This is a genomic window from Brevibacterium sp. S22 (assembly GCF_004745485.1).
Classification (GTDB): Bacteria; Actinomycetota; Actinomycetes; order Actinomycetales; family Brevibacteriaceae; genus Brevibacterium.
This window is the reverse complement of the sequence record NZ_RHFG01000016.1, coordinates 1-84843: the sequence shown is the minus strand read 5'-3', so window position 1 is coordinate 84843 and position 84843 is coordinate 1. Positions and strand designations below refer to the sequence as shown.

Below are 84843 nucleotides of genomic sequence, written 5' to 3'. Positions count from 1 at the left end.
GAACAAGAAGATCCGGGAGTTCATCGACGGGTGGAACAAACGCAAACACCCCTTCGTGTGGACGAAGACACCCGAGCAGGTGCTGGAGAAAGCGAAACCTAAACCAACTTCAGAAACGCGACACTAGGAAGACTCACCAAGTCGGTAGGGTGGGAAGCACCTTGGGAGAAGGAAGAAGGGAACCATGAAGAAGGAAATCAACGTCGTGGGTGCCATCATCGTCGACGGTTCAAATGTCTTAGCAGCGCAGAGAAGCGCAACGATGTCTCTGCCAGGAATGTGGGAGTTTCCCGGAGGCAAGATAGAGGCCGGAGAGACCCCACGTGAGGCGCTCGTTCGTGAGCTCCAGGAAGAGTTGATGTGCACAGCAGAAATCGGCGATGAAGTCGCTTCGACTAGATACGAGTACGATTTCGGCTTCGTGACGCTGACTACCTTCTACTCGAGGCTGGTTGACGGCGATCCACGACTGACCGAACATTCTGAGATTCGATGGATCGAGGCAACCGCTCTCAATTCGGTGGAATGGGCCCCAGCTGATATACCTGCTGTTGAAAAGGTGGTGCACGATTTCTCAATGACCGAGGAGTAGGCGTGGCGACAGTTCCAGAGCACGTTCAGCAAGACACAGCATTTGGGTTCCTTGATCGAACTTCTCCCTCTGAAAAGCTCTTCAACCCGACGTTGGTTTCAAACTTCGAGGCCAACACAATGCATAAGACCATCCTCGAGGAACTGAGGCGCTCTAAGAACTTCACATTCTCCGTTGCATTTGTCAGTTCAGATGCGATCGCATCGCTAAAGCAGCCGCTCATTGAGTTTCCAGGGCACGGCCGAATCATCACTTCCACCTACCTGGGGTTCAACTCACCAGAGTCTTTCCGAGAGTTGATGAACCTCAGCGATCTCGGAATTGCAGTTTACGTATACGAAGATGACTCGAGGGGCTTCCACCCCAAGGGATTCATCTTCGAGCAAGAAGCCAGCACCACAGCGATTGTAGGTAGTTCCAACCTCACCTCTCGTGCGCTCAAACGGAACCACGAATGGAACCTCCGATTTTCGGCACTCCCCGATGGCGACATCGTGCACCAACTATCAGCCGCAATCGATACCCAACTTGAGTCGTCTACATTGCTCACTGAAGACTGGATCCGCGAATACGAAGCGAACTATGTTCCGCCGAGTTCGCGTGAGCCGTTCGAAGGTGTTCAAATCCCAACGGCAGGCGCCAGTTCGCAAATTGTCGCCAATGCCATGCAAGCCGAGGCGCTCGCAGAGATCGAGAAGGTGCGGGCTGCTGGTGAAGACAAAGCGCTAGTGGTGTCGGCAACTGGCACGGGAAAAACCATTCTTGCTGCGTTGGATGTGAAAGCGGCAAATCCGCAGCGAGTGCTCTTCGTCGTGCACCGGGAGCAAATACTCGACCGTGCAATCGAGGAATTCACTAAAGTCCTCAATCTCGACTCTTGGGAAGTTGGCAAGTTTGTAGGAGTGAAGAGGGAGCTCGACCGGCGGATCGTGTTCGCTACGGTCCAGTCTCTAGGCTCTCTTGCCAAGCTCGAGCAGATCCCCCGAGACTACTTCGACTACATACTCATCGACGAGGTTCATCGCGCGGGGGCGCGGATGCATCAGAACATCATCCAATATTTCGAGCCAGACTTCATGCTCGGAATCACCGCAACGCCAGAACGATCTGACGATTTCAACGTCTACAGTTTGTTCGACTACAACGTGCCCTACGAGATCCGCCTGCAGAAGGCGCTTGAGGAGGACATGCTCGCCCCGTTCCATTACTACGGCGTGACTGATTTCGAGATGGGCGGCGAAGTGATCAGTGACGCAAGCCAGCTAAGTACTCTCGTGGCGCCAGAACGAGTAGCTCATCTCATCAAAGCGATTGAACGATATGGGCATGTTGGAGATCCAGTCAAAGGTCTTATGTTCTGTAGTCGTAAAGACGAAGCACGGGAGCTTTCACTGCTCCTCAACCAACGCAAGGTACACGGTCAACAGCTCCGCACTCGAGCACTCACGGGCGAGGACTCCGTTGAAGTCCGTGAGCGAGTGGTCGCGCAGCTAGAGAATGGAGAGCTCGACTACATCATCACCGTCGATGTATTCAACGAGGGCATCGATATCCGAACAGTGAATCAGGTCGTCATGCTGCGCCAGACACAATCCAGCATCATCTTCACGCAGCAGCTTGGGCGCGGACTGCGGAAAGCGGCAGGGAAGAGTCACCTCATTGTTATCGATTTCATTGGCAACTATACGAATAACTTCCTTGTCCCGATTGCCCTTTTCGGAGACAGCAGCCTGAACAAGGACTCTATCCGCAAGAAGATGATCGAGGCACAAGATGTAGGAGCAGTTTCAGGCCTTTCGAGCATCAATTTCGATGCGGTTGCGAAGGAGAGGATCTTCCAATCCATTGCCTCGACGAAACTCGACAGTATGAAGAACCTCAAGAAGACGTTCAGAGACATGCACTCGAGGCTCGGGCGCCCGCCACGACTGATCGACTTCGCTCGATTCGACGTCGTCGACCCTGTTGTCATCGCCGGCGCACGCGGAAACTACTGGAACCTCTTGCATTCGTTCAGAGCTGTCGAATGGGGTCCAACCGACATTCAGAGCAAGGCACTCACTTTTCTCAGCGCGGAAATCCTCAACGGTAAAAGGCCACACGAACTCTTGATCCTGGATAGGTTGCTCGACAATCAGCCGCCACAGACTGAACTCGAGTGCATTGAACTCCTTCGACAGGCTGGTGTCGAGACTGGCGAGTTGATCGTGGAGTCTCTGCAACGAATTTTCACCATGGAGTTCTTTACTGCCTCTGAGCGAACAAAGTACGGCAAGCCGCTTGTCGTCTGGACTTCTGATCGGGTTGCATTGGCAGATTGGTTCAGCAGCCAGCTTGCGCGATCAGCCGAGTTCAAAGAGCACGTGCGTGATCTGGTGGAGACAGGGCTCTATCTTTCACGCCATCGCTACCAGTGGAACCAGTCGATGGAGCTGGGAAAAATGTACTCGCGTAAGGATGTCTGCCGACTACTCAACTGGAGAGACAATCAACAAGGCACAATGTTCGGCTACAAGTTTGACCTCCATACGAACACCTGCCCGATCTTCGTCACCTATCACAAGGGAGACGACATCTCAGCGAGTACTTCATACGGAGACACGTTCATTAACGAAAACACTCTCCACTGGTTCAGCAAGAGCCGGAAAACGCTCCAGAGTCCGGACGTTCGACGCATCGTGTCGAACTCCTTCGAACTTCATCTCTTTGCCAAGAAAGACGACGCCGAGGGAACGGACTTTTACTACTTGGGCAGAGCCACGTCGTCGAACCCGGTCCAAACGAAGATGCCAGGCGACAATGGCACGAGCCTTGACGTTGTCACTATGGATCTCAATTTTGAGTCCTCAATCGACGCCGCTCTATATGACTATCTGACTAAGGGTCCAGCGATCGAGAAACACCACCGTGACAAAGAGTCCGCGCCAAGGGTTGACCTCAGCCATCAGCAGTCACCGGTCGAGAACGAATACGGTGATGACCCTGGTTCCACGTTGTTTTGAAAACAGGGCCAGTTCAAGTAGCTATGAACTAGGGCCACCGATTAATCGTCGATGTTGGTAGTGGCGAGTAGTGCCTCCCAAGTAAACGTGGCAACCCAGTGGGATGACATGTACTCGTCAGACACCGCTGCCTCGAGGCCTGGTGCCATCAGTGCTTCGACGCGGGTGAGCATGCCCCGGGGATGGGTGGCGAGCTCGCCGTCACCATGCTTCTCCGCAATAACCACGAGTTTCGGTGCCAATCGCATTACCGACGCTGCAACCGCAAGTCCCAGCCCGTAAAGATGACTCTGCTGACCGTCCGTCGGGTCGAGGACCTTGTCTGGCGTGAGCGCCGGCGACTCCGGGTCGAGCTCAGATAGGAATGCGGGTAACCACGTCGCCAATTCATCCTCGGTAAGCACCTCGGCCATGAGGTCCGCTTCGCACAAGCCAGGGGAGAGGAAGTCGTGACCGCTGCGCTCCTGACGGAAGTTCCATGCAGCATCCTCGGCGAAGAAGCGACGAGCCGCACCGGCAACGACATCGACGACATCATGACGCTCCTGGGCACGAGCGCCAATGAGGATCCGGCGCAGCCCGAACGCCGTGTTCGAGTGCACCCCATGGCGAACCGGCTCAGCGACCTTCGGCAACCACGCGGACACGAGGTCGAAGACGGTATCCGACAGAATTTGCGTGTTCCGCCCCAGCTCTCTCAGCTCAGCTACACCACTGTCGTTGAGTACGCGGTTTAGTTCAACCGCCCATGCCCAGCCGTAGGGCCGCTCCCACGAAGGGTTGTCTCGGAGGAAAGCCGCCTCGGCGAGCATGTTCGCCTCGCTCAGATGCTCGGTCAGGATCTCCAGAGCCTCATCGGTCCAGCTCGAATTTCGTCCCTCCTTGGTCTCCAGCAATGACGCGAGCAGGTAGTGCATGTGCACGCTCGAGTGCCAGTCGAAGGAATTCGCGAAGGCAGGAGTCTTCTCGGCTGCGGGCACGATGTCGGCCAGACTCCGCGCCAGATGATGGGCGGCGTACGGATAGTCACGGGTGATGTTGCTCAGGGCCACCTCGGCGAAGGGGCGGACGAAATCTTCTGGCTGCGGCATGGGGATTCCTCATCGGCTTGGGGTCCCCACTTTACGCGGACAATCCTCGATCGCAGGCTGAACCGCAGCTGGAGGCCCGCTAACCGCCGCCGCTAGGCTTGGAGGTACGTCGGGGTCGGCCCGACAGCTAGCGCACGAGAGCAGATAGGTGAGCGATGACAGCGTCTCCCGAGGTCTTCGGCAAGACCGTCGACGAGCACACTCGGTGCGTCCACTACTCGACCGAACTCGACATCATCGCCATCCGCTTCGCCTGCTGCGACCGTTACTATCCGTGCCACCTCTGCCACTCCGAGACCACCGATCACCCGGCCGAGCAATGGCCGCGCGACCGCTGGGATCAGAAAGCCATCCTTTGCGGTGCGTGCTGGAGCGAACTGAGTATCGAAACCTATAAGGCTTCAGACTCCTGCCCCGAATGCGCCGCCGCTTTCAATCCACGCTGTGCGGCGCATTCGGATCTCTACTTCGCCCGGCGATGATGAATCCGGCTCAGTGTAGGAACTGCATCACCACGATCATCGCGGCCATTCCCCAACAGTCGAGGGAGACGAGCGGGCGCTTTCGGGCGATGTCGTGGATGGCGCAGACCACCAAGCACGCGGCGAGGGCGACGACGGCGACCGTGAGAAATGTGCTGATGAGGGACATGTCTCCGGCATGGTGCCCGCCGTGGCCGCCGGAATGTGTCGATCCACCCACGTGCGCACCGTGATTGAGGACCTGCCACGCCATCACCGGATAGGCCATGGCGCACAGGACCGCCGCCGACGGCCCCAGGTGAGGCACCCGTGACCAGAACCGGTCAGAGGTAGTGCTGGCGGACGGCGCACAATCGTCCTCCTCGGTCTCCGGTGGGCCGCCCGGGCCACTCATTACGAGTGCGGGGGACTGCCTCGGCGCGGGAACTCTTGACTGTGTCCGAAGGAACACGGTCAGACAGAGCCCGACGATGAGCAGTACCCCCGACCAGACCACAGGTGGAACTAGGGCGGTATAGGCCAAGTCGACCATCGCGACGACCATCACGGTCGCGGCGACCACGGCCGGCTTCCTCCTCGCGGCGATGGCCCCGATCAGGCACAGGGCTCCCGAGGCGACCATCAGGAGAGAGGCAAGGCTGCTCATCGTCGTATCCTGTCAGTCACACTCGCAGGAGTGGCCGCCGGGCTCGGTGCCGCAGTGCGCCGATTTCGGACGCGGCACGTCGAGTGCGGGATTCTCATCGAAGAAGCCATAGGGCTTCATCACGAAGCCGAGGCGGTCGACCGGCATGATCGGCCAATCCTCGGGGCGGGGGAAGTGCGTCATTGCGAACGCCGCCCACACGACGATGTCATCGCCGTCGACGGGGCGCTGCTGCTCGACCCATTGCGTGATCGTCCCATTGCCCGGGTTCTGATTGGGATAGGTCCCCGAGGGGAATCGCTCGTCCGCGTCGAAGTGCGTGAGCCACATGTGTTTCGACCCGAAACCCGCCCGCTTCGAAATCGACGAACCTTCGGCAGCCATCATCGTCGGTTCATCGGGCACACGCAGCTCATAGCCGACCGGGAACCCGTGACGATTCTGCTTCTCCGGATTGACGATGTGCCAGACCCGACCGGCCTCGCCGTCGGCGGTGCGTCCGCCCTCTGCGGTGAGTCGAGTGAGTTTCTTGGTGAAGGCATTGCCGTAGGGGTTGTCGTCACCGAAGGGCACGCGCACGGCTTCCTGCTCGTCGACGGCGTTGGCGATGCCATCGACCTGCATGTCGAGCCGGGCACAGAACATGTGCTGGTGGAACGGCATCCCGAGGCCCTCGTTGCCTAATGGCGAGGACCAGCGTTGCCGCTGGGACTCATCTCCGTAGGCCGCGGTGTAGACGATTCCGGTCGCCTTGCACTCGAGCTCGATGGTGCCGTCGAGGTAGAGGTACCAGTAGAAGCCGTAGTCGTAGTTGCCGACCGTGATGAAGAAGGAGATGACGAGGCGGCGGTTGCGGCGCACGTCGACGGCTCCGGTGAACTCATCGGTGTGCTTGAACAGGATGCCGGCGTCTTCCTCATGGATGCAGATGGCGTTCTTGATCGTATGCGCATGCCCTTGATCGTCGGCGAGGACAGCATCGGAGTAGTGGATTTCGCCGAGGCAGTCGCACCCGAGCTCGAGCGAGTTCGCGCTCTTGCCCATCGAGTATTCACCCGCATCGAAATAGTTCTGCCAGAAACGCACGGGGCTGGGATCGCCGTAGGGGACGACCATCTCCGCCACCGAGGCGCGGTAGACGATCGGACGGCGCTGACCCTTGTCGTCGAAGCTGATCTGGTGCAGCACCAATCCCTCGACCGGATCGAATCCCAGTCGCACTTGCCATTTCTCCCAGTCGAGCACATCACCGTCGAGAGTGAAGCTCGCACCCTCGGGCTGAGTGATCTCGATCGGCTTCTGCGTGGTCCGCGGTTCGGGAAGCCAGGAATCGAGGTGATAGTCGAACCGCTCCTGCGGGACGGGCACGACCTCGGTATCGACGACCTCGACGACCTCCCCGGAGTTGAGATCGAGGTAGGCAACAAGGCCTTCGAGCGGATGCGCCCACGCATTGTCCTGCGGATCCGACTGGATGAACGACGAACCGCGGACGAGGCGGCGCCCTTCTTCTCCTGGAATGTCGAAGCATCCGGCCGAGAGTGCGCAGATGCGCACGGTCTCGATGTCGGTGATTCCCCGTGCTTCGGCGGCAGCGCGCCAGGTGGCATCGTTGCGAATCATCTGCTCGGCGGCTTCGTACTCCGTCATTGTGATCGGAGCCTGACCCTCGGCGGCGACATCGAGCACACGTGCGAGGAGGATTCTGCGGTCGGTCAGGGAAACGAGCAGTTCCGTCTGCTCGCCGCTGCCGCGTTCGATGAGGAGGGAGCGCACTCGGCGGTCGAGCCCGGTCGCACCGGAAATCACATCCCGCTTGTCGGGCTCGACGAGGCTGACGAGGGCGAAGAGGGTCTGCTCGGTCACGTGGCCGGCGTCGACGATGATCGCTCGGTTGAGCTCGATCTCCTCGCCGGTGAGGCGCTCGAGAGGATGGGTGGTCGCACTACTGGCGGCAGTCGCTGTCGTTGCAGTCATGAGTCTTCACATGCCTTTCTGTGAATCGAGTTTACTGTCGAGAGCGGGGTCGAGGTCGTCAAGCAGATCCTGAGGATCGGCCGGGGTAGGACGGAAGACGCGGACCCGGTGTCCGCGGACGTATCCGATGAGAGCCAGCGCGGCGAGGGCACCGAGGGTGCCGAGAGTGAGCGCAGTGAATGCGCCCTGTGCGACGCCCCATTCGTCGAGGAAGTTGTACTCCTGCCCGAAGAGCCGATCGAGCGTGCCGGGGAAGATCGCGACCCAGGAGCCGAGCAGGATCCAGAGGAAGGCGATGCCGCCGAGGATGGTGAACCCGACATTGCCGACGGGCACCCGGAAGGGGCGTTCGATGCCGGGATGCTTCCAGCGCAACTTGATGGCCGCGGGAATGATGAGCAAGTAGCTGAGCAAGAACGTCGAGATGGAGATCGAGAGGACGACCCCGAACAGTGCACCGGCATCCCCGCTGAGCTGCATGGCCGCGATGAGGAAGACGGTCGCCACAGTGCCCGAAAGCAGGTTGACGTTGACCGGAGTGCCGAGAGTCCGGGAGATCTTGCCGAAGAACCCGCCGAAGAAGGCGCCGTCGGCGGCAGTCAGTGCCTGCATCCGGTCGCTCATGATCATCCAGGCGGCACCCTGCGAGGCGAGGACGATGACGAACATCAGTGCAGCCAGCACTACCATGACCTCGGCCGCGGGACCATAGACGGTGAACACCGTCTGTACGGCGTCGAGCAGCCCGCCGATGCCGGTGATCGTCTCGCTCGGCAGCACGAGCAACATGGCGAGGACCGGTAGAAGATAGCAGAGCGCGGAGATGAAGCCGGAACGTGCGATTGCGACGGGGATGTCCTTCTTGGGGTTCTTCATCTCGTCCGAGGCGCTGTTCGAGGCCTCGAATCCGAGGTACGAGAAGAGCAGGAGCGGCACCAGCCCGAGGAAGCCGCCGAGGCTGGGGCTGAAGTCCGCGAGGTGAAGAGGCTGGACGCCGTGCTGGGTGGCATAGATGACCGTGGTGAAGAGGAAGAAGGCGATGAAGACGACCTTGAGCACGCCGCCGAGGGTGGGCAGCCACTTCGCCTTGGCCAGTGACAGGATCGCCGCAATCACCGTGATCCAGATGAAGACGATCTTGAAGATCCAGTCGCCGATCGATCCCGCTTCGAGCGGGCTGATGAATTGGTTCCAGGTGCCGGTGGCGAGAAAGGCCATCGAACCGCCGACCCACACCGGCTGAGTGACCCAACTCAGTATCGAGGCGATCGCGCCCGCGGGGCGTCCGAAGGCCTGTCGGACCCAGATGTAGGCTCCGCCTTCGCCGACGAAGGTGCTGCCGGTCTCGGCGAAGACGAGGGCGTAGGGAACGAGGAAGAAGATCGCGAGGACGAGAGTCCAGGTGAAGGTCTCCGCTCCGAATCCCGCGGTCTCAGCGAGGACTTCGATGCTCAAGACCGCCGACATGACGATGAGCACGATGTCGAATCGGCCGAGCGTCTTCTTCAGATGCTGCTTCTGTTCATCGGCGTACACGGTTGTGCGTTCGAGGGAAGACACCATCCACCTCCTTGTGAGTGGGCGTCCGATAGAGTTCTTTGAGTTACACCGTAAAGAATTGCACGGACGGTCGCCGATTGACAGAGGTGCGGCCATATCGATCCGCGTTTGCCTGCATCACTTCAGGAGATAATGGGCCTATGGCGAGACCGAAGAATCAGGAGGGCCGTCGGGCACAGCTGGTGCAGGCGGCGAAGAAGGCGATCGCAGAGCGCGGACTCAATGGTCTGCGCACCATCGATGTGGCCGCGCACTCCGAGGTTGGGGCCGGCTCGGTGGCCTATTACTATCCCGACCTCGGCGATCTGGTGCGCGAGGTGCATGAGGACGCGGTATCGCGCTTCTATTGGAACCGGCGCGAGCAGGGGATCGCAGGTGAGCAGCCGGCAACCAAGCTGGCCAGGATCATCCGCAGCGGCATCCCGCGCTCCCGCGACGACGTCGACTTTCAAGTGCTCAATGAGCTGCACACCCATGCGTTCAGAGACCGTTTCCACGCTGGTCTCATGGCCGAGCTCTACCGGCTTGAGGTCTCTCTCTACGCCGCGGTGCTCACCGAGGGTGTCGATTCCGGAGCCTTCACGATGACGCTTCCCGTGGAGACAGCGGCGAGCAACCTCGTGGCCCTCGAAGACGCCTACGGACTGCACTTCATGGGCGGAACACCGCTCGACGCCGACGCCATCTTTCGGCTCATCGCCGCCAACGCCGAGGTGCTGACCGGGTGCAGGCTGGTGGAGACGACAATGGCGCGGTGAACCGGTACTACCCCGTGCTGGGGCAGTTGCCGATTCACCGCGCCGAGAATGTACCTCAGTGCCGGTGTGCCGCGCAGCAGCGAGGATGCATCAACCCCACTGCAGCCAGGTCGTCTTGAAGTCTGTGTAGTTCTCAAGGGCATGGATGGACAGGTCGCGGCCGAACCCGGACTGTTTGAATCCGCCGAAGGGTGTCGTGAAGCCGAGGGCGTCGACAGTGTTGACCGAGACTGTGCCCGCTGTCAGCAAGGAGGACACTCGGTGCGCACGTGACATGCTTCCGGTCCACAGCGCTGCAGCAAGGCCATAGGGGGTCTCATTCGCCTTTGCGATCGCTTCCTCTTCGCTGTCGAAGGGAGTGACGAGTGCGACCGGCCCGAATACCTCATGCTCATGCAGGCGATGATCAGCTGGCAGGTCGGTGACGATGGTCGGATCGACGAACGTCTTCATTCCGTTGATGTTCGGCCGGTTGCCGCCCTTGACGATCGTCCCGTCGGCACGAGCCTGCTCAATGCAGTCCCACACCTCGTCGGCATGCCTTTCCGAAACCAGCGAACCGATGGCCGTAGCAGGGTCGAGCGGATCACCGGGCTGGTACGAATCGGCTGCGGCCGCGAACAGGTCGAGGAACTCCTTATAGACGTCCCGTTCGACGAAGATCCGCGAGGTGGCCGAGCAGACCTCTCCCTGGTTGTAGAAGATCCCGACCGCCGCCTTCTCTGCCGCCGCACCGAGGTCCTCGGTATCGGCGAAGATGACGTTCGCACTCTTACCGCCGGCCTCGAGCGCCAAACGTTTCATATTCGATTCGCCGGCATAGACCTGAAGCTGTTTGGCCACCTCGGTGGACCCGGTGAAGCCGAGCATGTCGACATCCATGTGCCGACCGAGCGCCTCACCGACGACCGAACCTCGACCCGGGACGACATTGAGGATACCGGCAGGAACGCCGGCTTCCACAGCGAGTTCGGCGAGGAGCAGGATCGAGTGCGAAGCCTCGACCGGCGGCTTGACGACGAGGGCATTGCCCGCAGCCAATGCCGGTGCGATCTTCCACGTCGCGATCTCGAGAGGATAGTTCCACGGCACGATGACCCCGACGACGCCCAAGGGCTCGCGCGTGACCAAAGCTGTGGAACCGGCCGGAGTCACCGGGATCTCATCGCTGAGCTTCTCGATCGCCTCCCCGTAGAAACGAAAGAGAGCGGCCGCACCCGGAGCATCGATCGTCGACGACTCGCTGATCGGCTTGCCCATGTCGAGGGTGTCCAGCAGCGCGAACTCATCCGAGCGTGCTTCGATGAGTTCGGCAAGACGCAACAGGACTTCACGTCTATGCGTGACCGAAGCACGCGACCAAGTGCCTGCGTCGAATGCGGCGCGAGCGCTCGCCACCGCAGCGCCGACATCACTGCCATCGGCAAGGTGAAGGTGAGAGATCACCTCGCCGGTGGCGGGATTGGTCTTCGGATGCGTCAGACCCGACCGGGCGTCGACCCGGCGGCCGTTGATGACGGGCCGCCCGTCGATGGTCAGTGCCGCCGCGACAGCACGCCAGTCAGCAAGTGTGCTCGGTCGAGTGCCTGTTTCCGGCAGGGTGGCGGTCATAGGAGATCTCCTTAGATGAGTGGCGGATCTGGGTGATCAGTGGTCGTTGAGCGGACGGGAGTTCGCCGGCGCGGCTCGGTCTGCCGCCGCGGTCAGTGACGCTCCAGGATCCGAAGCGTCCTCGAGGTCGTCGGCCTTGAGCAGGTCGATGCCGCGGGTCTCCGGAAGGGAGGCGACGGTGATGATGCCGATGACGCCGACCACTGCGAGGAACCATCCGGGACTTAGCGTGCTGCCGGTGGAGTCGATGAGCCACGTGAGGATGTAGGGGGCCGTGCCGGCGAAGAGTGCGGCCGTCAGCGCGTAGGCGATCGACAGGCCGGTCTGCCTGGTCCGTGTCGGGAAGAGCTCGACCACGGTGGCGGCATGCGTACCGAGGATGATCGCGAGGATGAAGGCCAGGCCGAAGGTCGAGACGAACGAGGCCCACGGGTAATCGGCCCCCATGAGGAGGAACAGCGGAACCGAGAGCACCGTGAGTGCGATCGCCGCGGTCATGAGCACCGGCTTGCGGCCGAACCTGTCCGAGGCCATCCCGGCCAAGGGGACGATGACGAGTCCCAACGCCGAGGCGAGGGTCGACAGCAGCGCGGCGCGACCGGGGTCGATGCCGACCGCTGTCTCCTGGTAGGTGAGCAGGTAGACGAGGACGACGTAGAAGGTGACGTTCATGAACGTCTCCATCCCGCAGGTCTGGAGGAACTGCTTGGGGTTGCGTTTGAACACCTCGCGCAGGGGCGCCTCGGCGACGGTCTCCATCTTCTGCAGGGCCGAGAACTCCGGGGTGTCCTCGATCTTCCGGCGGATGTAGAGGCCGATGAAGCCCAAGGGCACTGTGATGAGGAACGGGATCCTCCAGCCCCAGGCGCTCACCTGGTCAGGCGTCAGTGCCTGGTTGAGGAGGAAGACGACGAAGGAGGCCAAGAGGAATCCGGCCAGGGAGCCCACCTCGAGCCAGCTGCATCCGAAGCCTCGGCGCTTCGGGGGTGAGAACTCACCGAGGAACGCCGCGGCACTGCCGAACTCGCCGCCGGCAGCCAGGCCCTGCACGATGCGGGTGACGATGAGCAGGATCGGAGCGAGCACGCCGATGGTTCCGTAGGTCGGCAGCACTCCGAGTGCGAGCGTCGACAGCGCCATGGCGAGGATGACCAGCGACAGAGTGTGTTTGCGCCCGAGCTTGTCGCCGAGGCGCCCGAAGATGATTGCACCGATCGGACGGACCAGGAACGAGACGGCGAAGACCGCGAAGGTGGCGAGGAGTCCTGCGGTGCTGTCCTCCTCGGGGAAGAAGATCGCGGCGATCGTCGTGGCCATATAGGCATAGACCGCCCAATCGAACCAGTGGACGAGTACGCCGATCGATCCGGCGACCACGCTCTTCTGCAGTCCCTTCTTGTACGCCAGCCCTTCGGCGTTCGGGGTGTCAACCGACATGCCAATTCCTCCCTTGGAATCGTGGTCGTGACGGCACGGCGGTTCCGCGCCGAAATTGGTCGTTCAGCCTCGACGAGTGCTCACGTCGGCTGCGGTCCAGGCCAGTGCGGTGGCTCCGTCGATGAGCGTGCGTTCGGCCTGCGGCCCGATGCACGATTCGGCGAAGGCCGCCTGATGGTTGCTCGCCTCTCCGCCGACGCCGATGTAGGGGTGGATGGCGCCGACGATCTGAGAGACATTGCCCATGTCGGTCGATGCCCGGTTCATCGTCGCGGCGATCGGGTCGACATCGAAGTCCCTTCCCAACGCCACGGCGTTGGAACGGTAGAAATCGAGCGCAGACTCATCGGTGCGCATCTCGGCATACCGCTTGCTCTCCGGCGTGATCGAAAGCTGCGCCCCGGTGGCCAGTGCTCCGGCCTCGAAGCAGTTGATGACCTTCTGCTCGAGTGCGAGCAGCTCCTCAGTGGTTTCGGCACGGACGTACCAGCGGCCTTCGGTCTTCTCCGGAATGGCGTTGGGAGCTTCGCCCCCGTTCGTCATCACTCCGTGGACGCGAGCGGTCTTCGGCAGCTGCTGACGCAGCAGACCCAGTGCCACCTGTGCGATGAGGAAGGCGTCGTTGGCATTGATGCCGCGTTCCGGGTAGGCCGCCGCGTGCGCGGCCCGCCCGGTGTACTCCACGTGCCAGTGGGTGACGGCGAAGGGTTCGGCCTCGGCGACATCGACGGGAGCTGGGTGCGCCATGAGCGCGAAGTCGAGCTCGGTGAAGGCACCGCGTTCGAGCAGCTCGATCTTCCCGCCGCCACCTTCTTCGGCCGGAGTGCCGATGACTTCGACGATGATGCCGAGCTCGTCGGCGACCTCGGCGAGGCCGATCGCTGCGCCGACGCTCATCGCCGAGATGAGGTTGTGACCGCAGGCGTGCCCGAGGCCGGGCAGGGCATCGTATTCGGCGAGGAAGCCGATGGTGAAATCTCCGGACCCATACGTGGCTCGGAACGCTGTCTCGAGACCGAGGTAGGGCTGTTCGACGCTGAAGCTGTGCGCCGACAGGACTCCCGCGACCGCGGCGGAGGAGCGGAGCTCCTGCCAGCCGAGTTCGGGGTCGTCATGGAGGGTATTCGACAGTGTGATGAGCGCGGACTCGACTTCGGCGATCCGGTCACCGACCCGAGTCTTGTGCTCGTCTGAAGCTTCGGCGGCAGGTGCCACAGGTGAACTCGACGATGTGCTCATCGGTCGTCTCCCGGCACCCCGTAGGAGCGAGATGCGGCAGGATCGAGGCCGCGGGTGGTGTAGTCATCGCGCTGGGGCATCCAGATGTCGAGGAGGCGACCGAGCTGACCGATCGGATCCTCATCGGCCCAGTCGACACGCAGATCGGTGACCCGCCACCCGGAGCCGTTGACCACCGACAGCCCGGCCGAATGCACGGGGCCTGCCTCTCCTCCGGCGGCCATAGCCGCCTCGAAGGCCGCGAACAGCCGCTCTTCGAGACGTCCGGAAGACGACAGAGCGGTTTCGACAAACGCATCAAGGACATCGAGAGTGGCGAGCATATTGCCGCCGGCAACCGCATTCTTCTCGGTGCGTGCCCCGAAGATCCCGAGCGCCTGCGCCCCCGAATGCGCCGCGGTGTTTCCGGAAGAGTCGATGACGAGCAGCTGTCGATAGTCGATCGCGGTCGGATCGGCTGCGGCCACAACGGCATCGAGGGCCGACTGTGCGTCCTTGCCTTCGCCCATCTCTTCGAGGATGGCGGTGCCGAGGCGCGGATCGGTGATGTTCTGAGAATTCACACCGCCGATGCCGTCGGCGAGATTGATGCACCGAGCGGCAACTGCCGGGGAGGACGAGGAGATGGCCGAACCGAGCTCGCCGGTCTCGGGATCATGGAGGAGGAGGGAGAAGGTCACTGGGTCACCTCGGCGGTTGCCACCTCGGTGGATTCACTGATGACGGCGGTCGCGTCGATCTCGACGAGCCATTCCGGGCGGGCCAACGCCTGAACGACGATTCCGGTGGATACGGGGAAGACGCCCTTGAGCCACTTGCCCATCGTGCGATAGACGTCCTCGCGGTAGCGGGGGTCGATGATGTAGACGGTGACCTTGACGATGTCGGCCAGGCTGCTGCCGGCCTCCTCGAGGAGCATTGCGATGTTCTCCATCGCCTTCTCCGTCTGCGCGGTGACATCACCGATGCCCACGGACTCGCGGGTGTCGAGATCCTGGCCGATCTGTCCCCGCAGATAGACGACCCCGCCGGCGACGACGGCCTGGCAGAGGTCATTGTCGAGGTTCTGCTCGGGGTAGGTGTCCTTGGTGTTGAACATCCTCAGACGGGTGTGTGTCGGCTGTGCCACGGAAGTCTCCTCATCGAGTGGTTGTCGTCATGTGATCTGCCACCTATTCTCAGTAAGATCAGTTCATCTGTGAAATAGTTAAAATTTAGTCAGGTCATCTACAAAACAGATTTTTCGAACCCGGGGGCCGCGATGGTGCAGAGATTCTCGATCACACTCACCCAGCTGTCGTACTTCGCCGAATGCGCGAAGACGCTCAACATGACCGAAGCGAGTCAGGAGCTTCATATCGCTCAGTCGGCTGTGTCGACGGCGATCAACCAACTCGAGAAGGCGCTGGGGGCTCCGCTCTTCGTTCGTCAGCATTCGAAGGGCCTTGTCCTCACGCCGGCAGGGGAGGGACTGCTCCATGAGACGCGCGAGATCTTCGGACGGATCACCGACGCCGTCGAATCGATCCAGGCGGGCCAGCGGGAGGTGCGCGGCACCATCGTCGTCGCCTGCTTCCAGACGATCGCGCCGTTCCTGCTGCCGCAGCTGCTTCAGCGTCTGGAGGAGCGATACCCCGAGCTGAGCGTCGAGGTCATCGAAGGCGACCACGAGGAGAGCATCGACGCGCTGCGCACCGGCCGAGCAGAACTGGCACTCAACTACGACCTGACGAAGTCCGAAGGGGTCCGCGCCGAGATCATCGGTGAAGCCAAGCCGCATGTCATCGTCGGCACCGGGCACAGGCTCGCGCGGCGGAAGAAGATCTCATTGAGCGAGCTCAGCGACGACTCATTGGTCCTCCTCGACCTGCCGGACAGTCGGGAGTACTTCCTCGACATCCTCCGCATCGCCGGAATCACGCCCTCGGTGCGGTACCGCAGCACGAGCTACGAGACCGTGCGGTCGATGGTCGCCATGGGGCTGGGATTCTCGATCCTCAATCAGCGGCCGCAGATCCGTGAGACCTATACGGGGGAGAGGACGGCGATCCTCGAGATCTCGGATGCCGTTCCCACCCTGCATGTTGCGGTCTCCACACTGGCTCGGGCGCGGATGACCGCGAAGGCCGCTGCTGTGACCGAAGCTGTTCGCGAGATCCTCGCCGAGGCCGGTGCTGAATAACGTCAGTTCGCATACACCTCGGTGCATTCACATACGCCCAAGTGATCGACGACTGATCCATGTATCTACTCATTAGATGCAGTTGACCGTGAAGAACTATTGGCATCGGTCCTCACCTCTGCGGTTTGCTGGATGACGAAGAGCGACGACGAAGTTCGCTCCGACAGCAACGAAGCACACGTCGTCCCCGCAATGACGGGCGGCGGGCAAGGGAGGGCGATCATGCCGAAGACAGCCGCAGAGACCACTGAAGTCGTCATCATCGGTGGGGGCCAAGCGGGAATCGCAATGAGCGAGCATCTCAACGAACGGGGAGTCGACCACATCGTCCTCGAAAAGGACCGCGTCGCCGAAGCATGGCGGTCGCGCCGCTGGGACTCACTTGTCGCCAACGGGCCCGCCTGGCACGATCGATTCCCCACGCAGGAGTTCGCGGACACCGATCCGGATGGCTTCGCGACGAAGGGCGAGGTCGCCGACTACTTCCAGACCCTCGTCGATCGCAAGCATCTTCCCGTGCGGACGGGAGTGGCGGTCACCTCGGTGACGGAGAACCCCGGTGCCCGCGGCTACAGGGTCACCACGGATTCCGCTGAGATCGATGCTGACTTCGTCGTCGCCGCCACCGGACCGTTCCAGACTCCGCGGATCCCCGACATCATTCCCGCCGAGGCGGGGCTCAATCAGCTGCACTCGAACTCATACAAGAACCCCGAGCAGCTCGATGACGGCGGTGTCCTCGTCGTCGGCGCAGGCTCCTCGGGCGTGCAGATCGCCGCCGAGATCCAGAAGTCCGGTCGCCCGGTCTACCTCGCCGTCGGACCGCATGACCGTCCACCCCGGTCCTACCGCGGACGTGACTTCTGCTGGTGGCTCGGAGTTCTGGGCCTGTGGGACCTGGCGACACCGCCGGCCGGTGCCGAGCACGTGACGATCGCCGTCAGCGGCGCCGAAGGCGGCCACACCGTCGACTTCCGGGACCTCACGGCATCGGGAATCACCTTGCTCGGTCGGGCGAATTCCTATGCTGACGGTCGACTCATCATCGGCGACGACCTTCAGACGAACATCGCCCGCGGCGACGAGAACTACTTGTCACTGCTGCGAGATGCCGATGACTATATCGAGCGCAACGGACTCGACCTTCCGCCGGAGCCCGAGGCTCACCTCCTCGGACCCGACCCCGAGAGCGTGCGCGAACCGATCCGCGAACTCGACCTCGCCGAAGCCGGTATCCGGACCGTGATCTGGGCTACGGGATTCGGTGTCGACTACTCATGGCTGGGTGTCGACGGAGTCCTCGACGAGAGCGGCCATCCTGTGCAGAAGCGCGGTGTTTCACCGGTTCCGGGCATGTACTTCCTGGGACTGCCGTGGCTGTCCCGGCGTGGATCGAGCTTCATCTGGGGTGTGTGGCATGACGCGAAGTACCTCGCCGACCAGATCGGGATCCAGCGGATGTACCGTGACTATTCGCCGGTACATGCAGACAACTTCGCCGAGGCGGCGTCATGACGGTGCTCGCCCCTTCGGTCCGCGGACGGAATGTGAGAGTCTGAAGACACTATGACTGAGTCGACTTCATCCTCATCCCAGACCGCTTCGATTCCTCTGACCGCGCAGAACCCGCAAGCCACTCCCACCCGCACCGAGACCGACTCGATCGGAAGCCTCGAGATCCCCGACACCGCCTACTGGGGAGTGCACACCGCTCGGGCGAACGAGAACTTCCCGATCACCCGCCGCCCGATCAACGTCTACCCCGACTTCATCCGCGCCTTCGCCTGCGTCAAACAGGCCGCGGCCCGGGCCAACGCCGAGATCGGCGCGCTCGACGAACAGCGGGCGAACCTCATCGACTCCGCCTGTGAGGAGATCAAGGCCGGCAAACTCCACGACCAGTTCACCGTCGGCGTCGTCCAGGGCGGGGCGGGGACCTCGACGAACATGAACGCCAACGAGGTCATCACCAATCGGGCCCTCGAGATCGCAGGCCGGCCCAAGGGCGACTACGCCTTCCTCAACCCGAACGACCACACGAACCACAGCCAGTCGACGAACGACACGTACCCGACCGCGATCAAGATCGCGCTGGCGTTCTCCCTGCAGAACCTCCTCGGCGAGCTCACCCTGCTGGCCGATGCCTTCGCGGCCAAGGGGCGGGAGTTCTCCCACATCGTCAAGGTCGGCCGCACCCAGCTGCAGGATGCGGTGCCGATGACGCTCGGCCAGGAGTTCACCGCGTTTGCGGTGACCCTGCGTGAGGATGTGCAGCGGCTCGAAGAGGCCGTCGCTCTCCTCGGCGAGGTGAACATGGGGGCCACGGCGATCGGTACGTCGATCAACGCGCCGGTCGGGTACAAGGAAGCGGTGATCGAACATCTGCGCACGATCACCGGGCTGGACCTCGTCACGGCCGGCGACCTCGTCGAATCGACCTCGGACACGGGTGTGTTCATCACTTTCTCCGGAGCGCTCAAGCGCAGTGCCCTCAAGCTGTCGAAGATCGCCAACGATCTGCGGCTGCTGTCCTCGGGACCGCAGGCCGGCTTCGGCGAGATCAATCTGCCCGCCCGTCAGGCCGGGTCGTCGATCATGCCAGGAAAGGTCAATCCCGTCATCCCCGAGGCGGTCTCCCAGGTTGCGTACTCCGTGGCCGGAGCGGACGTCACCGTATCGATGGCAGTCGAGGCCGGGCAGCTGCAGCTCAATGCGTTCGAACCGATCGTCGCCCATTCCCTGTTCCAGTCGATCACGTGGCTCGAGCGCGCCTGCCAGACCTTCCGCGTCAACTGCGTCACCGGGATCACCGCCAACGAGGATCGGCTCGAGGACATCGTCGACCGCTCGGTCACCGTCATCACCGCGCTCGCCCCGGTCATCGGCTACGCGGCTGCGGCGAAGTTGGCCAAGGAGGCGCTGGCCAGGAACGAATCGATCTCGGACCTCGTCGTCGAACACGGCTTGCTCGAGCGAGATCAGCTCGGTGAGCTCCTCAGCCCTGAACGGCTGACCGGGATGCCGGCCGATGACAGCGTGGACAATTCGGCCGACAGTGCCGAGGCGGTTCCTCGGGACGAGATGACCGGCGAGCTTCCCGTCATCCCCGATCAGGAGGGGTGAGCGGCTCCGCCGTCAGCGCTCAGGCGCATGTCGACTTCGGTATCGACACTTGGTGCTCGACACTCAGTGCTTCAAGCCCGCTCCGACATGGTCAGACTGCACATGTCGTGTGTCCGCGCGCGTAACCTTGCATGAGCACTGTGCACGTGGAACCACTGATTCTCCGACCAATGACAGCTCCGAGAGGTGACGCACGATGTCGATCGATGCCTATATCTTCTTCAGCGACGGACAATGCGCTGAAGCGTTCAACCACTATCAGGAGATCTTCGGCGGCGAGCTGACGATTATGCTGATGAAAGACGTTCCCGAAGATCAGCGTATGCCCGGTTCAACCGACGATACCGTCATGCATGCCGCGCTGACCTTCGGGGATACCTTGCTGATGGGGTCGGATGACACCTCGGGCGATGGGGGTCCGAGGCAGGGGATCGCTCTCTCCTTTACAGCATCCGACTCAGAGGCTGCCGACACGGTGTTCACCGGACTGGCCGATGGGGGAGAGGTGCAGATGCCGCTGGGCCCGACGTTCTGGTCCGAAGGATTCGGCATGTGTCTCGACTGGTACGGAGTGCCGTGGATCGTCGATACCGCCGCGTCATCGGACGGATAGTGGGCACCGAGCATCCGATGCTCTCGAATCCTCAGGAGTGAACGGCGCAGATGTCCCACGGCAGCACGCACCCGATCGGTGCGCCATTCTGGATTGAGACGCTCCAGCCGTCCGTACCCGACGCCGTCGACTTCTACACCCAGGTCTTCGGTTGGACGGTCGATGATCCAGGTGGGAGCCACGGGCCGGCCGTCGCTCGTTTGGGCGATCACCGCGCCGCCGGCATCTGCGCGGCCCCGGAGGCGGTTCCACCTACATGGCTGATCCACGTGCGGGTCGATGACATCGACGACACGATCGCCGAGGCGCAAGCCGCCGGTGGCAGCTGTCTGCTGCCATCCCTGGACCGTGGCAACGGTGGACGGGTCGCGGTCATCGCCGACTCGTCCGGAGTTCCCTTCTGCGTCAATGACGGGGGAGCCGCCGAGGGCGTCGAGACGTCTTCTGAACCCGGAGCGTGGTCGATGGCGTCTCTGCATGCTCCGGACCGCGAAGCGGCACAGACCTTCTACGGAGCTGTCTTCGGATGGCAGCTCGAGGACGTCCCAGGAGCCCCCTTCTCTCGCTGGAGCCTGGACGGTCGGACGCTGGGCCTGCTCTCCGTCGGCAGTGACACCCCGCCGCACTGGGCGATCAACATCGCCATCAGTGATGCTGACGACACGGCAACGCTCGTCGAGTCGCTGGGCGGCACTGTCATCCTCGGTCCTTTCGACACGGAGAGTCATCGAAACGTCGTCATCGCCGACCCCGCCGGTGCCGTTCTGGCCTGCAGCGAGTGGCTGATCGACAACGGACACTCCTCGGAGGGCGTTCGGCTGGCCCAGGGCGACGGGCACTGAGGGAACGGCTTCCCCGCGCGCTCAAAGCTTTCGGATGTAGGCGCGAGGTCGAATCCTGCCTCAACGCATGCCGTCACTGAATACACGGAGAATGTCTTCGACCGTGGCTCCAGTCAGCCCCAGTGAGTCGACGGTGCGGCCGGTCTTCTGGAAGTCAACGCCGCACAGAACGCTGCTGATGGCGATGAATCCGTCGGTGAGCGGCATATTCACGCCCACCTCGTGCCCGATCGAACTCCAGATGACCAGCCCGAAAGGGATGTCTTCTGTGAAGTAGCGGTGAGTGAGCGAATCCGGTTCCGGAAATGCCTGTCGACCATAGCCTTGGACGACTCGGTCGACGAAGGATCCTTCGGTGACCCCATAGGCATCGGCGAGGAACTGCCAGAATCCGGTCGTGTCCGTGTGCAGAGTCGAAGACAGTGAGAGTCTCTCCTGATCCAGAGCCTCGATGGCCTCTGCGATCCGCGGCGTCACCAGTGTGTGCTGGGGCAGACGATCAGCATCCTCGACTGTTTTGAAGTTGAGGACTGCCGGAGGTACGTGATAAATCGGATTCGAATTGCTCAGCCCGACCGCAAGACTGTCGACGGCCGTGGCGTAGTGCTCCCCGAAGAAGGGTGTCAAGCGATCGATCACCTCCTGCGTCCGACTGTTCGGCAGGCTTGAGATACGTATCGAGTCCTTGATCGCGCCGACGAATACCCGTGCTGGTTCCTTGAGTCGGCATGTATAGAGGCTCGTCGCACTTTCTGCGATGAGGCTCGGTCGACGATTCTCCAGGGCGAACTGCCGGGACAATTCGACACCGCTGCCGAGCACCGTGGGCTGGAAAACGACGAGCTGCTCGGGCGTCAGAACCTGTGCCAACGATGCCGAAAGCCCGGGATGAGCGAAGGCGGGTGCCGCCACCACGATGACTTCGGCACCGGTCACGGCGGCCTCGATGTCGGTAGTGAGCAGCCTCGGCATCGCCCTGCCCTCGATATCTCCGAAGAGTTCGATGCCTCCCCGATCGCGGATCGGTTCGAACTCTCGGTCCCAGACGGAGTACAGACGAACCGAATGTCCATTCAACGTCATGTGTCCGGCAATCGTCTGTCCGACATTGCCTGCGCCGATGACGGCGATTGTTCCCATTTCTCTGTTCCTTTCGTTGTGGCAGCAGTTGTGTCGTTGGTGTCGCGGACGGCGAGGTCAGCGCACCGGTACGCCCGGTCCGAGCGGGATTCCGAGCAGATACCAGAGGACGAAGAAGGCCGTCCATACGATGAGCACCGCAACGGCGAGCGGAAGCGTGAAGGAGAGCATTGTGCCGACGCCGGCTCCTTTGCGGAAGTGCTGGACATATCCGAGGGCGAGCACGAAGTAGCCATTGAGCGGCGTGAGGCAGTTGGTCACAGAGTCACCGATCATGAACGCGACCATCGCCGATTCCGGCCGCATCCCGATGTACATCACGAGCGGGACGAGTACGGGAGCGAGGATCGACCACATGGCCGAACCACTGGTGATGAGCATATTGAGCACGCAGATTGCGGCGACGATGAGGAGCAGCAGCACAAGGTGCGGGGCGTTGAGCTGTTTGAACAGCTCAGCACCATTGACACTGATGACCGAACCGATATTGGTCCACTCGAAGTAGGCGAGGAACTGCGCTACGACGAAGAACAGAACAAGCACTGGTGCCAGCGTCCGGATGCCCTCGGCCATCGCTGGCGGCACATCGCCGAGGGTGGGGATCGACTTCGTGATCCGTCCGTAGACGATGCCGAGCAGTCCGAAGACGATGGCGATGAAGATCGCGATGTTCTTGAGAACCGGGGATTGGATGATGTTGCCACCCTCTCCGCGGAAGGGCGAGCCTGGCATGAGCATGAGCGCGATACCGCCGGCCGCGATGACGAATGCGACCGCGGAGATGATGAGGCCGCGGCGTTCGTCGGCTTTGAGAGTTACAGATCCGCTAGTCTGTGCGGTCGTGTCCGTATTGAACAGCCGGTCGGACACGGTGAAATCTGTTTCAAGACGGCTCTCGGAGAACTCCGGACGGCGGCTGAGCAGTTTGTCGACGACGACGGCAATGGTGACCGAAAGTATGACGGAGGAGGCGGCGGTGAAGAAGTAGGTCGCGAAGGGCGTGACAACGTAGTCCTTGTCGACGATGTGCGAGGCCGCCATCGACAGCGAAGCGCGGATCGCATCCGAGGGCGTGACGATCGGGCTCGCATTGAACCCGACCGCAGTGGACGCATAGGCGACCATGAGACCAAGCAGCGGGCTTCTGCCGGCAGCGCGGAAGGCCAGCGCGCCGAGTGGAATCATCACGAGATATGCGGAATCCGACATCACGTGCGCGATCATGGAGGCGAACGCGATCGAGAAGGTCAGCCATGCTCTCGGCAGCCGCCCCACCGTCACACGCAGCAAGGCAGTGAGCATCCCGCTGCGCTCGGCGATGCTCACGCCGAGGAGGACGACCACGATCATCGCCAGAGGCGGAAACGTCGCGTAGTTCGTCAGGGCATTCTCGATGGCGAAGAGGGCCCCGTCGACCGAGAACAGATTCTTGACCGCGGCCGTTGACCCATCGGCGGGTAGTGTCACCGACACTCCGAGCCCGGCCAGGATCGCGCTTGTGATGCCGAGGAGCGCGCAGAGGATAACGAACAGCCAGAACGGATGAGGAAGTCGGTTCCCGGCTCGTTCGATGGCGCTGAGGAGGCGATATAGGCGGTTGTCAGGGTTGAGATTCTGTTCCGGTTTCGGATTGGTCTCGACTTGGGAAGTCATTTCGGCCCTCCTGGCGATTGTGAACTCATGGCACTCCGTTGTGGTGAGGTCCTCAGCGAGGACGGAAGGGTGGATATGTTTCATGCAGTTCAAATACATGAAATATATAACAGGAATGCTAGAATCGCGATGTAGGAAAAGTCAACCCTACGCTGCATGATCGGGCACTGATATGTGACCGAAGGGGAGTGTTCGATGGCCGCGAAAGCGTCAATGGCTGACCGGGCGTATTGCCGCCTGAAGAGGGATATAGTCGAAGCGCGTCTGCGGCCGGGTTCGGTGCTGTCGGATTCGGATCTTGCCGAGCAGTATGAAATGAGTCGAACCCCGATACGGGAGGCAATCAACAACCTCCGCCGAGAAGGGCTCGTTGTGGTGCTTCCCAAGAGGGGCACCTTCGTCAAGTCGATCGACTTCGCCGAGATTCATGATCTCTACACACTGCGTACATTAGTCGAACCGGAAGCCGCAGTCCTTGCGTCTAGGCGTGCTTCGGGCGAGGAGCTGGCCGAACTCGAGGACCTGAGCGCTCAGAGTGTCGACCCGGACGCCTCGGCATCAGTACGCAACGCGCGTAACAGCCGGCTCCATGTTCGTGTTGCTGAGCTTTCGGATATTCCTCTGCTGGCGCGGACTGTTCAGTCGATTCATGAAGAGATCGAACGGTGCCTCAATCTACGAAGGGAGCTCGGTCGTCCTTATAACGCGGTCAATCACGGCCGACTTGTCGATGCGATCATGACTGGGGACGACGAAGTGATTCGGAAGACCGCTCTGTCCGGGATCGAGCGGGCGCGAGATCACATGACTGATGTTCTCTTCAGCCACTCCGGGGGTCCACCCGGGGAGCTGCTTCGTGATGGGTGACGGACCTATCTGCCCCACAATATTGAGCTAGTCGATCGGCTGGCCGACTCGACTCCGCCGGCCCTCTGCGTGAACGCGGGCGTGCCGAGGTATCCGCTACCAGGGACGATGGCCGCTGGGATAGTGCCGATCTCAGGCAGTCACAGGTAGACAATTACGACGATCTTCTCGCGGCATAACCAAGGTTCCGGCCTCCTCAGCGAGGGACGGCCGCCGTAGGCTGGGGTTGAACACCCCACCAGGCGAGTGAGAGGAACCGCGATGAGTGAGCAGAAGAGCGGTGAGACAAGCGAGCAGGCGTCGAGCGACAGCACGGTCACCGTCATCATCGCCTTCGTCGCGAACCTTGCGGTGGCCATCGCGAAGACGATCGCTGCGGTCATCACCGGCTCCGCTTCCCTTGTTGCCGAGGCGGCCCATTCCTGGGCCGACACCGGCAACGAGATCTTCCTCCTCATCGCCGAACGCAGAGGTGCGAAGCCCGCCGATGCCAAGCACCCACTCGGGCACGGTCGCGAAGCCTACGTGTGGTCGATGTTCGCGGCCTTTGGCCTCTTCTCTGTAGGTGCGGCTGTGTCGATCTGGCACGGCATCCAATCACTCTCCGCGGGTGAATCCGAAACGAGCTACCTCGTCGGATATATCGTCCTCGGCCTCTCGGCCCTGTTCGAAGGTTTCTCCTTCATTCAGTCGGTGCGGCAGGCCCGCGGGCGAGCGGTCAAGCTGCGCCGCCACACCGTCGACTACGTGATGAACGGATCGAACCCGACCCTGCGCGCGGTCTTCGCCGAGGATGCTGCCGCACTCATCGGCATCGCCATCGCGTTTCTCGCGATGCTGCTCCACCAGATCACCGGCATCGCCGCCTTCGATGCGATCGGCTCGATCCTCGTCGGCGTGCTGCTCGGTATCGTCGCGATCGTGCTCATGGACCGCAACCGTCGCTTCCTCGTCGGCGAGACCGTCAGCCCGGCCGTCCGCGATGACCTGCTCGAAGCGATGCTCGAGAACCCCTCGATCGCCAGCGTCTCCTACCTGCACATCGAATTCGTCGGCGCCGGTCGTGTCTACGTCGTCGCGGCCATCGACCTCATCGGAGACGACCGGGAGAGCGCGCTCGCACTGCGGCTGCGCGAGGCCGAAGTCGAACTCGAGAAGCTGCCGATGATCCAGGAGGTCGTGCTCACCCCGTCGGCACCGGGGCGGAAGCAGCTCGAAGTTGGCAGCGCGGACACGGGGCCCGAGCAGTTGTCGTAATCACTTCGTCGCCTGGGCCGGTGCTCATGATCGCCCTGCGGCTGCGCTCTCAGCTCTCGTTGACCGGCCCGCCGAGCTGGACGGTGACCTCGGACGCGGTGCGTCGAACGGCGCTCTCCAGCTCATCCTGACTGCGTCGATACTGCACTCGGGACCGTGGGGCGCTGGCGATAATGCATCCGACCTGCTTGCCGCGATAGTCGCGCACGGGGGCAGAAGTTCCGTACTCCTCGAAAGTCGTCTCACCGTCATTCACAGCGATCCCGTCCCGTCGCACATCGTCGAGATGGTCGTGGATGGGGTCATCGAGACCGAGATAGCCTTCACGCTTGATCTCTCCGCTGGTGATCAGCTGGTCGACTTCTGCCCGGGAGAAGTCCGACAGGAAGATACGCACGGAGGAGCTCGCGAACTTGTCGTAGCGAGTGCCGATGCTCGAGCTGTGTTTGACCTGGTGCGGGCTGGCGATCTGCTCGACGACGACAGCATTGGTACCATTCCAAACTGCGATGGCGGAGGTCTCGAACGTCTCCTTGGTCATCTCCTCGAGCAGCGGGAGGGCAGCTCGGCGTACGTCGAGATCAGCGAGGAGAGGGCCGGCCAGACCAATGACGCCGAAGCCCAGCCGGTACCGGCCGGATTCCGCATCACGCTGCACGAAGCCCGCCTCGGTGAGGCCCGTGAGCATACGCGACACCGTGCTCTTGTGGAGACCGACGGCAGCCGAGATCTCAGTGACCCCGAGCATTGTGCGCGTCGAGTGTGAAAACGCCTCGAGCACCGATAGCCCATTGAGCAACGACGCTGCGGCTCCCTGCGGCCGATTGCCGCCCGACCCATCGTGGGGCGCCATTTCATCCATCGGAGGTCCTCCTGCTGTTCTCCATGTAACCGGTGCTGCATGGAATCTGTCCCATAGTAACGAGCCCATCGGTTTTCGGGACGGACTCGACCTTCCTGAGCTCATCAGCATCCGTCGTCATGATTATCGCCGGTCGAGCACTCGGCGGGTGTCCGGCACACATATCAACCGCCCGCCGTCGGAGTCGACGGCGGGCGGTCGGTGTTTCGACGCGGTTTTACATCACACGAGGGACGGTGCGGCGATCGGCACCGCCGGCGTGGGCGTAGTCTCCGCGAAATCAGGCAGCTCATTGAGGTAGCGCACCACATTCTCCAACGGCTCCACGTCGCCGAACTTCGAGTCCATATCGAAGAGGTTCCACGAGACGACTCCCGGGACCCGGTCGCCGACTGCTTCGCGGACGACGATCGGACGGAAGCCCTCAGCAATCGCATCCTCGACGGTGTGCCGGACGCAGCCGGCAGCGGTGACGCCGGTGACGATGACGGTGTCGATGCGATTGACCGTGAGGAACTGCTGCAGGTTCGTTCCTGGGAATGCACTCGCGCGCTTTTTGGTGATGACTAGCTCTCCCTCCTGCGGGGCGATCCGGTCGTCGATCTCCACCGCCTCAGAGTTGGGATCTAGGGTCTCGACGGGGATCTTCTGCGACCACAGGCCCATGTCGGAAGGCAGCATTGCGTCCCGCACCTCATAGGCGGTCGTAGTGTAGATGATCGGCACGCCCTTGGCTCGGGCCGCCTCGTTGAGGTCCTGGCAGGCGGGGATGATGGTCTCCATGTTGCTGCAGGAGAACTGGTGCCCCGGCTGCGTCCAGGCCTTTGCCATGTCGATGTGGATGATCGCCGGGCGTGTTCCGTAACCGACGCGGCGCTTGAAGCCGCGCTTATGGTATTCCTCCGTGTCCGCCTCGAACACCTCCTGCAGAAGGTTCTCCAGTTCGGCTTCCAGCTCTGCGGGCGTCTTGGTCATCTGCTCTCACTCCTCATGTTCGGGTCCGCTGCGGACCACGTCGGTGGGTTTTCCTGTGTGCGTCGTTGCGACCGCCACAGCTGGCGACCGTAAGCTCCATAGTTGCACATACAACACGTTAGTTGCTAGTAAAGAAACACGCAAGAATGACCCTGGTCTTTTCGACGGAAGAGTGCCAGATGAGGTGCATTCACACTGGAATCCGGACTTTTTGGGGTGAGGATTAGAGCACAGAAGGTCTTGTATGTTGCTAGTCAAGGAACTATATTGCTTTAGAGGCAACGCGGTGACCTGAGTCACGTGTTGAGCCGCATCGGGCCAATCGTCACGCGGAAAGTCTCGAAAATACTCGAGGATCGCACACGGCGGTGCCCCGGTGGACAAACGCCCATCCACGAGTACGCACATACCGATCGGAAGGACACATCATGAAACGCATCGGAGTCGACGTCGGCGGCACTTTCACTGACCTGTACCTCTCAGATGACGAACGACGAATCAGCTTCGTGGAGAAGGTTCCGTCCACCCCGGACGACCCGTCTCAGGGAGTGATCAACGGACTGAAGAAGCTCACCGAGAAATCCGGAGTCCCGCTGTCCGAAGTCGAACAGCTGGTACACGGAACAACAGTTGCGACAAACACGGCACTGACGCACACGGGTGCGGAAGTCGGAATGATCACCACCGAGGGATTCCGCGACATCCTGCACATCGCTCGTCACAAGAAGCCGCACAACTTCTCACTGCAGCAGGACATGCCCTGGCAGGCGAGCCCCCTCATTCGCAGACGACACCGGCTGACCGTGCAGGAGCGGATCACTGCTCCACACGGTGACGTGCTCACTCCGCTGGATGAGGACGAGGTCAGAGAGCGCGTCAGGGAACTTAAGGAAGCAGGAGTCGAAGCGATCGCCGTCTGCCTGCTGCATTCCTACCTCAACCCCGATCATGAGAAGCGCATCGGAGAGATCATCGCCGAAGAGCATCCCGAAGCCTTCGTCTCCCTGTCCAGCGAAGTCGTGCCGCTCTACCGAGAGTACGAGCGCTTCTCCACCACCGCGCTCAACGCCTATGTCGGTCCCAAAGTCTCCGCTTACCTCCACCGTCTGCGCGATCAGGTCGCGGGACTCGGATTCGGTCGCGAAATCCTGCTCATGCAGTCCTCCGGCGGAATGGTGCCGATCCAGACTGCCGAAAAGCTGCCTGTCACCCTGATGATGTCCGGACCGGTCGGCGGACTCATCGGCGGAATCTGGGCCGGCAAGCAGTCGGGCTTCGACAACGTCGTCACGCTCGACATCGGAGGCACCTCGGCCGATATCGGCGTCGCTTACCAAGGTGAGCTGCGCATGCGGCACCTGCTCGACACGAAGATCGGCGATCACCAGGCGATGGTGCCGATGGCCGATGTCGACACGATCGGTGCCGGTGGTGGGTCGATAGCCCACGTCGATGCCGGTGGCGTCTACCGGGTCGGCCCGCAATCAGCTGGCGCTGATCCCGGCCCCGTGTGCTACGGAAAAGGTGGAGTGGACCCGACCTCGACCGATGCTCAGATGCTGCTGGGCAGAATGCGAGCCGACCGTATGCTCGCCGGTTCGGGGCTCGACCTCGACGTTGACAACTCCCAGAAGTCGATGGAGTCTCTGGCCGATGAGTTGGGCATGTCAGTCGAAGAGGTGGCCCTCGGTGCTCTGCAGATCCAGAAGTTCGGGATGACGCAGGCCATCGAACAGAATTCCGTCCGGCGCGGATACGATCCCCGTGACTTCACCCTGGTTCCCGGCGGCGGCGCCGGTGCACTGTTCGCCTGTGAGATCGCCGCCGAACTCGAGGTGCCCAAGGTTCTCATCCCCGCCCACCCGGGGATCATCGCCGCCATCGGACTGCTGGCCACCGACGAGAAATACGAGTTCGTCGCCACCAACCGTTTTAAGATCCGCGACGTCGACCCTGCTTCGGTGCAGAAGTCCTTCGAAGAGCTCGAGGCCGAAGCGAACGAGAGACTCAACGCCGAGGAAGTCCCAGACGACCACCGAGAGACGCGCTGGCTCGCCGACGCTCGTTACGAAGGACAGGGTTACGAAATCCGCTTCGAACCGCCGAAGGGCCCGGTCGATCAGGCGTGGCTCGAGTCCGCCGAAGCGGCATTTCATCAAGCCCACTACGAAGAGTACGGTCACCGTTTCCAGGACGGCGCCGTCGAGATCATCAACGTCCGAGTCGAGGCCCGGGCGATCATGGACGATCTCCCTGCACCAGTGCCGACTCAATCCGGGGGCCTCGACGAGGCTCTGATCGAGACTCGTGACGTGACTTTCGACGACGGCGGTGTCCCGAACACTGTGGCCACCTCGTTCTATGACCGTGAAAAGCTCGGGGTCGGCACCGAGTTCTCGGGACCGGCGATCATCGAGCAGTACGATGCGACGGCCGTCGTCCCACCGGGATTCACCGGCGTCGTCGACGAGTCCGGTAACCTCGTCATCACCTGCCCCGCTGTCTCCGAGACCGAAGAGAAGCTGGCCACGCCGATCCTCATGCGCGTCATCGGCGGAGCGCTCAATTCCGCAGCGAAGGAAATGGCTTCGGTGCTGTTCCGTATGTCGTACTCATCGATCATCCGCGAGTCCGAGGATCTGGGCGCGGGCCTTTTCGATCGTGAAGGCAACGTCCTTGCCGAATCCGACTCGACACCGATGTTCATGGGCTCGATGCCGAAGATCGTCAAAGGCGTCATCTCCGTCCTCGGCGATGATATCTACGAGGGCGACGTCATCATGCACAACGACCCCTACCTCGGGGCGACGCACTCACCGGATGTCGCGATCATCGAGCCGATCTTCCACGACAGCGAGCTCGTCGGATTCGCAGGGGCCTCGGGTCAGCTCGTCGACAATGGCGGGGCGTACTCCGGTCTCATGGTAGACATCCAGGACGTGCAGTCCGAGGGCACGATCTACCGTGCGGTCAAGGTCTACGAGAAGGGTGTGCGGCAAGAGTCCCTGATTCGCCATATTCTCAACAACACGCGGACTCCGACCTCGAACGAAGGTGACTTCCAAGCGATGATCTCGGCGTGCGAGCTTGCGAAGTCGCGTTATCTCGCGCTGATCGAACGCTATGGCTTCGACGCTGTGCGCGAATCCGGACAGAGCTGGATCGACTATGCCGAACGGATGCTCCGCCAGGAGATCGCAAAGGTTCCCGACGGCGTCTACGAGACCGAGCTGGGCTACCTCGACGACGATGGCAAGAACTACGGTGAGAAGTTGCCGATAGCGGTCAAGGTCATCATCGCCGGCGATGAGATCACCTACGACCTCACCGGGTCCTCGGTGCAGGTGCCGACGGCGTACAACTGCGCTTTCGAAGGCACAACGATTTCGGCATTCACCTTCATCACCAGGATGATGTTCCTCGATGAGGTGGCCTTCCCCGTGTTTGTGCCGCAGAACGAGGGAATGCTCAAACCGCTCAAGGTCATCGCTCCCGAAGGCACGATCTTCAACCCGACGTATCCCGCGGCGACCTTCTCCAGGTTCTCGCAGGTTCAGCGCGCAGTTGACCTCGCCTTACGTGCCCTGGCACCCGTGATGCCGGAGAGGGTGACGGCCGGAAACTCGGCACACATCCACTTCGTCTCCTATTCGGGGTGGGACGTCGAAGCCGGAGAGTACTGGGTCTACCTTGAGGTGAATGAGGGCTCCTACGGGGCACGGTCGACCAGCGATGGCCCCGACTCTGTCGACAACCTCATCGCGAACACTCGCAACAATCCGATCGAGGAACTCGAATGGCGATTCCCGATGCGCACAGACCGATACGAACTGCGCTCCGAACCGGCAGCAGCGGGCGAGTATCGCGGCGGCATCGGAATCGTCCGGGAAAACACCTTCCTCACAGATACGGTCGTCACCTGCGAAGGCGAACGCCACGAGTCCGATGCTCCCTGGGGCGCCTTTGGCGGACACGACGGTCTCAACGCCTCGCTCGTGAAGAACCCCGGACGTGAGGGTGAGGAATCCTGGCCGTCGAAGGTCACCGGCTGGCAGCTGAAGGCGGGGGACTCCGTCCAGATCACCGTGCCCAGCGGAGGAGGCTTCGGAGACCCGGTCAAGCGCGACCCAGAACTCGTCCTGTCCGATGTGCTCGACGGCTTCACCACCGTGGAAGCTGCGGCTCGCGACTACGGCGTCATTCTCAAGGAGATCGGCGGGAAGCTGAATATTGATACCGATGCGACTCAGGAGCGAAGGGAGGCCGCCGCACCATCATTCAGCAGGGTCTCCTGACTTGGAAGAGATCCGCTGACATACCTCCGGTGACCGTCGACGTCGCCGGGCACCGGAGGGTCGGCCCCCACCCTGTTCCATTGAACCGAGGATCGCTCATGTCCATCAAGACACAGCTCGAGCCCACACCGTTGACGACCAAAGATGTTCGACTCGCCACCTGGATCTGCTTCTTCGCCTGGACCTTCGCCGTCTACGACTTCGTGCTATTCGGAAACCTTCTGCCTCAACTCGCCTCCGAGTTGGGGTGGTCCGAGGGTCGTTCGACTGAGGTGAACACCTGGGTCACCGCCGGAACAGCACTCGTCGCCTTCGCCATCGGACCCATTACCGATCGCATCGGACGCCGCAAAGGCATTCTCGTCGCCGTCGCCGGAGCAGCCATCGCGTCCGTGCTCACCGCACTGGCCGGCTGGATCGCCGGGATAGCGGCAGGAGTCGGCATCGTCTTCCTCGTCATCGTCCGTTCCGTCGCCGGCCTCGGCTACGCCGAGCAGGCCATCAACGCCGCCTACCTCAATGAGATCTTCGCCTACGCCTACAGTGATCCCGCAAAGGCTCGCAGGCGTGGGCTCATCTATTCCCTCGTCCAATCCGGATGGCCCATCGGCTCGGTGCTCGCGGCCGCCTCGGTGTACCTGCTCTTCCCTATCGGAGGTTGGCAGCTGTGCTTCGTCATCGCAGCGGTGCCCGCCCTCTTCATCGTCATCGCTGGAATATGGCTGCGGGAGAGCCCGCAGTTCATTCTCCGAAAGCAGGTCGATCAGTTGCTTCGCGAAGGACGTGAGGACGAAGCACGCGGAGTCGCCGAAGCGAACGGTATGGCCGCGGTCGATCCCAGCCCTCCGCTCATTGCCGTTTTCAGCGGGGAATCGCGCCGCTCAATTCTCACGGTCGGTACGTCATTCCTGCTCAACTGGGTCGGAGTGCTCACGTTCTCGATTCTGGGAACCTCTCTGCTGACCTCGCCCGACGGCAAGGACATCGCATTCGACAGTGCGCTTCTCATCCTCGTCGTCTCGAACGCCACCGCGTTCGCCGGCTATCTGTTCCATGGCTGGCTCGGGGACAAGATCGGTCGCCGCAATGCGATCGGCCTCGGCTGGATCGCCTGCAGTCTTGCCTTCTTCGGCATGATGATGACTCCCGACGGTTCGTTCGGGCCGATCATCGTCCTCTACAGTCTGGGGCTGTTCTTCCTCATCGGCCCGTTCTCGGCGCTTCTCTACTTCACCGGAGAGAGCTTTCCTGCTCACACCCGAGCGACCGGATCGGCTCTCGTCAACGCCTCCGGTCAGGTCGGGGCGATCATCGGAGGTCTGCTGATCACAGCGACGCTTACCTCTGGAGGAGATTGGGGACAGGCTGCTCTGTTGTGGGGCTGTCTGCCGATTCTCGCATCTGGCCTTCTCATTTTCGCCGCAAAGAATGTCGACCCTGCCAGTGTGCGCTTCGACTGACAGATTGGAAATGGTCGAACGGGGCGCAGCACCAACGATTCGCGACGTTGCTGCGCTCGCCGTGAGACTGAGCTGAAACCCGGACTGCCGAATTGAAATGCTGTGAGGTCAGGCTGCTGCTGACCCTAGAACCGCGATCGGCGCCGAAGGACCCTGCAGGGATCCCGGACGCTGGTGGTTTCCTAACGAAAGGAGCCGGACAGTGATGTCCGTGCCAATGACCCGTCCTGAACATGACCATCTGAAACCTGTAAGCAACCGGCATCTTCGCCGAGTCGTCGCCGCTTCGTTCGCCGGCACCGTTGTCGAATGGTTCGACTTCGCCATCTACGGATTTATGGCGACCTATATCGCTCGCACCTTCTTCGATTCCGCAGATCCTGTGGTGGGGCTGCTCGAGACCTTTGCTGTATTCGCCGTCGCGTTTGCTCTGCGCCCCTTGGGCGGGGTGGTCTTCGGACGGCTGGGGGACCGGTTGGGACGAAAGCGAGTTCTCGTTCTCACGGTTCTGCTGATGTCGGGATCCACTGCGGCCATCGGACTGATTCCGGGGCGGGAGACCCTCGGCCTATGGGCCCCGGTGCTGCTTGCCACGGCGAGGTGTCTGCAGGGGTTCTCCGCCGGAGGCGAATATGCCGGCGCGACGATCTACACCGTCGAGCACAGTCCGAATCATCAGCGTGCGCGGTTCTCCTCCGCGATGTCGGCAGCGACCTTCGCATCGTTCGCCTTCGCCGCCGGGCTAGGAGCTCTGCTCAGCTTCACTCTGTCGGACGACGCGATGTCCGGCTGGGGTTGGCGTCTCCTGTTCCTCATGTCATTGCCCATGGGCTTAGTCGCCCTCTACATTCGGTCACGTCTGGATGAGTCGCCCGAGTTCCTCGCAATGGTCAAAGCCTCTGCCGAACGTGCGAAGCCGTCGCTTGCCGAGGTGGTGTCGAGTCAGTGGAAGCAGATGCTCAAACTGGGCAGCTTCGTCATGCTCACCGCGCTCTCCTTCTACATCTTCGCGACATATATGACGACATTCCTGTCCGAGGTCGTCGGTCTGGCACAGGGGCCTACCCTGCTGTCGACACTTCTCGCGCTGACCTTCGCCACATTGCTCGCGCCGATCATAGGCCGGATCTCCGACCGGGTGGGACGGCGTCGGACCATGCTGTTCGCGGCAGTGATGCTCATGGTGACGACCATTCCGTCCTATGTTCTGGCGGAGTCGGGGAACTTCACCAGTGCGCTCGTCAGCCAACTGCTCATTGCGGTCGGGGCTGTGACAGCAAACGTCGTCACCTCGGTGCTGATATCGGAGATGTTCTCGACCGATGTGCGCTACACGGCGTCTGGGCTCTGTTACAACGTCACCTATGCTCTCTTCGGCGGAACTGCCCCGTATCTGGCGACATGGCTTGTCGCTTCCACCGGCTCAAATCTCGCACCCGCTATCTATGTCTCCGTGGTGGCAGTTGCAGCGTTGGTCCTCGGAGCAGTTTTCATCCGTGAGACCGCCGGAGCGCCGTTGCGGAGATTCCACGACGACGGGTGAAAGTCGGTTGCATCTCAGACCTGCAGCGAAGGTATGGCCGTGACTATCGCATCCCGCTATATTTGTCTGTATGGGACGGTTCCACTCGGAGAACCCCGGCGCGCTCATCCGTGAGGCGCGGGTCGACCTGGGTGTCACCCAGACCGAGCTGGCCCAGCGTGCTGGTTTGAGCCAGTCCAGCCTCGCGCAGATGGAGTCGGGGAAGAGGAATGTTTCCTCCGACATGCTCGAACGAGTACTAAAGGCCGCGGACTATCGGCCATCGCTTGCTCTCGAGCTCACGTGCGAGCGGGTTCGTGTAGAGGCCGACTGTTTGGGTTTGAAGAACCTCCGTGTGTTCGGTTCGGTCGCTCGCGGCGACGACGGGTTCGACAGTGACATCGATCTTCTTGTCACACCGGATGAGGGTGTGACCCTATTCGAACTCGCGCTGTACGGCGATCGCGTTCGGCAGATCACGGGGTTCCCTGCCGACGTCATCGTCGATGACGGTCCGGTTCCTCCCGGATGGGAAGCACTGCAGGAGGCTCTGCCGGTATGACCTCAAATAATGCGCCTCGGAGCCCATTCCGTAGGCTGCCGCGACGACAGAAGTCAGGCGCTGATTATGATCGTGCGAACTTCCAGCATGAGTTGACGATGATTCTTCAACGCGCACACTCGGTGGCTGCGAGCCCGCGTGAACAATTCTCCGACGGAACACCTGTCTACGATGCCGCAAGCATGACGGTCATCCGGCTGGCCGCACTGACAGAACGAGCCGAGTTCGGTCCCTGGTTGGAATCCCTGACGGCCGAAGAAGTCGCCGGAATTCGTGCCATGAACAACATCATCGTTTACTCCGGGTATGCGACGGTGGACGACGAGGTCTTCTGGGAGACCGTGACGGAACGTATTCCTGAGATCGTCGAGCGGCTCCAGCGGCATTGAACTTCATCGGACGCTCGACGAATTCGCACGTTTCAAGCGTTGCTATCGCCTGTTGTTTATCCAGGTGAGCCTCCAAAGGAAATCCGCGCTAAAGTGAACTTCACTACTAACTACTGACGATGTTTGAGTGGAGAAAGAAAATGGAATTTGCAGAGCGGCTCACGGCTTTGGCGTCAAAAGTGGAGAACCAACGTGATGCCATCCAGACGGAAGAGGCGACGAAGAACGCATTCGTTATGCCCTTCATCTCGACGATCCTCGGTTACGACATCTTCAATCCCCTCGAAGTCGTGCCCGAGTTCACGGCGGATGTCGGCGTCAAGCGCGGCGAGAAGGTTGACTATGCCATCATGCGCGACGGTGAAGTTCAGATGCTCATCGAGTGCAAGAAATCGACTGATGTACTTCGGACCGAGCACGCCTCACAGCTGTTCAGGTACTTCTCGGTCACCAATGCTCGAATAGCAGTGTTGACGAACGGAGAGGTTTACAACTTCTACACCGACCTCGACGCGCCGAATAAGATGGACGACCGGCCCTTCTTGGTTCTCGACCTCAATGATGTCGACGAGACCCTGCTCCCTGAGCTGCGTAAGCTCTCAAAGGAGAACTTCGATCTCGACTCCGTCATCAGTGCCGCGGAAGAGCTCAAATATGTCGGAGCGATCAAGCGTGAGATCGCTGCGCAGTTCAAAGAGCCCGACGAATCGTTCGTTCGTCTGTTCACCGGCAGGGTCTACGACGGGCGTTTCACCCAAGACGCAAGAACACAGTTCACTCAGCTGGTCGCCAAAGCTGCCAAACAGTATCTCAATGAGCAGGTGAACGACCGCCTGAAGACAGCTCTAGGTGCTTCCTATGCCACCCCAGTCGATAGCCCTGGACCCGCCGAGGCTGTCTCCAGTGAGGAGGTAGCAGTGGCTGATCTCGAGCGAGAGCCAGAGATCGAAACCACCCTGGAAGAACTCGAGGGATATCAGATCGTCAAGGCCATCAGCTGCAGTGAAGTGAAGCCAGAACGGGTGGCCCAGCGCGACGCAAAGTCATACTTCGCAGTGCTTCTGGATGACAACAATCGGAAACAGATCGCGCGTCTCCACTTCAACGGCAAGAAGCAGAAATACTTGGGAACCTTTGACGCCGACAAGGTTGAAACCCGGCATCCGATCGAAGGGCTTGAGGAGATCTACCTGCATGCGGATACGATCCGTGAGACCGTGAAGCGCTACCTCGAGTAGTCCGCCGTCTGATCGAGAATACTTACTTTGGACCTCCTAAAGTAAATATTCTCCTCGGCTCTGTGAGCTTAGCGGCGGAGCCGTATCAGGCCGATGCAGCGAGAAGTAGGTCCCTGGCAGCGCCCACTCCTACTCCTCGAGCAACCCCTTAATATCTTCCGCCGTCACCGTTTGGCTGAACGCCTGACCGGAGGGTCCGCGGCCCTCGAAGGTTCCGGCATCGGACATGAGCGAGTCGAAGAGTTCGGCCTTGCGCTTCTGCAGGGCGAGCACCTTCTGCTCGATCGTGCCCTCGGCGACGTACCGGTAGACCATGACGTTCTTCGTCTGCCCGATCCGGTGGGCTCGGTCGATGGCCTGATTCTCCGCGGCGGGATTCCACCACGGATCCATGAGGAAGACATAGTCCGCCTCGGTAAGGTTGAGACCGAACCCACCGGCTTTGAGGCTGATGAGGAACACCGGTGCCTCACCGGATCGGAACGCCTCGACCACGGCCCCGCGATTGCGCGTCGACCCGTCGAGGACCACGTACGGAATGCCGCGCGCCTCGAGCCCGGCGGCGACTCGGTCGAGGAACGACGTGAACTGACTGAACACGATCGACCGGTGCCCCTCGGCGATGACATCCTCGAGCCGGTCCATCAGCGCAGCCAGCTTCGACGACGGCACCTCCGAATGCTCGGCGTCGACGATGGCAGGATCCAACGCAAGCATGCGCAGCAAGGTGAGCGATCGGAAGACGATGAACCGCTGCTTGTCGTACTCGCTGTCGATGAAGCCGAGGATCTTCTTCCGCTCCTTCTGCAGCACCCGATCGTAGAGCTTCCGGTGCGCAGAATTCAGCTCGACCGTGATGACCTGCTCCTGCTTCTCCGGCAGATCCGCGGCCACCAGATCCTTCGTCCGCCGCATCATGAACGGACGAATCCGCCGCTGCAGCCGCTGCATCCGCCCCGGATTCTCGCCCGACTCGATAGGGCGCACGTACTCGTCATCGAACCGGTGCGTACTCGGGAACAGCCCCGGCGCGGTGATCGAGAACAGTGACCATACATCCCGCAGCGAATTCTCCAAAGGCGTACCCGTCAGTGCCAGCCGGAACGGTGCGTTCACGGACTTTGCCGCCTGATGAGCCTGTGAGGAGGCGTTCTTGACGAACTGCGCCTCATCGAGGATCAGCCCCGCCCACTCCATCCGCGAGATCGGGTCCTCCTCGAGCCGCAGCATCGCATACGACATGACGATGACATCGGCACCGGCAACCACCTCGGCGAGGTTGATCCCACGCGCCCGCGTCGATTCGGCCACGACACGAACATCGAGGTCAGGGGTGAACGCGGCGGCCTCCTTCACCCAATTCGGGACCACCGAGGTCGGGGCCACGACGAGGAACGGAGCGTTCGCCTGCGCATGTTTGATGAGCGCGAGCGTCTGCAGGGTCTTGCCCAGGCCCATGTCATCGGCGAGGATCCCGCCGAGGCGGCACCGGTAGAGCAGCGCCAACCACCGGAATCCCTGCACCTGGTAGGGCCGCAGTCGTGCGGCACCCAGCTCGGGCACCTCGGTGGCGGGCAGGTGCTCGAGACCGGCCAGGGCCTGAGCTGACTCTCGCCAGGTCACGGCCGGTTCGGCCTCGTCGGCGAGGTCCTCGAAATCCGACCACAGGCCCACATGCACGCGCGAGATCTTCGGGGACTCGGGTTCCCATTCAGGGATGAGGTCCGCCTCGGCGAGCAGGGCCTTGAGCCGGTCGAAGATCGGCTTGTTCAGCGACAGGAACGAATCGTCGGAGAGCTTGATCTTCTTCGTCCCGCGCGCCAGCGCCTTGTACAGCTTGACGAAGGGGACCGGGTGGCCGTTGACCGTGATCTGGAAGCCGAGGTCGAACCAGTCGTTCTTCTCCGATTCGACGGAGGTGATCTTCACGTTCGGCTCCCCGCCGAGCTCCCGGTAGGGCTGCTTCTTCCCGCGCGTGATGACCTTGAGGTATTCGATCTCCTCGAGTGCGGGCACGACGGTGACGGCGAAGTCCGCGGTGTCCGCGTCGTCGAGTTCCGTGTCGGTGATGCGGCTCAGTGCCGACCCGGCTTCGTGGGTGTCGGCGAGCACCCGCTCGACCTCCTTGACCACGGCATCCTCATGGTCGAGGTCGCGGACCTTCGCCGCTTCCGCCGCCGAGGCGGTCGTGCTCTTGGCTCGATCGATGACCGGGTAGGTCCGGCGGGGTCCCGAATACTCCCAGTACCAGCGCAGGTCGAGTCGGTCGCCGGCACCGAAGGTGAGGAACGCGACGAGGTGGGGCGCCCGGTACTGCGGGAAGGTGACGGTGTCGTCGCTGCTGACGACCTCGGCGCTGGTGCGCAGCTGCGGGTAGTACTCTTCGAAGAACTCCTCGGCCTCGGCATCGGGGATGGTGATCGGACCGGGGGAGCGCAGCACGGGCAGCGCGGATTCATGCGTCGGTTTTTCGGCAGGCGCGAGGGCGACAGTGAACCCGGAGGTCACGTCGACACCGAAGAAGCCGTGCGTCCAGACCGGTTTGATGAGACCAGGTGTGTACTCGCGTTCATCGATGCTCGCCCGCGTCTGGACGCGAAGCCTTCCCTGACTGCGGCGGATGTCGATGGCGGCCTTCGCTTGGCGTCCGATCCGAACGGCCATGTCCGCATTGATGCCGACGAATTCGATGCCGAGGCGCTGCCCCTGCGCAAAGTGCTCCCAGAGCAGGGGAGTGTGGAAATCGCCGAGGTGGTAGGGCGCCCCATCGGGCGTGAAGTCCGTCTTCCCGCGGGTGCGCAGACCCGCGAGCTGGGCGAACCATTCCTGGTGGGCCGGGTCGATGCCGTGCTGGCGGGCCATCCTGTCGATGGTGCGCCAGCTCAGCGATTTCTTCACCCAGTTGCCGGACCCGCTGAGCATGAGCGGGCGGATAGCCAGGGACGGGTTCGCACCCGGGGTAACGTCCTTCTTCTCCAGCAGGACAGAGTGCTGCGCTTCGAACCAGGTGCGGGGGATGACCTCGACGAGCTCGAATCCCAAGGCCACAGGCGTGTGGATCTGCGGAGCCGCCTCGGCGAGGGGTGCCAGGGCCTCACGCCAGTCGGCGGGCGTGCCGGCAGCGCCCGTCGCGGACGGTGTGGGGGTCGCGGCGGGGTTCGAATGGTTCTCGGGCACGAAGCCATCTTCTCATTGGACGGTGACACGAAATGAACATTCCCTGGTCCAACGACGAACGTAGGCGGTTCAGTTCGGAAGAGCGGTAGTCATCGGTGAGGTGGTGTCGATATTGCTGAACGGGTGACATGGAGATGTGCAGGGACTCTTTGTCCTATTGGACTGAGTGCTTGATCTCAGCCTTGGTCATGATGACGAGTTCTCTGGCGGATGAGTTCGAAGACAGATTCGCGGTCATCGTCAATGCCGGAGGCGGGGTTGACAGACTGGAGTGGGGACTCTGAATAGCCGATGTTCGGTGAAGTCCGCCAGTATGATCCCTCACGGGGATGGTCGATGATCTCCACGCTGTGCCGTTCACGCAGGTATGCGTCATCGACGAGATCCTCGACGGCATTCACCGGATGAACAGGAATACCGCGTGTGCGACACTCTGCAACGACTTCATCGTTTGTGTGCGTACTGGCATATGCGCTGATGATCGTCTGCATTGTTGCCACGTCCGAATTGCGCTCCCGAAGTGTCGGCAGAGGAACGACGGCCTCTGGTTTGCCATAGGAAGGGTCGGTCAGCGCGAGGAATTCGCGCCAATCCGCGTCTGTATACGGAAGAATGCACATCCAACCGTCTTTGGTGCGGTGTGGGTGGCGAGCAGGATGGATTGTGCGATGCCAGCCGGCTTCGCCGAGCGGCGGGTCGAAGGTGAAGTCGTTGAGCTGCTCGACCAGGTTGAAGTCAGTCATGACGTCGAACATTGGGACGTCGACCCATTGACCAGCTCCCGTGATATCGCGCCGGTGGACAGCGGCGAGGGCAGCGTAGACCATCGTCAGCGCGCACACCTTGTCGGCGACGACGTATGGAGCATAACGCGGTTCGCCCGAAGATTTGCGGTAGACGTCACTGAGCCCGCTGGCGGCCTGAATGATGTCGTCGTACGCAGAGTCGTTTCCAAGTTCGCTGTCCGTTGACCATCCCTGTGCCGTGACGAGAATGCAGCACGGATTAATCGCGGCGACCGAATCCCAGTCGAGTCTGAATCGCTCCCGTTGACGCGGCAGATAGTTCGTGAGGATAAGGTCAGAAATCTCTATCAGCCGAGTCAGAGTCTTTAATCCCTCTGGACTCTTGAGATCGAGAATGATGTTCTTCTTCCCGTCGCCAAGGCTGAGCGCCGCCCCTGACATGCCAGGGTTACGTGATCGGCCGGAGCGACGAATGACATCGCCTGTGGGGGCTTCGACGCGGATCACCTCGGCTCCGAGCTTAGCGAATTGTCGGCCGGCCATCGGTCCCATGATGACAGTAGCGATTTCGAGCACGACCAGCCCGTCCAGGGGGCCGCGGACGGATTGCGAATATGGCGCGGTCATGTCGTTCCCATCAGTTTGAACCCTGGCTAATCGACGCGGGTTGTGGGCGGGGCAGTGGTGGTAAGCGCTCTACTGCGCTGAAGGCTGATCGGCGGAGACCTGGTGAACCGGTCGAATGTCGCGCGCGAGGATTGCGTCGGAGACGGAGGCGGCTGCTCTGTATTCCTCGCTGAAACCGAAACTGGGATCAGATGTGCCGATGCCACAGATACGCCTCATCCCCTCATCGAACTCGACCGGCGAATACTTCCCGGGCGCATCAGGGTGAGCCGTCCACTCGGCTGCTGCTTCCTCTCCGAGGAGTTCTGCAGATACCCGAGCACATCTCTTGATCATCTTTGTCGCCGCGTCTGACGCTGACACAGTCCAACGAGGCGGTTCCGTTTCCCCGACCAGGCGCACAATTGACCGGACTTCTCGTTCTGCGTGTTGAACTGCGTGTTCCATGAGGCTTCCGCTGGATTCACTTTGACTCGGAAGAATAAGACGTGTGATTCCTCGATCGTTGATGGCGGCGAGCAGTGCCTGAGGATCTGGGTGCACAATTACTTCCTTGCTCTGCGGCCAGATATCGAACGGACTGTGATACCCGGTGAGTTCGCCGATATGAAAGACGAAGTAGTCCGGGTAGAGGAAGAATTCGTCCTCTTCCTCCTCCCACAACTGCTCATAGAATGCGCCGATGGCCGCTAGAAGGAGAGGCGCAGCGCGAAGCGAATCCCCGGGCGAGGCGGAGACTATGCCCAAGCGGTCAGTTCGGTTGAAGTCGGGGAATATTTCGTCGAGACCGACATCGAGTCCGTCTCTGGCAAACGAGAATTCTTCGGTCTTGAGCATGGTCGAGGTATGCATTCCTACTCCTGTGTTGGGTCAGAGATGTGGTTGATTTCCGGGAGTTTGACTGCGTTTCGGACCGTGCACTCTTGGGCCAATCGCCATCAGTGGACCGCCGGGGCAGGCAGCGTGAACGTACGGTCGTAATTCGGGTCGGCGATGGCTGGCCGGTTGAGTGTAAACGGAGCGATCGGATGCGGAGTCGATCCGGTGGTCTGGAGATCAGCGAGAATCTGACCCATCAGGCTGGAAAACTTTCCTGCATGTCCGGCTCCGTTGAACACCGCTACATGAGGATGGCCGGGCAGAGTATCGAGGACGAAACCCCGGTCCGGCGGCATGTCGTAGACGCATGTCCGATGCAGCAATGAAGGGCCAGCAGCATCCGGCAGGTGCTCACGCAGATATTCTGCCAGCAGTTCACCCTCGATGTCGTCTCCCTCGAAGACGCGATCCTCGCTGTTGATGAACCTGCTGCGCATATCGCGCGCGACCTTCGTTGCGGCTTCGCCATAGACGGGGAAGCCGTAGTAGACATCGTTCGGTGCATGGTGGATCCAGATCGGATGTCTGTCTGGAGTGAACGAAGACAGCGATTTGCTGCTGAAATAGGTGACCTGTTCTTGCGACAGTGTGAGGTTGAAAGACAGCCCGAGATCGCCCATGAGTGTTCCCAACCAAGAACCCACCGCCACAACAATCCGATCCGCGTGAAACTCTTCCGTTGCTGTCTGCACCGTGACACCGTTGTCTGCCATATCAATATTCTCGACACGGGCATTTCCGCGGAACTCAACGCCCGCCGCGAGGGCCAACGAAATGTGTGCACTCACAGATCGTCGGATATCGAGGATGCCGCTGTCTGCCTGCCAGATGGCCTCGGTGTCGTCTGACACTCGCCATTGTGGGAAGCGCCGTCGAATGTCCACCGCATTCAGATCTTCGTAAGGTATCCCCAGCGCATCGAGAGTTGCACGTGATTTCTCGACATAGCCGTACCCGGTCGTGCCGATCTCTGCGAGGTCCAGGCCCCCGGTCTTCGTATAGAGAGGGAGTCCGCTGGCGGACTCGACGTGGGACCAAGCATCGAACATGGCATCAGAAAGGCGCACGTAATCGGTCGAAGGGTAGACACGACGGATGATCCGGGAGTGATCCGAAAAAGACCCGTTCTGATGGAGAAGATCATACTGTTCCAGGACGAGGACCCGTTCGGCCCCTCGCTGTGACAGCCAGTAGGCCGCCGCCGATCCAACGCTTCCGGCGCCGACGACTATGTGCGAGTACTCGTTAGACATGGGCGGGTCGCTTTCTACTCTAGTTGCGCCGTTCGACAACGTCGCTGATTGCTTCACCTTTATATTCAGTCGTGCTGCTCCGCAGATGCGACCGATAGGAATAGAAGCATCCGACTGTTCATTGCTACAATCGTCGAAATGCAACGTTGCTGGATTCAGAACGGTCATCGGCAGAGCGGCCTTCTTCTCTGCGTGGGTGAGTTGCTTCGGAACTCGTCGAGAGAGCTTGCTCAACCACAAGGGCAGGAGTGAGTGCGGTTGATGGATCCGATTTCGGAACTCGTCGAAAGTCTCGCTCAGAGCCTCCGGCGCAGTGTTGCCGTTGACGACGCAGATCTGCACTTGATCGCGCACAGCACTCATTTCGATGATGCTGATCCTGCCCGCTTGAGGTCTCTTGCCAATCGTCGGATTGATGGTCCGGTCCGGGAGGCAACTTTGGCAGCAGGGTTTCATCGTTGGACGCAGCCTCGGCGGGGCCGCGCTCTAGGTGCGTATGGCCACGACTATGATCGGATGTCGTTCCCATTGAGAACCCGCGAGGGTCTCATCGGAGTCATGTGGGTCATCATCAAGGACAAGAGTCTCTCGTCTGCCGAGATGAACCAGTGTTTGACGATATCAAGAGAGATCGAGCGATTGCTTGCTTGGCAGCTAGCGCAAGCGAACGAAACTGACAGCACCATGGAGAGCATCCTTCTCGGTGCGATCGGCGACGACCAGGACTCGCAGGCGACCGCGTTTGAGAACATGCGCTCGCTCGGGCTTTTCGACGAAGACCGAAGTCTGTGTGTGTTTGTCTTTCGGACCGGGACTGGTGCATCGCTGGAAGATGCTGATGTTCGAGGGACACTTCGGCGCGCAGTTCGCCATTCTACGGAGGCACGTTCGGGCACTCCCGCGCTTCTCGCGTTCAAGGGTGCCGAGGCCGTCGCGCTCGAGAGCGTACGGATATGTGAGGGCGTCGATGAAAGGGTGCTGACGGCAGACAAGGTCATTTCCGAAGCCGCCAGGCTCGACTCCTCTTTGCGCGGCCGCATCATGGTGGGAGTGGGCACAGCCTTTGACGACGCGGAGGAGACCCCAACGTCGTACAGGCGCGCGGCAGCGGCGTCACGCATGGCGGAAACCTGCCCTGAGGCTGTCGTCGCCTGGGAGATGAGACCACTTGAGGCATTGCTTGACGCGGTCCTGAAGACTGAGGCTCGCGCGTCTTCTGTGCCTGAGGTTGTCCGCAGCATGGAAGAGAGGCTGACAACGGATGTCCTGAGGACCGTCGAGTGCTTTCTCGATGAAGCCGGCAGCGTCGCACGAGTATCAGAGCGCCTTCACTTACACCGGACAACCGTGTATTACCGAATGCGTGTCTTTGCCAAGGCCACTGGTCTGTCTCTTGACAGCGGACGCGATAGGCTTCTCACGCATTTGTGGCTGATGTGTCGAAACCATCTCGATCTGGAATAGATCGTGAGGTATTGCTTCCTACGAGATTATTCTGACCTGGAGCAATCCGGCCTTCCCGACTTGATCTTCGACATATGTAGCAGAGCCAGCTCAGAAGATTTATACGACTGACCGGTGCCAGCCAACTTCCGCCTTGGTTGCATGGAGACGTAGAGCACAGTCTGCGTGGCGACGCAGGATGCCGACCGTTCTGGCAAAGGAGACAGTCATGGTGGGTTTGAAACGGTTCGCAATCGTCACATGTGCGTCAGTGACGACAGGGGCATTGATGATATCGGGATGCACGACGGGGGGCAACGCTGCCGGACAGGGCGTCGATACCATCCGCGGAGCATGGATGGAGGACCCGACCACCTTCGACCCTGCGCTGTCGGAGACGACTGACGATTATCGGGCGATGCGACTCGCTTACGACACTGTCATTCGTCGGGATCTTGACGGCGATCTGATTCCCGGAATCGCGAAGTCGTGGGAACAGTCCGCCGACCAGGTGACCCTCACCATCGATCAGGGACACGTGTGTGGAGATGGTACGCCGATCACACCAGAAACAGTTGCCCATTCGCTCTCCTATCTTGCCGATCCGGAAACAGAGTCACTCCACACAACTGGAATCTTCGGATACGGAGACGTGAAAGTGAGTCCGGACAACGCTGCTGGAACAGTGACGATCGACCTCAGTGAACCGCACTCTGAGGTTCTTCCGGGGTTAGCAATGCCTCAGGCCGGCATCGTCTGCCCAGCTGGGCTCGACGACAAGGAAGCTCTCGCCGAGGGAAGTGAGCCTGGTGCATTCAGTGGGCCGTACGCATTGACAGACGCTGACTCTGGTGTTCGATACACGTTCGAGCTACGTGATGACTACGATGACTGGCCGGAATACTCAGAACCGAATGAGGGAACGCCCGCTCGAATCCTCGAGTTCGTCGTCGGTGCGGACGACGCTGTGGCCAATCAGCTGTTGACAGGTGAAGTCGACGTGGCTCCCGTGGACTCTGAAGAACTGTCCAGGTTCGGCGGTGAGGATTCGTTCGATGTTGTCACTGCCGTAACAGGCGAGTACTACATCATGTTCAACCACAATGAGGGGCACCCATTTGCCGACGAGACGGCCCGGAGAGCTGCGGCGCAGGTCATCGACAGGACCGCTCTGCGAGATGTGATCGATCCTGAAGGCGACGTCATCCAGACGCTGGGAGATGAGAACACGAAGTGTGCGGTCGATGACGAATCACTGATGGTCGACCAGGACCCTGAAGCTGCAGCCAAGGTACTCGACGGTGTTTCCGTGCGCATCGTCGGAGCTAACGCCATTGGCCAGAACGGCGGCGGATCCATCTACATTCAGGAACGACTCGCGAATGCGGGTGCCGACGTCGATCTCACGAATACAGACATCGGCAGCTGGGTCGCCCAGGTCTACGATGAGCCGGACACATGGGACATCACACTTTATGCGACGGTGAACAACCTAGGTACCTTGTCGTGGGGACTTTCAACTGTCATCGGTGACTGGTACAGCGAGGGGGGACGCAATGTGACCTTCTCAGAGAATTCCACAGCATCGGAGGCGCTAGCCGGTGCCCTGAGTGCCGGTTCAGAGGACGAAATGTGTGATGAATACACCCAGGCACAGGAAGCGGCGCTCGGTTCGACAGACTTCATCCCCGTTTCGATGGTCACGCAGTCAATTGTCAGCCGTGGCGGCTTCTCGGTTATGACACCGGGCGGTCGTGAGGACTACACGACGTTGCGGGTGGGGTGACCATGATCGCAAATGAATGGACAGTCTTCGCGATGAGAAAGGCCGCCGAACTCATCGCCGCGTTCTTTGCTCTCATAATCCTCACCTTCGCGATCGTTCACCTGATTCCCGGCGATGCCGCGCGTGTGGTGGCCGGAATCGATGCGACACCGGACCAAGTCGCGCAGACACGAACCGACCTGGGACTCGACCAGCCGATCCTCACGCAGTTCTGGAGCTACTTTTCGGGAGTCCTGACCGGCGATCTGGGAGACTCGTTCCGAACACACCAGCCAGTTGTGGACGCGATTGCCAGCCGACTGCCGTTCACACTGTCCATCGCGGCGCTCGGGATCGTGATCACTCTGGTGGTTTCCTTGGCGCTCGGTCTGACAGTGGCAGGACTGACGCGAGGCAATCGCAATCAGTGGCTCGACACCGCATTCGGTTGGTCAACAGCTGTTGTGCTCGCTCTGCCGGTATACGTGATCGGCGCAATCCTCATCGTCGTCTTTGCGGTCAGTTTGGGCGTGCTTCCGGCTGCTGGCGCGAGCTCGCTTGTCTCATATGTGCTGCCGACTCTCGCCATCGCCTCGGGACCGATCGCTTCGATGTCCCGCCTTGTCCGGCGCGAAGCTGCGGTCGTGCTCGAACAGGATTACATGCGAACTGCTCGGGGGTGGAGAATCAGCCGACTGCGACAACATGTCAAGCACGCGACGCCGAACCTGCTCTCCTCTACTCTCACTCTCTCCGGTCTCATATTAGCGAGCATGATCGGAGGTGCGATCATCGTCGAAGCCGTCTTCGCCTGGCCCGGACTGGGTCGTGCAGTCGTGGATTCGATTATCGACCGTGACTATCCCCTCACCCGTGGCATCATCCTCACGATCGGAGGGATCGCCATCGTCCTCAATATTGCCATCGACATCGTTCTCGCGATTGTTGATCCGCGCACTCTTCATTCAGGGAAGGTCCTCGTATGACTGCCGTCATCTCGCCCGTCACTTCTCGTTCACGCACTGTGCGCCGCCGCCTCGGCCCAATGCTCTCTACAGGTCTGGTCCTGATGACTGGCATGGTGCTCCTGGCAGTGGTGGCACCGCACTTCTTCGGCGAAGATGCAAGTGCCCTCACCGATGAGCGGCGGCAGGGAATGTCCCCTGGCCACCTTCTCGGCACTGACGAGTTCGGTCGCGACCTTTTCGCACGCGCTCTCGTGGGAACACGACTGACTCTCCTGCTCACCTCTGCTGCGACGGCCATTTCCGTCATCTGCGGGGTTACCTTTGGCGTCCTCGTCTGGATGATGCCGGCACGGGTGCGAGATCTAGTGCTGGGAGCAAACTCCGTCGCCGTCGCCTTCCCTGGCTTGGTACTTGCATTGGTCGTCGCCGCGATTCTCGGGCCCGGTGCACTTTCCGCCACGATAGCTGTGGGCGTAGCCGGTATCCCCGCGTTCATCCGTCTCAGCGCAAACATGGCGGCGCCCATCATGGTTCGCGATTTCGTCTCGACTGCTCGACTGCTTGGCGTCACTCGGCTGAAGACCCTCATTCGACACGTGCTGCCCAACCTCGGCGAACCCATGCTCATCCTCAGTGCGAACAGTTTTGCTGTGACACTCACTGAACTGTCGGGACTGTCGTTCATCGGATTGGGCGTCCAGAATCCCGAGTACGACTTCGGACGACTCCTAGCCGACGGACTGCCCAACGCGTATACACAGCCGATACAGATCATCGGGCCGAGCATCATGCTCGTCCTCATGGGCGGTGCCGCGATGTTCATCGGAGACGGACTCGCGGCGCGGAGCAGTCCGCGATTGCGTGGTCTCACACGTGCCCGACGCACCGGAATATTGACTCGTGATGCAGATTCACCGGCACCGACAGCATCACAGGATGCGGCACAGCCGGCTTCCTCGATTCGAGCGCACGCGACCTCTGCATCTCCAATCTGCCTGAGTGTCCGTGACCTCAACATAACGGACGGCAGTGGTGAGACTCTCGTCGACGGTGTCTCGTTCGACGTTGCTCAAGGTGAAATCCTCGGCCTCGTGGGTGAGTCCGGATCCGGCAAATCACTGACTGCTATGACGGCCGCAGGACTCGTCCCGGAAGGCGTGAACGCTTCGGCGAGCATGATCACCACGGCCGGTCACGACTTGCTCGGGCCGACTTCCGCAGCTGAATTGGCCCGTGACGTCTCGCTCGTCTACCAGGACCCCATGTCAACGTTCAACCCTGCACTTCGCATCGGAAGTCAGCTGACTGAAGTATCGAGAGTTCATATGGGACAGTCGAGGACGGAGGCTCAAACCGCATTGGCGGAGAAGTTCCGTCACCTCCGGATCTCCGAACCAGATGAGTGCGGACGACGGTACCCACACGAGCTCTCAGGCGGCATGCTGCAACGGGCGATGATCGCCTCTGCGCTGCTCACAGATGCGAAGCTCATCATTGCAGACGAACCGACTACTGCCCTCGATGTCACCGTCCAGGCCGAGGTGCTGCGACAGTTCGCAGAGGCAAGCGATTCGCTCGGAGCTTCGGTTCTCTTCATCTCCCACGACCTTGGCGTCGTCGAGTCGCTCTGCGACCGAGTGATTGTTATGCGATGTGGAGAGATCGTCGAAGAGCTCTCTGGCGATCAGTTGTCTGCCGGCCGGGCAATCCATCCGTACACGCGTTCGTTGCTGAACGCGGCAGCGTATCTCGATCCAACCGACAAGATGGTGAGGAAAGAGTGAAATGAATACTGCAGCAGATAAGCCGTCGACACCGGTACCACACGCCATTGATGTCGATGCCCTCACCGTCTCGTACGGCACAGGTGGTGCGCGCGCAGAGGTGCTTACTGAAGTCAGCCTCACGATTCCCCGACTCACCTCGATGGGGCTGGTAGGTGAATCTGGGTCCGGCAAATCGACCTTGGCGAAAGTACTCGTCGGACTTGTGCCGATAGCTTCGGGCGCGGTTGTTATCGGCGGTAAGCGCTATGACGCGACCACGCGCCGCCGCCGACACGATCCTGGGCTCATTCAGCTTATTCCGCAGGATCCCTATTCCTCGCTCGATCCACGACGCACCGCAGGACAAGCCATCGCAGAGGCGCTCGAACCGAGTCGTGCCGACGTCAGGCGCCGACGCGATGAGATTGAGTGTTGGCTCGAACGCGTCGAATTGCCCGCATCGTCGATCGACAAATACCCCCACGAATTCTCCGGCGGTCAACGGCAACGGATCGCAATTGCCCGTGCATTGTGCATCAAGCCCCAGGTCGTCATCGCCGACGAGATCACCTCCGCGCTCGATCTGTCGGTTCAGGTAGAGGTCCTCGAGCTGCTCGCGCAACTGCGCGGTGAACTCGATCTCTCGATGCTCTTCATCTCGCACGATCTCGCAGTTGTCCGTCATGTCAGCGACGAGGTTGCGGTACTGCGCGACGGGCGGATCAGGGAATCCGGAACCGCGGAGGGGATATTCACCGACCCACAGGACTCTTACACACGAACACTGCTCGATTCAGTGCCGGGCGCGCCGGGATTCGATATCCGATCTGGTGAGAGTTCGGCCGAAGAAGCACGATGAGACGGAAGGAAATATAAAAATGCGCCGACAGGTCTTTGTCAATGGACGGATCTTCACGGGCAAGAGTGAAGAGGACTTCGTCACCGCGCTGTCACTCGTCGACGGTACGGTGGACTGGATCGGTGATGAGAAGAAGCTTTCACCGGCAAGTAGGAGCATCGCCTACGATCTCGGTGGCCGAACGGTGCTTCCTGGCTTCTTGGATATGCATGTGCACCCGACGCTCATGGCGGCACTGACCGATGACGTCGAAGTCCTCCCGGAGCAGATTCGGTCTATCGACGCCCTCGTCGAGACACTACGTACGCATCGTGCCCTCGGTCTGAGTTCGGACGACTGGATCACCGGTTCGGGCTACGACGAGACCAGATTCGTTGACGGGGCTTCGCCCGTGGCTGCCGATCTCGACAGAGTGTCAGTGGAGCAGCCGGTGATGATTTGGAGGGCTGACAGGCACTCAAGCGTCTGTAACACACGAGCATTGGAGATTGCCGGAATCACCGCGCAGACTCCCGACCCGCCAGGTGCCCGGTTCGAGCGAGACGCGGAAGGGAACCCAAATGGCATCCTCACCGAAAGGGAAGCAACCCAAGCGGTCAGTATTGCAATCCCCCAGCGCAGTCTTGAAGAGCGTGTGCGGCAACTCCGTGCAATAGGTAAGAGACTCTTGAGCAAAGGAATCGTCGGCGTGTGCGACATGATGGCAACGGCCATGTCCTCACCTCTCGAGGCCTACCGTAGGGCGTATTCTCGGGGCCCGTTTCCTCGGTCAGGGCTGTTCTACGGTTGGGACCCGGATGAGCCACTTGCCGACCTGCGCGAAGACGAGAGGGATGGTTCTGCGCGCGTGGCCGGAGTGAAAGTGCTCATGGACGGTACCTATACCAATCGGACCGCGTGGGTGTGCGACCCGTATCCAGACTCCTGCGACCAGGGGATGCGGACGATCACAGACGAGGATCTTCGTTCCGCAGCGGATTGGGCCAGGCGGAATCGAGTTCAGCTTGCGGTGCACGCGATGGGCGACAAAGCTATCAATCATGTCGTCGACATACTTGGTGGACGCGATCCCTGGCTGAGTTCTCGGCCGTCGGTGCGTATTGAACACGCAACGATCATGGCTCCAGACCTTGTCGCCCGGCTGGTATCATCCCCGATGAGCTTCGGCATCGCGACGCACTCGATCTTTCTGTTCGCGGAATATGAAGCATACGCCAAGAATTTGCGGCCAGGGCTCATGCCTGATGCCTATCCGCTGCGCAGACTATACGGTGAGATTGAGCCGCTCGCACTTTCCTCCGACTGCCCAGCAACTTCGTGGGGCGATGCTGACAATCCATTCGTCTCGATTCAAGCAGCTGTGACACGTCGCGCCCACACCGGAGCGGACATCGGTTTCGCCTCAGCGCTCACTGTCTCTCAGGCAATTCTGCTCTATACGGCGCGTGCGGCCGAGTTGACCGAGATCGACGGTCTTGGTCAACTTGCTCCGGGGCGAAGGGGGTCTTTCATTGTTCTAGATCGAGACGTGTTCTCCATTCCTTCCGACGAGATTTCGCAGATCTGCATCGACGAAACCTGGGTCGATGGAAACCTCGTACACCATCGAGAATGACCGACTCACTGTGTCGAACCGGTTTTGACTCAACGAAGTTTGGCGAATTCGCTCTGCCGTGCAGTCCGATCGAGAGTGTCGACGAACGAGGGGAGAAGTGCCGGGGGAAAGAAGTGTCCCATGCCGGGATGGATGTGCAGCTCGGAGTTGGGCATCGCCTCTGAGATGTCGATGGCGGCACACCAGTGCAGGACGTGATCTGAGCGTCCGTGAATGACTGCAGTCGGCACCGGAACGTCACGGAGGTCATCGAGTCTCTCAGGGGCACGTCGCAGTGCCGCCCACTGACGAGGAGCACCGTCAGGGGAGTAGTGCCGGTCGTAGGCGCCGCCGACGTAGCGTCTGGTTTCGGCTTCGTACCATTGACTCTCACCCCAGGCGTCACCGTTCGGCATGAACGTCCTATGAGCCGACAGAGCATTCGAGATGAGTTCTTCGCGCGCGAACCGTTTCTGCGGGGAGAAGAGCTCTGGTCGGTCGCCGTGCAGAATATAGCGTGGGTCTCTGCCGGGAATCGAGTAGAAGAGTCCAAGGCTCCTGACCAGTTCGGGCCTGCGGATTGCGAGCATCTGGGCGATCATGCCGCCCATCGAGCGCCCGGTGACGTGGGCTGACGTCAGGCCGATGTGAGAGATGACGGCGGCGATGTCGTCAGCCATGTCCTCGAGACCATATCCACCGTCGAGATCTGTGGGACCGCCGAAATGTGTTGACAATCCGGAGTCGCGGTTGTCGACCGCAATGACGTAGAAGCCCGCCTGCTCCAGTTGGTCGACAAAGTCCGGCGCCCACCCGATCAGTTGTGTCCATCCGCCCTCAACAAGAATGAGGGGGCGATTATTCATGTCGCCATAAGTCTCGTAATAGATCTCACCATCAGCGATTGGGGCGTAGGGCATTACTGGTCTCCTTTGGCCATCGGCATTGGTGAGAGTCTATGAGTTATGCCAATACTTGGAATGTGCCAAGGCTCCAGTAATCGCGTCCCGACTGTCGTCCGGACACAAAGAATTCCCTCGTGCGTTCTGCTCGTGCCTCAATCGCGGTCACCCGAATCACGGCCGAGAAGCCGAACACGACATGCCAGTTCGATGGCGAACCGTGTATCGGGATCGTTGAGGTCGAGCTGAAGGGAGGCCTCGATGTTTCTGATGCGGTAGGTGACTGCGTTCGGGTGGAGTGACAGATCTGCTGCCGCTTTGGTTGGAGAATTGCGATTGCCCAGGTATGCGAGCAGGGTACGGACCGCGGCGTGAGCTTTGTCGGACCCCTGCTCATCGAGGGGACTGAGAATATCAGCGAGCAGCTCGCGGGACGTGGGAGAGGCATAGAAATCGAGCAGCACTCGGCGCAGTCCTGTGACGTCTGTGACCTCGATGTGCCCGATGCGGCCCGAGGAGATGGCCGTCTCGGCTGCCACACGGGCCTCTGCAGCGGAGCGCCGCAGTCCTTCGGGCCCTGATTGGGGAGTGCCGATACCGAGTGTCACGTCCCATTCTCCGTTGCCCAGCAGTTGGGCCTGGTCTGCGATGGCTGCACTCGCCTCCCTGAGGCGGCGGTGGATCTCACCCGAACTCGGCTCTTCTGTCATGACGATGAAGGCATCGTTGTAGACGAATGCGATGTGCCATAGTTCCGTACGCTGTTCGAAAAGCTCGAGGGCGAAGAGCTCGAGCGCCGATTGCAGCGCCTTCGGCGGATTTTCGTCGTCGGCATCCGAGTGCGAGAAGGCCAGCCACGAGACGCAATGGACGTGCTGGAGCGGAACACCGAGCTGATAGGCGCGATTGGCTAGGGAATCGACCCGAGAGGATTCTGAGACGATGAGCTGGGCGATGAGCTCGCCTGAACTCTGCTGGGGAGAGAACCGGCTCTGGGTCTCGTGGAGTTTGACGCGGGAGAACACAGACGCCACCCCTGGCAAGGCGAGTGCTGCGGCATCAGCGACGATCTGGTCAGAGTTCGACGGGGCACCTGTGTCAGGTCTGCCGCCTCGACTTCTCGCCTCCTCAACGTTTCGATGTGGTCGGGCATCGACTTCCTTGCTGAAAGGAGACGAATTGGAACTGTTCCCGCCAGGGTCGAAGCGCAACCTTCCCCGAGGGACTTCTCCGATAAACACTGCAGCTGAGTCGGTCCAATCGACGAGAGGATCGGAATCGAACACAACGCTCCCGCCCAGTGATGCCGAAGCGGCAGTGAGTACCGCTGCGGCGCGATCTGCGGATTCGAGGGCGGCCGCGCTCCTCGCCGCGGCGAGCGCATGTTGCGCCCTGGTGAGTATGTCGGAAGACGAACTGCTGACCATGCGATCAATATCGACAGCAAGATCGGATGCCTTCCGTGCTGGCGCACGAAGGGCCGGCAGAGAGCTCGTCTCCGCCAATTGTCGCGCTGTTGCTGGAAGGTCCAGGTCGGCCATGAACAGAAGTCCTGAAAGGCCATGCGCCCGGGCCTGGTGGATTGCGATATCGATCTTGAAACCGCTCGGCGCTTCGACCGAGTCGATAATGACCAGAGTTCCCTCTTCGACCTCCTCGATTCGGTCAAGGTCAGCGATCTCGACTCGGTCGATCTGCACGCCCCGTGTCGGACCGGCAAGATGCTCGAGACCGAGACGATCGGACTGCTCGATGATGTGCTCCACATCAATGTGTGCCATCAGAACAAATTAGCTCAGTTTCATGTGCCCGGACAACATTGTGATTCACAGCACACTATCTAGGCTCGACACATGACACGAATGATCACCCAATCTGACGTTGCTGCTCTTGCTGCCGGTGCCGCCGTATTCGGCACCGGTGGCGGAGGGGCAGTCTCCACAGCTCAGATGGGAACGGAAACTGCCCTACTCGAACATGGCCCTGTGCGATTGCGAACTGTCGACGAACTCGGTCCCGAGGACACCGTCATAGCGATGTCCGGCGTGGGGGCACCGACTGTAGGCATAGAGATGCTCACTTCAGCAGAGCAGCCGCGGACCCTTCTCGAAGAAGCGCAGCGAGTGTCCCGGCGGATGATCACGGCGGTGATGCCGACGGAAATCGGCGGAAGCAACGGAGTCGGCCCTATCGGCTGGGCAGCGCAACTCGGTCTTGACGTTGTTGATGCAGACGGCATGGGGCGGGCCTTTCCCGAAGCAACGATGGTCGCGATGAACGTCGCTGGCGTGCCGAGGAATCTCACCGTGCTCAGTGATGTCGTCGGCAATGTCACAGTAATGCGCACCATCGACGCCACGTGGCTCGAACGGCATGTTCGCGCCTTCTCCGTGGCAAGCGGATCTCTGTGTCTGGGTGCCTCGCTCATCCACGGCAACGACGTCGCTGGTGCGGTCATCGGCGGATCCGTCAGCCGCGCGGTCGATGTCGGGCATGTGCTGCTCGGAGCGACCCATCCGGTGGAGGAGCTCTCCGCTGCGCTCGGTGCCTCTGTGCTCATCAGCGGAAAGATCGTCGATGTTTCTCGCCGCACAGTCGATGGCTTCGTCAGGGGTTCGGTGACCGTCGCAGGAGTCGGACTCGAGCGAGACCGTCTGGTCCGAGTCGAGCTGCAGAACGAGAATCTCATCGTGCTCGAGGACGGGAAAGTGCGAGTGAGCGTCCCCGACCTCATCACCCTAGTCGACTCCGAGACCGGGCACGCGATCTCCACCGAGCTGCTGCGCTTCGGGATGCGTGTTTCGATCATAGCCTGGCCGTGCGATCCATTGTGGCGCACTTCCAGAGGACTTGAGATCGCAGGACCTCACGCATTCGGGTATGACATTCCCTATCGTCCGTACGCCGGCTCTGGGTGCCCTACCAAAAAGCGCGCGGCTGTCTCAGGAGGCGTGTGATGAACAACAAGACTGCCGGGCTCGCCGCCGCCAGAAGCCGTGGGCCCTCAAAACGGACCGGGCCCAGCGGGCCGGGGATCGCACTCTCTCTCGGCGTCGACGTCGGCGGAACCAACACCGACGCGGTCGTACTCGACGCGGACAATGCGATCGTCGCTGCCACGAAGCAGCCGACGAGCGAAGATGTCACCAGCGGAATCCGGTCTGCCGTGAGAACCGTTCTCGGCGCCATTGGAGAACGGCGATCTGACGTCTCCCACGTGATGTTGGGGACGACCCATGCGACGAACGCGATCGTGCGGCGCCGCGATCTAGGTCGTGTCGCCGTGATCCGCCTCGGTGCTCCGGCATCGACAGGGTATCCGCCTCTGACCAGCTGGCCGGCGGATCTGCGTGAGACCGTCGTCGCGGGTTCGGCCCTGCTGCCGGGCGGCAGAATGGTCGACGGCACTCCCATAAGCCCTCTCGATCACAACGGGGTTCTCCGGTTTCTCAAAGGTCTGGACCGCGAAGTCGACGCAGTCGCCGTATGCGGCATCTTCAGCCCGTCATTTCCCGACCAGGAAAACGAGGTCGAAGGCCTTGTCCGCAGCGTCCTCGGGGATTCGATACCGGTATCACTCAGCCATGACATCGGTGCCGTCGGCCTGCTCGAACGAGAGAACGCCACGGTTCTCAACGCTGCCCTCTACGGAGTCGCACGAGAGGTGACCAGTTCCCTCCTCGACGTAGTCGCGGAGGAGGGACTCGGGGCAGCATCAGTGTATTTCGCACAGAATGATGGCACACTGATGGCCATTGAATTCGCGGAGCGCTATCCCGTCCTGACTATCGGGTCTGGTCCCGCCAATTCCATTCGCGGCGCTGCACTTCTGTCCGATGTCGAGAACGCGATCGTCATCGACGTCGGCGGGACCACGAGCGACCTCGGAGTCGTCTCGAAGGGGTTCCCTCGTGAATCGAGCATGCCTCGAGAAATCGGAGGAGTGCGCACCAACTTCCGGATGCCTGACGTGCTCAGCATCGGGGTCGGAGGGGGTACGAGGATTGACCCAGTCTCCGGGAGTCTTGGACCAGCCTCGGTGGGACACCGACTCACTTCCGACGCACTGGCGTTCGGTGGTCAGGTCGCAACGCTCACCGACGCTGCCATCGTCGCTGGTCAGGTGGACGGTGAACTCGGTCAGCGGCGTCTGAGCGCAGAACCTCGCGTTGCTGATGCGCTGAGGTTCGGACTGGATCGTGCTCACCAGTGGGTTGCGGAGTCAGTAGAGAGACTATCGAACGGAAAACTCGACACCCCCATTGTGGTTGTAGGTGGTGGAGCATTTCTTGTGCCCGACGACCTTCCCGGCGCCGGTGCCGTGCTTCGTCCCGAACACGGAGACGTCGCCAATGCAGTCGGCGCGGCGATGTCACTTGTCGGTGGACGATCCCAGGAGATCAGCACCTATGACGACCGTGAAGAAGCAGTGGCTCGCGCATCACGGGCCGCGATCGATCGGGCGATCGAAGCGGGAGCCGATCCACTGCAGGTCGAGGTCTACGACATCCTCGAAACCCCTGTGTCATACAGCGCTCAACAGACAGTCCGGATTTCAGCGAAGGCCGCAGGTCCACTATCGACTCTCGCAACGCGCCCGTGCCATAAGTCTCTTGACCAGTCAACACTGTCCATCCCATGAGGGCGTGTGCCCTCGAAATGTCGTCTGCACAGTGATGTGCGGTCACAGAAGAGAAGCGAGCAGATATGAGCACCGTCAAGAGACCACTCATCGTTGTTGCCCTCGTCAGCGTGAGCGCCCTCGGACTCGCCGCATGCGGCGGCTCAGAGGCGAAGGACGCGTCACTCGTCTCCGGGGGCACGTTCATCTCAGCGGTCAACGGGGAGATCACCAACACGAACCCGCTGACCAGCAATCAGCCACAGGAAAGGCAGTTCGTCTCCTACGCCTATGAATCACTCGTCTATACGCATGAAGATGGAGAGTTCGTGCCATGGCTCGCCGAATCGTGGGATATGGACGATGGCGGTAAGAAGGTCGTCTTCGAGATGAAAGAGGGGATCACGTGCCAGGATGGTTCCGACTTCACTGCCGAGGTCGCTGCCAAAAACCTCGAGTACCATGCCGATCCCGACAACACGTCCGTCCATCACGGTTCCCTTGTGCCTGAAGGTCTCACTGCGAATGCTGACGATTCGACACTCACCGTGGCTGTGGCGGACCCTGATCCCTTTCTGATGAGCAAAGTGGGGGCTGTCGAAATGGTCTGTCAAGCGGGCCTCGACGACCCCGAGACCCTTGAGAACGCGACAAACGGAACGGGGCTCTACCAGCTCACCGAGGCCCGTCCGAATGCATTCGACTTCGACAGACGCGATGACTACGAATGGGGTCCCGACGGATTGACATCGGGTACCGAGGGGTTGCCTGACGGGCTCGAGATCCAAGTCGTGACCGACGAATCGACGCGGGCCAACCTTCTCGTCTCGGGCGACCTCAATGCAGCACGGATCACCGGCGCCGATCGCTCTCGGGTTGAGGCTCAGGGTTTCGAACACACCAGCCTCATCAATCCCATCGGACAGTTGCTCTTCAACGAACGAAGCGACCGTCCCACCAGTGATGCACGTGTACGAGAGGCACTGTCGATCGGATTCGACCGAGAGGAAGCAGCCGAGGTGGTCTCCGGCGGCCATCCCGTAGCCCTCGACTCGCTCATTACCGAATCCCCTTTTCTGTGTGTACCCGACGACGGACCAGTTTGGGAGCTGCCTGACCCGGACCCGCAACGGGCGGGCCAGCTCCTCGACGATGCCGGGTGGAAGGTCGGCAGTGACGGTAAACGGGAGAAGGACGGCAAACCGCTGACGATCACCTTCATATATGACGCCGCCAGTGACACACATGCCCCGGCAGCCGAGCTGCTTCGAGAATCCTGGCTGGAACTCGGAATCCAGACTGAGCTTGAAGCAATGGACGGGGCAGCATGGTCGGAGTATCTGTACGAGACGTTCGATTGGGACACCGGCTGGATCCAAGTCTCGTCAGGCGGACCGACTATCCAGAACGCCTTCTACGGCGGTGCGACCCCGGACAAGGGCGGTCTGAATTTCATGGCTACCGATGACGCGCAGTATGAGAAGGCAGCAAAACGTGCCCTCTCGGCCGCGCCCGACGACGCGTGCGGGTATTGGCACGAAGCAGAACGCCTGCTCGTCGACAATTTCCACACTTATCCGACCACGGGCACTGAAATGCCGACGTTTATGAACGGATCACAGTTCATCGAGACCTCCTACATCCAAGCACCGTCGATCCGAATGACTGAGTGACCCGCCATGACCACAGTTCCAAAACTCAGCAGTCCCGCGCCGAGGCAGACGAACGCATTGCGACTGTCGGATAGGCTCTCTCCGCGCACTTTGTTCGCGATCAGGCGATCGGGCCGCTTGCTGGCCTCGTTGCTCATCGTCATCCTCGCGACCTTCTTCGTCGTTCATCTGGTGCCCGGAGATCCTGTCCGTGCGGCACTGGGTCCAACAGCGCCGGCAGGCTTGGTCGAAAACGTGCGCGCCGATCTCGGCCTCGATAAGCCGATCACCGATCAGTTCGTCGACTACCTCGGGGGATTGCTCACGGGAGATCTCGGCACTTCCGTGCAGACTCGGCAGGAGGTGGCGGAGGTTATTTCCTCGCGCTTTCCCACGACACTCATACTGGCGGCATCCGGATTCGCCGTTGCACTTCTCGGTGCCCTGCCGTTGGGGATGGGCACTGCGCTCATCGCCCGGTCTGGTCGTGGCCGGACCCTCAGCTCCTCGATCTCGGGGGTTTTCGGCATCATCATCGCAACGCCGGACTTTCTCCTATCGGTGGGACTCATCGGGGTCTTCAGCGTGGGAATGGGGCTTTTCGCCCCCGCTGGCTGGGGCGACTTCAGCACTGCCGTACTTCCCATCGTCGGCCTCGCACTCGGGCCGATGGCCTATCTCGCGCGCATCGTTCAAGTCGAGATGATCAAAGTGCTCGACGAGACCTACATTTCGACCGCTCGGGCCAAACGCCTGCCGAACCGCATTCTACTGTTGCGACACGCGTTGCCGAACATTGTGACCTCGACGTTGACAGTCGGCGGACTACTTCTTGCGGGGCTGACGGCGGGCACAGTCGTTATTGAGACTGTGTTCGCAATTCCGGGCATGGGCAACACCTTGGTTTCGGCCGTCGGAGCCAAAGACTACCCGATGATTCAGGGAGTCGTCCTCGTCTTTGCGCTGATGATCCTCGCGGTCAATCTCATAGTCGACCTCATACTCATCACCCTTGACCCGCGCACGTCGATCACGGAGGGATGACATTATGAAGAAGTTTGCCAGTCCGATAGGACTAGCCGCGGTCGTCGGACTTCTGCTGCTCATTGCGGTCGCCATCGTCGGACCTATTGTCTGGGGGGACGCGGCTACGTCCCGTAACGTCGCTGAGCGGTGGGGAGCCGCAAGTCCAGCTCATCCGTTCGGAACCGATGACCTTGGTCGCGATATCCTGGCCAGAGTGCTCGTGGCATCGAGACTCTCACTTCTGCTGACCGCTGGTGCCACGGCCATCGGATTGACTGGTGGACTGATCATCGGTCTGGCCGCAAGCATCATGCCCAGTCGTCTCCGACGAGCTGTGGTGTGGGTGATGGACATTCTTCTCGCCTTCCCCTGGCTGCTCCTCGTACTTTTCTTCACGGTCATCTGGGGAGCGACTGCTACCGGCGCAATGCTTGCCATCGGACTGTCGGGGATTCCTAATCTCACCCGCCTCGTCTACAACTTGGCGTCCTCAGTGTCCGGAACGGACTATGTCAGAGCAGCGCGTGTGGTCGGAGTGGGGCCGGTCGGAATACTCACTCGACATGTTCTTCCGAACATCGCATCGCCTCTGCTCGTCCAAGCGGCGGCAGCCGCAAGTGTCACACTTCTCTCGTTCGCCGGCTTGTCGTTTCTCGGCCTCGGTGTTCAGGCTCCGGCTTACGACTGGGGACGACAGATCAATGAGGGTATTGGACAGATCTACTCGAACCCGATGGGCGCGATAGGTCCGGGACTCGCGATCGTCTTCGCGGGCCTCATATTCACTCTGATATCGGAAGCCCTCGCCGACCAGCCTGGGCAAGGGATCGGTCGGCTGGTCGCGGCAAGCCGTGCTGCGGTACTGCCGACCGACGGACGATCCGGCGAGAGCGGGTCCGAGTCGACAGTTCGTCTGAATAAGTCTCCGGACGCCACGGCCACCGAACCTGCAGAAGCGGCACCGCTGGCTGAAGTAAAGGGCCTGCATGTGGCGTTTCCCGACGGTGGTGGGGGAGTCGTCGAACGTGTGCACGGAATCGACTTCTCGGTGAGTCAGGGAGAAACCGTCGGAATCGTCGGCGAATCGGGATCTGGCAAATCGTTGACCGCATTGGCACTCGCAGGACTGCTGGTACCACCTGCCGCCGTCGCAGCCCGACGGCGCGCGTTCGACGGAATCGACCTCTCCAGCGAACTGACGCAGAGTGATCGTCGGCGGCTGGGCACTGAGCTCGGTGTCGTGTTCCAGGACCCGCTGACTTCACTCAACCCGGCGCTGACGATCGGACGTCAGCTCACCGAAGTCCCCGAGACCCACCTCAAGATGTCGCGTCGAGCGGCACGAGAGCGGGCGGTCGACGGGCTCGAAGCTGTGGGTATCCATAGCGCTGTCCACCGTATGGGCGACTATCCCCATCAGTTCTCCGGCGGCATGCGGCAGCGAGCGATGATCGGCATGGCTCTCACCGCAGAACCCAAACTCATTATTGCTGATGAACCCACTACCGCGCTCGACGTCACTGTCCAGAAGCAGGTTCTCGGGGTCCTTCGTGCTGCCAAGGAATCGACGAATACTGCGGTCGTACTCATCTCACATGACATCGCTCTGGTCGCCGGGTTCTGCGACCGCATCGTGGTAATGAAAGACGGTCAGATCGTCGAGGAGTTATCGGCTGGGCGCATACGTGAAGATGCGCAGCATCCCTATACCCGTGGTCTCATTGCCTGCCTGCCTGACATGCGTTCGGACCGCTCACGTCCTCTGCCTGTGATCGACGAAGTTGTCAGACCGGCGGAGCGGCATGGGCCCGATCAATTCGCGGACGGTGGATCCGGTGAGGGCGATCCATCGGAGCATGTTGCCACCGGTCGTGACGAAGTGAGGAGTTTGTTATGAGTGTGCTCGACGTCGAAGGGCTCAGCGTTCGCTATAGATCGAGGACAGTGGTGTCGGACGTTTCATTCGCAGTTGGGAGGAAGGAGACTCTCGGTCTAGTAGGCGAATCGGGATCCGGCAAATCGACGATCGCTCTGGCCATCGCTGGTCTCGCGCCCGTGCGAACCGGCAGTATTCGGATCAGCGGTTCTGAGTCCACGGGACGGAGCAGGTCGGCTCGCATCGCCCGCCGCAATGTGCAGATGATCTTCCAAGATCCCTTCTCCGCGCTGGATCCGAAGATGCCAATCGGGGAATCCATCGCCGAGGCGACGCGTGCGACTGGGAGAAGATGGACGGCGCAAGACCGTCGTCGTCGAGTCGCAGACCTGCTGGAGCAGGTCCATCTCGATCCCGATCGTGCTGGTTCCCTGCCGAGTCAGTTGTCGGGAGGTCAGAGACAGAGGGTGACGATCGCTCGTGCGCTCGCTGGAGAACCGGAGATCATCATTGCAGATGAGGTCACATCTGCCCTGGACGTGTCTGTCCAGAGCACTGTGCTCAATCTCCTGCGCGAATTGCAGGAAAGACTCGGAATATCCTTGCTCTTCATCTCGCATAATCTCGCAGTCGTCAGATATATGAGTGACGAAGTCCTCGTCATGCGGGAAGGAAGGATCGTGGAGTCAGGCGAGACAGAAACACTGCTGTCCGCGCCGCGACAGCAGTACACTCGTCAACTGCTCAGCGCGGTACCGGTGCTCGGGCAACGCATGAGCTTCGAGGAGGACCTGTCGGCATGAGCGCTTTCTCTTCTGCGGAACCGGTCGGTTCGGACGATGAGCTCGACGAGCTGCGCGGCTTCAGGCGTCGCCTGCACGGTGAACCCGAGGTGGGACTGCACCTGCCACTGACCCAACGGTCGATTCTCGACTCGCTCACCGACCTCGATCTCGACATCACCCTGGGAGCGTCCCTTACCTCGATCACAGCGGTCCTGCGGGGAACGGCTCCACGTGCTCGAGCAGTCGATTCGGTCTGCTCAGGGGATCCGGTTGTTCTCCTCCGGGCCGATATGGATGGGCTTCCGATCTCCGAGGACAGCGGCTTGCCCTATGCGGCTGCAAATGGTGCCATGCACGCCTGCGGGCACGATCTCCACATCGCGGGACTCGTCGGAGCCGCGAAGAAGCTCGTAGCCCGCAGGAATGAGATCCCGGGCACCGTCGTCTTTATGTTCCAGCCCGGGGAAGAAGGGCAAGGCGGAGGTCGAATGATGATCGAGGAGGGAGTACTCGATGCGGGCGGGAGTCGCCCCGAGGCCGCCTACGCGATTCATGTCGACAGCAGGCTTGACTTCGGACAGTTCACCACGCGACCGGGGCCGTTGATGGCCGGGGTGAGCGGGTTGAGGGTCCGCATTCAGGGAACCGGCGGCCACGCTGCCGCTCCGGATCGGGCAATTGACCCTGTGCCCGTCGCCGCCGAATGCATACTGGCTGTCCAGAGCTTCGTGGCGCGGCGGATGGCTCCTCACGATCCGGCGGTCGTCTCGATCGGAAAGATCGCATCGGACGCTGCCGCGGGCAATATCCTCGCTAGGTACGTCGACTTCGAGGCGAACATGCGACATTTCAGCGATACGGTCTTCACCCTCATCCGAGATGAACTGCCGCAGCTGATCCGCGGGATCGCCCACGCGCACGGCTGCGATGCTGTGCTTGATTTCGTTCCCTCGTATCCTGCGGTCGTCAATGACGGGCGAGAGGTCGAACACGTTATGCGAACGATTCGGGGCGTCTATGGTGAAGAATCGTGCACGATGATGCCGGAACCGGCAATGACCTCGGAGGACTTCGCCTACGTGCTTGAACAGGTCCCTGGTGCGTTCGTCTTCCTCGGCGCGCGGCCCGACGACCTCGATGAGCAGGAAGCATCGCCGATGCACTCTGCGACGGTGCGATTCGATGACAGGGTGCTCGAACGTCAGGCGGTGATCCTCACAGAATTGGCGCTGACGCGGTTGCAAGGGTCACCGTCCCGAGTGCGACCGTCTACGGAGACGAAGCGGAAAGGATACTCGTGAGAGACAATCCCGACTTCGGCCTCGACAACAGAGAGGCAATCAAGGAACTGATCCGAGGCAACCCTTGGTGCACGTTCATCAGTGCAGTCCCCGATCGGGGACTCGTCGCTTCACACTATCCGGTGCTCCTTGACGAGGCTGCCGAAGACATCGCCCTTCTCAGTCACGTCGGCAGGCCGGACGAGGAGAAGCACGAGTTGGGTCGCCACGAGATGCTCGCAATCATTGAAGGACCCAACGGCTATATCTCGCCCTCGTGGTATGGGTATCGGCCCAACGTTCCGACTTGGAACTTTGTTGTCGCACATCTGCACGGGACTCCGGAGATACTCGGGGACGAGGAGAATCTGGCGATACTCGATCGTCTGGTCGAGCATTTCGAAAAGCCACTGCCGGAGCCGCACTACTTGCATGCCACGGCGGCCAACGGCGAATACGCATACCGGATCGCGAAAGGGACAGTTGGGTTCCGGCTCAGAGTTCGTCGATTGGAAGCGAAGGAGAAGATGAACCAGGACAAGTCGGAGGCGACGGTCCGACGGATACTCGAAGAGCTGCGGAAGCCGGGCCCATATACGAACCATAGGCTTGCCAGTCGTATGGCAGTCGTCAACGGACTGGAGCGGGAGTCGAAATGAACTCGGACGAACTGCTGATCACGGATGCCATCCTGCCTCAGAGCGGGGTCCGCGTCGACATATCTATCCTCGGTGGCAACATCGCGAGAGTCTTGCCGGCAAAGGAGTATCGCACATCCGAAGTTGAGACTATCGCGGCCGACGGACGATGGGTCCTCCCCGGGCTGTGGGACAACCATGTCCACTTCGCGCAGTGGACGATGCAGCGCCAACGGATCGACCTCTCAGCCATCGCGAGTGCAGCTGAGTGCCTTGACCTCGTCAGACATGAACTGGCGCTACACCCAGACGGCAACACGAGCGGGAATCGAGTCCTCATCGGGTATGGATTCCAGGACGGGGTTTGGCCCGACGCGCCTTCAGCAGCCGAGCTCGACGCTGCCTCCCCGGAATTGCCCGTCGTCCTAGTGAGCAAAGATCTTCACTGCGCCTGGGTGAACACTCCTGCCGCGAGGCTGCTGGCTGTGAACCCGGACCCGGTAGCCGGTTTAGTGCGAGAAGCTGAGTGGTTCGGTGCGCTCAGAGGGTTGCAAGATCCGTCGATGCTTTCAATCGCAGATTACCGGGCATCCGCAGAGTTCGCTGCGCGACGTGGTGTCGTCGGCATCGTCGAGTTCGAGAATACGGACAATCTGACACTGTGGCCGGCCAGAGTGGCCGACGGAGTCAACAGCCTCCGGGTCGAGACCTCGGTGTGGCCGCATCGACTTGACACGGCGATTGCCCAGGGTGTGCGCACCGGTGACGTGCTCGACGAGTTGGGGCTCGTGCGGATGGGATCGCTGAAGGTGGTCGTTGACGGTTCTCTCAACACACGCACCGCGTGGTGTTGGGACCCCTATCCGGGACTGAGCCCTGATCATGCACACCCTTGCGGTGCGGCAACAGTCCCGCTCGATGAGCTCGAGGACGTAATGCGCAAGGCTCGCGATGCCGGAATCTCCGCGGCCATCCACGCGATCGGAGACCGAGCGAACTCCGGAGTTCTTGATGCGTTCGACCATCTGCAAATGACAGGATCGGTTGAGCACGCGCAGTTGGTCAGAGCCTCCGATTTCGCCCGTTTCGGTCGACTCGGACTGACCGCGAGCATCCAGCCCGAGCATGCGATGGATGATCGGGACGTCGCCGATCGTCATTGGGCAGGACGAACTGAGCGAGCATTCGCGTTTGCGTCGCTGCAGGAGTCAGGAACTCAGATCCGTTTGGGCTCGGACGCTCCGGTGGCACCCCTGGATCCATGGATCGCGCTCGCGGCTGCAGTGTCGCGAAGTCGCGACGGACGCGAGGAGTGGCACCCCGAACAGAGTCTTGATCGTCGAACCGCATTGGCCGCTTCCACACGAGGGGACACCGACGTGTCTGAGGGAGACGCGGCCGATCTGGTGCTCGTCGAATATGACCCGATGTCGGCTTCGGCGACGGACCTGCGAACAATGCCTGTGGCTGCGACCCTGCTGGGTGGACGAATCACTTGGAAGGACATCTGAGAGTGAGAGCGCCGCGTCGAGACTCTCATGTCGATTGCACGGACAACGTCTCCGGCAGCTTCCACACGGCAATCACCCCGATGAGGCTGAGCAGCACCATGTATCCAGCGACCAGCCACGGACTTCCTCCAGCCAATGAAACTAGCCACGTGGCGACAAAAGGTGCAGTACCGCCCGCCAAGGCTGCCGGTATCTCGCGGCATAGGGCGATGCCGCTCCAGCGCATCCTGGTGGGGAAGAGCTCTGCGATCATTGCCGCCGACACACCGATCGTCGTTCCTTGAACCACTGCAAGTCCCAACACGAGGCCGATCGCGACCAACAGCGAGTTCTCTGTCTCGAACAGCAAGAACATAGGAAAGGCGTACACGACACCGAATACTGCGGCGAACATCAGTAGGGGCTTGCGACCGATCCGATCGGCGATCGTCCCCGATATCAGGGTGGCAGGGATGGTGAGCACCATCGCGGCAATGAGACCGAGGAGGGCGTGAGTGGAGTCGACATTCAGCGTGCCGGTCGTGTAAGAGACTGCAAAAGTCTGGACCACATACACCCATGGCAGAGCGAATACGAAGAGTCCCATTCCGGCGAGGATGAAACCAGGCTGTGAGCGGAGAGCATCCATGAGAGGCAGTCGGCTTACGGCGCCCTCCTCCTCAACGGTTTCGAAAGCAGCAGTCTCCTTCACCCGCATACGAAAGTACAGGGCTAACGCGACAATGACGATGCTTGCGAGAAACGGCAGACGCCACCCCCACGACCGGAACGCTTCGATGGACATGACTGAAGTGAGGATCGCGAATGTGCAGGTGGCGATCGCCATACCGACATAAACGGCAGCGCCGGGGAACCCTGCGGTGTAGGCGCGTCTGCCGGTAGTCGCGGACTCTGAGGACATCGTCATCGCACCGGCGAACTCAGCACCGGCACCGGCTCCCTGGATAATTCGCAGAAGGATGAGTGACGTCGGAGCCCAGATTCCGACTTGATCATAGGTGGGCAGCGCACCGATCAGCGTGGAAGCCCCGCCCATGAGCAACAGTGTGACTAGCAGAGTCCCCTTACGGCCGAGCCTGTCCCCATAATGGGAGAGGATGAGCCCGCCAAAAGGCCGGGCAAAGAACCCGACGGCGAAAGTGGCGAAAGCGCCCAACACCCCGGCGAGCTCGCTGCCGCCGAAGAACAATGGTGCGAAAACGAGGGCGGCGGCCAACCCGTATAGAGTGAAGTCGTACCATTCGATGATCGTGCCGACCGAACTTGCGATCACTGCGCGCCGTCGCTGACGGTTGGAATCGAGTCCAGCACGATCGATCTCATGCTTCGCAGTCGTCTCGTTGTGAATCGGCGTCTCATGCGCAGTCATAGCGTATTCCTCTGGTGGTCTCGGCGGTGAGGCTCGCACAGGATGTGGGCACTTCACTACGGTAGTGTTCCCTCGACCTCGCAGTTATGTGCGAACAACACATAAAATCAGAGATGCAATGGAGCAATCGGCCTGAGGAGGAAAAGATGGTCGTTGACCGAGGAGGCACCCGTGCGGTAAATGCGGCGGAAGTGACAACTGCGGCAGGGGCAATTATCGACGCTGTCATGGGCGAGAGGTCAGTAGCACTGGAGCTTCCGCATGAACTGGATGTGCTGGGAGTGCCGACCGATCAGCGTCGACGTCTGACCGAGCGCATTTCGAAGGCCGGGGAGGAGTTCGCACGCCTGCAACGACGGGAGTCCGAACTCGGCGCCCTGTACTCCAGTGCCAGGGAGCTGGCTGCGATCGATGACGCCAACATCCTTCTCGCGCGCATCGTCGACCGTGCCCACGATCTGGTCAACAGTGACCTCACGTACCTGTCGGAGTATGACGCCCGGACAGGCGAGCTGTTTGTACGCGAGACAGTGGGTTCTGTGTCTTCAGACTTCCAGAAACTGAGAGTGCCGCCGGGTAAGGGGTTGGCCAGCATGGTGGTTGAGCAGCGCACCGGTATCAGCACCACACGGTATGAGGCGTTTGAAAGCGAACGGCACGAAGAGGGAATCGACGCGGCGGTGCGAGCTGAGGGTATTGTCTCGATGCTGGGGGTGCCGATGCTCGCCGATGAAGAAGTGCTTGGCGTCATCTTCGTCGCGATTCGTCGAGAGTATGAGTTCGATGTCGAAGAGATTGCGTTGCTCACCGCACTGGCGAACCACGCCTCAGTAGTTCTGCAGACAGCTCGCAGTCTCAAAGGCCTCCGCAGAGCCGAAGACGATTCGAGAAGGGCAGTTGCGAGACTCTCACAAACGCTCCTGGAGCGCGATCGTGCCCATGCTGTCCACCGACAGCTGATGGAAGCGGTGCTCACCGGAGGCGGATTGGAGAAGGTTGTCGAAATCCTCTCCACCGAGCTTTCGAGACCAGTAATGCTCGTCGACATGGACGGCAACTCCGTGTGCAGGGCCGGATCATGGAGTGACGCCGTTGTGAGCCTTTGGGGCGAGAGACCCGTTGCTGAAGCACTGGAAGAGAGCGCGAACACGGGTCGCTACATTGCGCTCGGAGTGCAGAGGGATATCCAGGGGGTTTCTGCTCTCGCGGCTGGTGAGCGTCGCTTCGCCGCGCTCCTGTTAGGAGCAGGCGAATTCCCGATCGGAGATGTTGACGCGCGCACGGTCGAGAGGGCGGCGTTAGTCGGCTCTCTTCTATTTCTCTCCGACGAGGCAGTCGCCGAGGCAGAGTATCGTGCGCAAGGCGATGTGGTGCGAGACCTTCTGTCCCCGAACGAGGATCGAGACATGGTGGTGGAAATCGCACGCAGACGGGGTATCGATGTCTCCACCTTCGATTCACTCGTCTATCTGAAGGTGCCGGCCGAGCAGCGAGAGGTCGCACTGCGTAAGGGCCGAATGTTGACACCCGCCGGACTTCTCTTCTCTGAGCTCCGAGGCAGCCTTGTGATCGTGGGAAGCACGCGGGCGCACGAATTCGCGCGGCAGATGAGGGACGAACTGTCCGCTAGTCTGCGAACGGAGGTGCTCGCCGTCCTACCGCCTAGCGGCGATTTGTCGAGAGCGTTCGCTGTCGCTACACGTGTCGCGCGCCTGCTTGATGGTCTCGGGGTCCGCAACGGTTTGGTCAGCACCGAGGAGTACCTACCATATGCTTCGCTCTTTGCGCCCGACTCACGTGAGATCAATGAGTTCATCGGCAGAGCTTTGGGCGCGCTTCGTCGCAATGACGAGCGTCGCGGCGGCGAGCTTCTGCGAACTTTGCGGGCATATGTGCATAATGGCGCCAGTCCTGCTCGCACGGCACGTGCGCTCAACTATCACGTCAATACAGTCAATCAGAGGCTTGAGCGCATTGATTCCCTGCTGGGGGCCGAGTGGCGCATGGATGAACCCTACTTCCGACTGTCTATGGCAGTACGTCTGGACGAGATGCGCGAGAATCTGCTCGATAGGAGCGGTGAGTTGCGGCGGTGACGCCGGAACCACCAAGCAAAGGGCAGACACCGAGGGGTCCGATATTTGAATAGCGAGCGTGAGGCCCTAAATCACTCGATGACTTATGTGTGCTTCCACCAACCTGAGCAGAAAAAGGTATGCGATGCGCCCATAGTAGGCGAGGTGGCTTTGTCCGTACCGTGATGGCTAGAGCACCAACACGTGTGTGGCCGGACCAAGGAGGGACCAGTGACCGTGAATAGTCGGATCCAGGGATTGAAGAACCTCGGTGTCAGAGAGAGGCGCGACCGGGTCGCACGGGAAGCCGGCTTGGAGGACGAGGGCCTTGCAGCGTTCGAACCAGCACGAGGGCTGCAGTCGGAGCAGGCTGATCTCATGATTGAGAACGTCGTAGGCACGCTTGCTGTGCCGGTCGGTGTCGCTACCAACTTCACGGTCAACGGTCGCGACCACCTCATACCGATGGCCACGGAAGAGCCGAGCGTAGTCGCTGCTGCCTCCAATGTGGCTCGAATGGCCCGTGCCCACGGCGGTATTCACACATCGACGACGGCACCGGTGATGATCGCACAGATTCAACTCGTTGACGTTCCGAATCCCGAAGCCGCTCGGTTCGCAATCCTGCAGCAGAAGGACGACATTCTCGCCGCAGCCAACACAATCGACCCTGTTCTCGTCGACCTCGGCGGAGGTGCTGAGGACATCGAGGTTCGTGTCATCCCGACCTCGTCTGGAACCCAAGTGATCGTGCATCTGCTAGTTGACGTACGCGATGCGATGGGCGCCAATGCGGTCAACTCCATGGCCGAGGCGATCGCCCCCACCCTGGCTTCGATCGCAGGTGGGCGCTCGGTCCTACGGATTCTGACCAACAAGGCAGACCAGCGTCTTGTCCGTGCACGCGGAGTATTCGATGGTGAAATGCTCGGAGGCGGCGTCGTCGTTGATGACATCGTCCTCGCCAGTGCCTTTGCCGCTGCAGATTCCTATCGGGCCGCCACCCACAACAAAGGCATCATGAACGGCATCACTGCCGTGGTGCTTGCTACGGGAAACGACACCCGCGCTATTGAGGCGGGGTGCCACGCCTACGCTGCACGCAAAGGCAAGTATGCGGGATTGTCGACATTCGAACGCACGGAGAATGGTGATGTCGTCGGCACCATCGAGGTCCCACTGGCAGTAGGGCTCGTGGGCGGTGCCACACGTGCGCATCCCGCTGCTCAAGCGGCGATCGAACTCCTGAACGTGGAGACTGCCACCGAATTGGGATCGGTTATCGCTGCGGTCGGGCTGGTGCAGAATCTCGCAGCCTGCCGAGCACTTGCGGCTGAGGGCATACAACGAGGCCATATGACGCTGCACGCTCGTACTGTCGCAGTCTCAGCAGGAGCGACCGGCGGCGAGGTGACTGAAGTGGCCGGAAAGCTGGTTGCAGACGGAACGATCCGCAGCGACCGGGCTGAGCAGATCCTGTCTGAGCTCCGAGTGACCAAATGAACCAACCTGGCTCGGAGCCGATACCTCCGTTGTGGGAGCCGAAACCACTGACAGTGCGTGAAGAGAGTACTGCCGAGGTTGTGTCGGTCTACGAAGTCGCGCCGAGGGACGGTCTGCAGGCAGAGACGGTTGTCCTCGATACCGACCTCAAAACCGAATTCTGCGAACGACTCTGGGCCTCAGGGGTGTCCAACCTCGAAGTGACAAGTTTCGTCCCGCCTGCGTGGATCCCACAGCTGGCAGATGCTGAGGATCTTGCGGCACGGCTCGAAATCCCGGACCGAAACGATTCAGCTGTGGCGCTCGTGCCGAACATCCGGGGACTCGAACGCGCGTACGCCGCCGGCTTCAGAGCTGTCGCCGCTGTGGCGAGCTGCACGGAGAGCTTCGCCCGGGCCAATCTGAATACGAACGCGCCGGGAACTTTGGCGCGAGTCTGTGACATTGCGAGCGCCGCGAACTCGCTGGGTATCTCCGTGCGCGGATACCTGTCTATGGCCTTCGGCGACCCGTGGGAAGGCCACGTGGATCCGGCTCGCGTGGCTGATCTCACGGCCACTCTCTACGAGGCAGGCTGTCAACAGATCGCTCTGGGCGACACCATCGGAACCGCGACTCCCGGGCATGTGCGCGCAGTTCTCCGCGCCGCCACTTCAGCGGGAGTTCCGACGAGTGCACTTGCTCTGCACCTCCACGACACGTACGGGCTGGCGTTGGCCAATGTGTATTCCGCGATGGAGGAGGGGATAACGACCTTTGACGCTTCTGCCGGCGGGCTCGGTCGCTGTCCCTATGCCCCGGGGGCTGCCGGCAACCTTGCCACGGAAGATCTCGTCTGGTTATTAGACGGACTGGGGGTCGAGACCGGAATCAATCTCGACGACCTCGTCGCAACATCGTTGTGGTTCTCCGCGCAGTCTGGGCGTCCGGCGCCCTCGCGAGTCGTCAGCGCCTACGCGGCCCGCCTCGCAGTGTGAAGACCAGCACTTTCAGCAGTCGACCCACCGAACACACCGCCACACAAGGAAGTGAAACAATGAACCCCACACCGGAACTCATCAAACAGCTCGCGGGCGGATCCGGTGCCCTCGATGGAGTAGTCGTCCTAGATCTTTCGCGCGTACTTGCCGGTCCCTTTGCCGGCGAGATACTCGCGGATCTCGGAGCCACCGTGATCAAGATCGAGAATCCGAATGATCCTGATGTCTCTCGAGGGTTTCCTCCCTATCTCAGCGCCGGCGATGAGGAGTTCAGCGCGTATTACGGCCAGTACAATCGCGGAAAACTCGGCACAACGATCAATCTCGCCGAACCGGCTGGAAAACAGGTACTGAAGGATCTCGTCAAGAATGCCGATATTCTCGTCGAAAACTTCCGGCCAGGAACCATGGACAAACTCGGGGTGGGGTACGAGACTCTCGCGGAAATCAACCCTGCACTTGTTTACGCAGCAATCTCTGGCTACGGACAGACCGGCTCTCGCAGCCGCCGCCCGGCTTTCGACTCCACTGCACAAGCTGCCGGCGGCCTATGGTCCATGACAGGTTACGAGGACATGCCACCGGTGCGAGTAGGGGTGGTGATCGGTGACATCTCGGCCGCACTGTTCGCGCTCATCGGGACATTGTCTGCCCTCCGCCACGCTGAGCGTTCCGGTGAGGGTCAGCTGGTCGACGTAGCGCAGATTGACAGCGTGCTTGCGATCACGGAGACGGCTGTGGTCGACTACACCGTTGACGGGACCGTAGCGAAGCCAGAGGGCAATGACCACGCGTGGGTCCGCCCCTACGGTCTCTTCGACTGCGCCGACGGCCAAGTGTTCTTCGCTGGATACACGGACAAGCTCTGGAAGGTCAGTTGCGAACTGTTCGGTACGCCCGAGGCCGCAACGGATCCGGAGATCGACACGATGCGGAAACGCTTCGACGAAGCCGTTTATGAGCGCAAGGTCAAACCAGTGGTCCAATCGTGGTTCGCGAATCGCACTCAGTCTGAGTTGGAGGAGATGGCGGGTGACACAGTGCCTCTGACAGCTCTACGCGACGTGGGTGAGGTCGTCGACGATCCCGGTACGGCCGAACGCGAGATGATCGTCGAGGCAGATTACGGCCCGATGGGAACACTGAAGATGTTCGGCCAGCCCATCAAACTCAGTCGCACTCCCGCAGTCCCCAATCGAAAGGCAAACCGGCTAGGCGAACACACCGACGTGGTGTTGAAGGAATTCGCTGGGTACACAGACGATGCCATCGCCGAGCTCAAAAATGGGGGAGTGATCTGATATGGCTCCCGATGAGAACACAGCCAGAGCTGACGACGAGACAGCGGAGAGGTTGACCAACGAGGTTCGCAACCGTGCAGAAACCCTCGATCCGCAACGCGCCGAGAACTACCGAAACACGTTTGCTCCAGCAATGAGTCGCCTTGTCGTCGGTGATGTGCTGCCGGCAGGCTGGGAAGGATTCTACTTTCCATTCGCCAGCGGCATAGACGGGTTGCGACCGGATGGAACGCCACTTGACGATGTGGTCCCCGACTTCGGTCTTCCCAGACGTATGTACGCCGGTGAGGACACTGTCTTCCACAGGCCACTCCGCCTAGGGGAGACAGTCGAGCAGACTGAGTCACTGGGCGTCGTCAAAGAGAAGAACGGTAACCGTGGGCGCCTGGTCTTCGCCGATATCGAACGCACATATTCCGTCGGGGGCGAGCTGGCGATCGAAACGGTGTGGCACGACGTATTCCTTGGTGAGAGTTCGGGAGCGCTTGAAGGATCGGAGCCGACCTTCGACCACGTTCGCCTCGGTGAGGAATGGCAGACGAGCACATTCGCCCCAGACTCCCGCCACCTCTTCCGCTTTTCCGCAATCACTTTCAATACTCATCGGGTTCATTACGATCTCGAGTGGGCGCAGGAAGCCGAAAGGCTACCAGGTCTACTTGTGCACGGACCGTTGACCAGGAACCTCCTTCTGGACGCTGTGATCAGCAGTCACAGTGGAGGGCAGCCAGCGACTTTCGGCTTCACCGCCTCCGCACCGCTATTCGTAGATCACGCGATCACCCTCGCTGTTCGCGATCAGGAGAACGGCGAGACTGAGGCTCTCGCGCTCAATGATCAGGGAGGAGTCGCCGCCCGGGGAATTGCTCGTTGGGCAGGTCGGTGAGTAGTCAGCTGACTATGGTGAAATCCGCGGCCGGAAGGGCGCTTCTGACTGATCAATAGTCACGATTACACCATGGGGCGCCGCGGCGGGGTTCGAACGGTTCTCGGGCACGAAGCCATCATCTCATTGGACGGTGACACGGGGTGCGGGGCTCGCGATCCGCTCAGGAATGCAGCGCCCGCCGGTACCGGCCCGGAGTTTGGCCGACGAGGGCGGTGAACGCGTCGATGAAGGCGCTCGGGTTGGCCCAGCCGCAGGCGGTGGCGGTGTCGATGACCGAGGTGCCGTCGGTGAGCATGAGCAGGGCGCGGTGGATGCGCAGCTGGGTCCGCCACTGGCGAAAGCTCATTCCGGTCTCCTCGGCGAAGAGGCGAGACAGGGTCCGTTCGCTCGCGCCGATCCGCCTGCCCAGCTCGGCGAGCGTGGCGGGACTGGCCATGTCGTCCTCGACGATGTGGGTGAGCGCGAGCAGACGCTCATCGCGGGGCTCGGGCAGGTGGAGAGGCTGTTCGGCAGTGGAGACCGCGTCGTCGATGACGACCATGCGCAGCCGGTCCCGCGCGGGCACCGACCGCCGGGGGACGCCAGGGTCCTCGGCTGCGGTGAGCGCGAGCAGGGCCTCCCTGGCCAGCGCCGAGACCGCGAGGACGGCCGGGCGGGGCGGCAGGAGTTCGGCGAAGGGTGCGGTCATGAAGACGACTCGCATGTCGGTGATCCCGTGGGCTCGGTGCTGGTGGGTGAAGTGCGCGGGGATCCACACCGCCCGGTTCGACGGCGCGATCCAGGAGCCGGAATCGGTGACCATCGACAGCACGCCGCTGGCCGGATAGACGAGGTGCCCCTGGTCATGAACGTGGGCAGGGGTGAGCTCGGCGTGGCCGAGACGTTGGATCAGCTCGGGTGAATAGTGGTCGTGGCGGAATTCGAGCATCAGTCTGCAGTTTAACGGTTGAGCGCCCTGTTGGCGCACACGAGGATGGACTGGTGCTGCGCCGCGTTCGCCCTCACTGCCCACCGACCACCGAAGGATTCCATGACATCGCCACGCCTTGATTCGCCCACTCTCCACTCTCCGCTTGAGGACTATCCCGTCCCCGGCGGCGAACCTCCGACCCCCGCCGAGGTGGGAGAGCCCACCGAGCTACCGCGTGGGAAGTGGGCCCTGCTCGTCCTCGGGATCGGACTCATTCTCCTCGGGCTCAATCTGCGCATCGGGGTCGCCTCGATCGGACCCGTCCTCGGGGACATTCGAGTGTCGCTGGAACTGTCGGCCACCTCGGCGAGTCTGCTCACGACGATCCCCGTCTTCGCCTTCGGCGCCTTCGCATTCCTCACCCCGGGCCTGACCAGGCGCTTCGGCATGCACCGGCTGCTCGGGCTGACGATGGCCGTCCTCGCAGTGGGGATCCTGCTGCGGTTGCATCCGAGCCTGCTCGCCCTCTTCGCCGGCACCGTCCTCGTCGGGGTCGCCATCGCCGTGGGCAATGTCGTCATGCCGGCGGCTATCAAGCAGGACTTCGCCCACCGGTCGGGGCTGATGATGGGCCTGTATTCGGCGGCGCTGTTCGTCGGGGCGGCCATCGCCTCGGGGCTGACCGCTCCGCTGCTGACGGCGATGGGCGGGAACTGGCGACCGGCTTTGGCAGTGTGGGCGATTCCCGCGCTGCTCGCACTCGTCGTGTGGATCCCTCAGCTGCGTCGCCGGCCGGGTCGGATGAAGACCGGAGCGGGCGTGGCGGACGCACCGTCTGATCGTGGTGAACCGTCGTTCCGATCCTTCCTGACCGACCCGACGGCGCTCGCCGTGACCGGTCTGATGGGGTTGCAGTCGGTCAGCTATTACACGGCGCTGACCTGGGTGCCGACCATTCTTCAGGACGCGGGTATGAGCGCTGGTCTCGCCGGCGGGATGCTCGCGTATTCCGCATTCCCCGGCATCCTCGCCTCACTTGTCACCCCGGCTGTGGCGGCGAGGATGCGGCCGAGGTGGCTGCCCGTGGTGATCTCGGCGGCGCTCATCGGAGCTGCCTATCTCGGTCTGGCCGTGGTGCCGTCCGATGGTGCGATCGTGTGGATGTCGCTGCTCGGCCTCGGGCAGGGTGCGGCGATCAGCCTGTCGCTGACGTTCATCGTCTGGCGCTCGCCGACGGCCCATCGCACGGGGCACCTGTCGACGATGTCGCAGGGCATCGGCTACCTGCTGGCCGGACTGGGGCCGGTGGGCATCGGGGCGATCCACGCAGCGACCGGCACGTGGACAGCGCCGATGATCGTCCTCGGCGTGCTCCTGGTCGTTCAGCTCATCTCTGGAGTCATCGCCAGTCGGCCCGTGCACATCCGGGCGGAGTGATTCGGGTGGTGGCGTTTTGAAGGCGGTGCCGGCCGGTGGGGGAGCGAGCTGAGTCACCTTCGGCTGATTGCCATTGCCGGTCTGATCTGGGCGGAGTACGTTCGGAATCAGGACGAATCATTAAGGAGTGCGGACAATGAAGGCAGTGCGGTACTACGGCAAGGAAGATCTCCGCGTCGAGGAGATCGAAGAGCCCGAGGTGCGACCGGGGACGGTGAAGATCGCACCGGCGTTCAACGGCATCTGCGGCAGCGACCTGCACCTGTACCACGATGGTCCGATCCCTCCGGCCCCCACCGCCGAGGAGGCTCATCCTCTCTACGGTGAGACCCTTCCCGTCGTGCTCGGTCACGAGTTCTCAGGCGTCGTCGAGGAAGTCGGTGAAGGAGTCGACCACGTCACCGTCGGCGACTCCGTCGTCGTTGAGCCGCTCATGGTTGACGGCACCTGCCCTGCCTGCCGGAAAGGCGCTTACAACCTCTGCGAGCAGATGGGATTCATCGGCATCTCCGGCCGCGGAGGAGGTCTGAGTGAACACATCGTCGTCGAATCCCAGTGGGTCCACTCTGTCGGCGACATGCCACTCGACCAGGCCGCCATGATCGAACCCCTTGCGGTGGCCGTCCACGGCGTCAACCAGACCAATGCTGCTGCCGGACAGGTTGCCGTCGTCGGAGGAGCCGGGCCGATCGGCCTCCTCGTCGCAGCGGTGCTCAAGGCCAAGGGACTGACGACGGTCGTCAGCGAAGTCTCCGCGGCACGTCGTACAAAGGCGCAGACTTCGGGAGTCGCCGACGTCGTCGTCGACCCCACGCAGGACGACCTCGGTGCTGTCGTCTCCGACCAGACCAACGGCGCGATGGCCGACTTGGCCTTCGACGCCGCCGGCGCCCCTCCTGTCGTGGGCCAGCTCCTCGACGTGCTCGGCGCATTGGGACGGCTCCAGGTGATCGCCATCCACACCGCACCCGTCCAGATCGACCTGACCGGAGCGCTGATGATGCAGGACCGCGTCCTCGGGGCGAGCGTCGGCTACGCCCACGACCACGCCGAAGCGATCGACCTGGTGCGCTCGGGCAAAGTCGATCTCGCTCCCTTCATCACCTCGACGATCTCGGCCGATGACATCGTCACCGAGGGATTCGAGCGTCTGACGTCGAGTCAGGACGAAGTGAAGATCCTCGTGTCCATGCGCTGAGGAGGGGCGGAGGATCACAGTCCTCACGCCGCCGGTTCTTGACTGAGAGGAGACCCAGGCGATGCCTGATTCTTCGGATCGCATGAGCGAAGACTCGTACACCGACGACGACAAGTGGCTGGTCGTCAAGGGGCGACGGTGGCGTCGGACCGACCCCGAGTTGGAGTCGACGGTCGTCGAAGAACTCAAGAGCCACCTCGGAAAGGCGAGGAACGCGGTCCGCACTGCGAAGAAGAACGGAACAGAGGGTGAACTCAAGCAGGCCAGGCGCCGAGTGGATATCGCCAAACACGGTCTGGGAGAGCGCGGCGACTATTGGTGGGAGATGACGGTCGAGGATCGACGCAAGCGCGCCGAGGAGGCCCTGGCACAGCTGCGGTGACTTCAGACGATCTGACGAGCGAGGTCCTCGAAGTCGTCGACGATGACATCCCAGTCACCTGTCGGTTCGAGGTCGCTCGTCTGGGCCGGGCCGTACTCGGTCGGCCTGCGGACGAACGCGGTGCGCAGGCCGAGCTCTGCAGCGGCGGCGAGGTCTCCGTTGTGAGCGGCGACCATGCAGACCTGGTTGGGTTCGAGACCGAGGACATCGGCGGTGCGCAGGTACGCGGCGGGATCGGGTTTGTAGGCTCCAGCCACCTCGGCGCCGAGGATCGCATCCCACGGAAGCTCTGCGCGTTTTGCCACGTCGAGAGCCAAGCGGATGTTCGCGTTCGACAGCGGCGCGATGATGAACCGCTCCTTCAGCTGGGTCAACCCGGGGACCGCGTCCGGCCACGGATCGAGGCGATGCCAGGCGAGATTCGTCTCCTCGAGCACCCCGGTCGGGATCGATGCGGGATTGACCCCCGCCTCGGCGAGCACGGTCTCAAGGTTCTCCCGATGGAGCACATCGAGACGGACGAACTCACGCCCGCCGCTGCGCACCCGCTCCATCGACGGCTGGTACTGCGCTCGCCAGCGATCGGCGAACTCATGTGCATCAAGATCGGGAACATGGTTGCGCAAGTGCAGGGCCACCTCGGCGGCGACACTGCTCCTCCAGTCGACGACGGTGCCGAACATATCGAAGACCAGGGCCTCTACCCTGTCGAATCGTGCTGTCATGGTTTCACGGTAGCCCGAGGCCGCCAGAGCGTCTATGTCAGGCCCACCGCATAGACTGGCACGCATCCGGCAACAACACGGCACCGACGAAGGGGACCGACCGTGGGATGGAGCACGAGTGAACTGGCGCGCCTGACCGGCACGACGGTCAACACCATCCGGCATTATCACAAGCTCGGCCTGCTCACCGAGCCCGAACGGATGAGCAACGGCTACAAACAGTACGGAGCCTCCCACCTGCTCCGACTCCACCAGCTTCGGCGGATGCGCGAACTCGGGATCCCGCTCTCCGACATCGGTTCCGTCGACGACGACCACGAACAGCAGCAGCTCGCACTCAAGCAGCTCGAGCGTGACCTCGGCGACCAGATCGCCGCGCTGGAGAAGGCCCGGACCGAGGTGACCCAACTCCTTGAGCACGGGGCACCGATCGATACGGCCTCGAGTTTCATCGACATCGCCGCGCGGATGTCGCACGCCGACCGCAGCCTGATGAACATCTACTCGAGCCTCTACGACGAATCGGCGATGTCGGAGATGCGGTCGATCATGTCCGACACCACCCCATACGACCAGGAAGTCGACGAACTCGCCGAGGATGCCGACGAGGAGACTCGTGCGCGGCTGGCCGAGCAGATCGCCCCCAGTATGAAGCGCAGCCTCGAAGCCAAACCCTGGCTGCTCGCACCGACGGCGCGGATGAAAGGCGATGTGAAGATGGGGCAGGCCGCCATCATCGGCACGATCAGCGAGCTCTATAACAAGGCGCAGATCGACGTCGTCCAGCGCGCATTTGTCTCCGTCTTCCCGACTCTCGACATCCCTGAGGCCGACCGTGAACGGTTCATCGCCTATATCCAGCAGATGATCCGCGAAGAGGAGGAAGACTGAGGGTTCCCTGAGTTCGCCGCTGAGGGCTTGACCCTGTTCCGAGAACACAGTCTGTACTGAACACATCGACCACGAGATCCGGCTCAACCGGACCGGATCTGACGATCACCGTTCAGGAGGACACCATGAACCCCGTCATCGATTTCTTCCAGGGCCTCGCCGCCCACGTTCCCGACCTTCTCCAGCCTTTCATCATCGCCGCCGCCGGAGCCGTTCCCTTCATCGAAGGAGAGCTCTCTTCGATCATCGGCGTCTGGGCCGGAATGAACCCGATCGTCGCCGGAATCGCCGGCGCCATCGGCAACTTCATCTGCGTCACCGTCATCGTGCTCTTCGGCGCCCGAGCCCGCCGTGCCGTCGTCACCCGAAAGGCCGAGAAGCGAGAGCTCGCTGCCGTCGGCGCCGGAGTCAGTGTCGGCGCCGGGACGGCGGCTGAAGCCCCACCGGCCGATGGCACCGCAGGTGACACGGTTGCCGAGGACGACCTCGGCGAGGAGGGCAAACCCGAATCGAAGGGCCGGATCAAGTTCAAGCGCTTCCTCACCCGGTTCGGCGTTCCCGGAGCGAGCCTGCTCGGGCCACTCGCGATCCCCACCCAGATCACCTCGACGATCCTCGTCGGTGCGGGCGTGAAGACCTCGTGGATTCTGCTCTGGCAGGGCATCGCCATCATCGCCTGGACGACCCTGACCACGCTCATCGCGACCGGCGCGCTCACTCTGCTCGCTGGCTGAAGCTCCCGGAGCCCGCACGACCTGACTCGGTACCCACCGAATCCCGGCACCACACGATCCTGCACCACACGAGAGAGGAAGACCCATGACCATCGCACACCGACACCACCGCCCGCTGACGTTCTCGGCATTCGTGCTCGTGGCGCTGGGCCTGCCGGTCGTCCTCCCGTTCTCCGCGACCATCATCGGCTGGGTGATCCGCTTGCCGATGCGACTCGACCTCGCCGATGCGCTCCTGGCGACACTCGGAGTCTTCGCCGCCTGGTTCGTCCTCACGTCGGTGATCGACGTGATCATCGACGGCAGCGACGCAGCCGGATCGCTCACCGGGCGATTCGTCTCCGCAGGAGCCTCACTGCTCATCCTCGGCGGAGGGTATCTGCTCATCGTCGACTCGGCCCTGGCTGCCGCGACCATCGGCGCAATCCTCGCCGGTGTCGTCCTCGCTTTGGGTGTGTGGGCCGATGGGAAGGTCGTTCGGCAGGCCCGCGGCCGTCCTGTCGTGGGAGCGCGCCGACGACTGAGATCGTAGTATGGAGGGGATGTCTGATTCCGGGAAAGCCCACACGTCGTCGCCGGCAGTGCTCGGCGCGCTGCTGTTCATCACCGCGCGCAGCCTCGTTTCCGCCGACGTTCCCGGCACCCCCGCGAGTGCCGACCCCGCCCAACTGAGCCCGGCCGACAGGGACATCCTTGCCGAGGTGGAGCTCGCCCTGACCGCGCAATCCGATGGTTCTGATCGCGCCGACGAGCCCGCGGGTTCTGCGTCGACCGTGACCTCCACCCTCGCCGAGGTGGCCGCCGCCATCGCGTATGTGCGTGGCCGTGCGGAGGCCCCGAGCCTCACCGCCAGCCGCTACGACGTTTTGCGCAAGGCGGCGCTCGGCGGACTCGGCGCGGCATCGGTCAAGGGCGCCACCGTGTGGCCGCCGACCAGCCAGACCGCGGTGCAGAGGTTCGGGTCGTGGAACGATGCGCTCAAGGCCGCTGGATTGGCCACGAACAAGATCGGACGAGCCAAGGGGCAGCTGCGCTTCGATTCGGCCGCCTACGACAAGTCGATCGGCGAATTCCTCGCCGACTGCGAAGCCCGAGGTCTCGCAGCCACCTACAAGTCCTACACCGAATACGCCGCCGAGCATAAGGGCGAAGTGCCCTCGGCCGCGGCGGTGCGGAAGTTCTACGGAAGCTGGAATGCTGCCGTCGCCGCCGTCGGGTGAAGGGCAATTCGCTGATTCAAGTGAACTCCAATGTTTCGAAAATCGGTTTGGTCTTCATCCATGTCAACAGCTCGTCAATGAAATGGGAGATCGTGTCCGCAGCATAGTGATCCGCTGGCCAGGCGGCCCATTCCTCTAGTGTGAGCGCGGTACTCGAGACTGTGACTGGTAGTGGAATCAGCCCGTACTTTGGAGGATCAACGGTGATGACCGATCCTTTACCTGCCCTCACCATGGCCTGGCCAATATGGGCGCGCGAGACTTCTTGCAAAGGTGTAAACCGGACGCATGCCATCGTTAGCTGGCGGTCGAGTTCACGCCGAGTACCACTCGAGCGGTCTGGGACAATCACGTTTTCATTAGAGAGCTCTTGAACGTCGATTGATTCCCGACGTGCCAGTGGCGAATCTGAACGGACCTGGAGGGTATAGGGAATTCGGTACAGCAGCCTCGACTCAAATTCCGGTGGAGGTATAGCCGGGATAAGGGAGAGGTCAGCCTCGCGTCGTGAAAGTGCCTCGTGGAGTCGGTTGGTCGGGTACTCAACAATATCTGCCAAGACCGTGTTCGTTTCGGCAGCAAAGGGGAGGACCACCCCTTCCGCGACGAGGATCGGACATGCGATTGTAAGAGGCACTGTGTCTCGGCCAAATTCGGAGATCGCGGTATCGACATCTTTTACGTTCGTCATGAGTCGACGGATGATCGGTTCGAGCTGCCTTGCTGCATGTGTCGGCTGCATGCCGGTCTTGGACCGGGTAAAGAGACTGGTGCTGCATTTCTTCTCGAGCGTCTGAATCTGTCGAGACAGCGCAGGCTGGGAAATGAATCTTCGCTGTGCCGCCACAGTGGCAGAACCCGTGTCGAATACTGCCAAGAAGCTCAAGCACGCCATGATATCCATGCACGGAAGTTATCACATGCCTCAGAAACAAGTATTAGCGTGCATAAATAGACTGATCGTAAGGTAGAGAGGTCAGTCGCATTCGGATTTTTACGTCCTCGGATTGCGTCAGCTTTCGTCAATGGAGACTTACTGCCATGACAGTATCCACACAGAATGCGGAACAGCGACAGCGACGTTCGATCACCGGAGCTTTCGTCGGCACAGCGATCGAATGGTATGACTTCTTCTCGTTTGGCACCGCAGCAGCCCTCGTATTCGGGACGGTGTTCTACCCCGATCTCGCTCAAGGCTCTGGATTGCTTGCTTCATTTGCCACATTCTGGGTGGGCTTCCTGGCCCGTCCAATCGGCGGGCTGGTTTTCAGCCATTTCGGTGATCGATTCGGACGCAAGAACACTCTCATCGTCACCCTATTCATGATGGGAATCGCCACGACGTGCATCGGTCTTCTGCCAACTTACGGGCAGATCGGAATCGTAGCCCCGATCTTGCTAATTGTTTGCCGTGCAATTCAAGGACTGGCAGTCGGTGGCGAATGGGGCGGAGCTGTCGTGCTCGCTACCGAAAACTCGAAAGAGACAAAACGTGGGTTGGCGGGCGCGTGGGTTCAACAGGGTTCTCCCGCCGGGTCAATTCTTTCTACCGTTGCCTTCATGCTGGTCGGCCTACTCCCCGATGAACAGTTCATATCTTGGGGATGGAGGATCCCATTTATCTTCTCAGCAGTGCTCGTCGTCGTCGCGCTCGTCATCCGATCCCGGGTTGAGGAGTCTCAAGAGTTCACTGAGGTCAAGGAAAAGGGCGAGGCTCCAAGAGTTCCTGTCGTTGAAGCTTTCAACGTCGCAGGTCTATTTATCTTTTTCGGAGTCCTGGCTTCAATCGTGGGCATAGCCTCGGCATATTTCAACAACACCTTCATGCTCTCGTGGACCACAGGAATCCTAGGGATGGATCGCACTGTGATCCTCAATCTCATCCTACTGTCTGCGGTGGTGCAGTTCATTTGGCAGCCAATGGCGGCCAAATTATCGGAGAAGTACGGGATCAGGACGATATTGATCTGGGGTCTGGTTCTCAACTTGGTGGTGACACCGCCAATGTTCTTAGCGATCCAGTCCACGAATGCCATCTTCTTGGGAATAACGATCGTGATAAGCACAATCGGCGCGACTGCTTACTACGCCATGCTGGCTACCGCACTTTCTGATGCATTCCCTGCGCGAGTTCGATACACCGGCGTTTCACTTGCCTATCAGCTGTGCGCCACAATCTTCGGCGGAACCACACCGATCATTGCCCAATGGCTGCTCAACGCGACTGGGAACAGTCCGTGGTCGGTAATGACTTTTTCGATCGTCCAGATCATCCTCTCGATCATCGGCGTGATCGGGCTCTACAGAACTAAGAACAAGTAACTGTCGGCGTGAATCGGCTGGTCTGAAAGAACTCTGACTAGGGCATGTCTCCTTTATTGGCGGAGCCATGTCAGGATCGCGCTGATCACGACGGCCGCTCGATAGGTGATGGCGAGCTTGTCGTATCTCGTCGCTAACCCCCGCCATTGCTTGACGTAGGCAAA

At 61.3% G+C, this 84843-nt stretch carries 69 protein-coding genes and 1 pseudogene; 46 read left to right on the top strand and 24 right to left on the bottom strand.

Features of this window, described 5'->3' with window-relative positions; genetic code table 11:
• Positions 1-184 precede the first annotated feature (184 nt).
• Positions 185-592: a (deoxy)nucleoside triphosphate pyrophosphohydrolase gene (locus EB835_RS13645; RefSeq protein WP_135810006.1), complete on the top strand. Its 408-nt coding sequence runs from the start codon at positions 185-187 to the stop codon at positions 590-592.
• Positions 593-594: 2 nt separating this feature from the next.
• Positions 595-3594, top strand: a complete 3000-nt coding sequence (locus EB835_RS13640) for a DEAD/DEAH box helicase (protein WP_135810005.1) — start codon at positions 595-597, stop codon at positions 3592-3594.
• 41 nt (positions 3595-3635) lie between these two features.
• Here the strand turns inward: EB835_RS13640 and EB835_RS13635 are convergent, their stop codons facing one another.
• Positions 3636-4646, bottom strand: a complete 1011-nt coding sequence (locus tag EB835_RS13635) for a DUF2891 family protein (protein WP_240688743.1) — start codon at positions 4644-4646, stop codon at positions 3636-3638.
• A gap of 194 nt (positions 4647-4840) precedes the next feature.
• Between EB835_RS13635 and EB835_RS13630 the strand changes: the two genes are divergently transcribed.
• Positions 4841-5167 carry a CHY zinc finger protein gene (locus EB835_RS13630; RefSeq protein ID WP_135810003.1) on the top strand — a complete coding sequence of 109 codons (327 nt, stop codon included), beginning with the start codon at positions 4841-4843 and terminating at the stop codon, positions 5165-5167.
• 10 nt (positions 5168-5177) lie between these two features.
• Here the strand turns inward: EB835_RS13630 and EB835_RS13625 are convergent, their stop codons facing one another.
• The 3 genes from EB835_RS13625 to EB835_RS13615 are packed head-to-tail and all read right to left on the bottom strand — an operon-like array spanning position 5178 to position 9353.
• On the bottom strand, positions 5178-5813 hold the full coding sequence (locus EB835_RS13625) for a hypothetical protein (protein WP_135810002.1): 636 nt from the start codon (positions 5811-5813) through the stop codon (positions 5178-5180).
• A 12-nt stretch (positions 5814-5825) separates the two neighbouring features.
• Positions 5826-7790: a primary-amine oxidase gene (locus EB835_RS13620; protein WP_135810001.1), complete on the bottom strand. Its 1965-nt coding sequence runs from the start codon at positions 7788-7790 to the stop codon at positions 5826-5828.
• Positions 7791-7796: 6 nt separating this feature from the next.
• Positions 7797-9353 (bottom strand): APC family permease, encoded by a 1557-nt coding sequence (locus EB835_RS13615; RefSeq protein WP_135810000.1) that lies wholly within the window; start codon positions 9351-9353, stop codon positions 7797-7799.
• A gap of 137 nt (positions 9354-9490) precedes the next feature.
• On the opposite strand from EB835_RS13615, the gene EB835_RS13610 reads away from it, so the two are divergent.
• Positions 9491-10108: a TetR/AcrR family transcriptional regulator gene (locus EB835_RS13610; protein ID WP_135809999.1), complete on the top strand. Its 618-nt coding sequence runs from the start codon at positions 9491-9493 to the stop codon at positions 10106-10108.
• Between the two features lie 90 nt (positions 10109-10198).
• Here the strand turns inward: EB835_RS13610 and EB835_RS13605 are convergent, their stop codons facing one another.
• From EB835_RS13605 to EB835_RS13585, 5 genes are all read right to left on the bottom strand, one after another.
• Positions 10199-11719 carry an aldehyde dehydrogenase family protein gene (locus EB835_RS13605; protein WP_135809998.1) on the bottom strand — a complete coding sequence of 507 codons (1521 nt, stop codon included), beginning with the start codon at positions 11717-11719 and terminating at the stop codon, positions 10199-10201.
• Positions 11720-11755: 36 nt separating this feature from the next.
• On the bottom strand, positions 11756-13156 hold the full coding sequence (locus EB835_RS13600; protein ID WP_135809997.1) for an MFS transporter: 1401 nt from the start codon (positions 13154-13156) through the stop codon (positions 11756-11758).
• Positions 13157-13219: 63 nt separating this feature from the next.
• Complete coding sequence (locus EB835_RS13595) at positions 13220-14395, bottom strand: M20 family metallopeptidase (protein ID WP_135809996.1); 1176 nt, start codon at positions 14393-14395, stop codon at positions 13220-13222.
• A complete protein-coding gene (locus tag EB835_RS13590; protein WP_135809995.1) occupies positions 14392-15075 on the bottom strand; it encodes a DUF1028 domain-containing protein in 684 nt (227 codons plus the stop codon). Before EB835_RS13590 ends, EB835_RS13595 begins: the two co-directional genes overlap by 4 nt.
• Entirely contained in the window at positions 15072-15524 is a 453-nt protein-coding gene (locus tag EB835_RS13585; protein WP_240688742.1) for a RidA family protein, read from the bottom strand. Before EB835_RS13585 ends, EB835_RS13590 begins: the two co-directional genes overlap by 4 nt.
• Before the next feature lie 132 nt (positions 15525-15656).
• Between EB835_RS13585 and EB835_RS13580 the strand changes: the two genes are divergently transcribed.
• The 5 genes from EB835_RS13580 (at position 15657) to EB835_RS13560 (ending at position 21155) form a co-directional block, all read left to right on the top strand.
• Complete coding sequence (locus EB835_RS13580; protein WP_135809994.1) at positions 15657-16577, top strand: LysR substrate-binding domain-containing protein; 921 nt, start codon at positions 15657-15659, stop codon at positions 16575-16577.
• A 222-nt stretch (positions 16578-16799) separates the two neighbouring features.
• Positions 16800-18092: a flavin-containing monooxygenase gene (locus EB835_RS13575; RefSeq protein WP_135809993.1), complete on the top strand. Its 1293-nt coding sequence runs from the start codon at positions 16800-16802 to the stop codon at positions 18090-18092.
• A gap of 51 nt (positions 18093-18143) precedes the next feature.
• Positions 18144-19700: an aspartate ammonia-lyase gene (locus tag EB835_RS13570; RefSeq protein ID WP_135809992.1), complete on the top strand. Its 1557-nt coding sequence runs from the start codon at positions 18144-18146 to the stop codon at positions 19698-19700.
• Between the two features lie 196 nt (positions 19701-19896).
• Positions 19897-20313 (top strand): VOC family protein, encoded by a 417-nt coding sequence (locus EB835_RS13565; RefSeq protein WP_135809991.1) that lies wholly within the window; start codon positions 19897-19899, stop codon positions 20311-20313.
• 50 nt (positions 20314-20363) lie between these two features.
• Positions 20364-21155 carry a VOC family protein gene (locus EB835_RS13560; RefSeq protein WP_168216738.1) on the top strand — a complete coding sequence of 264 codons (792 nt, stop codon included), beginning with the start codon at positions 20364-20366 and terminating at the stop codon, positions 21153-21155.
• A gap of 60 nt (positions 21156-21215) precedes the next feature.
• Here the strand turns inward: EB835_RS13560 and EB835_RS13555 are convergent, their stop codons facing one another.
• Complete coding sequence (locus EB835_RS13555; protein ID WP_135809990.1) at positions 21216-22295, bottom strand: NAD/NADP-dependent octopine/nopaline dehydrogenase family protein; 1080 nt, start codon at positions 22293-22295, stop codon at positions 21216-21218.
• 57 nt (positions 22296-22352) lie between these two features.
• A complete protein-coding gene (locus EB835_RS13550; protein ID WP_135809989.1) occupies positions 22353-23948 on the bottom strand; it encodes an AbgT family transporter in 1596 nt (531 codons plus the stop codon).
• 195 nt (positions 23949-24143) lie between these two features.
• Here EB835_RS13550 and EB835_RS13545 point away from each other — a divergent pair, with 195 nt between their 5' ends.
• Together EB835_RS13545 and EB835_RS13540 are read left to right on the top strand one after the other, a co-directional pair.
• Positions 24144-24815 carry a GntR family transcriptional regulator gene (locus EB835_RS13545; RefSeq protein ID WP_135809988.1) on the top strand — a complete coding sequence of 224 codons (672 nt, stop codon included), beginning with the start codon at positions 24144-24146 and terminating at the stop codon, positions 24813-24815.
• A 261-nt stretch (positions 24816-25076) separates the two neighbouring features.
• A complete protein-coding gene (locus EB835_RS13540) occupies positions 25077-26072 on the top strand; it encodes a cation diffusion facilitator family transporter (RefSeq protein WP_135809987.1) in 996 nt (331 codons plus the stop codon).
• Positions 26073-26121: 49 nt separating this feature from the next.
• Here EB835_RS13540 and EB835_RS13535 read toward each other — a convergent pair whose 3' ends face one another.
• Positions 26122-26934, bottom strand: coding sequence for an IclR family transcriptional regulator (locus EB835_RS13535; protein ID WP_240688741.1), 813 nt, complete (start codon positions 26932-26934; stop codon positions 26122-26124).
• Between the two features lie 222 nt (positions 26935-27156).
• Positions 27157-27909 carry an isochorismatase family protein gene (locus EB835_RS13530; protein ID WP_135809986.1) on the bottom strand — a complete coding sequence of 251 codons (753 nt, stop codon included), beginning with the start codon at positions 27907-27909 and terminating at the stop codon, positions 27157-27159.
• Positions 27910-28337: 428 nt separating this feature from the next.
• Here EB835_RS13530 and EB835_RS13525 point away from each other — a divergent pair, with 428 nt between their 5' ends.
• The 6 genes from EB835_RS13525 to EB835_RS13500 all read left to right on the top strand — a co-directional run bounded on the left by EB835_RS13525 (position 28338) and on the right by EB835_RS13500 (position 37375).
• On the top strand, positions 28338-32204 hold the full coding sequence (locus EB835_RS13525; RefSeq protein ID WP_135809985.1) for a hydantoinase B/oxoprolinase family protein: 3867 nt from the start codon (positions 28338-28340) through the stop codon (positions 32202-32204).
• Positions 32205-32302: 98 nt separating this feature from the next.
• Positions 32303-33664, top strand: coding sequence for an MFS transporter (locus tag EB835_RS13520; RefSeq protein ID WP_135809984.1), 1362 nt, complete (start codon positions 32303-32305; stop codon positions 33662-33664).
• A gap of 205 nt (positions 33665-33869) precedes the next feature.
• On the top strand, positions 33870-35207 hold the full coding sequence (locus EB835_RS13515) for an MFS transporter (protein WP_205749938.1): 1338 nt from the start codon (positions 33870-33872) through the stop codon (positions 35205-35207).
• Between the two features lie 70 nt (positions 35208-35277).
• Positions 35278-35748, top strand: coding sequence for an XRE family transcriptional regulator (locus EB835_RS13510; RefSeq protein ID WP_135809983.1), 471 nt, complete (start codon positions 35278-35280; stop codon positions 35746-35748).
• Positions 35749-35846: 98 nt separating this feature from the next.
• Positions 35847-36137: a HepT-like ribonuclease domain-containing protein gene (locus EB835_RS13505; RefSeq protein ID WP_168216737.1), complete on the top strand. Its 291-nt coding sequence runs from the start codon at positions 35847-35849 to the stop codon at positions 36135-36137.
• 140 nt (positions 36138-36277) lie between these two features.
• Entirely contained in the window at positions 36278-37375 is a 1098-nt protein-coding gene (locus EB835_RS13500) for a type I restriction endonuclease (protein WP_135809981.1), read from the top strand.
• 129 nt (positions 37376-37504) lie between these two features.
• Here the strand turns inward: EB835_RS13500 and EB835_RS13495 are convergent, their stop codons facing one another.
• From EB835_RS13495 to solA, 4 genes are all read right to left on the bottom strand, one after another.
• Complete coding sequence (locus EB835_RS13495; protein ID WP_135809980.1) at positions 37505-40552, bottom strand: DEAD/DEAH box helicase; 3048 nt, start codon at positions 40550-40552, stop codon at positions 37505-37507.
• Positions 40553-40728: 176 nt separating this feature from the next.
• Complete coding sequence (locus EB835_RS13490) at positions 40729-41925, bottom strand: CaiB/BaiF CoA transferase family protein (protein WP_135809979.1); 1197 nt, start codon at positions 41923-41925, stop codon at positions 40729-40731.
• 69 nt (positions 41926-41994) lie between these two features.
• The gene (locus EB835_RS13485) at positions 41995-42777 is read right to left on the bottom strand and encodes a hypothetical protein (protein ID WP_135809978.1); all 783 of its coding nucleotides are present in this window, start codon (positions 42775-42777) and stop codon (positions 41995-41997) included.
• A gap of 86 nt (positions 42778-42863) precedes the next feature.
• A complete protein-coding gene (gene solA, locus EB835_RS13480) occupies positions 42864-44420 on the bottom strand; it encodes an N-methyl-L-tryptophan oxidase (RefSeq protein ID WP_168216736.1) in 1557 nt (518 codons plus the stop codon).
• A gap of 195 nt (positions 44421-44615) precedes the next feature.
• Between solA and EB835_RS13475 the strand changes: the two genes are divergently transcribed.
• From EB835_RS13475 to EB835_RS13450, 6 genes are all read left to right on the top strand, one after another.
• Positions 44616-45521: a PucR family transcriptional regulator gene (locus EB835_RS13475; RefSeq protein WP_168216735.1), complete on the top strand. Its 906-nt coding sequence runs from the start codon at positions 44616-44618 to the stop codon at positions 45519-45521.
• Between the two features lie 178 nt (positions 45522-45699).
• Positions 45700-47286 (top strand): ABC transporter substrate-binding protein, encoded by a 1587-nt coding sequence (locus EB835_RS13470; RefSeq protein ID WP_135809975.1) that lies wholly within the window; start codon positions 45700-45702, stop codon positions 47284-47286.
• 32 nt (positions 47287-47318) lie between these two features.
• Positions 47319-48251 (top strand): ABC transporter permease, encoded by a 933-nt coding sequence (locus EB835_RS13465; RefSeq protein ID WP_240688740.1) that lies wholly within the window; start codon positions 47319-47321, stop codon positions 48249-48251.
• 83 nt (positions 48252-48334) lie between these two features.
• Positions 48335-50017, top strand: a complete 1683-nt coding sequence (locus EB835_RS13460; protein ID WP_240688739.1) for a dipeptide/oligopeptide/nickel ABC transporter permease/ATP-binding protein — start codon at positions 48335-48337, stop codon at positions 50015-50017.
• Between the two features lies 1 nt (position 50018).
• Complete coding sequence (locus tag EB835_RS13455) at positions 50019-50858, top strand: ABC transporter ATP-binding protein (protein WP_135809972.1); 840 nt, start codon at positions 50019-50021, stop codon at positions 50856-50858.
• A 19-nt stretch (positions 50859-50877) separates the two neighbouring features.
• Positions 50878-52473, top strand: a complete 1596-nt coding sequence (locus EB835_RS13450) for an amidohydrolase (protein WP_135809971.1) — start codon at positions 50878-50880, stop codon at positions 52471-52473.
• A 29-nt stretch (positions 52474-52502) separates the two neighbouring features.
• On the opposite strand, the gene EB835_RS13445 is transcribed toward EB835_RS13450, so the two are convergent.
• Both EB835_RS13445 and EB835_RS20310 read right to left on the bottom strand, forming a co-directional pair.
• Positions 52503-53372 carry an alpha/beta fold hydrolase gene (locus EB835_RS13445; RefSeq protein WP_135809970.1) on the bottom strand — a complete coding sequence of 290 codons (870 nt, stop codon included), beginning with the start codon at positions 53370-53372 and terminating at the stop codon, positions 52503-52505.
• A gap of 137 nt (positions 53373-53509) precedes the next feature.
• The gene (locus EB835_RS20310; protein WP_168216734.1) at positions 53510-54379 is read right to left on the bottom strand and encodes a PucR family transcriptional regulator; all 870 of its coding nucleotides are present in this window, start codon (positions 54377-54379) and stop codon (positions 53510-53512) included.
• Between the two features lie 537 nt (positions 54380-54916).
• Between EB835_RS20310 and EB835_RS20305 the strand changes: the two genes are divergently transcribed.
• The 10 genes from EB835_RS20305 (at position 54917) to EB835_RS13395 (ending at position 66743) form a co-directional block, all read left to right on the top strand.
• Positions 54917-55198, top strand: a complete 282-nt coding sequence (locus EB835_RS20305; RefSeq protein ID WP_168216733.1) for a hypothetical protein — start codon at positions 54917-54919, stop codon at positions 55196-55198.
• A gap of 9 nt (positions 55199-55207) precedes the next feature.
• Positions 55208-56311, top strand: coding sequence for a DUF917 domain-containing protein (locus EB835_RS13435; RefSeq protein WP_205749937.1), 1104 nt, complete (start codon positions 55208-55210; stop codon positions 56309-56311).
• Positions 56311-57996, top strand: coding sequence for a hydantoinase/oxoprolinase N-terminal domain-containing protein (locus tag EB835_RS13430; RefSeq protein ID WP_135809968.1), 1686 nt, complete (start codon positions 56311-56313; stop codon positions 57994-57996). The genes EB835_RS13435 and EB835_RS13430 overlap by 1 nt, the downstream gene beginning before the upstream one ends.
• Positions 57997-58061: 65 nt before the next feature.
• Positions 58062-59648 (top strand): ABC transporter substrate-binding protein, encoded by a 1587-nt coding sequence (locus tag EB835_RS13425; RefSeq protein WP_135809967.1) that lies wholly within the window; start codon positions 58062-58064, stop codon positions 59646-59648.
• Between the two features lie 6 nt (positions 59649-59654).
• Positions 59655-60671 carry an ABC transporter permease gene (locus EB835_RS13420; protein WP_135809966.1) on the top strand — a complete coding sequence of 339 codons (1017 nt, stop codon included), beginning with the start codon at positions 59655-59657 and terminating at the stop codon, positions 60669-60671.
• 202 nt (positions 60672-60873) lie between these two features.
• Positions 60874-62550, top strand: a complete 1677-nt coding sequence (locus tag EB835_RS13415) for a dipeptide/oligopeptide/nickel ABC transporter permease/ATP-binding protein (protein ID WP_168216732.1) — start codon at positions 60874-60876, stop codon at positions 62548-62550.
• Positions 62547-63332, top strand: a complete 786-nt coding sequence (locus tag EB835_RS13410) for an ABC transporter ATP-binding protein (protein ID WP_135809964.1) — start codon at positions 62547-62549, stop codon at positions 63330-63332. Before EB835_RS13415 ends, EB835_RS13410 begins: the two co-directional genes overlap by 4 nt.
• Positions 63329-64615 carry a M20 metallopeptidase family protein gene (locus tag EB835_RS13405; RefSeq protein ID WP_135809963.1) on the top strand — a complete coding sequence of 429 codons (1287 nt, stop codon included), beginning with the start codon at positions 63329-63331 and terminating at the stop codon, positions 64613-64615. The genes EB835_RS13410 and EB835_RS13405 overlap by 4 nt, the downstream gene beginning before the upstream one ends.
• The gene (locus EB835_RS13400; RefSeq protein WP_135809962.1) at positions 64612-65253 is read left to right on the top strand and encodes an FMN-binding negative transcriptional regulator; all 642 of its coding nucleotides are present in this window, start codon (positions 64612-64614) and stop codon (positions 65251-65253) included. Before EB835_RS13405 ends, EB835_RS13400 begins: the two co-directional genes overlap by 4 nt.
• Positions 65250-66743 carry an amidohydrolase gene (locus EB835_RS13395; protein WP_135809961.1) on the top strand — a complete coding sequence of 498 codons (1494 nt, stop codon included), beginning with the start codon at positions 65250-65252 and terminating at the stop codon, positions 66741-66743. Before EB835_RS13400 ends, EB835_RS13395 begins: the two co-directional genes overlap by 4 nt.
• A 25-nt stretch (positions 66744-66768) precedes the next feature.
• Here the strand turns inward: EB835_RS13395 and EB835_RS13390 are convergent, their stop codons facing one another.
• Positions 66769-68112, bottom strand: a complete 1344-nt coding sequence (locus EB835_RS13390) for an MFS transporter (protein WP_135809960.1) — start codon at positions 68110-68112, stop codon at positions 66769-66771.
• A 146-nt stretch (positions 68113-68258) separates the two neighbouring features.
• Between EB835_RS13390 and EB835_RS13385 the strand changes: the two genes are divergently transcribed.
• The 5 genes from EB835_RS13385 to EB835_RS13365 all read left to right on the top strand — a co-directional run bounded on the left by EB835_RS13385 (position 68259) and on the right by EB835_RS13365 (position 74857).
• Positions 68259-70208 (top strand): helix-turn-helix domain-containing protein, encoded by a 1950-nt coding sequence (locus EB835_RS13385; RefSeq protein ID WP_168216731.1) that lies wholly within the window; start codon positions 68259-68261, stop codon positions 70206-70208.
• Positions 70209-70418: 210 nt separating this feature from the next.
• Entirely contained in the window at positions 70419-71690 is a 1272-nt protein-coding gene (locus EB835_RS13380) for a hydroxymethylglutaryl-CoA reductase, degradative (protein ID WP_135809958.1), read from the top strand.
• Between the two features lie 53 nt (positions 71691-71743).
• The gene (locus EB835_RS13375) at positions 71744-72667 is read left to right on the top strand and encodes a hydroxymethylglutaryl-CoA lyase (protein WP_240688738.1); all 924 of its coding nucleotides are present in this window, start codon (positions 71744-71746) and stop codon (positions 72665-72667) included.
• 59 nt (positions 72668-72726) lie between these two features.
• Positions 72727-73971 (top strand): CaiB/BaiF CoA transferase family protein, encoded by a 1245-nt coding sequence (locus EB835_RS13370; protein WP_135809956.1) that lies wholly within the window; start codon positions 72727-72729, stop codon positions 73969-73971.
• Between the two features lies 1 nt (position 73972).
• Positions 73973-74857: an HTD2 family dehydratase gene (locus EB835_RS13365; RefSeq protein WP_205749936.1), complete on the top strand. Its 885-nt coding sequence runs from the start codon at positions 73973-73975 to the stop codon at positions 74855-74857.
• Between the two features lie 163 nt (positions 74858-75020).
• On the opposite strand, the gene EB835_RS13360 is transcribed toward EB835_RS13365, so the two are convergent.
• The gene (locus EB835_RS13360; protein ID WP_135809955.1) at positions 75021-75788 is read right to left on the bottom strand and encodes an AraC family transcriptional regulator; all 768 of its coding nucleotides are present in this window, start codon (positions 75786-75788) and stop codon (positions 75021-75023) included.
• Between the two features lie 102 nt (positions 75789-75890).
• On the opposite strand from EB835_RS13360, the gene EB835_RS13355 reads away from it, so the two are divergent.
• From EB835_RS13355 to EB835_RS13345, 3 genes are all read left to right on the top strand, one after another.
• Positions 75891-77207, top strand: coding sequence for a CynX/NimT family MFS transporter (locus EB835_RS13355; protein WP_135809954.1), 1317 nt, complete (start codon positions 75891-75893; stop codon positions 77205-77207).
• Positions 77208-77343: 136 nt separating this feature from the next.
• Positions 77344-78405, top strand: a complete 1062-nt coding sequence (locus tag EB835_RS13350) for a 2,3-butanediol dehydrogenase (protein ID WP_135809953.1) — start codon at positions 77344-77346, stop codon at positions 78403-78405.
• Positions 78406-78466: 61 nt separating this feature from the next.
• Positions 78467-78787 carry a biopolymer transporter Tol gene (locus tag EB835_RS13345; protein WP_240688737.1) on the top strand — a complete coding sequence of 107 codons (321 nt, stop codon included), beginning with the start codon at positions 78467-78469 and terminating at the stop codon, positions 78785-78787.
• A gap of 2 nt (positions 78788-78789) precedes the next feature.
• Here the strand turns inward: EB835_RS13345 and EB835_RS13340 are convergent, their stop codons facing one another.
• Positions 78790-79512 (bottom strand): haloacid dehalogenase type II, encoded by a 723-nt coding sequence (locus EB835_RS13340; RefSeq protein ID WP_135809952.1) that lies wholly within the window; start codon positions 79510-79512, stop codon positions 78790-78792.
• Between the two features lie 102 nt (positions 79513-79614).
• On the opposite strand from EB835_RS13340, the gene EB835_RS13335 reads away from it, so the two are divergent.
• From EB835_RS13335 to EB835_RS13320, 4 genes are all read left to right on the top strand, one after another.
• Complete coding sequence (locus EB835_RS13335) at positions 79615-80403, top strand: helix-turn-helix domain-containing protein (RefSeq protein ID WP_135809951.1); 789 nt, start codon at positions 79615-79617, stop codon at positions 80401-80403.
• A gap of 125 nt (positions 80404-80528) precedes the next feature.
• Positions 80529-81137 (top strand): small multidrug efflux protein, encoded by a 609-nt coding sequence (locus EB835_RS13330; protein WP_135809950.1) that lies wholly within the window; start codon positions 80529-80531, stop codon positions 81135-81137.
• Positions 81138-81222: 85 nt separating this feature from the next.
• Entirely contained in the window at positions 81223-81669 is a 447-nt protein-coding gene (locus EB835_RS13325; protein WP_135809949.1) for a hypothetical protein, read from the top strand.
• Positions 81670-81679: 10 nt separating this feature from the next.
• Positions 81680-82357: a homing endonuclease associated repeat-containing protein gene (locus tag EB835_RS13320; protein ID WP_135809948.1), complete on the top strand. Its 678-nt coding sequence runs from the start codon at positions 81680-81682 to the stop codon at positions 82355-82357.
• A gap of 16 nt (positions 82358-82373) precedes the next feature.
• Here EB835_RS13320 and EB835_RS13315 read toward each other — a convergent pair whose 3' ends face one another.
• Entirely contained in the window at positions 82374-83261 is an 888-nt protein-coding gene (locus EB835_RS13315; RefSeq protein ID WP_135809947.1) for a LysR family transcriptional regulator, read from the bottom strand.
• A gap of 137 nt (positions 83262-83398) precedes the next feature.
• Here EB835_RS13315 and EB835_RS13310 point away from each other — a divergent pair, with 137 nt between their 5' ends.
• On the top strand, positions 83399-84679 hold the full coding sequence (locus EB835_RS13310; RefSeq protein WP_135809946.1) for an MFS transporter: 1281 nt from the start codon (positions 83399-83401) through the stop codon (positions 84677-84679).
• A gap of 53 nt (positions 84680-84732) precedes the next feature.
• Here the strand turns inward: EB835_RS13310 and EB835_RS13305 are convergent.
• Positions 84733-84843 (bottom strand): annotated as a pseudogene (locus EB835_RS13305) (IS5/IS1182 family transposase); the annotation flags it as partial.

Coding starts and splice junctions, on each gene's coding strand:
- EB835_RS13645 (WP_135810006.1), top strand. CDS start 185: ATGAAGAAGGAAATCAACGTCGTGGGTGCCATCATCGTCGACGGTTCA.
- EB835_RS13630 (WP_135810003.1), top strand. CDS start 4,841: ATGACAGCGTCTCCCGAGGTCTTCGGCAAGACCGTCGACGAGCACACT.
- EB835_RS13625 (WP_135810002.1), bottom strand. CDS start 5,813: ATGAGCAGCCTTGCCTCTCTCCTGATGGTCGCCTCGGGAGCCCTGTGC.
- EB835_RS13620 (WP_135810001.1), bottom strand. CDS start 7,790: ATGACTGCAACGACAGCGACTGCCGCCAGTAGTGCGACCACCCATCCT.
- EB835_RS13615 (WP_135810000.1), bottom strand. CDS start 9,353: ATGGTGTCTTCCCTCGAACGCACAACCGTGTACGCCGATGAACAGAAG.
- EB835_RS13610 (WP_135809999.1), top strand. CDS start 9,491: ATGGCGAGACCGAAGAATCAGGAGGGCCGTCGGGCACAGCTGGTGCAG.
- EB835_RS13605 (WP_135809998.1), bottom strand. CDS start 11,719: ATGACCGCCACCCTGCCGGAAACAGGCACTCGACCGAGCACACTTGCT.
- EB835_RS13600 (WP_135809997.1), bottom strand. CDS start 13,156: ATGTCGGTTGACACCCCGAACGCCGAAGGGCTGGCGTACAAGAAGGGA.
- EB835_RS13595 (WP_135809996.1), bottom strand. CDS start 14,395: ATGAGCACATCGTCGAGTTCACCTGTGGCACCTGCCGCCGAAGCTTCA.
- EB835_RS13580 (WP_135809994.1), top strand. CDS start 15,657: ATGGTGCAGAGATTCTCGATCACACTCACCCAGCTGTCGTACTTCGCC.
- EB835_RS13575 (WP_135809993.1), top strand. CDS start 16,800: ATGCCGAAGACAGCCGCAGAGACCACTGAAGTCGTCATCATCGGTGGG.
- EB835_RS13570 (WP_135809992.1), top strand. CDS start 18,144: ATGACTGAGTCGACTTCATCCTCATCCCAGACCGCTTCGATTCCTCTG.
- EB835_RS13565 (WP_135809991.1), top strand. CDS start 19,897: ATGTCGATCGATGCCTATATCTTCTTCAGCGACGGACAATGCGCTGAA.
- EB835_RS13560 (WP_168216738.1), top strand. CDS start 20,364: ATGTCCCACGGCAGCACGCACCCGATCGGTGCGCCATTCTGGATTGAG.
- EB835_RS13555 (WP_135809990.1), bottom strand. CDS start 22,295: ATGGGAACAATCGCCGTCATCGGCGCAGGCAATGTCGGACAGACGATT.
- EB835_RS13550 (WP_135809989.1), bottom strand. CDS start 23,948: ATGACTTCCCAAGTCGAGACCAATCCGAAACCGGAACAGAATCTCAAC.
- EB835_RS13545 (WP_135809988.1), top strand. CDS start 24,144: ATGGCCGCGAAAGCGTCAATGGCTGACCGGGCGTATTGCCGCCTGAAG.
- EB835_RS13540 (WP_135809987.1), top strand. CDS start 25,077: ATGAGTGAGCAGAAGAGCGGTGAGACAAGCGAGCAGGCGTCGAGCGAC.
- EB835_RS13535 (WP_240688741.1), bottom strand. CDS start 26,934: ATGGATGAAATGGCGCCCCACGATGGGTCGGGCGGCAATCGGCCGCAG.
- EB835_RS13530 (WP_135809986.1), bottom strand. CDS start 27,909: ATGACCAAGACGCCCGCAGAGCTGGAAGCCGAACTGGAGAACCTTCTG.
- EB835_RS13525 (WP_135809985.1), top strand. CDS start 28,338: ATGAAACGCATCGGAGTCGACGTCGGCGGCACTTTCACTGACCTGTAC.
- EB835_RS13520 (WP_135809984.1), top strand. CDS start 32,303: ATGTCCATCAAGACACAGCTCGAGCCCACACCGTTGACGACCAAAGAT.
- EB835_RS13515 (WP_205749938.1), top strand. CDS start 33,870: ATGTCCGTGCCAATGACCCGTCCTGAACATGACCATCTGAAACCTGTA.
- EB835_RS13510 (WP_135809983.1), top strand. CDS start 35,278: ATGGGACGGTTCCACTCGGAGAACCCCGGCGCGCTCATCCGTGAGGCG.
- EB835_RS13505 (WP_168216737.1), top strand. CDS start 35,847: ATGATTCTTCAACGCGCACACTCGGTGGCTGCGAGCCCGCGTGAACAA.
- EB835_RS13500 (WP_135809981.1), top strand. CDS start 36,278: ATGGAATTTGCAGAGCGGCTCACGGCTTTGGCGTCAAAAGTGGAGAAC.
- EB835_RS13490 (WP_135809979.1), bottom strand. CDS start 41,925: ATGACCGCGCCATATTCGCAATCCGTCCGCGGCCCCCTGGACGGGCTG.
- EB835_RS13485 (WP_135809978.1), bottom strand. CDS start 42,777: ATGCATACCTCGACCATGCTCAAGACCGAAGAATTCTCGTTTGCCAGA.
- solA (WP_168216736.1), bottom strand. CDS start 44,420: ATGAGTGCTGTGCGCGATCAAGTGCAGATCTGCGTCGTCAACGGCAAC.
- EB835_RS13475 (WP_168216735.1), top strand. CDS start 44,616: ATGTGGGTCATCATCAAGGACAAGAGTCTCTCGTCTGCCGAGATGAAC.
- EB835_RS13470 (WP_135809975.1), top strand. CDS start 45,700: ATGCCGACCGTTCTGGCAAAGGAGACAGTCATGGTGGGTTTGAAACGG.
- EB835_RS13465 (WP_240688740.1), top strand. CDS start 47,319: ATGAGAAAGGCCGCCGAACTCATCGCCGCGTTCTTTGCTCTCATAATC.
- EB835_RS13460 (WP_240688739.1), top strand. CDS start 48,335: ATGACTGGCATGGTGCTCCTGGCAGTGGTGGCACCGCACTTCTTCGGC.
- EB835_RS13455 (WP_135809972.1), top strand. CDS start 50,019: ATGAATACTGCAGCAGATAAGCCGTCGACACCGGTACCACACGCCATT.
- EB835_RS13450 (WP_135809971.1), top strand. CDS start 50,878: ATGCGCCGACAGGTCTTTGTCAATGGACGGATCTTCACGGGCAAGAGT.
- EB835_RS13445 (WP_135809970.1), bottom strand. CDS start 53,372: ATGCCCTACGCCCCAATCGCTGATGGTGAGATCTATTACGAGACTTAT.
- EB835_RS20305 (WP_168216733.1), top strand. CDS start 54,917: ATGCGCCCGGGCCTGGTGGATTGCGATATCGATCTTGAAACCGCTCGG.
- EB835_RS13435 (WP_205749937.1), top strand. CDS start 55,208: ATGACACGAATGATCACCCAATCTGACGTTGCTGCTCTTGCTGCCGGT.
- EB835_RS13430 (WP_135809968.1), top strand. CDS start 56,311: ATGAACAACAAGACTGCCGGGCTCGCCGCCGCCAGAAGCCGTGGGCCC.
- EB835_RS13425 (WP_135809967.1), top strand. CDS start 58,062: ATGAGCACCGTCAAGAGACCACTCATCGTTGTTGCCCTCGTCAGCGTG.
- EB835_RS13420 (WP_135809966.1), top strand. CDS start 59,655: ATGACCACAGTTCCAAAACTCAGCAGTCCCGCGCCGAGGCAGACGAAC.
- EB835_RS13410 (WP_135809964.1), top strand. CDS start 62,547: ATGAGTGTGCTCGACGTCGAAGGGCTCAGCGTTCGCTATAGATCGAGG.
- EB835_RS13405 (WP_135809963.1), top strand. CDS start 63,329: ATGAGCGCTTTCTCTTCTGCGGAACCGGTCGGTTCGGACGATGAGCTC.
- EB835_RS13395 (WP_135809961.1), top strand. CDS start 65,250: ATGAACTCGGACGAACTGCTGATCACGGATGCCATCCTGCCTCAGAGC.
- EB835_RS13390 (WP_135809960.1), bottom strand. CDS start 68,112: ATGACTGCGCATGAGACGCCGATTCACAACGAGACGACTGCGAAGCAT.
- EB835_RS13385 (WP_168216731.1), top strand. CDS start 68,259: ATGGTCGTTGACCGAGGAGGCACCCGTGCGGTAAATGCGGCGGAAGTG.
- EB835_RS13370 (WP_135809956.1), top strand. CDS start 72,727: ATGAACCCCACACCGGAACTCATCAAACAGCTCGCGGGCGGATCCGGT.
- EB835_RS13365 (WP_205749936.1), top strand. CDS start 73,973: ATGGCTCCCGATGAGAACACAGCCAGAGCTGACGACGAGACAGCGGAG.
- EB835_RS13360 (WP_135809955.1), bottom strand. CDS start 75,788: ATGCTCGAATTCCGCCACGACCACTATTCACCCGAGCTGATCCAACGT.
- EB835_RS13355 (WP_135809954.1), top strand. CDS start 75,891: ATGACATCGCCACGCCTTGATTCGCCCACTCTCCACTCTCCGCTTGAG.
- EB835_RS13350 (WP_135809953.1), top strand. CDS start 77,344: ATGAAGGCAGTGCGGTACTACGGCAAGGAAGATCTCCGCGTCGAGGAG.
- EB835_RS13345 (WP_240688737.1), top strand. CDS start 78,467: ATGCCTGATTCTTCGGATCGCATGAGCGAAGACTCGTACACCGACGAC.
- EB835_RS13340 (WP_135809952.1), bottom strand. CDS start 79,512: ATGACAGCACGATTCGACAGGGTAGAGGCCCTGGTCTTCGATATGTTC.
- EB835_RS13330 (WP_135809950.1), top strand. CDS start 80,529: ATGAACCCCGTCATCGATTTCTTCCAGGGCCTCGCCGCCCACGTTCCC.
- EB835_RS13325 (WP_135809949.1), top strand. CDS start 81,223: ATGACCATCGCACACCGACACCACCGCCCGCTGACGTTCTCGGCATTC.
- EB835_RS13320 (WP_135809948.1), top strand. CDS start 81,680: ATGTCTGATTCCGGGAAAGCCCACACGTCGTCGCCGGCAGTGCTCGGC.
- EB835_RS13315 (WP_135809947.1), bottom strand. CDS start 83,261: ATGGATATCATGGCGTGCTTGAGCTTCTTGGCAGTATTCGACACGGGT.
- EB835_RS13310 (WP_135809946.1), top strand. CDS start 83,399: ATGACAGTATCCACACAGAATGCGGAACAGCGACAGCGACGTTCGATC.